116 protein-coding genes, 1 pseudogene, 1 riboswitch and 1 other annotated feature (2 of these 119 only partly in view) are annotated in these 115,343 nt (G+C 35.4%); of the genes and pseudogenes, 33 read left to right on the top strand and 84 right to left on the bottom strand.

Going from position 1 to position 115,343, the window contains the following annotated elements; all coding sequences use genetic code 11:
• The 4 genes in view from MHH88_RS10485 to MHH88_RS10470 are tightly spaced (at most 24 nt apart) and all read left to right on the top strand, a layout consistent with a single transcriptional unit that may run on beyond the window.
• Nucleotides 1-1,176, top strand: the 3' portion of a protein-coding gene (locus MHH88_RS10485) for a spore germination protein (protein WP_339262856.1). It extends 372 nt beyond the left edge of the window; only the last 1,176 of its 1,548 coding nucleotides appear in the window; the start codon falls outside the window, past its left edge; it ends in the stop codon at nucleotides 1,174-1,176.
• A gap of 21 nt (nucleotides 1,177-1,197) precedes the next feature.
• The gene (locus MHH88_RS10480) at nucleotides 1,198-2,394 is read left to right on the top strand and encodes a Ger(x)C family spore germination protein (protein WP_339262855.1); all 1,197 of its coding nucleotides are present in this window, start codon (nucleotides 1,198-1,200) and stop codon (nucleotides 2,392-2,394) included.
• A 6-nt stretch (nucleotides 2,395-2,400) separates the two neighbouring features.
• Nucleotides 2,401-2,634, top strand: coding sequence for a hypothetical protein (locus tag MHH88_RS10475; RefSeq protein WP_069512656.1), 234 nt, complete (start codon nucleotides 2,401-2,403; stop codon nucleotides 2,632-2,634).
• Between the two features lie 24 nt (nucleotides 2,635-2,658).
• Nucleotides 2,659-3,795, top strand: a complete 1,137-nt coding sequence (locus MHH88_RS10470; RefSeq protein ID WP_339262853.1) for an endospore germination permease — start codon at nucleotides 2,659-2,661, stop codon at nucleotides 3,793-3,795.
• Nucleotides 3,796-3,868: 73 nt separating this feature from the next.
• On the opposite strand, the gene metA is transcribed toward MHH88_RS10470, so the two are convergent.
• Complete coding sequence (gene metA, locus MHH88_RS10465; protein ID WP_069512658.1) at nucleotides 3,869-4,804, bottom strand: homoserine O-succinyltransferase; 936 nt, start codon at nucleotides 4,802-4,804, stop codon at nucleotides 3,869-3,871.
• Nucleotides 4,805-4,905: 101 nt separating this feature from the next.
• Nucleotides 4,906-5,015, bottom strand: a riboswitch (SAM riboswitch).
• Nucleotides 5,016-5,258: 243 nt separating this feature from the next.
• Between metA and MHH88_RS10460 the strand changes: the two genes are divergently transcribed.
• Complete coding sequence (locus MHH88_RS10460; protein WP_024361792.1) at nucleotides 5,259-5,630, top strand: nucleotide excision repair endonuclease; 372 nt, start codon at nucleotides 5,259-5,261, stop codon at nucleotides 5,628-5,630.
• A 155-nt stretch (nucleotides 5,631-5,785) separates the two neighbouring features.
• On the opposite strand, the gene MHH88_RS10455 is transcribed toward MHH88_RS10460, so the two are convergent.
• The 16 genes from MHH88_RS10455 to MHH88_RS10380 form a co-directional block, all read right to left on the bottom strand.
• Entirely contained in the window at nucleotides 5,786-7,135 is a 1,350-nt protein-coding gene (locus tag MHH88_RS10455; RefSeq protein WP_339258423.1) for an IS1182 family transposase, read from the bottom strand.
• A 371-nt stretch (nucleotides 7,136-7,506) separates the two neighbouring features.
• A complete protein-coding gene (gene panF / locus MHH88_RS10450) occupies nucleotides 7,507-8,952 on the bottom strand; it encodes a sodium/pantothenate symporter (RefSeq protein ID WP_339262852.1) in 1,446 nt (481 codons plus the stop codon).
• Entirely contained in the window at nucleotides 8,952-9,215 is a 264-nt protein-coding gene (locus MHH88_RS10445) for a YhdT family protein (protein WP_069512660.1), read from the bottom strand. The genes panF and MHH88_RS10445 overlap by 1 nt, the downstream gene beginning before the upstream one ends.
• Before the next feature lie 216 nt (nucleotides 9,216-9,431).
• The gene (locus tag MHH88_RS10440) at nucleotides 9,432-10,898 is read right to left on the bottom strand and encodes an AMP-binding protein (protein ID WP_339262850.1); all 1,467 of its coding nucleotides are present in this window, start codon (nucleotides 10,896-10,898) and stop codon (nucleotides 9,432-9,434) included.
• Between the two features lie 17 nt (nucleotides 10,899-10,915).
• Nucleotides 10,916-11,647 (bottom strand): 3-oxoacyl-ACP reductase FabG, encoded by a 732-nt coding sequence (gene fabG, locus MHH88_RS10435; RefSeq protein ID WP_025219463.1) that lies wholly within the window; start codon nucleotides 11,645-11,647, stop codon nucleotides 10,916-10,918.
• Entirely contained in the window at nucleotides 11,631-12,542 is a 912-nt protein-coding gene (locus MHH88_RS10430; protein WP_339262849.1) for an alpha/beta hydrolase, read from the bottom strand. Before MHH88_RS10430 ends, fabG begins: the two co-directional genes overlap by 17 nt.
• A 12-nt stretch (nucleotides 12,543-12,554) precedes the next feature.
• A complete protein-coding gene (locus tag MHH88_RS10425) occupies nucleotides 12,555-13,559 on the bottom strand; it encodes a 3-oxoacyl-ACP synthase (protein ID WP_339262848.1) in 1,005 nt (334 codons plus the stop codon).
• Nucleotides 13,556-14,575 carry a branched-chain amino acid ABC transporter permease gene (locus MHH88_RS10420; RefSeq protein WP_339262847.1) on the bottom strand — a complete coding sequence of 340 codons (1,020 nt, stop codon included), beginning with the start codon at nucleotides 14,573-14,575 and terminating at the stop codon, nucleotides 13,556-13,558. The genes MHH88_RS10425 and MHH88_RS10420 overlap by 4 nt, the downstream gene beginning before the upstream one ends.
• Nucleotides 14,572-15,444 carry a branched-chain amino acid ABC transporter permease gene (locus tag MHH88_RS10415; protein WP_069512666.1) on the bottom strand — a complete coding sequence of 291 codons (873 nt, stop codon included), beginning with the start codon at nucleotides 15,442-15,444 and terminating at the stop codon, nucleotides 14,572-14,574. The genes MHH88_RS10420 and MHH88_RS10415 overlap by 4 nt, the downstream gene beginning before the upstream one ends.
• Before the next feature lie 15 nt (nucleotides 15,445-15,459).
• Nucleotides 15,460-16,167, bottom strand: a complete 708-nt coding sequence (locus tag MHH88_RS10410; protein ID WP_339263040.1) for an ABC transporter ATP-binding protein — start codon at nucleotides 16,165-16,167, stop codon at nucleotides 15,460-15,462.
• A complete protein-coding gene (locus MHH88_RS10405) occupies nucleotides 16,142-16,918 on the bottom strand; it encodes an ABC transporter ATP-binding protein (RefSeq protein WP_339262846.1) in 777 nt (258 codons plus the stop codon). Before MHH88_RS10405 ends, MHH88_RS10410 begins: the two co-directional genes overlap by 26 nt.
• 112 nt (nucleotides 16,919-17,030) lie before the next feature.
• Nucleotides 17,031-18,260: a substrate-binding domain-containing protein gene (locus MHH88_RS10400; protein ID WP_339262845.1), complete on the bottom strand. Its 1,230-nt coding sequence runs from the start codon at nucleotides 18,258-18,260 to the stop codon at nucleotides 17,031-17,033.
• A 187-nt stretch (nucleotides 18,261-18,447) separates the two neighbouring features.
• Nucleotides 18,448-19,278, bottom strand: a complete 831-nt coding sequence (locus tag MHH88_RS10395) for an alpha/beta hydrolase (protein ID WP_339262844.1) — start codon at nucleotides 19,276-19,278, stop codon at nucleotides 18,448-18,450.
• A 72-nt stretch (nucleotides 19,279-19,350) separates the two neighbouring features.
• The gene (locus MHH88_RS10390; RefSeq protein ID WP_339262843.1) at nucleotides 19,351-22,539 is read right to left on the bottom strand and encodes a BTAD domain-containing putative transcriptional regulator; all 3,189 of its coding nucleotides are present in this window, start codon (nucleotides 22,537-22,539) and stop codon (nucleotides 19,351-19,353) included.
• Nucleotides 22,540-22,783: 244 nt separating this feature from the next.
• Nucleotides 22,784-24,138 (bottom strand): IS3 family transposase gene (locus MHH88_RS10385; protein ID WP_337982349.1). Its coding sequence is split into 2 segments (ribosomal slippage): nucleotides 22,784-23,685 and nucleotides 23,685-24,138, totalling 1,356 coding nucleotides; the frame shifts between segments, so codons are not numbered across the junction.
• Between the two features lie 76 nt (nucleotides 24,139-24,214).
• Nucleotides 24,215-25,195, bottom strand: coding sequence for a diaminopimelate dehydrogenase (locus tag MHH88_RS10380; RefSeq protein ID WP_069512672.1), 981 nt, complete (start codon nucleotides 25,193-25,195; stop codon nucleotides 24,215-24,217).
• A 281-nt stretch (nucleotides 25,196-25,476) separates the two neighbouring features.
• On the opposite strand from MHH88_RS10380, the gene MHH88_RS10375 reads away from it, so the two are divergent.
• A complete protein-coding gene (locus MHH88_RS10375) occupies nucleotides 25,477-25,818 on the top strand; it encodes a hypothetical protein (RefSeq protein WP_069512673.1) in 342 nt (113 codons plus the stop codon).
• Here MHH88_RS10375 and yeiL read toward each other — a convergent pair.
• Complete coding sequence (yeiL, locus tag MHH88_RS10370) at nucleotides 25,812-26,477, bottom strand: transcriptional regulator YeiL (protein ID WP_339262842.1); 666 nt, start codon at nucleotides 26,475-26,477, stop codon at nucleotides 25,812-25,814. The genes MHH88_RS10375 and yeiL overlap by 7 nt on opposite strands.
• A gap of 99 nt (nucleotides 26,478-26,576) precedes the next feature.
• On the opposite strand from yeiL, the gene MHH88_RS10365 reads away from it, so the two are divergent.
• The gene (locus MHH88_RS10365; protein ID WP_339262841.1) at nucleotides 26,577-27,728 is read left to right on the top strand and encodes an MFS transporter; all 1,152 of its coding nucleotides are present in this window, start codon (nucleotides 26,577-26,579) and stop codon (nucleotides 27,726-27,728) included.
• A gap of 65 nt (nucleotides 27,729-27,793) precedes the next feature.
• On the opposite strand, the gene MHH88_RS10360 is transcribed toward MHH88_RS10365, so the two are convergent.
• Both MHH88_RS10360 and MHH88_RS10355 read right to left on the bottom strand, forming a co-directional pair.
• A complete protein-coding gene (locus MHH88_RS10360; protein ID WP_339262839.1) occupies nucleotides 27,794-28,030 on the bottom strand; it encodes a hypothetical protein in 237 nt (78 codons plus the stop codon).
• Nucleotides 28,031-28,050: 20 nt separating this feature from the next.
• Entirely contained in the window at nucleotides 28,051-28,212 is a 162-nt protein-coding gene (locus MHH88_RS10355; protein WP_339262837.1) for a hypothetical protein, read from the bottom strand.
• 501 nt (nucleotides 28,213-28,713) lie between these two features.
• Here MHH88_RS10355 and MHH88_RS10350 point away from each other — a divergent pair.
• A complete protein-coding gene (locus MHH88_RS10350; RefSeq protein WP_339262836.1) occupies nucleotides 28,714-29,292 on the top strand; it encodes a hypothetical protein in 579 nt (192 codons plus the stop codon).
• Between the two features lie 358 nt (nucleotides 29,293-29,650).
• Here MHH88_RS10350 and MHH88_RS10345 read toward each other — a convergent pair whose 3' ends face one another.
• Nucleotides 29,651-31,090: a PLP-dependent aminotransferase family protein gene (locus tag MHH88_RS10345; RefSeq protein ID WP_339262835.1), complete on the bottom strand. Its 1,440-nt coding sequence runs from the start codon at nucleotides 31,088-31,090 to the stop codon at nucleotides 29,651-29,653.
• 100 nt (nucleotides 31,091-31,190) lie between these two features.
• Between MHH88_RS10345 and MHH88_RS10340 the strand changes: the two genes are divergently transcribed.
• From MHH88_RS10340 to MHH88_RS10320, 5 genes are all read left to right on the top strand, one after another.
• The gene (locus MHH88_RS10340; protein ID WP_339262834.1) at nucleotides 31,191-31,793 is read left to right on the top strand and encodes a LysE/ArgO family amino acid transporter; all 603 of its coding nucleotides are present in this window, start codon (nucleotides 31,191-31,193) and stop codon (nucleotides 31,791-31,793) included.
• A 1,113-nt stretch (nucleotides 31,794-32,906) separates the two neighbouring features.
• Nucleotides 32,907-33,503: a hypothetical protein gene (locus MHH88_RS10335; protein WP_339262832.1), complete on the top strand. Its 597-nt coding sequence runs from the start codon at nucleotides 32,907-32,909 to the stop codon at nucleotides 33,501-33,503.
• Nucleotides 33,487-34,548, top strand: coding sequence for an arginase family protein (locus MHH88_RS10330; protein ID WP_339262831.1), 1,062 nt, complete (start codon nucleotides 33,487-33,489; stop codon nucleotides 34,546-34,548). Before MHH88_RS10335 ends, MHH88_RS10330 begins: the two co-directional genes overlap by 17 nt.
• A 2-nt stretch (nucleotides 34,549-34,550) precedes the next feature.
• Complete coding sequence (locus MHH88_RS10325; protein WP_339262830.1) at nucleotides 34,551-35,495, top strand: hypothetical protein; 945 nt, start codon at nucleotides 34,551-34,553, stop codon at nucleotides 35,493-35,495.
• 353 nt (nucleotides 35,496-35,848) lie between these two features.
• Nucleotides 35,849-37,066, top strand: a complete 1,218-nt coding sequence (locus MHH88_RS10320) for an MFS transporter (protein ID WP_339262828.1) — start codon at nucleotides 35,849-35,851, stop codon at nucleotides 37,064-37,066.
• Between the two features lie 46 nt (nucleotides 37,067-37,112).
• Here MHH88_RS10320 and MHH88_RS10315 read toward each other — a convergent pair whose 3' ends face one another.
• The 8 genes and pseudogenes from MHH88_RS10315 to MHH88_RS10280 form a co-directional block, all read right to left on the bottom strand.
• Nucleotides 37,113-37,979 carry a helix-turn-helix domain-containing protein gene (locus tag MHH88_RS10315; protein ID WP_339262826.1) on the bottom strand — a complete coding sequence of 289 codons (867 nt, stop codon included), beginning with the start codon at nucleotides 37,977-37,979 and terminating at the stop codon, nucleotides 37,113-37,115.
• A gap of 155 nt (nucleotides 37,980-38,134) precedes the next feature.
• On the bottom strand, nucleotides 38,135-38,887 hold the full coding sequence (locus MHH88_RS10310) for an ABC transporter permease (RefSeq protein ID WP_339262825.1): 753 nt from the start codon (nucleotides 38,885-38,887) through the stop codon (nucleotides 38,135-38,137).
• On the bottom strand, nucleotides 38,880-39,785 hold the full coding sequence (locus MHH88_RS10305) for an ATP-binding cassette domain-containing protein (protein WP_339262823.1): 906 nt from the start codon (nucleotides 39,783-39,785) through the stop codon (nucleotides 38,880-38,882). Before MHH88_RS10305 ends, MHH88_RS10310 begins: the two co-directional genes overlap by 8 nt.
• Nucleotides 39,786-40,024: 239 nt before the next feature.
• A pseudogene (locus tag MHH88_RS10300) lies at nucleotides 40,025-40,314 on the bottom strand (class I tRNA ligase family protein); the annotation flags it as partial.
• 54 nt (nucleotides 40,315-40,368) lie between these two features.
• Nucleotides 40,369-40,610 (bottom strand) — a binding site (T-box leader).
• Nucleotides 40,611-40,645: 35 nt separating this feature from the next.
• Complete coding sequence (locus MHH88_RS10295) at nucleotides 40,646-41,494, bottom strand: DUF2785 domain-containing protein (RefSeq protein WP_339262821.1); 849 nt, start codon at nucleotides 41,492-41,494, stop codon at nucleotides 40,646-40,648.
• A gap of 108 nt (nucleotides 41,495-41,602) precedes the next feature.
• Complete coding sequence (locus MHH88_RS10290) at nucleotides 41,603-42,550, bottom strand: DUF3221 domain-containing protein (protein ID WP_339262819.1); 948 nt, start codon at nucleotides 42,548-42,550, stop codon at nucleotides 41,603-41,605.
• Complete coding sequence (locus MHH88_RS10285; protein WP_339262817.1) at nucleotides 42,543-43,058, bottom strand: sigma-70 family RNA polymerase sigma factor; 516 nt, start codon at nucleotides 43,056-43,058, stop codon at nucleotides 42,543-42,545. Before MHH88_RS10285 ends, MHH88_RS10290 begins: the two co-directional genes overlap by 8 nt.
• Nucleotides 43,059-43,130: 72 nt before the next feature.
• A complete protein-coding gene (locus MHH88_RS10280; protein WP_339262815.1) occupies nucleotides 43,131-43,568 on the bottom strand; it encodes an Lrp/AsnC family transcriptional regulator in 438 nt (145 codons plus the stop codon).
• 141 nt (nucleotides 43,569-43,709) lie between these two features.
• Between MHH88_RS10280 and MHH88_RS10275 the strand changes: the two genes are divergently transcribed.
• The 3 genes from MHH88_RS10275 (at nucleotide 43,710) to MHH88_RS10265 (ending at nucleotide 46,421) form a co-directional block, all read left to right on the top strand.
• Complete coding sequence (locus MHH88_RS10275; protein ID WP_339262813.1) at nucleotides 43,710-44,294, top strand: DJ-1/PfpI family protein; 585 nt, start codon at nucleotides 43,710-43,712, stop codon at nucleotides 44,292-44,294.
• 196 nt (nucleotides 44,295-44,490) lie between these two features.
• On the top strand, nucleotides 44,491-45,492 hold the full coding sequence (locus MHH88_RS10270; RefSeq protein WP_339262812.1) for a permease: 1,002 nt from the start codon (nucleotides 44,491-44,493) through the stop codon (nucleotides 45,490-45,492).
• 11 nt (nucleotides 45,493-45,503) lie between these two features.
• Entirely contained in the window at nucleotides 45,504-46,421 is a 918-nt protein-coding gene (locus MHH88_RS10265) for a TIGR03943 family protein (RefSeq protein WP_339262811.1), read from the top strand.
• A 42-nt stretch (nucleotides 46,422-46,463) separates the two neighbouring features.
• Here MHH88_RS10265 and acnA read toward each other — a convergent pair whose 3' ends face one another.
• Nucleotides 46,464-49,169, bottom strand: coding sequence for an aconitate hydratase AcnA (gene acnA / locus MHH88_RS10260; RefSeq protein ID WP_069512693.1), 2,706 nt, complete (start codon nucleotides 49,167-49,169; stop codon nucleotides 46,464-46,466).
• Between the two features lie 330 nt (nucleotides 49,170-49,499).
• Nucleotides 49,500-50,984: a methyl-accepting chemotaxis protein gene (locus MHH88_RS10255; RefSeq protein WP_339262809.1), complete on the bottom strand. Its 1,485-nt coding sequence runs from the start codon at nucleotides 50,982-50,984 to the stop codon at nucleotides 49,500-49,502.
• A gap of 138 nt (nucleotides 50,985-51,122) precedes the next feature.
• Between MHH88_RS10255 and MHH88_RS10250 the strand changes: the two genes are divergently transcribed.
• A complete protein-coding gene (locus tag MHH88_RS10250; protein WP_339262808.1) occupies nucleotides 51,123-52,085 on the top strand; it encodes an MBL fold metallo-hydrolase in 963 nt (320 codons plus the stop codon).
• 53 nt (nucleotides 52,086-52,138) lie between these two features.
• On the opposite strand, the gene MHH88_RS10245 is transcribed toward MHH88_RS10250, so the two are convergent.
• On the bottom strand, nucleotides 52,139-53,956 hold the full coding sequence (locus MHH88_RS10245) for a DNA ligase D (protein ID WP_339262807.1): 1,818 nt from the start codon (nucleotides 53,954-53,956) through the stop codon (nucleotides 52,139-52,141).
• A gap of 111 nt (nucleotides 53,957-54,067) precedes the next feature.
• Between MHH88_RS10245 and MHH88_RS10240 the strand changes: the two genes are divergently transcribed.
• Both MHH88_RS10240 and MHH88_RS10235 read left to right on the top strand, forming a co-directional pair.
• Entirely contained in the window at nucleotides 54,068-54,886 is an 819-nt protein-coding gene (locus MHH88_RS10240; RefSeq protein WP_339262806.1) for a Ku protein, read from the top strand.
• 148 nt (nucleotides 54,887-55,034) lie between these two features.
• Entirely contained in the window at nucleotides 55,035-56,072 is a 1,038-nt protein-coding gene (locus MHH88_RS10235; RefSeq protein WP_339262805.1) for a serine hydrolase domain-containing protein, read from the top strand.
• Between the two features lie 154 nt (nucleotides 56,073-56,226).
• On the opposite strand, the gene MHH88_RS10230 is transcribed toward MHH88_RS10235, so the two are convergent.
• Complete coding sequence (locus tag MHH88_RS10230) at nucleotides 56,227-56,757, bottom strand: dihydrofolate reductase family protein (protein WP_339262804.1); 531 nt, start codon at nucleotides 56,755-56,757, stop codon at nucleotides 56,227-56,229.
• A 113-nt stretch (nucleotides 56,758-56,870) separates the two neighbouring features.
• Here MHH88_RS10230 and MHH88_RS10225 point away from each other — a divergent pair, with 113 nt between their 5' ends.
• The 3 genes from MHH88_RS10225 to MHH88_RS10215 all read left to right on the top strand — a co-directional run bounded on the left by MHH88_RS10225 (nucleotide 56,871) and on the right by MHH88_RS10215 (nucleotide 59,736).
• Nucleotides 56,871-57,815, top strand: a complete 945-nt coding sequence (locus MHH88_RS10225) for a YafY family protein (protein WP_339263038.1) — start codon at nucleotides 56,871-56,873, stop codon at nucleotides 57,813-57,815.
• Nucleotides 57,816-58,109: 294 nt separating this feature from the next.
• Entirely contained in the window at nucleotides 58,110-58,442 is a 333-nt protein-coding gene (gene csaA, locus MHH88_RS10220) for a chaperone CsaA (protein WP_069512700.1), read from the top strand.
• A 340-nt stretch (nucleotides 58,443-58,782) separates the two neighbouring features.
• Nucleotides 58,783-59,736 (top strand): RNA methyltransferase, encoded by a 954-nt coding sequence (locus MHH88_RS10215; RefSeq protein ID WP_339262803.1) that lies wholly within the window; start codon nucleotides 58,783-58,785, stop codon nucleotides 59,734-59,736.
• Nucleotides 59,737-59,884: 148 nt separating this feature from the next.
• Here the strand turns inward: MHH88_RS10215 and MHH88_RS10210 are convergent, their stop codons facing one another.
• The 3 genes from MHH88_RS10210 to MHH88_RS10200 all read right to left on the bottom strand — a co-directional run bounded on the left by MHH88_RS10210 (nucleotide 59,885) and on the right by MHH88_RS10200 (nucleotide 63,244).
• Nucleotides 59,885-60,934: a 2,3-butanediol dehydrogenase gene (locus MHH88_RS10210; RefSeq protein WP_103976663.1), complete on the bottom strand. Its 1,050-nt coding sequence runs from the start codon at nucleotides 60,932-60,934 to the stop codon at nucleotides 59,885-59,887.
• A gap of 707 nt (nucleotides 60,935-61,641) precedes the next feature.
• Entirely contained in the window at nucleotides 61,642-62,079 is a 438-nt protein-coding gene (locus MHH88_RS10205) for a hypothetical protein (RefSeq protein ID WP_339262802.1), read from the bottom strand.
• A 148-nt stretch (nucleotides 62,080-62,227) separates the two neighbouring features.
• Entirely contained in the window at nucleotides 62,228-63,244 is a 1,017-nt protein-coding gene (locus tag MHH88_RS10200) for a linear amide C-N hydrolase (RefSeq protein WP_024361838.1), read from the bottom strand.
• 728 nt (nucleotides 63,245-63,972) lie between these two features.
• On the opposite strand from MHH88_RS10200, the gene MHH88_RS10195 reads away from it, so the two are divergent.
• Entirely contained in the window at nucleotides 63,973-64,485 is a 513-nt protein-coding gene (locus MHH88_RS10195; RefSeq protein ID WP_025219423.1) for a TerB family tellurite resistance protein, read from the top strand.
• Between the two features lie 293 nt (nucleotides 64,486-64,778).
• On the opposite strand, the gene MHH88_RS10190 is transcribed toward MHH88_RS10195, so the two are convergent.
• From MHH88_RS10190 to MHH88_RS10165, 6 genes are all read right to left on the bottom strand, one after another.
• Nucleotides 64,779-65,063 (bottom strand): hypothetical protein, encoded by a 285-nt coding sequence (locus tag MHH88_RS10190; RefSeq protein WP_339262801.1) that lies wholly within the window; start codon nucleotides 65,061-65,063, stop codon nucleotides 64,779-64,781.
• 560 nt (nucleotides 65,064-65,623) lie between these two features.
• Entirely contained in the window at nucleotides 65,624-66,829 is a 1,206-nt protein-coding gene (locus MHH88_RS10185; RefSeq protein ID WP_024361843.1) for an EAL-associated domain-containing protein, read from the bottom strand.
• Nucleotides 66,830-66,983: 154 nt separating this feature from the next.
• Nucleotides 66,984-67,880 carry a DegV family protein gene (locus MHH88_RS10180; protein WP_339262800.1) on the bottom strand — a complete coding sequence of 299 codons (897 nt, stop codon included), beginning with the start codon at nucleotides 67,878-67,880 and terminating at the stop codon, nucleotides 66,984-66,986.
• A gap of 208 nt (nucleotides 67,881-68,088) precedes the next feature.
• Nucleotides 68,089-69,192: a hypothetical protein gene (locus tag MHH88_RS10175; protein ID WP_339262799.1), complete on the bottom strand. Its 1,104-nt coding sequence runs from the start codon at nucleotides 69,190-69,192 to the stop codon at nucleotides 68,089-68,091.
• 14 nt (nucleotides 69,193-69,206) lie between these two features.
• Nucleotides 69,207-70,526, bottom strand: coding sequence for an SPFH domain-containing protein (locus MHH88_RS10170; protein ID WP_339262798.1), 1,320 nt, complete (start codon nucleotides 70,524-70,526; stop codon nucleotides 69,207-69,209).
• A 125-nt stretch (nucleotides 70,527-70,651) separates the two neighbouring features.
• Nucleotides 70,652-71,368 (bottom strand): nucleotidyltransferase domain-containing protein, encoded by a 717-nt coding sequence (locus MHH88_RS10165; protein ID WP_339262797.1) that lies wholly within the window; start codon nucleotides 71,366-71,368, stop codon nucleotides 70,652-70,654.
• 209 nt (nucleotides 71,369-71,577) lie between these two features.
• Between MHH88_RS10165 and MHH88_RS10160 the strand changes: the two genes are divergently transcribed.
• Both MHH88_RS10160 and MHH88_RS10155 read left to right on the top strand, forming a co-directional pair.
• The gene (locus MHH88_RS10160; RefSeq protein ID WP_103976672.1) at nucleotides 71,578-72,360 is read left to right on the top strand and encodes an ABC transporter ATP-binding protein; all 783 of its coding nucleotides are present in this window, start codon (nucleotides 71,578-71,580) and stop codon (nucleotides 72,358-72,360) included.
• Nucleotides 72,361-72,362: 2 nt separating this feature from the next.
• A complete protein-coding gene (locus MHH88_RS10155; protein WP_339262796.1) occupies nucleotides 72,363-73,979 on the top strand; it encodes a hypothetical protein in 1,617 nt (538 codons plus the stop codon).
• 85 nt (nucleotides 73,980-74,064) lie between these two features.
• On the opposite strand, the gene MHH88_RS10150 is transcribed toward MHH88_RS10155, so the two are convergent.
• The 3 genes from MHH88_RS10150 to MHH88_RS10140 all read right to left on the bottom strand — a co-directional run bounded on the left by MHH88_RS10150 (nucleotide 74,065) and on the right by MHH88_RS10140 (nucleotide 76,597).
• On the bottom strand, nucleotides 74,065-74,532 hold the full coding sequence (locus tag MHH88_RS10150) for a GNAT family protein (RefSeq protein ID WP_339262795.1): 468 nt from the start codon (nucleotides 74,530-74,532) through the stop codon (nucleotides 74,065-74,067).
• A 183-nt stretch (nucleotides 74,533-74,715) separates the two neighbouring features.
• On the bottom strand, nucleotides 74,716-75,141 hold the full coding sequence (locus MHH88_RS10145; RefSeq protein ID WP_069512709.1) for a thioesterase family protein: 426 nt from the start codon (nucleotides 75,139-75,141) through the stop codon (nucleotides 74,716-74,718).
• Between the two features lie 472 nt (nucleotides 75,142-75,613).
• Complete coding sequence (locus tag MHH88_RS10140) at nucleotides 75,614-76,597, bottom strand: hypothetical protein (RefSeq protein ID WP_339262794.1); 984 nt, start codon at nucleotides 76,595-76,597, stop codon at nucleotides 75,614-75,616.
• A gap of 469 nt (nucleotides 76,598-77,066) precedes the next feature.
• Here MHH88_RS10140 and MHH88_RS10135 point away from each other — a divergent pair, with 469 nt between their 5' ends.
• Nucleotides 77,067-78,014, top strand: coding sequence for a bacteriophage abortive infection AbiH family protein (locus MHH88_RS10135; protein WP_339262793.1), 948 nt, complete (start codon nucleotides 77,067-77,069; stop codon nucleotides 78,012-78,014).
• 54 nt (nucleotides 78,015-78,068) lie between these two features.
• Here MHH88_RS10135 and MHH88_RS10130 read toward each other — a convergent pair whose 3' ends face one another.
• From MHH88_RS10130 to MHH88_RS10095, 8 genes are all read right to left on the bottom strand, one after another.
• Nucleotides 78,069-78,752 carry an N-acetylmuramoyl-L-alanine amidase family protein gene (locus tag MHH88_RS10130; protein WP_339262791.1) on the bottom strand — a complete coding sequence of 228 codons (684 nt, stop codon included), beginning with the start codon at nucleotides 78,750-78,752 and terminating at the stop codon, nucleotides 78,069-78,071.
• Entirely contained in the window at nucleotides 78,752-79,018 is a 267-nt protein-coding gene (locus MHH88_RS10125) for a holin (protein WP_339262789.1), read from the bottom strand. The genes MHH88_RS10130 and MHH88_RS10125 overlap by 1 nt, the downstream gene beginning before the upstream one ends.
• An 18-nt stretch (nucleotides 79,019-79,036) precedes the next feature.
• On the bottom strand, nucleotides 79,037-79,429 hold the full coding sequence (locus MHH88_RS10120; RefSeq protein WP_339262788.1) for a hypothetical protein: 393 nt from the start codon (nucleotides 79,427-79,429) through the stop codon (nucleotides 79,037-79,039).
• A gap of 212 nt (nucleotides 79,430-79,641) precedes the next feature.
• Nucleotides 79,642-80,529: a hypothetical protein gene (locus MHH88_RS10115; RefSeq protein WP_339262786.1), complete on the bottom strand. Its 888-nt coding sequence runs from the start codon at nucleotides 80,527-80,529 to the stop codon at nucleotides 79,642-79,644.
• 82 nt (nucleotides 80,530-80,611) lie between these two features.
• On the bottom strand, nucleotides 80,612-80,794 hold the full coding sequence (locus tag MHH88_RS10110) for a hypothetical protein (RefSeq protein WP_339262784.1): 183 nt from the start codon (nucleotides 80,792-80,794) through the stop codon (nucleotides 80,612-80,614).
• Between the two features lie 12 nt (nucleotides 80,795-80,806).
• Complete coding sequence (locus tag MHH88_RS10105; protein ID WP_339262783.1) at nucleotides 80,807-81,079, bottom strand: hypothetical protein; 273 nt, start codon at nucleotides 81,077-81,079, stop codon at nucleotides 80,807-80,809.
• A gap of 4 nt (nucleotides 81,080-81,083) precedes the next feature.
• Nucleotides 81,084-81,695, bottom strand: coding sequence for a hypothetical protein (locus tag MHH88_RS10100; protein WP_339262781.1), 612 nt, complete (start codon nucleotides 81,693-81,695; stop codon nucleotides 81,084-81,086).
• Nucleotides 81,696-82,028: 333 nt separating this feature from the next.
• Nucleotides 82,029-82,271, bottom strand: a complete 243-nt coding sequence (locus MHH88_RS10095) for a DUF948 domain-containing protein (protein WP_339262780.1) — start codon at nucleotides 82,269-82,271, stop codon at nucleotides 82,029-82,031.
• Nucleotides 82,272-82,424: 153 nt separating this feature from the next.
• Between MHH88_RS10095 and MHH88_RS10090 the strand changes: the two genes are divergently transcribed.
• Together MHH88_RS10090 and MHH88_RS10085 are read left to right on the top strand one after the other, a co-directional pair.
• Nucleotides 82,425-82,553 (top strand): hypothetical protein, encoded by a 129-nt coding sequence (locus MHH88_RS10090; RefSeq protein WP_255313812.1) that lies wholly within the window; start codon nucleotides 82,425-82,427, stop codon nucleotides 82,551-82,553.
• A 482-nt stretch (nucleotides 82,554-83,035) separates the two neighbouring features.
• On the top strand, nucleotides 83,036-83,377 hold the full coding sequence (locus tag MHH88_RS10085) for a hypothetical protein (protein ID WP_025219413.1): 342 nt from the start codon (nucleotides 83,036-83,038) through the stop codon (nucleotides 83,375-83,377).
• Between the two features lie 390 nt (nucleotides 83,378-83,767).
• Here the strand turns inward: MHH88_RS10085 and MHH88_RS10080 are convergent, their stop codons facing one another.
• Complete coding sequence (locus MHH88_RS10080; protein ID WP_339262777.1) at nucleotides 83,768-85,468, bottom strand: hypothetical protein; 1,701 nt, start codon at nucleotides 85,466-85,468, stop codon at nucleotides 83,768-83,770.
• A gap of 360 nt (nucleotides 85,469-85,828) precedes the next feature.
• Nucleotides 85,829-86,248, bottom strand: a complete 420-nt coding sequence (locus MHH88_RS10075) for an ester cyclase (protein WP_339262775.1) — start codon at nucleotides 86,246-86,248, stop codon at nucleotides 85,829-85,831.
• Between the two features lie 255 nt (nucleotides 86,249-86,503).
• On the opposite strand from MHH88_RS10075, the gene MHH88_RS10070 reads away from it, so the two are divergent.
• Nucleotides 86,504-86,764, top strand: a complete 261-nt coding sequence (locus tag MHH88_RS10070; protein ID WP_339262773.1) for a hypothetical protein — start codon at nucleotides 86,504-86,506, stop codon at nucleotides 86,762-86,764.
• Nucleotides 86,765-86,809: 45 nt separating this feature from the next.
• On the opposite strand, the gene MHH88_RS10065 is transcribed toward MHH88_RS10070, so the two are convergent.
• The 12 genes from MHH88_RS10065 to MHH88_RS10010 form a co-directional block, all read right to left on the bottom strand.
• Nucleotides 86,810-87,550: a lysozyme gene (locus MHH88_RS10065; protein ID WP_339262772.1), complete on the bottom strand. Its 741-nt coding sequence runs from the start codon at nucleotides 87,548-87,550 to the stop codon at nucleotides 86,810-86,812.
• Nucleotides 87,551-87,752: 202 nt separating this feature from the next.
• Nucleotides 87,753-88,232, bottom strand: a complete 480-nt coding sequence (locus MHH88_RS10060; RefSeq protein ID WP_339262770.1) for a glutathione peroxidase — start codon at nucleotides 88,230-88,232, stop codon at nucleotides 87,753-87,755.
• A complete protein-coding gene (locus MHH88_RS10055; RefSeq protein WP_339262768.1) occupies nucleotides 88,229-88,597 on the bottom strand; it encodes a MarR family transcriptional regulator in 369 nt (122 codons plus the stop codon). Before MHH88_RS10055 ends, MHH88_RS10060 begins: the two co-directional genes overlap by 4 nt.
• Nucleotides 88,598-89,038: 441 nt before the next feature.
• Nucleotides 89,039-89,692, bottom strand: coding sequence for an ABC transporter ATP-binding protein (locus MHH88_RS10050; protein ID WP_069512723.1), 654 nt, complete (start codon nucleotides 89,690-89,692; stop codon nucleotides 89,039-89,041).
• A gap of 15 nt (nucleotides 89,693-89,707) precedes the next feature.
• Nucleotides 89,708-90,490, bottom strand: coding sequence for a hypothetical protein (locus tag MHH88_RS10045; protein ID WP_339262767.1), 783 nt, complete (start codon nucleotides 90,488-90,490; stop codon nucleotides 89,708-89,710).
• Nucleotides 90,490-91,287 (bottom strand): hypothetical protein, encoded by a 798-nt coding sequence (locus MHH88_RS10040; protein ID WP_069512725.1) that lies wholly within the window; start codon nucleotides 91,285-91,287, stop codon nucleotides 90,490-90,492. The genes MHH88_RS10045 and MHH88_RS10040 overlap by 1 nt, the downstream gene beginning before the upstream one ends.
• Nucleotides 91,265-92,059, bottom strand: coding sequence for a hypothetical protein (locus MHH88_RS10035; RefSeq protein WP_339262764.1), 795 nt, complete (start codon nucleotides 92,057-92,059; stop codon nucleotides 91,265-91,267). The genes MHH88_RS10040 and MHH88_RS10035 overlap by 23 nt, the downstream gene beginning before the upstream one ends.
• Before the next feature lie 77 nt (nucleotides 92,060-92,136).
• A complete protein-coding gene (locus MHH88_RS10030) occupies nucleotides 92,137-92,529 on the bottom strand; it encodes a hypothetical protein (RefSeq protein WP_339262763.1) in 393 nt (130 codons plus the stop codon).
• Between the two features lie 245 nt (nucleotides 92,530-92,774).
• Entirely contained in the window at nucleotides 92,775-93,296 is a 522-nt protein-coding gene (locus MHH88_RS10025; RefSeq protein WP_339262762.1) for an SMI1/KNR4 family protein, read from the bottom strand.
• 150 nt (nucleotides 93,297-93,446) lie between these two features.
• The gene (locus MHH88_RS10020; RefSeq protein WP_339262760.1) at nucleotides 93,447-94,340 is read right to left on the bottom strand and encodes a DUF3298 and DUF4163 domain-containing protein; all 894 of its coding nucleotides are present in this window, start codon (nucleotides 94,338-94,340) and stop codon (nucleotides 93,447-93,449) included.
• A gap of 6 nt (nucleotides 94,341-94,346) precedes the next feature.
• On the bottom strand, nucleotides 94,347-94,901 hold the full coding sequence (locus tag MHH88_RS10015) for an RNA polymerase sigma factor (protein WP_339262759.1): 555 nt from the start codon (nucleotides 94,899-94,901) through the stop codon (nucleotides 94,347-94,349).
• Nucleotides 94,902-95,007: 106 nt separating this feature from the next.
• Nucleotides 95,008-95,850, bottom strand: a complete 843-nt coding sequence (locus MHH88_RS10010) for a polysaccharide deacetylase family protein (protein WP_339262758.1) — start codon at nucleotides 95,848-95,850, stop codon at nucleotides 95,008-95,010.
• 384 nt (nucleotides 95,851-96,234) lie between these two features.
• Between MHH88_RS10010 and MHH88_RS10005 the strand changes: the two genes are divergently transcribed.
• On the top strand, nucleotides 96,235-96,783 hold the full coding sequence (locus tag MHH88_RS10005; RefSeq protein WP_339262757.1) for a hypothetical protein: 549 nt from the start codon (nucleotides 96,235-96,237) through the stop codon (nucleotides 96,781-96,783).
• A gap of 267 nt (nucleotides 96,784-97,050) precedes the next feature.
• Here the strand turns inward: MHH88_RS10005 and MHH88_RS10000 are convergent, their stop codons facing one another.
• The 7 genes from MHH88_RS10000 to MHH88_RS09970 all read right to left on the bottom strand — a co-directional run bounded on the left by MHH88_RS10000 (nucleotide 97,051) and on the right by MHH88_RS09970 (nucleotide 102,978).
• The gene (locus tag MHH88_RS10000) at nucleotides 97,051-97,344 is read right to left on the bottom strand and encodes a hypothetical protein (RefSeq protein ID WP_256093201.1); all 294 of its coding nucleotides are present in this window, start codon (nucleotides 97,342-97,344) and stop codon (nucleotides 97,051-97,053) included.
• Between the two features lie 73 nt (nucleotides 97,345-97,417).
• Entirely contained in the window at nucleotides 97,418-97,798 is a 381-nt protein-coding gene (locus MHH88_RS09995; protein WP_069512736.1) for a hypothetical protein, read from the bottom strand.
• Between the two features lie 267 nt (nucleotides 97,799-98,065).
• The gene (locus MHH88_RS09990) at nucleotides 98,066-98,413 is read right to left on the bottom strand and encodes an aconitate hydratase (RefSeq protein WP_339262755.1); all 348 of its coding nucleotides are present in this window, start codon (nucleotides 98,411-98,413) and stop codon (nucleotides 98,066-98,068) included.
• Nucleotides 98,406-98,738 (bottom strand): YolD-like family protein, encoded by a 333-nt coding sequence (locus MHH88_RS09985; RefSeq protein WP_339262754.1) that lies wholly within the window; start codon nucleotides 98,736-98,738, stop codon nucleotides 98,406-98,408. Before MHH88_RS09985 ends, MHH88_RS09990 begins: the two co-directional genes overlap by 8 nt.
• Before the next feature lie 11 nt (nucleotides 98,739-98,749).
• A complete protein-coding gene (locus MHH88_RS09980; RefSeq protein ID WP_103976701.1) occupies nucleotides 98,750-100,009 on the bottom strand; it encodes a UV damage repair protein UvrX in 1,260 nt (419 codons plus the stop codon).
• Nucleotides 100,006-100,227, bottom strand: a complete 222-nt coding sequence (locus tag MHH88_RS09975) for a transcriptional regulator (protein ID WP_339262752.1) — start codon at nucleotides 100,225-100,227, stop codon at nucleotides 100,006-100,008. The genes MHH88_RS09980 and MHH88_RS09975 overlap by 4 nt, the downstream gene beginning before the upstream one ends.
• A 147-nt stretch (nucleotides 100,228-100,374) precedes the next feature.
• Nucleotides 100,375-102,978 carry a cation-translocating P-type ATPase gene (locus MHH88_RS09970; RefSeq protein WP_339262751.1) on the bottom strand — a complete coding sequence of 868 codons (2,604 nt, stop codon included), beginning with the start codon at nucleotides 102,976-102,978 and terminating at the stop codon, nucleotides 100,375-100,377.
• A 737-nt stretch (nucleotides 102,979-103,715) separates the two neighbouring features.
• Here MHH88_RS09970 and MHH88_RS09965 point away from each other — a divergent pair.
• Complete coding sequence (locus MHH88_RS09965) at nucleotides 103,716-104,285, top strand: GNAT family protein (RefSeq protein WP_339262749.1); 570 nt, start codon at nucleotides 103,716-103,718, stop codon at nucleotides 104,283-104,285.
• 438 nt (nucleotides 104,286-104,723) lie between these two features.
• On the opposite strand, the gene MHH88_RS09960 is transcribed toward MHH88_RS09965, so the two are convergent.
• The 10 genes from MHH88_RS09960 to MHH88_RS09915 all read right to left on the bottom strand — a co-directional run bounded on the left by MHH88_RS09960 (nucleotide 104,724) and on the right by MHH88_RS09915 (nucleotide 113,811).
• Nucleotides 104,724-105,143, bottom strand: a complete 420-nt coding sequence (locus tag MHH88_RS09960) for a hypothetical protein (RefSeq protein ID WP_339262747.1) — start codon at nucleotides 105,141-105,143, stop codon at nucleotides 104,724-104,726.
• A 497-nt stretch (nucleotides 105,144-105,640) separates the two neighbouring features.
• Nucleotides 105,641-105,811: a hypothetical protein gene (locus tag MHH88_RS09955; RefSeq protein ID WP_339262746.1), complete on the bottom strand. Its 171-nt coding sequence runs from the start codon at nucleotides 105,809-105,811 to the stop codon at nucleotides 105,641-105,643.
• A 718-nt stretch (nucleotides 105,812-106,529) separates the two neighbouring features.
• On the bottom strand, nucleotides 106,530-106,928 hold the full coding sequence (locus MHH88_RS09950) for a hypothetical protein (RefSeq protein ID WP_339262744.1): 399 nt from the start codon (nucleotides 106,926-106,928) through the stop codon (nucleotides 106,530-106,532).
• A 77-nt stretch (nucleotides 106,929-107,005) separates the two neighbouring features.
• Nucleotides 107,006-107,377: a hypothetical protein gene (locus MHH88_RS09945; protein ID WP_024361884.1), complete on the bottom strand. Its 372-nt coding sequence runs from the start codon at nucleotides 107,375-107,377 to the stop codon at nucleotides 107,006-107,008.
• A 17-nt stretch (nucleotides 107,378-107,394) separates the two neighbouring features.
• Complete coding sequence (locus tag MHH88_RS09940) at nucleotides 107,395-108,300, bottom strand: SAR2788 family putative toxin (protein WP_339262742.1); 906 nt, start codon at nucleotides 108,298-108,300, stop codon at nucleotides 107,395-107,397.
• A gap of 120 nt (nucleotides 108,301-108,420) precedes the next feature.
• A complete protein-coding gene (locus MHH88_RS09935) occupies nucleotides 108,421-109,014 on the bottom strand; it encodes a S8 family serine peptidase (protein ID WP_339262741.1) in 594 nt (197 codons plus the stop codon).
• 614 nt (nucleotides 109,015-109,628) lie between these two features.
• Nucleotides 109,629-110,675: a phosphotransferase family protein gene (locus MHH88_RS09930; protein ID WP_339262739.1), complete on the bottom strand. Its 1,047-nt coding sequence runs from the start codon at nucleotides 110,673-110,675 to the stop codon at nucleotides 109,629-109,631.
• 11 nt (nucleotides 110,676-110,686) lie between these two features.
• On the bottom strand, nucleotides 110,687-111,463 hold the full coding sequence (locus MHH88_RS09925) for an SDR family oxidoreductase (RefSeq protein WP_339262737.1): 777 nt from the start codon (nucleotides 111,461-111,463) through the stop codon (nucleotides 110,687-110,689).
• Nucleotides 111,460-112,695 carry an acyl-CoA dehydrogenase family protein gene (locus MHH88_RS09920; protein ID WP_339262736.1) on the bottom strand — a complete coding sequence of 412 codons (1,236 nt, stop codon included), beginning with the start codon at nucleotides 112,693-112,695 and terminating at the stop codon, nucleotides 111,460-111,462. Before MHH88_RS09920 ends, MHH88_RS09925 begins: the two co-directional genes overlap by 4 nt.
• Before the next feature lie 225 nt (nucleotides 112,696-112,920).
• Nucleotides 112,921-113,811 (bottom strand): LysR family transcriptional regulator, encoded by an 891-nt coding sequence (locus MHH88_RS09915; protein ID WP_069512749.1) that lies wholly within the window; start codon nucleotides 113,809-113,811, stop codon nucleotides 112,921-112,923.
• 127 nt (nucleotides 113,812-113,938) lie between these two features.
• Here MHH88_RS09915 and hutG point away from each other — a divergent pair, with 127 nt between their 5' ends.
• Nucleotides 113,939-114,904, top strand: coding sequence for a formimidoylglutamase (gene hutG, locus MHH88_RS09910; protein ID WP_069512750.1), 966 nt, complete (start codon nucleotides 113,939-113,941; stop codon nucleotides 114,902-114,904).
• On the top strand, nucleotides 114,901-115,343 hold the 5' portion of the coding sequence (gltS, locus tag MHH88_RS09905; protein WP_339262733.1) for a sodium/glutamate symporter. It continues 742 nt past the right edge of the window; the window shows 443 of its 1,185 coding nt (coding positions 1-443); its start codon is at nucleotides 114,901-114,903; the stop codon falls past the right edge of the window. The genes hutG and gltS overlap by 4 nt, the downstream gene beginning before the upstream one ends.

The raw sequence follows: 115,343 nt of genomic DNA, 5'->3' as shown, positions 1-115,343 counted from the left end.
ACCGTCATTGTCATAGAAGGGCAATCCGTGGCAATTGCGACAGATACTAAAAGCGCAAAAGATCGAGCCGTCACCGAGCCACAAACAGAATCTGTGATTAGAGGGCCCAGAGAGTCTTTTACGGAAACATTACGGACAAACACAGCACTCATTCGTCGAAAAATAAAAAGTCCTAATCTTTGGATAAAATCTCGGGTCATAGGAGAGGTAACCCAAACAGATGTAGCTGTTATGTATATCAATGGCATAGCAAATGACAAAATTGTACAAGAGGTGCTTGACCGCCTAGATAAAATTAAAATTGATGGCGTATTAGAAACTGGATATTTAGAGGATTTTATTCAGGACTCGAAATTTTCCATATTTCCTATGATTTATAATACAGAACGCCCAGATGTTATTGCCGGTGAATTATTAGAAGGTCGAATTGCAATATTAGTGGATGGCACACCTCTAGTGTTAACCGTCCCTGTCGTATTTACATCCTTTTTACAAGCTGCAGAAGATTATTACCAAAATTGGATTATTAGTTCCCTAATCCGCCTTTTACGTTTTTTTGGTATTTTGCTTGCATTAATTATGCCTTCTTTATATGTGGCTATTACGACCTTTCATCAAGAAATGCTACCGACGCCGATGCTTATTAGTATCGCTTCACAGCGAGAAGGCGTGCCCTTCCCCGCCGTCGTTGAAGCGCTAATTATGGAAGTTGCCTTTGAAATATTGCGTGAGGCAGGTCTACGAATGCCAAGAACGATTGGTCCAGCCGTATCCATTGTTGGTACGTTAGTAATCGGACAAGCTGCCGTAGAAGCGGGCGTAGTATCCGCAGTGATGGTCATTATCGTGGCATTAACAGCCATTTGTAGCTTCCTGTTTCCTTCTTACGGCTTATCAAACACGATTCGTGTCCTGCGCTTCCCTCTTATGATATTAGCTGCGATTTTTGGTTTATTTGGGGTGATGTTCGGCATTATGATGATTATTCTTCATTTATGTAGTTTAAGATCTTTTGGTGTTCCCTATATGAGTCCATTCGGGCCATTAATTGTGAAAGATCAAAAAGATGCGATGGTCTTATTCCCACGTAGAAAGTTATTTACAAGACCACGACTCGTTAGTCAACAAAATAATGTTCGAGAACAACAATATTACGAAAAAAGAACTAAACATTAAAGTGCAAATGAGGAATCCATCATGTCAAACAGAAAGATGATTTTGTTATTCTTAATCCTCACTTTAATATTGAGTGGTTGCTGGAGTAAGCGGGAGTTAAACGAATTAGCAATCGTCGTTGCACTAGGCATCGATAAAGTAGACGAGGATTTTGAAGTTTCCATTCAAGTAGTAGACCCGAGTCAAATTTCCTCAAAGCAACCATCTAGTGGCCGCGCACCCGTTGTTACCTACCATGCAAAGGGAAAAAGTGTGTTTGAAGCCATTAGAAGAATGACAACAATAACACCACGGAAACCTTATTTTGCTCATTTGCAAATTGTCGTAATTGGTGAAGGATTAGCAGAAGAGGGCTTAAACGAACCTCTAGATTTTATTGCGAGAGATCATGAATTTAGAAACGACTTTGATCTTGTAGTATCTCATAAAACAGCTGCAAAAGAAGTGCTGAATGTATTAACACCTATTGAAAAAATGCCAGCCAATAAATTATTAAATTCGATTAAGGTGTCAGAAAAATCATGGGGTTCAACCTTATCTGTTAGCACAGCTGAATTGCTCAACACCCTTAGTAGCAAAGAAAAAAGTGCCGTATTATCAGCAGTTGAGATACATGGAGATTTGCAATTAGGAATTGACCAAACCAATGTAGAAAGAATTAAAACACCTGTTGTTTTAAAATATGCGGGCATCGCTATCTTTAAAGAGGATAAATTAGTGGGGTTATTATCAGAAGATGACAGTATTTACTTTAATTACTTGAATAATAAAATTAAAAGTACAATAGAAGTTCTAGCATGCCCTAAAGGTGGAGAGTTATCAACAGAAATTACGAGTTCGTCCTCCAAAATTAAAGGGACTTTCAAAAATGGGACACCGCAAATCACCATTAAAATTGAAGTTACGCAAAATATTGGTGAAGTGAATTGTGCCATTAATTTAACCCAAAACAACACCATTCAACAGATTGACAAAAAGACAGCAGAAAAAATAAAAGAACATACAGAAAAAACATTAGCTATCATACAAAAAGATTATAAGCTCGATTTATTAGGCTTTGGCGAAGCACTCCATCGCAGCGATCCGCAAAAGTGGGAAAAGATTCATAAGGAATGGTCAACAATTTATCCTACTGTCCCAGTTACGATAGATGTGCAGGTCACAACCCAAGGATTAGGAACAATTCAAAACTCATTATTGTACAATTCAAAGGAGTAACCCACGATGTTTATTAGCATTACCGTCATACTTATTTCGTTGATTATTGCCTATATTATGATTCCTCCATTATTGAAAAAAGGCGAAAAAAAAACAATATTCGCCTTTTCTATTTTATTGTTTATAGGCGCAACATTAAATATCGCCATTGGTTTAAAAATAAATATCCCTAGCCCATTCAATTTCATTACGTTTATCTTTACACCTATTAGAAAAATATTATTATCATTTTTTCAATAAGAATGACAGAAAGGGTAGTGCATAATGGAAAAACAATTACTTAGTGCAAGACAATTCACAATCATTACCTTTCTCCATTCTATTGGGACGGCCATATTAATTGTGCCAGCGAGCATTACGAAGCAGCTTCATCAAGATGCATGGATTGGCGCAACTATTGGCGTCTTATTAAGCTTTTTAATCGTAAAATTGTATACAAGCGTTGGAAATCAAACACCGCATCTCACGTTTGTCGAAGCAAATGGAAAAATTTTAGGTAAATTTCTTGGAACTTTGACCTCTCTAGGGTTTATCACTCTCGCATTTTTTTCGGCTAGTGAATTATTATATTTTATTGGCATCTTTATGCAAACAGAAGTAATGCCCGAGACACCTACTTTGTCCTTTGCTGTATTATTTACCATTATTCTTGTTTTTGCATCGTTTCTAGGCATTGAAGTGTTTGCACGGTCTGCAGAAATCCTATTTCCCATATTTTTATTTATATTTCTTGTATTTCTTGTTTGTATTTCGCCACAAATTAATATCGAAAATATTCAACCCGTTTTCGAAACAAAGACACCATCATTAATAACGGGTATCCTTAAATTTATGAGTATTTTTTCATTCCCGCTCGTTATGTTACTTATGATTTTCCCCTCTGCTGTCAATATCTCGAAAGCCGCACAAAAGGGATTTTATTTCGGCACGATTTGCGGAGGAATTGTCTTAATAATCATTATAGCCCTATCAACACTCGTTATTGGTCCAACGAATACTTCCATTGAGACATTTCCTAGCTATGCACTGGCTCAACGGATTTCTATAGGCAATTTTTTTCAACGTGTTGAAGTTGTTATGGCTGTCATGTGGATTATCTCCATCTATATTCGAACTTTTCTCTATTTTTATGCATCTGCAATAGGTATAGCACAAATACTAAATATTAAAGATCCCCGACCATTGATTTTGCCATTAGGAATGTGCATGATTGCGCTGTCTCAAATTGTTCATCCGAATATTGTGCATTCTAATAATTACAATCAAAAAATTTGGCCGCTGTATTCAGGGTTATTTACTGTCTTGTTAGCCCTATTATTACTAGTCATTGCAAAAATGCGAAAGATTAAAAGCAAAACAGCAACTGACCAAAATACATTAAATTCAAGTGAAACACCGTAAAAAAAATCCAATTTCTCTCTATTGAGAAATTGGATTTTTTAGATCTTCACAAAAGCAAATGGTAAGCAACCAATTAGATATGGTATTCAATTTCATCAACAAAATCCCATTCATACGGCGTTTCTTGATAAACATAGTAGTTTAGCCAGTTGGAGAATAATAAATGGGTATGTGCTCGCCATGTATTAATAGGTTCTTTAGATGGGTCATCATGCGGGAAATAGTTAACAGGCACTGCAATATCAATTCCTTTTGCCACATCGCGACTGTATTCATCGGCTAATGTTGTCGCATCGTATTCTAAATGTCCAGTAATCATAATATTTTTATTATCTTTTGATTGCACGATAAAAACGCCTGCATCTTCTGAATAAGATAGTAACCGTAATTCCGGGTGATTGCGTACTTCATCAATTGAAACAGAAGTGTACCTAGAATGTGGTGCTGTAAATAAGTCACTAAATCCTCTTACTAAATCGACCGTTAAATCCGTAATCACATGTGAATATACACCCGAACACTTTTCTGGTAATTCAAATTTCCCGATTCCATAATGATGATATAAGGCAGCCTGTGCACCCCAACAGATATGCAAGACAGACGTGACATTCTTAGCAGACCAATCCATTATCTCCGAGATTTCTTCCCAATAATTCACTTCTTCAAATGCCATTTTTTCCACTGGTGCACCCGTAATGATCATCCCGTCAAAGCGACGATGACGTATCTCATTAAATGTTGAATAAAAGAGTTGTAAATGCGATTTACTAACATTTTTAGACTCGTGTGTTGCTGTATTTAAAAATGTTATATTGACTTGTAACGGCGTATTACCAAGTAATCGAAGTAATTGTAATTCTGTTTTCTCTTTTTCCGGCATTAAATTAAATATTAAAATATTTAACGGACGAATTTGTTGTGTTTTGGCACGGTCTTCTTCCATGACGAATATTTTTTCCTCACGTAAATGTTCTCCAGCTGGTAAGTTTTTCGGAATATTAATTGGCATATTGTAGTCCCCTTTTCTCTTATTTTTTTCTCTCTATGTAAAATTAAAAAATCCCCCTCATTCCATAAGAGCAAGAATGAGAAGGATAATTATCACGTTCACTCTTATCTCTCAAAGGAAAAATCCTTTGGTGGAATTAGCACCTTTCTAACAATGTTAGAGGTTGCTGAAGCGTCATAGGGCCAAATCCCTCAGCTTCTCTTGATAAGATTATTCAATTAAAAAGAATTGTATCATGAACAATTAAGAATTTCAATAATACATAGAATATTTTGTATTTAAACGAATGGAAGCTTATGAATTGTTAAACACTACTATCAAGTTATATTTTTGACATCCAGTGCCAATTCCAAAAGGCATATACGAAAATTAATGGAACCAATAAATCGTAATGGCAATCATAGAGGTATTATGTTAACATATACCTTTAGTAACAGAGAGGAACGTGAATATTTTGATTAAAATTGAACTCCCAAAACCAGACTTAGTAATCCGTCAACGTGAGCAAGTGTTAAAACCAGGGGATGTAGAAATTACGCCTTTTCACGGTTTTATTGATTTCCATAAAATCACTCGCGAAAAAGGTGGCATTTTCTTATTTTATAATGAAAAAAATGAACTATTATTTGTAGGGAAAGCACGTAAAATTCGCCAACGTATTAAAAAGCATTTTGAAGATAATGTATCACCAATGAAAAAATACCGTGATGAAATTTTCAAAATCGAAGTGTATGAAATTGATGATCCAATGGAACGTGAAATTTACGAAACATATGCGATTAACACATTCCGTGCAAAATATAATCTAGATAAAGTATTTTATTAAGATTCAAACCGTTAGCATAATGTATGCTAACGGTTTGAGATTGTCGACAAAAGGCATCAAGAAGTTCTAACCTTGATGCCTTTTGTCATTTTTTATAGTAAATAATTGGATTTCATTCCCAAGTCGACCATTCTCTATGAGCATATCTACTCTCCTTAAGCAGCTTGCCATGTCCAAGTAGCAAGCTTTTTCAAGTTCATGGCAGCAAAAGTAAGCATCGCCTGCATGGACAATTTTTTAAGACCCCTTAAGTTTGTCCATCGCATACCATGCTTTTCTTTTGCATCTGCAAAGACACGTTCAATCGTTTCTTTGCGCTTTGCATAAATTTGTTTAATATCATATGAATGGCGTAAATGTTCAGCTTCTTCCATATATGTTTCCCATATATGACGTTGAATAAGTTTTTGATGATTCTTGCTTTCTGTACATTGTGATAGCCAGGGGCAATTAGCACAAATCGTTGGATTCGATTTATATTGGCGATACCCTTCCTTTGTGGTTGTCGTATATTTCAATACCTGCCCTTGTGGGCAAAGATAACAATTATAGTACTCATCGTACACATATTCATGCTTTCGAAAGAAACCATCTTTTGTTTTAGGACGTGTATAAGGGAGAACAGGTAACATTTGATTCTCTAATAAAAAGTTAGTGATGGCAGGTGTTTTATAAGCAGCATCCGCAGCAATCGCTAATGGCTTTTTCACTTTTTCAATGATTTTTTCAACAAGTGGCTGCAATACATAGCTGTCGTGCACATTTCCTGGAGTCACAATCGTACCTAATACAAAACCTTTTTCATCTGTCGCTGCATGAAATGAATACGCAAACTGCTTAGTCCGTTCATCCTTAACATAATAACCACTCTCAGGGTCTGTCGTACTTTCCTTGATTTCTTTCCATTCGTCTTTTTCAAATTTCTCTGGAGGGAAGGGCTTTTTTCCGTGTTCCTCACGATCAATATTTAATTCCAGTTGAAGTTTCTCTTCATAAGCACGTGTTTCTTTTCGAACGACTTTTTTATCATACTTTCGCTTATTAGCGCTTGCCTTTACATGCGTGGAATCAATAAATACATGGTCCGCGTGCAGGAGACCCTTCTTCAGAATTTCTTTTAGAATACGATAGAAAATTTGTTCAAACACGTCTGTGTCTTGAAACCGTCGCGCATAATTTTTACCGAAGGTAGAAAAGTGTGGAACTTCTGTATGGAAGCCAAATCCTAAAAACCAACGATAGGCCATGTTCGTTTCAATTTCTTTAATAGTTTGACGCATTGAGCGAATACCGAAAACATATTGAATAAAGGTCATTTTAAAGAGAACAACAGGGTCAATACTTGGACGCCCTAAAGATGAATAGAGGTTTTCCACTAATGGATAGATAAACGAAAAATCAATCGCTGCCTCTAGTTTTCGGACTAAATGGTCTTGTGGCACCAATTGGTCAATTGTCAATATTTCTAATTGTTCACGTTCATTGATTTGATTTTTCGACATCATTTTCCATCACCTCAAATAGATTATTTTATTTATAGTTGATTGATAGCAATTCATATCAAGTTGATTGGAGCGAAGGGCGGGCGACTCCTGCGGGAACGCACAGTACGTAAGACGCAACAGACCGCGCGTTAGCGAGGGTTGCGGCTTACGATGTGCCCGCGGAAAGCGCCCGAACGTAGCGGAAATCAACGGGAGTAGACATCTATTTTTATTTTAAAATGAAAAAAGACTGTAGGCAAACTCGAAATTTTTCGAGTTTGTCTACAGTCTGAAACCGTTAGCATAATGTATGCTAACGGTTTTTCTATACTATAGCGTCCAAAATGAAAACCCAACCCCAAGCGTTGTCTCTCGGGGTTGGGTTTTCATTATTAAATAAATAGTTTTTCATCTTTAAATTTATGAGCTGTTAGCCAACTGACGATAACAAAGATAATTAATGAAGCTATGATAGGGATAGTCACCGTATGCATACCAAATATCGTTGGATAAAAGCGATCAATCATAATATATAACGTCATCCCCGTAATCATGGACGCAATCGCCCCGTATTTATTGGCCTTTTGCCAATACAACCCTAGGACAACTGACCAAATAAAGACCGCTTCTAAGCCGCCAAATGCAAATAAATTGAGCCAAACTAGTAAATCTGGCGGATTTAATGCAAATACAACGACTGCTAAACCAATCACTGTTGTTACCACGAAGCTAGCACACTTGATTTCTCTATCATTGGCAGTAGGCTTGATATAATTCAAATAAATATCCTTTACCACTGTTGAACTAACTAGCATCAGCAACGCATTCACGGTAGACATCGTCGCTGCCATCGGTGCTGCTAACACAATGCCCGCTAAAAACGGCGGCAACACTTTTAACGTAAGCAACGGCATTACCTTATCGCCAATTTCAATGCCAGGGATTACTGGACGGGCTAATACACCAATCAAGTGCATCCCGAACATAATTGTCCCAATAGCAATTGTGCCAATAATTATCGCCAAATGCATGCTTTTGGAATCTTTATAGCTCATGGCGCGGACGGCTATTTGAGGGAGCCCTACCACACCAATGCCGATTAAAATCCAAAATGTTGAGACGTACAATGGTGTCAGTTCCCCTTCAGCACCAAATGGTGACACTAGGTTTGGATTTTCTGCAACAAGGGACGTCATAATTTGATCGATGCCACCACCGGCAACGATTGTCCCAATCAGTAAAATAACAGTACCAATCACCATAATGGAACCTTGAACCGTATCCGTTAACGCTACAGCACGGAATCCTCCGATAATCACATAAATTAATACTGAAACAGCAAAAATAAAGAGTGCTGCTGTATAGTCAAGACCGGTTAATGATTCAATTAAGCGCGCGCCCCCGACCCATTGTGCCATCATCGCAGAAAATAAAAAGACAATAATACTAATCGCTGACAATATAACGATGACATGGCTTTTGTAGCGTTCACGTAAAAAATCAATTAATGTAATCGCTTGATAGCGGCGAGCAATAATAGCAAATTTCTTGCCTAGTATCATCAGTACAAAATAGCCTGCTGGCAGTTGAGCCATCGCTAACAAGACCCATCCGAGCCCTTTATTATAAGCAACACCAGGTCCACCGATAAAACTACTTGCACTACCATACGTGGCAATCATCGTCATTGCTAGGATAAAGCCACCCATTTCACGACCGCCAAGAAAATATTCCTGTAAAAATGAATTCGATGAACGAACATGCTTATTCGCCCATATGCCAATCCCAAAAATAATAATTAAAAAAACAAGAAGCGGAAAAATAACTTGCCAATGCATTATTCATCCACCTCCCCGTCATCAAATGGTACCTCTTTAAAAAAGAGCTTTAAGACGAGCCAGATTAATACAATCATAAAACCTGTTCCAGCGATGCAACTATAGAAAAACCAAGCTGGGAAACCCAATACATACGAATACGTTGTTGGATCCCCCGAACCTAGACCATAGGCAAAGCCGTACCAAATCGCAAAGTTGACAAATACAAGCCCAATGCCAATAAGCGCCTCACGATGCGCAATTTTAAAGCGTTGATCTTTCAAAATAGAATCCCCCTAACCTACTCTATTTTACTGTGATGTAGGACTAATGGGAAGCATTGTGAGAAAAGTAGATAAAAAAAGCGAAAGTTAGCGAACAATACCTATCAAATGGGTATCTTACAAGGCTCCAATCAGGAATACGCTTTCTGCCTTTTCGGGTGATTTTTGTGGCGATTTCCCCCTTCTTATTGGCGATTTCACACACCTTACCAATCTTCAAGAGCTTTTTAATTGCAATTGAAGCGCTTTTTTATCAATTTTCCCAACAATCGTTTTTGGTAATTCATCAATCATAATAATTTTTTTCGGGATTTTATAGTGTCCTAAATGGCTTCGACATAGGTTTTCTACTTCGTCTACTACAGTATCTGACTGATTATGGCAAACAATAAATGCCGTGACAATTTCCCCCCAGTAGTTATCTGGTGCTCCGATGACTGCCGCTTCTTTTACGAGCTGATGACGAAGTATGCATTGCTCCACTTCTTGCGGATAGACGTTCTCCCCGCCACTAATAATCATGTCTTTCCTGCGACCGACGATATAAAAATACCCTTCTTCATCCATTGTCGCTAAATCACCAGTCCTTAACCAGCCATCTCGTATCGTATTGTCCGTTTCCTGCTGATTATTCCAATAAAATTGAAACATATGCTTACCTCTAACGAACAGTTCGCCTACTTCATGGGCAGCGCAGCTTTCACCCGCTTGATTAATAATTTTCGCCTCATTAAATTGCATACTTTTACCCACTGCCCCCTTTTTGACATAGGCTTCTTCACGTGAGATATAAAAATTGTTCGGTCCAGCCTCTGTTAAGCCATAACCTTCTTTAAAAAAAAGTCCCTTTTTAAAAAACGCATCATATATTGGAAGAGGGCACGGTGCGCCGCCAGATAAAAACACCTTGACAGTGGGAAAACTACTTTTGTGAAAATAGTTTGTCGTGATCATGGCTTGATACATCGTTGGGACAAAAAGCGAAATCGTTGTCTTATAGAAATTAATTGCTTTGAGTGCTGTTTCCGCTTCAAACTTATCACCGATAACAACGGTCCCCCCCGCCATTAACAATGGAATGGATAGTGCGTTAAGCCCACCCGTATGAAACATGGGCATATAGTTTAACGTACAATCGTCTTCACATAACCCCCAACTAATAATTGTATTAATTGCATTCCAATTTACAGAATTGAAAGACAACACTACCCCCTTTGCTTTGCCAGTTGTGCCACCTGTGTAAATCATTAGCCAAGGTTCATTTAAATCCAGTTCTATCGAGCTAGCAATAGTCGCTGACGGCAGAACTTGTTGAATAGGGTGCATCGTTGCTAGTTGTAAAGGGCATGGTATTTCTTGATCATATAAAAGTAAAGAAGGGGTAGCATCCGCAACAATGTCATTTAACTCCTCTGTACTTAAGCGCCAGTTTAAAGGAACATAAATCAGCCCTCGTAATCCACAAGCAAATAATATAGCAAATAAGTGACTATTATTTCGAGAAAAAACCGCTACTCGGCTACCTGCCTGTAATCCTTGATTTTCGAAAAAATGGCTCCATTTGGCGATTTCAAGTGTTAATTGCCGATAAGTCCATTGTTCGTTTGTTTCTAAGTTCACTAATGCTAGCCGATTCGGTGTTAAAGATGCACGATTTAAAATCCAAGCTTGCTCTGCAAACATCTTGAACTCCTCCTTTATCACATCATAATCGCGCCATCCACATGGAGTGTATGACCATGGACATAGGAAGCCTCTTCAGATGCTAAAAATAAATAAGCATTAGCAATATCCCTCGGTGTACCTAATCTTTGAAGCGGCACGATTGCTCGCATTTTTTCCAGTACCGTTTCGGGCATCTTTTTGACCATTTCAGTTTCTGTAAATCCAGGTGCCACCGCATTCACATTGATGCCTTTACGCCCTAACTCTTTTGCCCATGTTTTCGTCATACCTACAATCGCAGCTTTTGAAGCAGCATAATTTGTTTGTCCTACATTTCCATAAACACCACTGACCGAGGAGGTATTAATAATTTTTCCGTATCCAGCAGCTATCATATGAACACTAACCTCTTGCGTACAGTGGAAAACCCCTGACAAGTTGACATCAAGCACTTGCTGAAATTGGTCCTCTGTCATTTTTGACAACATGGCATCGCGTGTTATTCCTGCATTATTTACTAAAATATCAATGCGACCAGCTTGCTCGATCACAGTTGTAACAAGCTTTTTCACACTCTCTCTATCTGCTACATTAACCTGCACGAATATAGCTTTTTCACCTAGTTGATTGGCTGCCATTTTCCCCGCGTTGTCATCAAAATCCGCAAGATATACAACGGCTCCTTCTTCTATGAATCGTTCTGCTGCAGCAAATCCTATCCCGTTTGCCGCACCTGTAATAATGGCTACTTTATTGTTTAAGCGCATTGATTTTCCCTCCGAATTGTAAAAATGTTTCAATTTCAAATAGCAGTTGTTGTAAATCATCGATTAGCGGAGAATGCCCACAATTTTTTAAACGAACAAATTGTGCATGCTTTGCTAAATCGCACATTGTTTCCTCATTCATTTGCTCGGTAATCACTAAGTCACGGTCTCCTCTTAACACTAAAATCGGAATGTTTAGTTGTTGTACTTCATTCGTCCCTTTCGCCACTTCGTTATCTACTGCACTTAAATTAAAAGTATTTAACGCGTGGTAAACTTCGGCTAAATTTCTTTGTGTGAGCATATCGGCTACATAGGCATCATAGTGTTCAGGGTCGGGCTGACGATGGGTATAAATGATTGTATCCCAAATCGACTTTAAGCCTTGGCTATTTTTTGTATCGTAGAAACCTTGTACAGTCTTTGTTTTCGACGTATCCATCAGTACTTCTTGATACGTGGCAGCTCTTTTGAATGCGGCTGGATTGCCCGCACCGAAGTCACTATAAAATGGATACCCCCTCGTCGAAGCGGACGCCAATAAAATCAGACGTTGACAATAACCTGGATAATTTGCAACAAACTGCATGCATACAGCTCCGCCTGTGGACCAGCCAATCATGTCAAAATGGTCTAAGTCAATGGCATCCACAAATAGTTTGACATCATCACTAAAATCTTGAATAGCGCGAATAGGTTGATGATAAGATGAACCTCCAAAACCTCTTAAATCAATGGCATAAATCGTGTAGTTTGGATCTAAAGCTTCCAACAGCACATCCCAATGTTTGGAGGAGGTCATATTACCATGAATACACAATAACGTTTGGTTACCTCCATCCCGCTTACGATAAGCCATCGTTTCCCCATTTTTTAGTTGAACCGTTTGTAACATTGTGCTTCCTCCCTATCCCCAGCGAATTGTTATAGCTCCCCATACATAGCCGATACCCGCACTGACAAGCGTGATAATGTCCCCATCCACAATACGCTTTTGCTCTAACGCAAGCTGTAATGATAATATTTGATCAATTTGTCCAATATGACCATAGTCTTGAAGATAAATGGATTGTTCCTCTTTCAAACCAAGTTCTGATAGGATATATGCATGCGCAGACCGCTTCATATGAAGCATGGCGAGATAACTAATATGTTCTTCTCTTAATCCACTTTTCGCTAAAGATGTACGAATGACCTTTAAAAAATTATTTAAAGATTTTTGCTCAAGCCGTTCTTTCATACCGACTGGATCTAAAACATCTAATTGGTACAAATTATTCGCTAAATCTTCTGGTGTCAAAGGCTTTTTAGTGCCTCCAACGGGGATAACGACATCCTCCGAAAAAGAACCATCTGTCATAATATCCGCTTCTAATAAATGGTTGCGGCTGTAATTTTTTTGTAAAACAATAGCACCCCCACCTGCGCCCAAATTATACATAAAGCGTGTTCTCGGATTGCGATAATCGATAAAATCAACATTTCGATATCCTCCTGCAAGTAACACGGTGTGAATGCTGTCATCAGATTCCATTAAGCTTTTCGCTAACTTTAGTGCCATAATCGTCGTCCCACAGCGTAATTGCACATCGAATGCCCACGCATTGACGGCACCAAGCTCTTCTTGCATTTTGATGGAAGCCGTCCAAAGTGGATATTCCTTATGTTCTTCCCCTATATACATCACGACATCAATTGTTTTAGGTTCAATCCCTGCTTTTTGTATAGCTTCTTGTGCAGCCCAAATGCCCATTTGCACCGTATGATCCTGTTCATCAGGAATTGGTTTTTCGTGTATACCCAATTTGTGTCGAATAATGTGCTCAGGAATCATCGAACGCGCTGCAATTTCGGTTGCGGTCATTTTCCTTTGTGGCATATAGATTCCTGTACTGACAATACCTACAGTCATTCAAACCCCTCCTTTTCATGTGACAGGGCAGATGATGTTTTCCCTTTTGCTTTAAGCCTCCTTCTCCAATTCCAAATCATAAAACGGATAGAGCCTATAATCCCTTTTGGGAAAAAGATGACGGCTAAAATATAGAGAATACCAAAGAAAATAATCCAACGTTCAAATATGGGATAATCTCTCGCCATGCCTGACAGTGTATGTTGTGCATACTCAATCACGGCAGCACCAAGCAATGGTCCTGCTAATGTACCGACGCCTCCAATAATCGTCATTAATAATGCATCTAGCGTGATGTCCATCGTCATAACACTTGTATTAACAAATCGTAATGACAGCGCATAAAGTGAACCCGCTAAGCTTGCTACCGTTCCAGCTACAATTGATGCGATTACTTTATAATGTAGGGTCTGAAATCCTAATGATTTTGTTCTTTGCTCATTTTCTCGTACCGCAATTAAAATACGTCCGGTTGGTGACTGAACAAAGCGATAAAGCGCAATAAAAACTACTACTAAACACGCGAGTACAAAGAAATAGAATGTAATACGATCTTTAAACATTTCGGGTGCTCTAAATGTAAATCCGTCATTGCCATATGTAATGGAACGCCATTTTTCAGCAACAACTAAAAACAATCCAGAAAAAGCGAGTGTAAGCATCGCAAAAAAGTGACTTTTTAAACGCAAAGTCAGTAATCCAACAATAAAACTAACAATACCTGCTAAAAACATCCCTACAACTATGGATAATAAAAAGATAGAAAGTGTCGTATCGACTTGCTTCAGCATAACTGCTGTTGTATAAGCACCTATTCCAAAGAACATGGCGTGCCCAAACGATACTATCCCTGTATAACCAAGTAAAATATCATAGCTCATTGCTAAAATACCAAAGATAAAAATTTGCGTTAATAAGATAATCAATGTCCTTGAATCATTGACGAATGGCAGAAGTACGAGAATCGCTAACATAAGAACAAAACTAAGATGCTTCCACGTCAGCTTTTTCATCATGTCGATCGCTCCTTTCCGATTGTAAATAAGCCTTGTGGTCGGAAAATTAACACGATGGCCATAAGGATCATATTGACAGCAAGTGATAACACCGGCACATAATAGGCCATAAAGCTACCAGCAAGCCCTACTAAAATTGCAGCAAGCAGCGAGCCTGAAAAACTTCCCATGCCACCTATCACAACAACAATAAAACCTAATATTGCATATTCCATCCCCATCTCGGCATAAATAACACCCGAATATGGTGCCATTAACATACCGCTCAAGGCGGCTAAAGCAGCGCCTACCATAAAGACATATAAGAATACTTGTTTAATATGAATTCCGAGTGCTTGCGCCATTTCTTTATCCTGTACACCCGCTCGTACGATTAGCCCAATCTTTGTTCGCTTCAGCATGTATTGGAAAATCCCGAAAATCACAAAACCTACTACAATAATAAATAAACGATATTTAATAATAATGACATCTCCAAATTCCCAACTTCCTGCTAAATAGCTGGGTGTTTTCACGGACACACCATTTGGGCCGAACACGACCTTAATCATTTCTTGTAATACAAGCATTAACCCTAAAGTGATTAATATTTGTTGAATATGATTACCATATACCGGTGTAATAATAAACTTTTCCGTTAATAAACCTAAAACGGCACCTGCAACAATCGCTCCAATAATGCCAATTAAGAAACTTTCTGTGTACATATACGTAAATATCCCTGCATAGGCACCCCACACAAATAATCCGCCATGTGCAAAATTCAAAACATCCATTAGCCCAAAAATTAATGTCAGCCCTGCTGCAAGCAAAAAGATTAACATGCCTGTAGCCAGCCCGTTAATAACCAAATTTACGATTAGTTCCAACAAACCACACCTCCTTTATCCGATACCAAGATATTTACGTTTCAACTCTTCATTTTGGATAAGCTCTTTCATGTTCCCTGAATGTACTGTTTTACCATCATCAATTAATGTGTACGTATCGCCAATTCGACTGGCCATCATAAAGTTTTGCTCCACAAGGACAATGGACGTTTGCTTCTTCATTTCAACAATGGCTTCCATCACTTTCTCCACAACAATTGGCGCAAGCCCTTTAGACGGCTCGTCAATCAAAATCAATTGACTATCATTGATAAATGCTCTTGCCATTGATAGCATTTGCTTTTGACCACCAGAAAGATGACCACCAGCCTTTTTCCAAAATTTCTTTAAATCTGGAAAAAGTTCTAATACATACTGCTGTCGCTCCATAGCTGCCGTATTCTCTTTGCGCATCGCCACTTTCATATTTTCTTCTACCGTTAAATCTGAAAAAATTCCTTGGTTTTCGGGTACATAGCCAATACCTAATTTCGCCACTTTGTGGGTTGGGCTTTTTTTTATCGATTGCATTTGAAATTGAACATCGCCTTGTGAAGCGGGTGTCAAACCCATAATCGTTTTTAATGTGGTTGTTTTCCCCGCGCCATTTCTCCCTAGTAGAACACTGACCTGCCCTTCCATCGCTTCAAAATTCACACCTTGTAAAATATGGTATTGTCCAATATGCGTATGAACATCATGTAATTTCAGTAAGGTGTTCATCATACAGACCTCCTAAATAAGCATTTTGTACGGTTTCATTTTGCATAATGGCATCTGGCGTTCCATTGGCAAGAAGCTGACCATTAAATAACACCATAATGGAATCAGACAAATCCAAAATCATATCCATCTTGTGTTCAATTAACAAAATGGTTTTATCCCCTTTATTTTTAATTGTTCGAATTACTTCTAAAATAGCGGGTACTTCTTCTAATGACATACCGGCAGTAGGCTCATCTAGCAGTAAAATTTCCGTATCTAGTGCAAGCAACATCGCAATTTCTAATTTGCGTTTTTCCCCATGCGACAGCATCGTTGTCAATGCATCTCTTTTGTTATGGAGTAAAACAAGCGTCAATAGCTCTTCCGCTTTTTCTGTAATTGCTTGATAACTTTTAAAATGACGAAACATTTGATAACGTATTTTTTCTTTAGATTGCACAGCTAGTCGTACATTTTCTAACACTGTTAAATTTGGAAAAACATTTGTAATTTGAAATGAACGGCCTAGCCCCATACGTGTTCTTTCAACCGAAGATGCTTGCGCAAGCGACTGTCCTTTAAAATACACATCACCAGCAGTGGGTTTTAACTCCCCACTAATTAGATTAAAGAATGTCGTTTTGCCTGCCCCATTCGGACCTATAATGGATTTCAAATGTTTTTCTGGCATTGTAAAGTTCACATGATCGACCGCAATATGACCCCCAAATCGAATCGTTAAATTTTCTGTTCGCAAAATAGGCTCCATATTAATCTCCTTTCCAATGTTTCTATTGATCTTCACCTGCTCTTCCAAAGAAGAGATGAAGAGAGACAGCATGACATTGTTTTTCTGTCTCTCCAAGTAAAGTGAGGATCGTCTAATTCGAAATAGGTGGTGCCGTTTCCTTAGGACTAAGCTCACGAATTAGCACGGGCACTGGATAGTCAACACCCTCTTGTTGTTCTAAACGAATCGAATACATCGACTGTAACGCTTGATGATCTTCTTTTCGGAAAGTCATTGTGCCTTTTGGCGTTTCAAATGACATTCCTTCCATAATGCCAATTAGTTTCTTTCCGTCCGCGTCCCCTTCCGATTTTTTCAACGCTTCTACAATCGAAATCGCGGCAGACATCCCACCAGGTGTAAATAAATCTGGCACTTCATCAAAGCGTTTTTGGTGCTCTTCAACTAACCATTGATTCACATCATTTTGTGGCAACGTATGATAGTAAACCGAGAACCCTTCCATTCCTATTAGCGGATTCATAAACTTTAGGGCAATAATATCTGGTGCGCCTGTAGAAATTTTAATGCCTTTCTCTTGGATTTTAAGATCGGCAATTTGATTCCAAGGCGAGTTAGCCCCAGCCCACACAACAAATAAATAATCCGGCTTGGCATCAATCACTTTTTGCAAATTAGACGTAAAATCCGTTGCTGCTGGATCGGCATATTCTTCTAAAACAATTTCTGCGCCTAGTTTTTCCGCCGCTGTTTTAAATGCTTTTACCCCATCCCAGCCGAATGAGTAATCAGGAGCAAACGTCGCAATTTTAACGCCCTTGTTAGCGATTGCAGCCGCTGCAGCATATGCATCTTGTGAGGAGTTTCGCCCTGTACGGAATATATAGTCATTAAATTCTGCACCAGTAATGCTATCAGCTACTGCTGGTTCAACGACCATAATTTTTTCGTATTCCTCTGCTAATGGCAGGACAGCGAGCGTATCACCAGAGCTAGATGAACCAACTAAAAAATCGACTTTATCATCTTCAAGCAGTTTGGTAGCCTTTTGTACAGCTACTTCCGGTTTCGTTTCTGTATCTTCATAGACAATTTCTATTTTTTTACCGTTTACCTCCATGCTACCGTTTGTTGCATATTCGATACCTAAATCAAATCCACGCTGTGTTTGCTTTCCGTACGATTCTAAAGCACCTGTCAATGACGCCAGTACTCCGATTTTAATCGTGCCGCCTTGTTCTCCTTCCGCTTCCTTGGAAGCAGAACTGTCAGTGGAGCTTTCTTTTGCTCCTTCCCCATTACAAGCTGCTATCAACAAAGTCAAAACGGCTAACAGTAACACTAACCAATACTTTTTCATCCCAAAACCCCTTTCATTGTGAACTATAGAAAGCGCTTTCTTCTCCATGCATTTACTATATAAAAGTCCAGTTACAAATCAGTTACAAATTTGGAATCGTGATTGGAAGAAATAAAAAATGAGTTTGGCTCATGCCAAACTCATTGAAGTGATTTCTTTGCATTTCCCTCTTTTATGAGTACTTGCGCTACAAGAAAAAAGAGCTATTCGTTTCTTCTACTCGATCTAACCATTCGCTAACAAGCACATAGAAAAGATTGGATTGTTCTATTTGTAGATTATGCCCTGCTCTATCTAAGATGGAAAATGTTGCTCTTGGGAATAAATCAAGCAAGTGAAGGGCATCTTGATAGCCGACGACCGAATCTTGCTTGCCTACTAAAAACAGACTCGGTTGTTGGAATGGAATGTCCTTTAAAGCAAAGGAAAACCCATAGTTTTGCAGGATTTTTTCAAGAAAAGCCTCATCTGCCAGTTGACAGCCAACTAATACTTCATTCGTATATCGATGCCAGTTATATGCATCTAAGACCACTTGATGGGTGCTGAAATCCTCTTCTTCTTGTTTCGTCAATGTGGCTAAAAAAGGTTGATCAGTTGCAACAATCGTATGCGCTGGCACAATGCGATCTTGTTTTTCGGGAACAATCATAGGGCAAACAAAGGCAACACCTAAAATACGATCCTCAAGTTTCTGCAGAATCCCTCTTGTTAAATACCCTCCGTAAGATTCACCCGCTATAACAAAAGATTGACTCGGCAAAACTGTCTGGATAAATTCTACTACTGCTTCTAACATATCATCTGTATTATGGATGTGTTCATAATCTTTTGTTTTACCCATACCTGGTAAATCAAGATAAATGCGTTTCCAGCCCTCCCGTTGCGTAAAAATCGGCTCCATACATCCCTTCATAAGTCGATGATCAGGAGTAAATCCGTGTAGCATAATAATAGGTTGTCCTACACCTATCTCTTCATAATAAATAGTTGCATTCGTTACTTGACAAAATGGCATTTGGGCTCCTCCCATAATTCAACGTATAATACGAAATGGTTTAATAAACATTAACAGTTTTAGCTCTACGTGCTAGCCCATTATTAAATCATACACAGCCATTGTTGATTCCATCGGTGTGGTTTTGAGCTCTGTTTGTAATTGTTGTACACATCTTTCATACCATTTTAATGCCTGTGAGCGGTTATTCAATTGGTAATAACTATACATTAAAAGACGATACCCTTCTTCCCAAAGTATATCTTCTTGAATCATTTTCTCCGCATAAAAAATGGCTTGTTTAAAATGATGTTGGCGCGTAGCATTTTGGGCTAATCGTTCAAGTACTTCAATATATAAAGTCTGTAACTTATCACGGTCTTGCGTCAACCAATCAATTTGCTTTTTTTCTGCATATAGAACATCTGTATAACTATTCGCAGCTAGTTGTAGCCACTCATCCGAAAAATGAGGGTCAAACTCCTCCATCCCTAACGTATAATAATAATAAAATCGTTCGACATCAATATGCAAAAACTGAATATGCTGTAGCTGATACATATTGTTTTTGCGATGAATAAAAAAGCTATCCTGACGGGCATTCCGCCTTGGTTCTAGCACTTTTAACAAAGTATTTAAAACAACTTTAAAATCGCGATCTACTGTCTCCACAGAACGTTCCGGCCATAACGCATGCGCAATTTCCTCTTTAGGCGTATACCGTTGGCGATGACAATACAAATAAACAAAGAGCTCCTTCGATTTTTCGCGTTGCCATTCTTTATCTCCCAGTTTCCGATGATTTCTGATTAAATTTAAACTACCAAGTAAATTCACTTGTATGTCATCTGTAGGGTACACGATATTGCCTTCCATTTGAAAATCATTTCGCAATGTTTGAATTGCGGCATTGTCTAGCCCACAGTGTTCACTATACTGCAAAAGCTCATAAAAAATCATTAAATTCGCTGGGCCAAGAATCGACTTTCTTTGAAAAAAATAATGATAGCCATTAGCAATACAAGTACTAGCAAAGTGCTGAAAACATTGACAAAATAGATGGGCGTTTTTCTCTTGCAAGGCAATAACAGATTGATAGAAAAAAACATGCATCTCCCCATATTGATCCCCACAATCAAGAAATAGCTTATGTGCCTTCACTAATATTTGTTTGGCTTCTTGCCACTCCTGACATGAAATCATTGCTTTCACTTCAGCAAGTAAAATAAGGGCTGTCATCCAAGCATCTTGTACTTGCTCCGTTTCCTGCAAACCTAAAGCTAAATATTTTCTGGCAGCAACGTTATCCCCTAGTGCATGTTTGGCAATGGCAAGTCCCATATAAGGTTCCGCCTTTACACGCGAAATATTAATGGTATTCATTAACGTAATCGCCTTCTCATAGGCGTCACAAGCTCCAGCATAATTCGGAAAATCCAATAATAGCAAGGCATGCGCTTTTCGATTGTAGCCTACTGCCTCAATAAAAATAGACTTTTCACGGACGCCTCTTCGAATGCCATGCTGAGCGGTATACCACGCTTCTTTACCTTGACCTAATAGAGAAAAAACAAAGGATGCCAAAAGTTCACTTTCCCTATGTGTAACTACTAATTGCGGAGGCATTTCCAATCTTTCAATCAAAAGATTCTTTGCTTCCACTAGTTGACCCGTTCGTAATAAAATCCGCACATCTACATTTGCCCTATGCAACACAGCTTCATTTAACTTGACTTCATCTATAAATTGTTGAGCCTTTTTTGCCTTTCCTAAATTCACTAGATTCTCTGCATACTGACGTTGCAATTCTAAAAGTGCTTCCTCACTTAACGCAGCTTCCGGAGCCAATTGTAAGGCACGCTTTAAATAGGGTTCTGCTAATGCAGGTTGGATTGTATCAAGATAAATGTGCGCTAATCCAGCCTGTGCCTTTGTTATATAGAGCACATCATGATTGCTTTTAGCGATTCTTTCAGCCATTTCGTACGCATATTTAGCCTTTTCATAATAGGCTCGATATCGATGGCACTCTCCTTCAAAAAAATAGAGACGATAAAATTTCACTTTTTCTTCCGTTGAAAAACGATGAATTTTCTCTAATAGCCATTCAAACTGACCAGCTTTTACTAAATTTTCCGCATAATCTTGCAATAGTGTGCCACTAAAGTTCAAATCATTTGTTTTAAATGCATGATGTAAAATAGCATGCACATCGTTTTCTTGAACGTAAAACAAGGCAGCTTTTTTATGCAATTGAACAAATTGTTGCGGATTTTGCTGCCATTTTATTTCTAAAAACCGACGAAATAAAGCATGAAAACGGTAAAAGCCATTTTCAGCCATTGGTTGAATAAATAAGTGTTTTTGCAACAACTGTTTGAATGTTTCAGCGGTTTCACTCTGATAAAACTGCGCAATTAACGCTTCGGAGAAAGTAGGAAATATCGCTAATTGAAGTAATGTCTTTTGTTCAAATTTAGGCATCTTGAAGAAAACTTCCTCCGATAAGTAAGTAAACAAATCGTTTGAATGGATTGTTAACCAGTACTCTAGCGCTTCATTGTTCCATTGTTCAGCTAGTAATGTGATGGAGATTGCCCAGCCTTCTGTAATTTCCAATACTTTTAGTATTTCATCTTGTGACAGGTGTATGGCTCCATAATCTTCAAAAAACACAGCAATTTCTTCAGCTGAAAATGCTAAATCCGTTTCTGTTATAAAATGAGCTTTCATCTGCATTTTTAATTTTCGAATGATATCCCATTTCGGTAATGTTCTAGAGGCAATCATAAAATGAATATGAGGCGGTGAAAATTCAATAATTTTTTCCATTACATAGTTTATATGAAATTCGTGGTCTACTAAATGGTAGTCGTCAATAACAAGTAAAAAGGAGTCTTCGATCTCACATAAACTATTCACAAATAACTTATACCAGCGATTCAATTCTTCAATTTTAGGAAAGCGTGATACTTGATGCCAATTGTCAAATTGTACACCGAAGTGTGGTATGACCCGTTGAATACTATAAAGTAAATGTTTTAGAAAGGGTAATATATTATCATCCTCTTCGGAAACACTATACCAAGAAAACGGGCTCGATTCCGCATGTAAAAACTGTGCAAGAATTGTGGTCTTTCCGTAACCAGCACCACTATGAATAAAAGTACAGGTGTGTTCAAGACCTTTTTTTAGCTTTTTCATCAATGCAGCTCGACGAATACAGTGATTAGATGGAATTGGCGGAATACATTTCGATTGAATAATAATATCTGCTGTCATTTTTACACTAACCTCCCCATAAGAACGGTAAGACGGGTTGTGGAACAGACTATGCTCCATTCTTTTTGAATAGTTAAATTATTGACAGTTTATCATATACTATATGTAGTTTTGCATATTTCCAATGAATATTACAACAAGCTATTATTTTATGTAGAGAACGAAAGTTAGTGAAATAAAATAATCCCGATTATCATGGCTAGATAATTGAAGTGACCCCTAAAAGTTAGACACGGTTATTTCATTAGGCAGCTTGGGTAAACTGAGTTCGGTATTGTACCGGACTCAGTTTTAATTTTGCCTTAATTCGTTTCGTATTGTAATACGTTATATAGTTTTCAAGTTCCAATTTAAAATGCTCAACACTTTCGAACTCCTTTAAATAAAGGAATTCCGATTTCAAAATCCCAAAGAAATTCTCCATCACCGAGTTGTCATAACAGTTGCCTTTACGTGACATACTTTGCACAATGCCTTTTGATGCAAGTGCGTGACGGTATTGCTTCATTTGATAATGCCAGCCTTGATCGGAATGCATCAGTAATTGGCGTTCCTCTGGTAACTTCTCTAATGCTTTCTCCAACATTTCTGAGACAAGTGAATACGTTGGTCGATGACCAATTGTGTAAGTAATAATTTCTCCGTTAAATAAGTCTAAAACAGGGGATAAATAGAGTTTTTCACCAAACAATTTAAACTCTGAAATATCTGTTACCCACTTTTCATTAGGGGCTTCAGCTGTAAATTTGCGGTCTAAAATATTCGGTGCGATTTTACCGACTGTCCCTTTATATGATTTATACTTTTTCATTCTGACTACGCACTTTAAACGAAGTGTTTTCATGATACGTTGTACTTTCTTATGATTCACTCTTCGTCCACGATTTGCGAGTTCATCACGAATGCGACGGTATCCGTAACGGCCTTCATGTTCGTTATAGATGGATTGAATTTCAGCCTTTAAGTCGGTATCTGGATCGGGACGATTCAGTTTCTTCACTATGTCATAATACGTACTACGTGGAATCTGTGCGAATTCGACAAGTGCCTTCACCGAGTATTTATGCCTTAATTCATAGATGACCTTTACTTTGTCTTCTTTGGTGATGTTTCTTTGGCTTGAACTAAGGCGTTCAACTTTTTTAAATACTCGTTTTCCATTTCAAGCTGCTTGATACGAGCTTGAAGTGCTTCTGGTGAGCCTTCTACTGGTGTATGTTTTGGTTGTTTATTGGTTTCTTTTTTCATGGATGGACGCCCCTTTTCCTTTGATTGAAGGGCATCGAATCCTTTTGTTTCAAACTGTTTTCGCCAATGAATAATGGACGATGGAGCTGCTATACCAAAGATAGCCGCTGTTTCTATTAAGGACGTGCCGTGCTCAATCATGAAGTTTAGTACGTCTAGTTTAAACTGTGCTGTATAGTTTGTATATGATTTTATAAACGCTTCAACACCGTTATACTCATATTGTTTAGCCCAGTTAAGAATAGCCTTATGATCTGTCCCAATCGATTTAGCAATTTCATGTGAACTTTCTTTGCCTTCTAAGTATCGTAAAGCTGCTTGTAATTTTTCCTCTGCAGTATATTTAGCCATTAAAAAACTGCACCTCCAATTGTTAGATGTGTCTAACAATTGGGGTGCAGTTCAAATCGGGATTGGGGCTTTATTTTTATAATAGTTCCTTACGTAATTGTGCAGCTGATTTTGGAGATAACAGACCGAACGGAATATCGAATACTGTTTTTGCGCCTTTTTCGCCCGCTTGACTTAAGCGGTGTGCTGCACGTGCATAAGCCACAAGGACACTTGACGTGAAGTTTGGATTACTTTCAAGTTTTAACGAGAATTCTAAAATTTGTTTATCGTTAGCGCCACTTTCACCACTGCGAATAACGAAGCCACCATGTGGCATGCCTGTATGGTTGGCATTAAACTCATCTTCAGAGATAAAGTTTACAGTTGTGTTATACTCATCGAAATAGTTCGGCATTGTTACAATTTCTTGCTCTACTTTTGCCGCATCTGCGCCTTCTTCAAGCACTACCCAGCATTCACGTGCATGCTTTTCACGTGTAGTAAGCTCTGGATTCTCACCATTACGAACACGTTCTACAGCATCTTTGATAGGTAATGTATACTGTACAGCATTTTTAACGCCTTCAATACGACGAACTGCATCCGAGTGGCCTTGGCTTAAGCCGTCACCCCAGAATGTATACGTTGTACCTACAGGTAATACTGCCTCGCCTAAAACACGATTTAAAGAAAATAGACCTGGATCCCAACCTACGGAGATAACAGACACTTTACCAGATTTTTGAGCAGCAGCGTCAACCGCTTCGAAAAACTCTGGAATTTTCGCATGAGTATCAAAACTATCAATTGTATTAAACCATTGCGCAAAGTGTGGACCTTGCTCAGGTAAATCCGTTGCAGAGCCACCACATAAAATCATTACATCAATGTCATCTTGAAATTTTTCAGCATCATCTACTAAATATACGCTCGCGTTACTTGCAACGCTCACTGTTGAAGGATCACGACGTGTGAATACTGCTACTAATTCCATATCTGGATTTTGTGAAATAGCGAATTCAACACCGCGCCCTAAATTTCCATAACCGACAATACCTACTCGAATTGCACTCATTAAAATTCCTCCTCACGTTAACGTGACAATGTGAAACCTTTCACGTTAATTCTACTTACAATAATACTTTGAGTTAGAAAAATTCACAATAGTTTGAGTACGTGTTTTTCTCTAGAAATTATACAAGTTTTCTATGATTTCTATACATATATGGCATGAATACGGTTACAATTTACTAAAAAAAAGTCGAACTTTTAAGTTTTCGTAAAAGCCATGTAAATCAAGACTTTTTACTCGCTAGGTCTTGTACAATGTAAATAACGACGAAGGGGGCATGATGAATGAAAGGTTATGGTTTCTCACCTAGTACAACGAAGGTTTTTCTAAAAAACGAGCAACAAGCCAAACAGCAATCGAACTCGGTATTCGTTAGACAATTGAGAATTCCCATTGCAACAAACATAAAATGTACGGCAAAAAACCTCATGAATCACCAAACGGCACTAAAAGTAGCTTATTTTATGAATATGCCTTTAGCACCGTTAAATGACCTTCCTAACAGTGTAATAAAGAATGGTTACAAATTTCGTACCTGCTGCCATAGTGAAAAACAAATAGCTCGCTGGCTCGTTAAAAAAAGTGAGTACAACAGAGCAAGACTCAAACGCCATCATTATTATTGAATTTCTTGCGCTAATTGCATCAGACGTGCCTCATCCATAATATGATAGCCGTTCTTTTTCTTTTCTAAAATGTTAGCTTCACAAAATTGAGCAAGAACATATAATAAATGCCGGTAAGAGACCCCCAAGTATTCACAAATCTCTGTATGTTTTTCTTTATAAATGCCTTTGTCAGATGATAGCTGGATAAAGGCAGCTAACCGATTTTCCAGTGGATAAGCCTGATTTTGCGTATACTTAGACGTCATTTTGGAAGCTTTTTCCCCTAAAAAGACACATAATCGACGTAAAAACGGCGCATCTGCTAATAACATGTCTTTACATCCCTGCGTCGCAATGGATAAACAGATTGTCTCTGTCACCGTTTGAATCCCCTTTGTATACCTCGCCTCATTCAGCAATTCAATTTCTCCCATAAAACATGGCGCTTCTATATATTCAATCAGCGATACCTTTCCATTTTTATGTGTCATATACAATTTTGCTTTGCCTTCCATCATATAGTACAGCGTATCTGGAAAAGACCCTTCTTTAAAAATCCATTCCCCTTTCTCAAATTTACATATTTCTATATAAGGATGAATATTAAACGAAAAAAAATCTTCAATTTGAAAATTTTCTATATAGTAAGAACGTTCTTCACCTGTAAGTTTTTGCATTTTTTTATGGACTCCTGTTCAAAAGTATGAGATATCTCACATTATTGTAGCGAGGAACGTGCTATTATTCAACATAGTTAAATGGAGGTACCAAATTTTATGAACAATCAACGATGGCTTTCTCAAAATTTCTTTGCTTTTTTTATTACATGGGGTATTTTCTTACCTTATTGGACAGGTTGGTTAGTCGATGCAAAGCACCTTACTGTATCTCAAGCAAGTGTTGTAATGGGCTGCGGTCTTTTAGCACGGGCAACATCGAATCTATTTTTCTTTCCAATCCTTGCAAAATATGTGCACAATAAACGACTGATTACGATATTAGCAATTGGTGCATTGCTGACAGCTTTACTTTATATTCCAAGCACAAGTTTTATCGCTCTTCTTTTCGTTACCATTTTATTTAGTATTTTTTACCCTGCTCTATTGCCTGCTGTGGAAAGTAGTGCGGCAACGCTTGTACAATATGGCAATGTCCATTACGGTAAAAGTCGCTCATACGGCTCTTTTGGCTTTGTTATCGCTGTACTTATTATTAGTATGTTAACAGGCGTTTTTGGGAAGGATATTATTTTTTGGAGCATGATTTTAGGGATTATCGGGATGTTATTCATGCAACAAATGGCAACACCAAAGGAATTGCTTATTGTACCTACGAAAGAACAACGTGCAAAATCACTATCAATGAAAACATTATGGAGTATTAAAGGGTTTCCGATTGTATTATTGATCGTTATTTTATTACAAGGTGCCCATGCATCCTACTATAGTTATGGCTATATCTATTTAGAAGATTTACACGTCGATCCATTCTATATGGGGATGATTATTAACATTGCAGTTGTTTGTGAAATTTTATATTTCATGAAAGCTGATACACTGTTTACGAAATGGCGCTCCTCTTCACTATTACTCTTAGCAGCTAGTGGATCATCGTTACGTTGGTTACTCATCTTCCTCTTTCCAAACGTTTGGGTATTTATCGGCTCACAAGTATTACATGCCTTATCATTTGCATTAGCACACTTTGCCTTTATCGGCTATTTAACAAAGAACTTACCGAAGGAACAAATTCCTAATGCACAAGGCTTATATTCTGCACTAGCAATGGGTTTAAGCACTGCCATTCTCACATTTTTAGGCGGCTATTTATACGAAATATCCCCTGGTCTCGCCTTTGCTGCAATGCTGATTTGTACAGTACCAGCAATCGGTATATTGCTAGCTACTAGTAATAAATTCCAGTACTAAAATTAGAATTACTAAAATTAGAATAACCCCAATGGTTTGATTACCATTGGGGTTTATTATGTAAACTATTTTTTATTGATTGAATGGGAAGTAAACCCTCTAACCAATAAAAGAATGCCTAAGATAAAGAAAACGATACTGAAAAGAAATAATACATAGCCAGAATCAAAAAAAGAATTATAGAAAGTTTCCTGACCTACATACGTTAAATTTGAGACACTGATAGCCGTAACAATATACTGAGTTGAAATTAAAATCGCTGCAATAACTAAAAACAGTGACCCTACAATTTTATCTTCCATATCTACACTCACCTCATGCATTATTGAGGATTTTTCTTTTTGTAAAAATACCCTTCGAAGGTCATATATAACGCGACTGCAATACAAAAAATAAGTAACCATGTGTTATTTTCTTTTAGATCTGTAAAAATTAACACTGCACCCAACAACGTTATAAGTATTTTAATGATTAGTTTCATCAAAATAACCACTCCTCTCTATACGATAGAAAATAAAGATATGTCCGAGCAACTACAAGCTAACATTTTTAAAGGTAAAAATCAACATTATATGCACACCAGTACCTTTTTTAGAATAAACCTGTCATTTTGTTTGACCTATAAAAGTACCATTTCAATTATTTAAAATAAATAATTGAATATTTTTGGTACACTCACAGAATTTCTCGCTTACTTATAACGCTGAACATACCAGTAATGCTAGTATGTAGTAGCGTTTGTCCTCATATGAAATTTTCAAAAAAAAGAAGTTGAAATTACTCTGATTTTTCTTAAAATAAATTATATATAATTTATTTTTTTAGGGAGGAATCTATATGGCATCTATTCTTTTACCTCGTAACTAGCTATTAATTTTCTCGTCACTTTCCTTATCGCTCCAGCTATTCTACCTAAAAGGCGTCAAAAAGCCAACACCACTATTTCACATAAAAATATACTAATAAAAGGGAAAAGAGGGATATTATGACTTCGAAAAAAAGGTCGATTGTAACAATTGTTTCAAGGTCTTTAATTTCAAATTTAGTTATTGTGCCATTTAACCCTAGTAATGCTAAAGCAGTGGAAAATACAAATATAGTTGAAGCTACTGACAATGCGATATTTTCTGAAAAACAGCTTGAAGAAGTTCAAATTATAACAGATCACGTATCTTATGAAAGAAGAAATGGTATTGGTGTTTTTACAATTTCTAATATCGCAGAGATGGAGAACAAATTACAAAACATTCATTCTACCGTTACTGCTGAAGAAATAAGTTCTGCAATAGCAGATATCAATACTAAATTAGCTGATGAAAACGGAAATGGTGAAACTACGGATTTACTAGTTAAATCTAGAAACCTTATTCAATATGGAACCGAGACTGCACCACGTATCGTAAAAAGATCATGTAGTAAATGGTTAGGTGGCTTAGGTCTTGCTCATGTCGCAGCTACTACAGGAGCAGGTGTACTATTAGGTATTTCAGGTCCAGTAGGTTGGACAGTTGGGACTGGGATTGCTGCGGCATACTATTTAGGTTCACTGGCATGCCCAAACTAAACTCTTTTTATAAAAAACACCAAATTTCCGTTAATTTCTCCACTTTTTTTATTTTTACATGTTTAACCATGTATCATATCACGCAAGCAATTTACCCTACTGTCATCCTTTATATTCTAATGGTGTTAAACTTATTTTCTTTTGAATATTTGTTGAGTCGTAAATACGATAGTCCTCAAAAAAGAGCTATTCCAGCGACATTATATTTTATGTTCACTGGTATTCTAGCTATATTAGCGTATTTATGGTTAACAGATAATTTAGTTGACTAGTGGAAAATATTAAAAAGCGTTTTGCATCTATATTTTACAATGCAAAACGCTTTTTGTTCCTTCTTGATGTAAATATTCACCGATTTTCAGTCGACTTTTTTCATCCTCGACTTTGCCACTTGACACAACTTCTCTACCCCATATTGCAACTGTTCTCGAGTTGCATACGCATATGAAAGTCGAATATGCTGTGTATCTTGCGCATCATAAATATAGCCTGGGTTAATCAGAACATTGTACTGCAATAACTTTATAAAAAATGCTTTATCCACGATTGGTGCGTGAAATTTTAGCCATATATAAAATCCACCTTTTGATTGTTCCCAACTCGCAATGGCCTTCAGTTTTTCATGTAATAACTTTTCAACAAAGTTTGCCCGCTGCTGAAGCGTTTGTCGTAAGCTTTCAATATGGCGTTCGTACTTTCCTGATTGGAGCCAATGCAAAACAATTTCTTGCGAGATAGCACTTGATCCATAGTCTGTTTGCATTTTAATATCCGCTAAGCGTTCAATCACAGTTGTTGGCCCGATTAACCAACCGATGCGCAGCCCAGGACTAAGTGTTTTGGAAACACTGCCGATATATAAAACTTGTCCGCTATCATCCAGTGATTTTATAGATGGGGATCCTTCATTGAAAAGTAATTCATGATAGACATCATCTTCAATAATGGGAATGCGGCATTGTTTACAAGCCTTGTAGAGTTGCTTTTTTTCTAGTGATGTCCATACGCCTCCAGTTGGATTATTTAACGTAGGAACAGCATAAAAAACAGCCTGCCTTTTTCTTTTCTTGTGCGCTAATGTTTGAGCAAGCCCTTCATCTCGGTCAATCGCCACCATTTGCATCCCGACAGATTGGAATGGATGAACAGAATTTAAATAAGATGTTTGTTCCTGAAATACGATGGAACCTTGCTCTAGCAAACCAACTGCAATAAGCTGTAATGCTTGTAGTCCACCCGAAACAATGCAGACATTTTCAGGTTGTGCCTGTATGCCTCTTTTTTGTACATATTGGCAAATTGCTTCACGCAGTTGCATGTTACCTTGCGGAGATGAATAACCTAACACTTTCGGTAGTAAGGAGATTTCCTTTAAGGATGCCTCGATTTCACTAGTAGGTAATAAGCTTGGCGCTAATTCCCCTGTTCCTAAGCGAATGATACTATCCCGTTGCTCATATTCGTTGATTAATTGAATCGTATGATAATTTGGTTTGTGGAGACTTGTTTCAATGTAGGTTTGCCAATTTGGTTGTCTTTGTTTAATTAATGAATGCCAAGAAGTATTAGCAACATAAATCCCTGAGCCTATCGTCGTTTCCAGTATACCCGCTGCCTTTAATTCCTCTAATGCTTGCTGCACTGTACTGCGGTTAACCCCTAATTGCATTGCAAGTTGCCTTTGTGTTGGTAACTTCGTTCCTGCAACCCAATCCCCTCGTTCAATGCGCTCTGTAATCCATGTTACAATTTGTTGTTGTAATGTACGATTTCCTTGTCGAGTTGGTTGCCAGTTCATATGTTCACCTCGTAAATTGGATGGGTAAAATACCATCCAATTGGTCGTTTTCTTTTAGTTATAGCACAGGTAGAATGTGAATGGAAAGGAGGGATTGTCATTGGAGGCATTTCTGCATGGTATGATTTTAGCATTTGGACTTATTTTACCTTTAGGTGTACAAAACGTCTTCGTTTTTTCACAAGGTGCTACGCAACAACGTTTAATATTAGCCCTACCAGCTGCTATTACAGCGGCACTATGCGATACTTTATTAATTTTGCTTGCTGTTTTTGGTTTATCCGTTATTGTTTTGCAATTTGAATGGCTACGGCTTGTCTTAATGGGCGTCGGAATTGTATTCCTTTTATATATGGGCTATAGCATTTGGCGCTCGGATTCGACAACTAGTCAAAAGAGCGAAACGTTGCCCGTTAAAAAACAAGTTTTATTCGCGCTGTCCGTATCCTTATTAAATCCACATGCTATTTTAGATACAATTGGTGTAATTGGCACCAGCGCATTAAAATATAATGGCACAGCACAAGTACTCTTTACTATTGCATGTGTGCTCATTTCGTGGTTGTGGTTTTTCGGTCTAACATTGGCCGGTGCATCTTTTAAAAAGCTTGATAGCTCTGGCAAGCTGATGAATTTCTTCAATAAATGTTCAGCAATTTTTATTTGGGCAACTGCTATTTATTTACTTAGTGGTTTACTATAATCTGGTACATAGTTTAGGGATACATTTTATAATAAATAGTTGCAGTAATTGCATTGATATAACAACGATTTGCGTTTTATATACGTTTTAATGAGCTTAACTTTTTTATAGCTATTCTGTATAGTTAGCTTCTTAATGCAAATTCCCCCTTTGTGCTCACGTTATTAATAAAATAGCTATAGCTGTAGCTAGTGCTAACAAAAGAATCTTTTATTTTAATGAATCAAAAAACCCAATTTCAAAATTAAATTGGGTTTTTCGTTTTTCTTTAGTTAAATTTTCTAAAAAAATAATTGGGTCAAACATTACCTTCATTTATCATTTCCATTTACACTCTCTGTTAAGGCTAAAGCTCGATAAGTCATTATACTTCCTACCGTTAGTATAGTTAATAATAGCAATGACATTTGAATAGATGATAAATAGACACTTAATACAATCGCCAGACGTGCTAGAATCTCTGCACAATAGATAAGGTTTATATTTACGCGAGACCTAATTCTATTTAGTTTCCTACCACAAGTGAAGGTAAAAAATCTGAAATTAATTCATTACTATCAATACTATCTATCTTCAAAAGAATTCAATAAGAAACTATATATTGAATTGAAACGTTATTTTGGCAATCATAAAAACCTAAATATGTGGTGTAAGCTTTTTGAAAATCATCTCTATTTTATTCGAAAATCCCTGGGCGTATATACTAACGATTTCTAATATATGAAAAATAGAAAACCAAAAATGAAAATAAATTTCTTTTACTTTATTTCTTCAAGAGCATTAATAAAAGCTTAGTATTTATTTATTTTTCTAGATTTAAAGGATGCTATCCACTCTTTTCATGTAAATAACCAGTTTTAAAATATTAGAATTTTTTTAATAATCTAATTTATTATTATAAACTTTATTTATCACAAGGGAGGAGGATATAGAAATGAGCAAATTAAAACCTATTTCTTCAGAAGAATTAGTAAAGTTTGAAGAAGTTCGTAACGGTGATAAGATTACAGTTATTCGATGCTAGTTTTAAGACACAAAGAACGAATTTTATTCGCTCTTTGTGTTTTACTTTACGTTTGAGTTTTTATTAGGAAAAATTACAAATGATTTTCTTTGAAGGTTGGAAAAATGATATTATTGTATCTATTTTTATTCTTTATAGTTTTTAATTTATATACGTATTTAAGTCTATATGTGCATGAATTTGGACATTTTATTGCTGCAAAACTTCTTGGAGCAACGCAAACAAAAATTGTACTAAATATTAAAAATGTTAATCCTAGTACTACTTTCAGTTTTGGAAGGAAAATGAGCAATTTAGAAAATTGCATCATAACGCTCTCTGGGGTCATATTGCAACTAACGCTTTCTATACTAATTTTGTTACAAAACTATAGCTTATTCATAAAAATAGTTGCTGTTATTCATATACCGGCAATTTTAATTAATATTTTGCCTTTAAAACCGTTAGACGGATATTATCTTTTGCCATTATTTAAAAATATAAAAGGTTCTATTATTTTCCTTTATTTTCTATTTATTTTATCTATGCTTATATCAATATACTTCACATGGAAATATTTAATTGTATTATTCGATAATTCACTCAGTAATGCATTAATTATTATGATATTACCCGCAATATTACTATATAAAATGTTCAGAAAAATAAGTAAGTATAGGAGCATTGAATATGGAAACAAAGGATAAAAAATATAAAGTAAAATATGGTAATTCCAAAATTCTTTTAACAAACGAGAACAACTCCTTATTTTGGGAATCTGAAATTTATCATACAGAAAATACAGATAAAGAAGAAAGGAATTTCTTTACCGCCGCGGATAAAGCCTTCTTTTCCTACCCATTAAAAAAATTAGGGAATGTTCATTTATTCGGAATCCCTTTTAATAAAGGTTCTAATAAAAGTAATTCAAAAGTGAAAAATTTTGCTGCTGCTTTAAGGGAATCGAGCCTACGACTTCCAATATATTTAGATGAATATAATGAACAAACTTCGGGTATTTATGATTATTTAAGAGATAAATATTTGATGAAAAATTGTTTTTTAGTCGATCATGGTGATTTATCAATAGCCAACGGTAGTTTAGAAGAAGTTAATCACCAAATATTTCAAGTGTTAAACTACATAGAACCTCAAAAACCAAAATTTTGTGTGGTAGGTGGAGATCATTCAATCACATATACTCTTGTAAGAAATCTAACAAAGATATTATCGAAAAGAATTCTTATTATTCAATTTGATGCTCATCATGACTGCGGATCGGATATTTTAAAAATGGATAAAGAGATTTGTCATAGCAATTTTGTTCGTTTTTTATTACAAGAGGAATTGGTTGCCGGAATCATTCAAATAGGTGTTAGAGGACTGAGATCATTAGGGCAATATTATAATCACCCTAAACTTTTTCAACTCAATTTTTCTGATTTAGATAAGCTTCATTCAATTGTATCTGAATTATTAAATACTGAAGGTGAAATAATTGGGTATGTTTCATTCGATGTTGATGTATTAGAACCTAGAGATTTCCCTTTAGTAGATTTTCCAAAAATTGAAGGACCAAAATTACAAGAAGTTATCAATATGATACAGGAAATTTTCAAAATTGTACCATCCATAAAAGCAGTAGATATAGTTGAAGGACAATCAGGAGGTGAACCTGAGCAATATGATTCGGTTCTTCATATTTTATTATATCTACTGGAAGGGTTAACTAATAAGGGAGATGGAAAGTAGTCATGATAAAAAGTGAAAATCAAATTCAACTCGATTGTATGCTGAAATTAAGTGAAGAATCGATGTATGGATCAGATTTTGAAAATTTTATAGCATTAGTGAATTTATCAAAAGAACTACAACCTTTATTACAATATGATAAATTAAAAATAATCCAAGTATGGGAAAAGTATCGCTTTAATAATGAAGTACAAAACTACTTAAGACAGGAACCATTTGCTTTTTCGGGATTCAAGGAAAAAATAGGTATGGAGAATATTATCTCTTGCTTCGAAAAAGGTGGGGTTTTTGCTACCTTTCATTTTGGCTATTACCGTCACGTGCCTTTTGAGTTAACAAAATCATTGAATAAAGGTAACAAATTTTCATTGGATATTGTTGTAGACAAGGAATCATATAATAGTGAATTAGAATTAACAAAGTGGAATGAAATTAAGCAAGAGAATAATATAAGTTACATAATAGCAGAGGAAAATATAAGTGGGTTAAAGTTGCTTCGCTTACTGAAACAAGGAGGTTCATTTCTATTATATTTAGATGGGAATACAGGAGCTGGTGAAGATTCAAAACCAATTGAAGTTCAACACATTACATCATTAATAAGGTTAAGAAGCGGTATTTTCCGATTGCTGCAGTTAACTAAAAAGCCACTGTGTCTTGTAATGACAGATTTAAATTCGGATGGAGAACCTCGTTTGAAAGCTGAGAATCTAAAATACTTTAGGAAAGAGAACTTTGAGCAATCTGTAAATGAAATTTACACCATTTTTAGAAACACACTAATAAATCATCCTGAATTATGGAGATTTTGGTATAGGCATCATCTTTATGTGAATAGTTGGATGGAAATAAAAAATTCAATGACAAATAGTCCATCGATTGATTGGCGAAGTAATAATGGATTAGGATTAGATTTAACTACAGGAAATGTATACAAATTAGATTAATAAACATCAGATTATTTCAACTTAATTCACCAAGTCAAATCTGTTCAACACTTGGATACAAAGACAGCAAGAAACCGCTCGAAATTCCATAATGGACTTGTCCTATTTGTCATACTCATCATGACTGCGATTTAAATACAAGTATCAATATTCTGACTGTAGATCTAAGAATAATAGCATTCGCTTAGTTAGAAAAAAGAGACACCTATGCAAGTAAAGACATACACTTGCAAGTATGCTCTATCCCCAAGAAGCGCCCACTTCAAGCGTTAAGAATTGTTTGGTTTAGCTAAGTGGTGAGTAGTTTACAAAGTAAAGATGACACCAGTAATCATTCGCCAAGGGGGGCTATTATGTTTAAAAATCATAATTTTGTATTACTGTTTTTCTCTCGTTTTTTTAGTGTATTTGCAGATGCTATGTTATTTATAATTCTATTATCTATGTTAGGCAATTTCGGTATTCGCGCTATCGGGCTCTCAATTTTCTTTATATTTTCTACACTCCCAGCAATTATATTTTCTTTGCCAGCTGGGGCAATTATTGAAAGAAAATATCTTCAAAAGGTCATGAGTTTTACTGATATAATACGATTTGTTTTAGTTGGATGTCTAGCAATAATTAACACGATTCATTTAACACCTACTATAATTTATTTATTTATCTTTGCCATTGTGCTGTGTAATGTATTTTACATCCCGGCCAGTTCGTCTCTTTTGCCCAAAATTGTTAAGCAGGAATATTTAGCGAATGCAAATAGCTATATCCAAATCACAATGCTCTTTGCAAAAATAGGTTCTTATAGCGCGGGGGCCTGTTTGATTAAAAGTGGATTGAGTTATTCTAGTTTGCTACTTATCATAGGCTCATTTTACATAATTTCGATGATAATGATTTTAGCAGTAAAGCCATATCACAAAAATTTATCAAACAACGAACCGAAAACAATCATACAAGACGTAAAATCTGGATTAGCTTATATTAAAGTAAATAAATTATATAGTAAGCTGTTTCAAATATTTGGTGCTGCATGGTTAGTTGGTTCATCAGTGGATCTTTATTTAATATCGTATTTAGTAGAAATATTGGAACGACCACATGAAGATTTATATATAATTACCACATATAGTTTGATTGGAATTGGTTTAGGCTCTTTCATATCACCTTACTTATACAAACGAATTAATCCTAAAATAGGGCTTTATGCTTCAAGTCTATTCTTTGGTATTATTATCGCTTTATTTTCATTGAAATTACCACTAGCGGTATTGTTAATAGGATTGCTTATCGGTGGATTTGCACAAGGTTTATTTTTAATTTTTTTAAATACGTATTTACAAAGCAATGTAGAAGAGAAATATCTTTCACGAGTATACAGCTTATACCATTTCGTTTACACTGGAGTAAGCTTGCCAGGATATCTACTTTTCGGATACTTCATTGATCGTATCGGCATAATTAATACAGGGTTTATTATTGCAGCCTATTTAATACTAATTGCTTTCGTAACGATTTTCTACTTACCCTCTTTACGAGATAAAAAGGAAATCTTAGAAGAAAGACATTCTTAAAAAAATCCAGCTATCTGTTTTTTATTGATAGCTGGTTATTATATTTTTATTCGTTTTTTAGCTTTTTTATATATGATTGTAAGTATTCTTCATAATTTAGAGCATGATTCAAGGATTCAACCTTATGTAATATATCTATTGATTCTTGAGCAAGTTCAAGACCTTGTTTATATTTTGTATGCATTTTGAATATACCGAAGTAAAAATTTAGAATTGTTTTTTCAAAAATAAAGGTTTCAGGTATATTTTGATTTTTTAATTCATATAAGTATGCTTCGGTTTCTTTCAACTTATTATGCTCAAGACAAGTTCTTATAGTATTAAAATAGATATCAAATAAATTACGCTTGTAACTTAACATGTTTTTGAAATAAATACTCTTTTTAATAACTTCTGATGATAGCATAATTACAACATCTATACCCAATAAATGTAACGTATTTCCATAAAGAATTATTTCATATTCTCCCCAGACTTCTACTTTCCATAAATAATCAACGAGTATTTCTAAATCTTCTTGTTTAACTTTGTTGTCAGTAAGATCCGAAATAATTGCTTCGATCATGATACTGTTTAATTTATATGACAATACATTAGTTAGTTCATATTTAAAAATTTCATCATTTCTTAACTTATTTAAAAACTTTAAATCTCCACGTAAATAAGATTCCTTCATGTTTATTATTAATTCTTCAAAATGTTCTACTTTAAATTCATTATTGATATAAATAAATTCTTCAAAACTTACATTAATTCGATTAAGTAACAATAATAACTTAGAAACAGTTATGCCAGTTTCATCTCTTTCAAATTTAGATAAATGAGAAACAGACATTATATCTTTTGCAGCATTATTAAGACTAAAACCTTTGTGTAACCGTAACTTGCGAAAAGTATTACCTAAGTTATTCACAAAAATCACCATTATCATATATTATAATAGAAATTATTGATCAAATTGCCTAAAAAATATAATAAAGAAATAGGGGTTAAATATTCTTTTGAACCCTAATATTAAAGAATTAGCGCTCTTAATCAATATGCAGACATCTTTTTTAAATTTCAATATTATGTAAAGTCTTTCTTTTCAACCACTTTCAACCCAACAAATAATACAACCAAAGCAATTAATATATTAATAATCCAACTAATTATATTTATCTCGACTGTTCCATTCATAAAATCTGTTAATAACTGATCCATAGCACTTGCCGGAATATACTCCCTTATAAACGAAATATTTTCATTGACACTGGTTAATCCAAAAATCAATAGCGCTAGTCCTCTATAAAACAAAAATACAATAATAATCGCTGTTATCTCGTTATTGAAGATAAATGTTGCAGAATAGCAAAGTGCTAATGCACTGATTAACAGTGGCAACAAATTGGACAAAGAAATGAGGAAATTTAAGGTAACAGTATCATTTTTATCAGTAAGTATAAATTCTCCAGCTAAATAGGTAGCTGACCCTAAGATTAAAACAACAATTAAAAAATGAATGAATGTAACTATGAATTTTCCAATAAAAATGGTCCTTCTATCAATCCCTAAAGAAATGGAAGTCGGTATAATTAGCCTATCTTTCCACAATAAATACGTTGCCAAAAAGCAAATAATTAATAACGAAAGACCAGACATCCCAAAAACATTTGAGTAATAAAACCGACTGTTTCCGTATGGAAAACCAGCTTCTGTTTGAGCAAAATACTCTAACACTACAGCTAATGCAACAATTAAGACTGCAAAAAATAACGTAATAACATAGCTCAATTTCTTTTTATGTAATCTAAAAAAATCACTTTTAATATAATTATTCATATTTTTCACCTCTACCAGTTAATTTAAAAAAATAATCCTCAAGAGTAGATTTATGTGTTTCCATCCCTAAAACCGATATACCATGGCTAACAAAAGTTTGATTTATCACACTTGTTTTATCCGAATTTTCAGTTATTTTAATTTGGTTTTGATTTTCAATAACATAAGTTAATTCTGGAAAATGTTCTTCTAATATTTTTGTAGCTTTCTCCGTGTTATCAACAACAATCTTTAAATAATTTATCATTTTTTGTTCAAGTGCTTCTTTGGTTATTCTTTCGAGTAATCTTCCATTATTTAAGAAAATATAACTGGTAGATATTTCTTCTAACTCCGTTAAAATATGACTAGAAATTAAAATCGTTGTTCCAAATTCTCGATTTATTTTTAGAAGAATGTTTCTAATGTCGTGAATTCCTTCAGGATCAAGTCCATTAACTGGTTCATCTAAAATTAATATATCTGGCTTAAAAATTAATGCTAATGCTAGACCCAATCGCTGTTTCATTCCTAAAGAAAATTCAGAGAAAAGTATTTTATTATTAGTAAGCCCTACTAACTTGAGTATTTGTTCAATTTCCTTCGTATTTGTTCCACCTTTCTGTAGTAAAAAATACTTTAGATTTTCAAAGGCAGTCAAATTGTTAAAAAAAGCAGGGCGTTCAATCAAAGCACCTATACTAGGAAGCCTTTTTTCTGAATAGCTATATAATAATTGCCCTTTAGTTGCTGTTATTTGTCCCGTCATTATTTTAAATAAAGTTGATTTCCCAGCCCCATTTTTACCAATAACGGCACAAATTTCGCCGGCATTTATTTTAAAGCTGATGTCATCTAGAATAACATTCTCTTTATATTCCTTACTTATATTTTCTACTTTTATTAATTTTAAAGACATTCTACTCACCCTCTTTGAAAATAAATATTATTTTTACAGCCAGTATAAAATGCTTTTTGCAAGATGAAAAGTGTCTATTTTTTGAATATTTTGTGAACAAACATTATAAAAATAGTCTTAGGTTTTTCTCAAGGTTTAATCTTCTTTGTAATAGGGGCACTTTCTACTGTTTTGGGCATTAAAGAAAACAATAAGCTTTCTTAAATAAAGAAAATATCTTATTACTAATATCCCTAATTTTTTTCGACCACTAATTCTACCGGTAACTCATGAGTATCCCATCCTGCTTTGCGTTCAACGTAGTAGCCTTGCATTGTTTTGTAACGCGCCACAACATCTTTTATCGTTCTACCAAATGCGTGACCGACGTGTGGTAAGCCATTTGCTGTAGGTGGTCCTTCGTAAAATACAAAGGGATACTAGCAGAACGATTACTGATGGATGCTTGAAACGTTCGTTCTTCCTCCCAAATTTTACGAATTTTTGTTTCCCTTTCTACAGTTGTCTCTTTGTTGTTGTCAACTTGTATGTAAATTCCTCCTATACAGTCGTGTATAAAAGGCATACAAAAACCCCGTCCCAAGTAAGGGACGGGGTTAACCGCAACAAATACCACCCTAATTCTATTGAAACCCGCTCAATAGCACTTAGCAACGTACAATCATACGTGTTCTTTTTAACGGTAGACACCCGAATTAGCTTACTTTATTCAGCTAATCTTCTCTGAGAGGATCTTCATGAAACATTTGCACACCGACTTCCACCATCATGTCGGCTCTCTGTAGAACAAAATGTAACACTACTCTTTCTCATCAACGAATTTGTATGCTTTTATTGTGACTCATCTTAACAAACTGCAATTACTTGTCAACTTTCAGACAATCCGCGATGCTTTGATGAAGGGCCACATATTGAGGACTGTTTGCAGTTTGAATATAAAAACTTTTTAAAAATGATTTCCAGTTAAAGCGTAATATTCGATAGTGCCAGACATCAGGCTGTGCCTTTTGAGCAGACAGCATTTCCGTAGTTTCGTTTAATAGTGTAATAATTTCTTGCTCCTGCAAACCTTGTTCTAACATGGTGAATATAGGTACTAACAACCTTTCATCTTCATCATGAATAAAAGCATAATTTGTTTGTAACATCAATTGCCATAAAGGACGCAAAATATCTAGAAAAGAAGCTTTATTGAATTTAGGGCTTTTCACTAATTCATCTACTGCGTCTGAGACATGTGCTACACTATGCGCCCAGCCTTTATCCGGCACATATCCCCTTACATCTTTTTCAGCTAATAAATACGCGATTAACTTATGTGTTAATTCTTCTATCTTGTTCGCTTCAATAAAATCCGACTCATTATCTTTTGCTAATATTAGTGCAACTAGTAACATTGTAAAGGTTCTTGTAAAAACTGAATCGGATTGGCTCTCTCCAATGCCTTTATCTAGTAAGTCCGTTACACAGTATTGTAAAGTGTCGTTTAATAATGCAGGATGTAGTAAATCTTGTTCTACAATCATTGTATAAAAGCAACCATAGATTAGTCCGTCTCGTAGCTCACTATCAACTGAGCCAATATGCACTAGCATAGACTGCATAAGTTTATTTTGATCTACTTGTTGCCAAGCATTACTGTTATTTAGGAATGCTTGAAGTTCACATTTTAAATCCGCTTCACTAAATAATGCTTCATGTAATATCATATGTAGTAAGTTCTCCTTATGTTTAGAATACATACAATTAATAACATTAATTGTACCTTAATCCATAAGAAAAAACAGCTTATCATGATAAGCTGCTTCTAAATGGTGCTAGTGTGAGATTTCAATCTTCTCCAAATTAGCAACAAAATCATATTGATTTAATGGTACTTGCCAATTGTAAGTGACATTTACACTTTGTCCAATTGCAATTTTATCCTGTACTTCCTGAAGTGGAAACCAGACTCCATTCGTGTGTTTAGTAATGATTTCTTCATTCGATAATTGCCCGATTTCCTCTTGCAATGCCCCTGTCACAACTAAAAATCGGTCTTCCTCCATAGCAACAACTGTCCCATATTTGTATTGTGTAGACATGTTAGGTTTAGACACGTTGTATTTATTTTCTAAATAAGAAATTTGTTGGCCATATTTAGCAGTGAAATAATCCATCGCTTCTTTTTTCACTGCAAAGTAAGCATGCATTTGGTAACTATTTTCGTATTTTCGATAATATTCCTTCATTAGTTCTGCTTGGGCAAACCATTTAAGTGCATTTGCTTCCATATATTTATCGAAAAATTCATCTAATGTTAGATTGAGTTTTGTTAAACCATCTTTAAATACTGTACTCTCTTTATATGACTTTTCATATTTTTCTCTTTCCGCTTGCATCTGCTTCGCAATTGCCTTTTCGCTAAATTTGATGTTTTTACTTTCTGCATAGACATAATAAGCATCCAATTCGAATAATGATTGAAAAGTCATATTAATAGATTCTTGGCTTTCATTTGCCTCAATTGCATCTTGGAAAATCATATCATAGTATGTTTCATCTAATATCGGTATAGCATTTGCTGATAACTCGTCCCCATTGTTGACTTGTGTGTATATAAATAACCCTATACATATTGTCAGGATTACAGTATACATACTATACTGCCCGCGTCTCGATTTCTTCGGGATGGCACGTTGTTCAATTTGCTTTACTACATTTGTCATCACACGTTTTTTACTTTCTGTTAAATCTCTTATTACTCGTACATCCACTTTACTCATGTAGCAACACCTCCCATTCAATATGCTGTAGCTTAGGCTTTAATAATTCACGTCCCCTGCGCAGCCTTGTTTTCACTGTACTGTCAGGGATGCTTAAAAGCTTCGCAATTTCACCAATAGGCATATCTTCAAAGTAAAAATAACTTAGTACCTCTCGTTGCTTTAAAGGTAGTGAGAATATAGCATTTTCGATGAGCGTTTGTTCATCATGCTGAACGAGCATATCCCTTCCTGAGATTGTCTGCTTGGCAAAAATTTTCTGTTGCACTTGAATTTTGCGATAAGTCCAACTACGTAAATAATCTTTACTTTTGTTCATGACAAGCCTCGATAAATAAGCTTTTAATTCTCCACGTTCTTCATATTTTTGCTGATTGTCATAGAACTTAATAAACACATCCTGAACAATATCCTCTGCTTCTTGTAGGTCCTTTACATAATAAAAAGCAAGACGAATAAGTCGTTCCGTGTGCTGTTCCATTATTTCTTCTAGTTCCTTTACTTGCAACGTCTCGCGCCCCTTTCTCTACCCTATAAACGGTGCTCAGAAGCGAAAGGTTTGTTTTTTAGGGAATTATTATTATTTTTCATCAAAAAAAGGAAGAACCATCGTTTTTTCTGTTGAAGATAACACAATATTTGTAGAGGGTGTACCATAAGGCATTGCAGCATCAATAAACTGCTCTAATGTTTCGACAGAGTAAGTTGCGAGTTTAACAATATAACTAATTTCACCAGCTACTCGGTAACATGCCAAAACATCTGGATGGGCATTACAAAAGTTTGACAGGCTTTTACAGTCAATGGACTTAAACAAAACAATCGCCTGAATGGAGCGATCCATTTTCTTAAGATTTACTTTCGTTGTATAGCCTTCAATACTGCCTTGTTCTTCTAGTTTTTTAACACGTTCGATGACAGCTGGTGAAGATAAATGAACGATTGACGCTAGCTCCTTCATTGAGATTTTCGCGTTTAATTGTAATTGGCGTAAAATTTCTGTATCGATATTGTCCATTAGAATCCACCTTTTTTTATTAATTGTTTTTTAATTAATTCCTTTCGTTATAAGGAAAATAGACTTGATTACATTATATAACTTCTGTTATTCAGTTACTCCATTTATTACAATTAAAGCAATAAAGGAGGCATCAACCATATGAAAAAAATCTTACTACTTTTAGCAAATGGCTTTGAAGCGGTAGAAGCAAGTGTCTTTACAGATGTACTAGGCTGGAACAAATGGGAGGGAGATGGCACAACAGAGGTTGTTACAGTAGGATTACATAACAAATTACAATGTACATGGAATTTTCAAGTTACGCCCGAAAAATTATTGCATGAAATTGCACTAGAAGACTTTGATGCACTCGCGATTCCTGGAGGTTTTGAAGAAGCGGGATTTTATGATGATGCTTTTAGTGAAGCATTTCAACAAGTTATCCGCCATTTTAACGAACATAAAAAACCCATTGCGACAATCTGTGTAGCATCGCTCGCTTTAGGACATAGTGGCATTTTACAAAATAAGATGGCAACTACTTACAATCACCCAACAAGTAAACGATTAGATCAGTTACAATCTTATGGAGCAGAAGTTATCAACGAACGGATTGTTCGCACAGAACACATTATTACCTCTTCAAATCCAGGCACTGCATTCGATGTCGCCTTTCACTTACTCGAAATGCTTACATCTATTCCAAATACATTAAAAGTAAAAGAACTAATGGGATTTAAATAATCATTTTTATGAAATAGGGTCAGCTTATATTGCTTTCGTCCATTCACTGTGCGAAGCCATATAAGAAGGTCCTATTTATTTTATATGACGAGTTATATTAAAAGCTATGTAAACATAACTTACTGTAAAGCGTAACGATTATCATTTATCGAATAATCGTTACAACCCGATTAAGTCAAAAAATTAGGAGGCAAATGTGAATCGTCCACTTCCCAAACAATTATTAAATGCTCGATTTTTTCTGCTGCTCATGATTATTTTGTTTCTAACCCCAACTTTCTTTCCTAGTAGTGCCTGGCTCTTTTCTTTCGGAACGCCACTATTAAATCTCAATACTATATTTTTGAGTATTTTAATAGAAGCTTTACCATTTGTTTTAATTGGGGTTCTAATTGCTGGGTTTATTCAAATTTTTATTACGGAGCAACATATTCAAAAGTGTATTCCAAAAAATAAATTTCTGGCAATTATCATGAGCTGTGTCGTTGGTGCACTATTCCCCGCCTGTGAGTGCGGAATAGTACCCATCGTAAGAAGACTTGTATCGAAGGGGGTACCTATCCATGCCGCAATGGGTTTTATGTTAACAGGACCTCTTATAAATCCTATTGTCATTATTTCTACATATATGGCTTTCGGTAATGATCTAAAAATTGCAGGGTTGCGCATGATATTAGGCTTTATCATAGCCATTATCGTCGCACTGCTTATTAGTATGCTGTTTACTGGAACACAATTTAAAAAGGGTATTCGAACTAATCATGCCCAGCATGTTACAGCAAAACTATCATTCTTTAAAAAATGTTCAAACATGGTCAATCATTCGATTGATGAGTTTTTTGATATGGGCAAATATTTAATCATCGGGGCTTTTTTAGCAGCTTTTGTGCAAACCTTTGTATCTACTAAAACACTTGTAGATATAGGCGATCATTTTACATCTTCTATGTTAGTCATGATGCTGTTAGCCTATATCCTTTCATTATGTTCCGAAGCAGACGCCTTTATAGGTGCATCTTTTAGCTCTATTTTTCCAACGCCATCAATACTTGCGTTCTTAATTTTTGGGCCTATGATTGATTTTAAAAACACCATCATGATGTTGGGCGTATTTCGATTGAAATTTGTCCTATCAGTACTAACGATCGTGTTTCTCGTTATCTTTTTTATAATATGGCTAATCGCACCTTTTCTTTAAGGAGGCAACTAATGAAATTTCACTTGCAACAAGCTGTAAAGGCCGTTATTTTATGTGCTTTCTCTGTTATGATTTTCAATTTACATGCAACTGGTGAAATAACGAAATTAATTAACCCAAAATATGAGATGTTAAGTAAAACCGTAGCAATTATTTTTTTGGTGTTGTTTGTAGCCCAATTAAAAAGGATTTTCTCTTTTTCTAATCATCGCAATCATAACGATTTATGCGGGTGTTGCGCTCATAGCTTAGTTAACCCACCGTTTAATTGGAAAAGAATATTATCTTATCTCATTCTAGTTGTTCCATTGTTAACTGGATTTACATTGCCTACAAAATTTTTAGATGCATCCATCGCGCAAAAAAAAGGCGCGACGTTAATGATGACCAATCAATCTCAAGCCACAAAAAAAGATGAAGTGGCAAGTCGTAACGAAGTCAATAACGATGGTTTAGTGGAAGATCATCCTATTGATCCAAAACTATTAGAAGAACAACAGGAAATGTCAAAAAAAGAATACGACCTTTTAAAGCAACAACTGGCACAAAATCCAATTGTTGAGATGACAAATTATATATTCTCTGTATATTACGAGGATATTAATAATAATTTATCACAATATCAAGGTAAAAAAATACGACTAAGTGGTTTTGTGTTAAAAGAAACTGATTTACTAGAAAATCAATTCGTCATTTCCCGATTTTTAATTACGCATTGTGTTGCTGATGCAAGCATTATTGGGTTTCTAACGGAAATGCCCGAAGCTGCGAGCTTACAAGAAGATAGCTGGATTGAGGCGGAAGGCACAATTGATATTGGTTACTATAATGGCGTTGAACTACCTATCATTAAAATTGAACAATGGAAAAACATACAGGAGCCAGCTGAACCGTATATCTATCCAATTGACATTTTAATTAGTATGTAAATAAAAAAACCGACCTCCTAAGAGATCGGTTTTACTAAATAATTATTCAGCAGCTTTCGCGCGAAGAACCATTTGTAGGATACCACCGTGACGGTAGTAGTCTACTTCTACTTCTGAGTCGAAACGAGCTAAAGCTTGGAAAGTTTTAACTGTACCGTCTTCAGATTTAGCAGTAACTGTTAAGATATCACGTGGTTTCACATCGTCAGTAATGTTTACAGAGATTTCTTCTTTACCAGTTAAACCTAGAGAATCAGCAGATTCACCGTTTAAGTATTGTAAAGGAAGAACACCCATCATTACTAAGTTTGAACGGTGGATACGCTCGTAAGATTGTGCGATAACAGTTTTCACGCCAAGTAGGAATGTACCTTTCGCAGCCCAGTCACGAGAAGAACCCATACCATAGTCGTTACCAGCAAGTACTACTAAGCCAGTACCTTGCTCTTGGTATTTCATACATGCGTCATAGATGTATTCTACTTCGCCTGTTGGCCAGTAAGTAGTGAAACCACCTTCTGTACCAGGAGCTACTTGGTTACGGATACGGATGTTTGCAAATGTACCACGCATCATAACTTCGTGGTTACCACGACGAGAACCGTATGAGTTGAAGTCACGGATTGCAACACCGTTTTCGATTAAATATTTACCTGCAGGTGTATCTTTACCGATTGCACCAGCTGGAGAAATATGGTCAGTTGTAATTGAGTCACCGAACTTCGCCATAATGCGTAAGCCGTCTAAGCCTTTGATAGCTTCTGGCTCTTTTGCAAGACCTTGGAAGAATGGTGGGTTTTGGATGTAAGTTGATTTGTCATCAAATGTGTATAGAGACTCAGTTGATGTTTCAATTGCATTCCATTTTTCGTTCGCTGTGAATACAGTTTCGTATTCTTTTTGGAATAATTCACGGTTAACTACAGTACCTAATACAGCGTTAACTTCTTCAGTTGAAGGCCAGATATCAGCGAAGAATACTTCGTTACCATCTTTGTCTTTACCGAATGAATCTTTTTGTAGGTCGATATCCACAGTACCAGCAAGTGCGTAAGCTACAACAAGTGGTGGTGAAGCTAAGTAGTTAGCTTTTACAAGTGGGTGTACACGGCCTTCGAAGTTACGGTTACCAGAAAGAACAGACGTTACGAATAAGTCGTTCGCTTTGATAGCTTCTTCGATTTCAGGAAGTAATGGACCTGAGTTACCGATACATGTTGTACAACCGTAACCTACAGTGTTGAAACCGATTTGGTCAAGGTATGTTTGTAAACCTGAATCTTCAAGGTAACCAGTTACAACTTTAGAACCTGGTGCTAAAGAAGTTTTTACCCATTTCGGTACAGTTAAACCTTTTTCTACAGCTTTTTTCGCAACTAAACCAGCAGCGATTAAAACGTATGGGTTAGATGTATTTGTACAAGAAGTGATAGCAGCGATTGCTACAGCACCTGTTGGAATTTCTACATCACCTTCAGCAAATTTAGCTACAGAAGTTTTTTCGAATTCAGCTTCAGTTAAACCGAAACCTTGAGTTCCTTGTGGAGCCACTACTGCTTCTTTGTAACGAGAACGCATTTGAGATAGTGGAATTAAGTCTTGTGGACGTTTAGGACCAGAAAGGTTTGGTTCGATTTCAGCTAAGTTTACTTCTAATACGTCAGTGTAAACTGGCTCTAATGCTGGATCAAAGAACATGTGGTTCGCTTTTAAGTAAGCTTCTACAACCGCGATGTGCTCTTCGTCACGACCAGTTAAACGCATGTAGTTTAATGATTCTTCGTCAATAGCGAAGTAACCACAAGTAGCACCATATTCAGGAGCCATGTTAGAGATTGTTGCACGGTCAGCTAGTGGTAATTTAGATACGCCAGGTCCGAAGAACTCAACGAATTTACCAACTACGCCACGTTGACGTAAAACTTGTGTTACTTTTAATGCTAAGTCAGTAGCAGTTGTTCCGTTTGGAAGATCGCCAACTAATTTAACACCGATAACTTCTGGAATTGGGAAGTATGAAGGTTGACCAAGCATACCTGCTTCAGCTTCGATACCACCAACACCCCATCCAAGAACGCCGATACCGTTGATCATTGTTGTATGTGAGTCAGTACCTACTACTGAGTCTGGGAATGTTTCAAATGTTCCGTCAGCGTTTTCGTTTACGTGTACAACTGGAGCTAAATACTCTAAGTTTACTTGGTGAACGATACCTGTTGCTGGAGGTACAGCACGGAAGTTATTGTAAGCAGTTTGAGCCCATTTTAAGAAGTTATAACGCTCAGCGTTACGTTCGAATTCAAGGTCCATGTTAGCTTGTAATGCAGATGCATTACCGTATTTGTCAACTTGTACTGAGTGGTCAATTACAAGGTCAACTGGAATAGCAGGGTTGATTTTGTTTGGATCTCCGCCCATTTCTTTCATTGCTGAACGAAGAGATGCAAGGTCAACTACTACTGGTACACCAGTAAAGTCTTGTAATACTACGCGAGAAGGTTTGAATGGTACTTCAGCTTCTGGATCAGCACCGTTACCCCATTTTGCTAATTCGTTTACGTGCTCTTCTTTGATTACGTATGCATCATATTGACGTAAAACTGATTCTAATAATACTTTGATTGAGTAAGGAAGGTTTGAAACTTTTGCAACGCCAGCTTTTTCAATCGCAGCTAAGTCATAGTAATTGTAAGTTTTACCATTAACTTCGAATGATGCGCGGCTGTTGTGTAAATTACCTTGTGCCATTTGCGGATCCCCCTAAATATCTTTTTGAAAAGGCCTATGTAAAGCATCTTTTCTCCACCACCCATAATAACGTATTTATATTCATAAGTAAATTACATTAATATTATCTTTTTCAATAAGTATTTCTTATGACAAGTGATGTCTTTTATTTATTTTACATGAATGAGCGAATTTGTGACGAAAATGACATATTTCGGCCTGTTTTATTTTAGACATTTTTTTAAAAACTATGCACATTAAGTTTGCAACAATAATAAAATTAGTTGTTTACTATAAAAATACAGGGATTGAACCCTCAAAGCACCAAATAATAAAGGAAAATCAATCCATTTAGTTCGATACAGTTTCCTTTGTGACCAAAGACTTTAACGCCATACTAAGGTCTTGTATTTGATCGGTTGTACTAGTCATCATTTCAAGCATGTGATGTTCGTCCTCAACCGAAAGTAAAATATCACTAGTAGAAGCAGCATTTTCCTCCGTCATCTCATTCAACTTTTCAATTTGTTCTTGAATTTTTTCAAACTGCAAAATGGCACTACTTAATTCATTCATACCACTTGTTAAATCCGTATTGGTTATAGCAAAGGTATCTTTTAAAACGTTAAAGAAATGGCTGACATCCTGCAACAGCAATTCACCATATTGTAGTGCTTGTTCTCCATCATTCGAACGTTGTTGAGCTTCCGTTGATTTTTCGAATATTGTTTTAGTTACATTTGTAATACTAACCGTAATGGCCGCACTTTCTTCTGCCAATTTCCGTACCTCTTCAGCGACAACAGCAAATCCCTTTCCTTGCTCGCCTGCTCTAGCAGCTTCAATCGTGGCATTTAATGCAAGTAAGTTCGTCTGTTCTGCTATATGTTGGATGCCTTTCAACAAGTTATCAACTGTGTGCAAACTTTGTTGCAATGCTTGGACGGTCTCGGCAGTTGAACCGATTGCATTGTTCATAACACTCATTTGAGCCATCGCCTCTTGCATTTTGCCCCACCCTGCTAATACTTCATGTTGGAGATTACTAGATTTCGCTACCGTATCCTGTGATATGGAAAAGGTTTTATTGACAAATTGTACGGATTCCTTCATTGTACCGTGAATCATTTGTAAACTTGAGGCTTCCTGTTGAATACTCGCTGCGATATCTTCAGTTGCTTGCAATATTTGCTTACTTGACCCCGAAATACTGTACATAGTTTGTTGAAAATGAGTAATATGCTCATCTAGTCTATAGCTACTTTGTTCAATTTGATTGAAGGTCATCTGTAGTTGAGCGAGCGAAGCTTTTACTTCATTTTGCTGCACCGCTGCATGTGTTAGTAGCTCATTTCCCCATTTAGCCAGTAGAAAGAAAACTATAATAACGCCATTGGTAATGGCTAATAATGTAACGAATACAATAATATCGTTAAAAGGACCCAATAGTGAGTCCGATTTCACTACATATAAAATCACGAAGCTTACGTTTAGTATGATCCCAAAAAAGATAATTAGTTCCTTTTTAAAGTACAACGCAATAATGGCAATTGTACATAGTAAAATATAATGCTTGTTCAATGAAAAACTATCTAGTAAAAACAATGTAAAAACGATACTAGATGGAATCATGCCAAATATAAATCCTTTAATATATGTTTTGATTGGTAAAAAATAATTACATAAAGCGCAAGCAATTACCGCTAAACCAATAAATAAGAACATCATTCCTTTTGTAAGTATCATTGGCCCACAAATAAGAATAGCTAAAATTGAAATGATGGCTACATTAACACGGTGCACTTTACGTGTATCATAGCGAATATTGACCTCCATTATAGTTCCCTCCTCAAAAATGAATGGACATTCAGTTTGTTTTTCTATTATTATAAAGTATAAACATTACTTTTTATAGACAAAAAAGGTATTTTAGAGAAAATTTAGCTTTTTTCTAATCAGAAGGGAGATTTTTTAATGGAGAGAGCACAAAAAATAGCACCAAACTTTTTTTGCATTGATACGCACGATTTGAATCGGAAGGAACGCACAAGCGCTTATTTACTTATCGATGAGAAAATTGCGTTAATTGAAACATCTGCAAGTCCTTCCGTGCCCTATATAATAGAAGGTTTAAATGAATTGCAAATTTCGCTAGATGATATTGACTATGTCATCGTTACACATATTCATTTAGATCATGCAGGCGGCGCTGGTCTTTTTCTTCAAAGTTGCCCGAAAGCAAAATTAGTCGTACACCCCCGTGGTGCTGGGCATATGATTGACCCAACCCGCCTAATTGCAAGTGCAAAGGCTGTATATGGTCAAGAATTCCAACGCCTCTTTGACCCAATCGTACCGGTTGCGCCTGAACGGATTATTGAAGCTGGGCATGGCGATATTTTATCATTAGGCAATCATCAACTAACTTTTTACCATACGGAAGGTCATGCTAAACATCACGTATCCATGCATTACTCTGCGACGAATGGAATGTTTGTAGGTGATACAACAGGTGTCTGTTATCCAGAGTTGGCTGATGAAGCAATTGATTTAATTATCCCTTCAACTTCTCCGAATCAGTATGATCCAAATACGATGGAGCAATCGATTCAATTATATGAAAAACTTAATGTTCAGGAATTGTATTTCGGTCATTACGGTGCCTATCAAAACCCAATAGAAGCCTATCGTCAAGTTCGCTACTGGACACCGTTGTTTCTAGTTGAAGGAGAAAAGGCACTAGCTTCACCTGGTACTTTAGCACAGCAAGCTAAATTATTAGATACGAGATTGCAAGCACTTTTACATCAATATCTACAGCGAAATGGTATTGCAGAAAACCATCCCGTCTATCAAACGATTCCTTTTGATACAGCAGTATCAGCAATGGGCATTCTTGATTATTTGCAAAAAAACAAACCATCTAATAACAAATAGATAAAGAATCTGCTCATTTCTCACGGTAACTTTGAGAAATGTTGCAGATTCTTTTATTGGTTATCTAAATGCTGAAGCACTGCCTGAAAGTCCTGTTCCTCCCCTATCGCTTGAAAATGGATCAATGGATTACCCACTCGTTTGATTCGCTCTATAACAGCAGGTATCGTAAATTGTTCCGGTGATAGTTTGTCGTTTACTTCATTCCAATGTAGAGGTGTTGCAACTAAGCCCATTTCATTACCTCTGGTGGAAAACGGCGATATAATGGTTTTCCCTTCCGCATGTTGCACATAATCTAAATACAATCTATCTTTGCGATTTTTCTTTAAACGCTCAATCGTATATAATTCGGGTTTTTGCTCACATAAAAAACGACAGACAAACTCTGTAAAAAGACGAACTTGTTCATAAGAAAATGTATTGTATGGTAATGGAATATAGACTTGCAAACCTTTGCCACCGGAAGTTTTAACAAAAGATTGTAGTTTAAAATAATCAAATACTTCTTTTAAGTGTAGTGCACCACTTACAGCAAGTGAAAATGCGTCGACGGAAGGGGGATCCAGGTCAAAAACAATCTCTGTAGGCTTTTCAGTGTCAATCGTTTGAAAAGGGATGTGAAATTCTAATGCAAGTTGGTTCCCTAACCACAGCAGTGTTTCAAGGTTATTGCATAGGATACTATGATGTTCGCTAACTTTTTCTGTTACGACAAATGCAGGTAGATGTTCCGGACTGCTTTTTTGATAGAAACTCTCTCCTGGTACCCCATGAGGAAAACGAATTAACGTAATAGGTCGATTTCGTAAAAACGGCAGTATAAAGGGTGATACAAGCTGTAAATAGTACAAATAGTCCTCTTTAGTAATTGCAATAGCAGGCCACACCGGCTTGTTGGGATGCGTGACTGGCACACTATCCGGTATTGGCATAAGCTGGCGTTGCATAAGTTGCCAATTACAGTACTGGTGTTCCATTTCTAATCGAAAGGCATGAAAATGAGGTTCTCTTAACTTACTACCATCAAAGTCGATACAGGCAATATCAATACAGATGGATGGTTCTAATTGCCATGTTTCATTGTTTTGTTGCCCATTTGCTTGAAAGAATGTAATTAGGGTATTTAACTCGTCCTTTTTCATCCCATGCCTAAAAACAACCACTTCCGTTAGCACACCCTGACGATGCACACAACCGTGAAAATATCCATTTCCTTTATCAAATTTGTTCACAATCACTGTGACAATTTTCCAATTTTTAATTTTTAGCCAATGTGTTGACCGTACAGCCTCCTGCCATTTACTCGTCTTTTTCTTGGCAATAATACCTTCACCATTATAAATTTTGATGAAATGCCACAAAGTTTGGCTATCTTCAAAAACATCAATTGCTTGTAAACGATGGTTTTCTTCATATTTAATAGCAGTCGGTAGCTTTAACGATGTAAAAAGAGTGTTTAGTTGCTGTTTTCGCGTTTTTAAATAGCGATTCATTTGACTTTCCCCTTGATAGGAAAGTAAATCAAAAACAATATAATGACAAGGAAAGGATGTGGCATGTGCAGCAATCACTTCTTTTTTTTGCATTCTTCCCCGTTGTTGCACGACTGCAAATTCACTTTTATAGTTGTTGATTAAATACACTATTTCTCCGTCAAATACTAACGGTAAAAATTCTTTGATCTGATTATAAAGACTTCTGCAATAATCAATAATTTCCGGAAACAAATGATTTAACACATTGCCATTTCTACTTTTCAAAATAGGCTCTTTATCAGTCCACTGTAATAGACAGCGGAATCCGTCATATTTCCCTTCGTAAAGCCAATCATCTCCTTTTGGCGGTTCATTTGCTTCTACTAGTAACATTGGTTTAATCTTGTACACCTACTTTCTTATTTTGTACTGTTGACACTATTTTTAATTAGCATACATAAAACACATCAAATTATTACATAGTAAGAAAAACGAGGTGACAACATGCATACAGTTTGGAAAGGCAGTATTTCATTTGGTCTTGTCAACATACCAGTTAAACTACATGCTGCTACAGAAAATAAAGACATTAAATTACGACAACTTCATAAAGAATGCCATACACCTATTAGCTATAAGAAAGTATGTGAGGGTTGTAATCAAGAAGTAACAGAAGAAAATATTGTAAAAGCATATGAGTATGCAAAAAATAAGTTTGTCGTTCTAGATGAAGAAGAGCTAGAGAACTTGCGTAAAGAAAACGAAGATAAGGCTGTTGAAATTATCGATTTTGTTAAATTAGGCGAAATTGACCCTATCTATTTTGAACGAACTTATTTTTTATCGCCTGATACTACAGGCAGTAAGGCATATGCCCTATTGCGACAAACGTTAGAGGAGTCAGGTAAAATTGGCGTTGCTAAAATTATTATTCGTTCGAAGGAACAGCTTGCGATTGTTCGTGTTTATCAAAATGCTCTCGTAATGGAAACAATCCATTTTCCTGACGAAGTTCGTAGTGTGCAAGATGTTCCAAACATCCCAAGTGAGCCAACCATTGTTCAAAAGGAATTGGACGCTGCACTGATGCTAGTTGACCAGTTAACAACTGTATTTAATCCAGAAAAATATACAGATGACTATCGCAATGCTTTAATGGAACTTATCGAAGAAAAGAAAGAGACAAATTCAGTATCTGCCAGTGATAAGCGTCCTCTACCTGACAACGTTACTGATTTGATGTCAGCACTCCAAGCTTCTTTAGATAAAACAAAAAAACCAACAACAAGAAAAAGAGCAACCAAAACGAAGAAAAATGCGTGAAGGCTCGCTCACCAACCATAGAGCGAAAGGCATCGAGAACTTATATACTCGATGCCTTTTTCTTGTGATATAGCTAAAATTCCTTAAAGGAAAACATACGTTTGTTCATCATGTTATAATTAGTATAAAAATTGATGGATGGTGTCTAATGACCAAAGTAAATATTGAGGAACGTATGAATCACTATCGTGTTCAAGGGTTAAGTCTATTGGTAATTGAAAAGGGGCAAATTAGTCAAATAGAACATTATGGATATCTTATGGCAGGAACTAGGCAAAAAGTAAATGACCAATCTCTTTTCAATGCCTGTTCTATAAGCAAATTTTTAACGAGCATGGTAGTCATGGTATTAGTGGAACAAGGCTATTTAGATTTAGATGAGGATGTCAATAACAAACTGAAATCGTGGAAGGTACCGGAAAATCAATATACGAAGCTAAAAAAAGTAACATTACGAAACTTACTTTGTCATCAATCTGGCATTATAGATCCAGCGAATAGTTTTTCAACTTTAAACGATTCTCATGCGAAACCGTCAATGGTAAATTTGTTAAATGGCACAACACCTTACTGTCAAAGCCCTATAGAAGTAAGTGGTGAACCTTGGCATGCATTTCATTATTCGGATGCTGGTTTTTGTATTATACAGTTATTAATAGAAGATGTAATGGCACAATCATTTGACTCGATTATAGAGGAACATATATTTAAACCGTTAACTATGACACATAGCACACTTTCTACAACATTTGCATCATCAAAAGAACAATCTTTCGCTAGTGGTCACCACAAAAATGGAAATTCGGTGACAGATAACTACCCAATTTATCCTTACCCTGCTGCTTGTGGCTTATGGACATCCCCCGCTGATCTCGCTAAATTATTACTAGAGTTAATAAATGCTTTAAATGGCTCTAGTAAAATTGGTATCTCTGCAAACCTAGTCGAAGAGCTAATTCAACCACAAGGTGCTAAAGAATGGGCTGGTTTAGGGGTATTCCTTGAGGGCTCAGGACAAGAAGTAGAAATCTCCTCCCTTGGTTGGGGTATTGGGTTTCAATGTATGCTTGTATTCTTTCCTTATTTAGAAAAAGGAATGATTGTTATGACAAATACTGATTTAGGCGTTCATCAAATGCAAGGAATCATAGGTGAACTATACAAATCACTTATCTCCTGTTCATAAACGACGTTTTCCCCTACCAAAATCCAAACAAAACTAAACAACCAGTCGTTGGTTTAATACCGACAACTGGTTGGACGATGCTTTATTGACCGCATTTTAGATATATCTCTTTATAGCTAAAACTTTCTTAATAACATATGCGACATCGATAAAATCAATTTTCTTGTTTTACTTGATAATGCATTTGCACCATCTGTCCATAACATGTTGTTTTTATTAATTCCAGATTAATTTGCGGATTATACTTTTTAAATAGGGCTATGCCAGAACCTAATATATGAGGGGTAATGGTAATAATGTATTCGTCAATTAGATTTTCTTTCATAAAAGCATCAAGAATCTCTGCTCCACCAACCATCCAAATATGTGCTCCCGATTGTTTCTTTAACTGTTGGGTAAACGATACAACATTTTCATTTACAAATTCCACATCGTCATTTTTGTTCTTTGCTGATTTCGAGAAAACATAACATTTTTTATCAGAATACGGAAAAGTATCAGAGTGTTCCATCACATAATCATAGGTGCGCTTCCCCATTATGATAGTATCAATTGTTTGATACATATCCATGTACCCATTATCCCCTTCCCCCTCTGATTCTAATAACCATTGTAAGTCATCATCCTCTTTCGCAATAAATCCATCTACACTAGTCGCAATAAATAAAACAATTTTTCTATTCATGGGGTAGTCTCCTTTTCTCATGAGCGTTTTGCTTTTGATTAAATCATTAGCACAAACTATACTAAACAGTAAACATGACAAGTAATGGCATGATTAAAAGAAAAGGTGAGAATATGTCTAAAGCAAAACGTTTATTAGATATTCTACTATTTGTAAATGCGAAAAGAAAATTTACAGCGCAAGAACTAGCCGATGAATTTAAGATATCCGTCCGAACCGTGCATCGTGATTTATTGGATTTAAGCGATATGGGTTTACCCATATATGCAGAACAAGGGAGGAATGGAGGTTATACCGTTATTACAACCCGTCTACTTCCACCTATGTTATTTACAGAAGAAGAGGTTGTATCCATTTTCTTTGCATTTCAAGCGCTCAATTATTATCGTGATTTACCTTTTGATGCTGAAATCCGCTCCGTCTCGCATAAATTATATCGTTCACTTCCAAAAGATGCCCAAGCAAAAGTAGATAAACTTCGTTCTTATATTGCCTTTTGGAATCCTAAGAGAACAATCGATACCCCTTTATTAAAAAAGGTTTTAGATGCGTCAATTGAAGGAAGTCAGCTTCACATGCAATACCACTCAAAAAAAGCGATAACAACAAAGCATATTCGTCCTATCGGTGTATATGCTCATAATGGGCTATGGTATATGCCTGCATACGACTTTCATAAAGATAAAGTTTTATTGTTTCGAGTGGATCGTATCCATGCCATTGTGTCAAGCATAAAAGACGACAGCAATTTTACAAATTTAGCTGAATGGTTTGATTCATATGAAGTAAAAACCCCTATTAGATTGTTTGTCGAACTGTCCAGAGAAGGCGTACGTCAATGTCTAAGTGAGCCAAATTTCCAAGGTTTCGTGACCATCAACGAAAATGGGACTGGTACTATTGATGCGACGATTGATGAAGGTGAGCTTCACTTTATCGCTCCTCTATTTTATAGACTAGGATTACATGCAAAGATTATTGAGCCAGAAGAATTAATCCAACATATGCGGAAACAGGCTAAAGAAATTTTAACGATGTATCATGAAGGAAATTTATAAATGGCTCGTTCCAATTAGAATCTGCATGGAAAATTTTTGTTGGTCTGAAAATAACTATTATATAAGTGATTAAAAATAAGGAAAAGTAAGCAGTAAAATAAAGTTTGCGCCTTGATGTAACGGCACTTAAACTAGAGGTTCACCCTATATGTATACTATGTAACGTTGGTTGTGAAGTCCTTATCCTCGTTAATAGTAACTAAACAGTCTGTCTCATTATGTATAGAGATGTTTCTTGGATAACAAGACCTTCTATGTTAACATTTACAAAAACCCCTATTAAGGAGTGAAGTTATGGCGACCATTGAAGACTTTATTGCACTGGATATTCGAATCGGTACAGTTATGGAAGCGGAAGAATTACCAAAAGCACGAGTTCCCGCTATCAAAATGAGCATTGATTTTGGTGAAACATTAGGAATTAAGCAATCTTCTGCACAAATTACAAAACGATATACACCAAATGAAATCATCGGCAAACAAGTAGTTGCAGTTGTCAATTTCCCACCACGGCGAGTAGCAGGTTTTAAATCAGAGGTTCTCGTAATCGGTGGCGTGCCGATAGAGGGAGATGTCATTCTATTAACACCCGATCAATCAGTACCCAATGGCACAAAAATTAGTTAAAGCACCCTATTCCCATTCTCACTATCACTCTGCCATCCGTATAAATTATTTTATTGCACTGACAAATGGCTAAAGCTTGATAACTTCCTCTGCATATTAATAATAGTGTAGAGCTTAAAAAGCCTTTACAAAAACTCTCCTGTTTTGGGGTCACTTTCTTTAAGGAAGTGACTCTTTTCTATTTTTTAGAAATGTTAAAAATCGCCCAAAATAGCGTACGCTTTTTTGATCATTTCAATTATTGATGAAGTTGTGATAGACTTGAAGTTTAGTGCCTAGAGACATCTACAATTATTTGACCAATATCAAGTGATCAATAATAGAAAAGGATGATACCCCATTGTTTAACGAACAACATACCAATAAATATATATACACATATGTCCATCATGTAGATGAATACGATTTATGTAGAATGGAGATGCGCTCTTTTTTCGGTGTAGATTCCTCATTAAACTATATGATAAGCAATATAGAAGTTGACCCTAGTCGTAGTCCTTTTATACAAGATCGACTTGAGGTGCTGTTTGAAGACCATAGTATAGAAAATATAAAAAAATTAGTGAAAAATTTAATAGTTGGTGAAAAAACTTATAAGGTAGTTTGTTTAAATAATTTTGTTATAGGTCAAACGAAGAAAATTTCTCAGCCAGAGCGCCGACGAATAGAACGCGAGCTAGGGTTGTGTATAGAGGGAGACCCTGATCTCAATTATCCTGAGATTATTTTTGGTCTTATATTAATAGATGGAAAATGGTATTTCGGTAAACATATGAAAAGTGAGTCCATTTGGCGTAAACATTTACATAAACCAAATAGTTATTCAACAGCACTTAGTACAAGAGTTGCTCGCGCTGTTGCTAATATTGCCGTTCCACAGCCACAAAATATTCGTGCTATTGACCCTTGCTGTGGTATAGGAACAGTGATAGTAGAAGCTCTTTCTATGGGTATTGATATTGAAGGAAGAGATATCAATCATTTTGTTTGCAGCGGTTCTCGCGAAAATATGGCCTATTTTGGTTTACAAGGAAAGATTACTTTAGGTCCCATTTCAGAAGTAACAGAACACTATGATGTAGCTATTATTGATTTACCATATAATTTGTTTACCCATTCATCGCGTGAAGATCAATACAATATTCTTAAACATGCTCGCCGAATTGCGGATAGAGTAGTTGTCGTTACTATTGAAACAATTGATGATTTAATACATGATGCTGGTTTCATTATCGCCGATCGCTGCATTGCGAAAAAACAGTCTTTCTTACGTCAGATTTTATTATGCCAATAAGGCCTTCTCTATCATAATAAATGATTAATAACCCAATCAGCCTGATTGGGATTTCAAAATAAACATCGCAATAACCTATCAAGTAAAAAGCACCTATTAGTCCTCACTAATAGGTGCTTGCTTGTTTACAATTTATTAAAAATAAGTATTATTTCTCGCCGCTTAATTCTACTAAAATTTTCGCTTGTGATTTATCGTTTGTTAAAGCTTCAAAGCCTTTTTCTACGATATCATCTAATTGAATACGGCCAGTGATAATTCCTTGTGGTTTTAATTGACCACTGCCCATTAAATCAACTGTTTGTTGGAATGATGTTGGTGTGTAAGCAATACTTGAAGTAATTTTCACACCTGTATTTGTTAAATGAATTGGATTCCATTCAATTGGACGAGCAAAGATTGATACAATAACCATAGTACCGCGAGCTCTTGTTGCATCGATTGCTTGTTTAAATGTTGGCGCAACACCTGCAACTTCAAATGATACATCCACACCATCTGGAACGATTGCGCGAATTGCTTCTACACCATTTACTTCTCCAGAGTTAATTACGTGCGTTGCACCAAGTTCTTTTGCTTTTTCAAGACGTGTTTCAGATAAATCTAATACGATAATTTTACTTGCACCAGCTGCTTTAGCTGCAATAGCAGTTAATAAGCCGATTGGGCCGGCACCGAAAATCGCTACAGTATCACCGAAACGTAAATCACCCTCTTTTACAGCTTGTACTGCTACAGCTGTCGGTTCAACAAGTGCACCATCTTCAAGTGTCATTGTTTCAGGTAGTAAATAAACATTACTTTCAGGAGCATTTGCATAAGTAGTGAAGCCACCATCGCCATGTAAACCGATGAAGCTAAAGCCATCATAAGCGTCCATATCTTCAGGTTTGTTACCGTGCGTTAATGTTGGGTTAATTGCAACGCGATCGCCTACTTTAAACTTAGTAACGTTTGCACCAACTTTTTCAATAGTTCCTGCAAATTCATGCCCCATAATAAGTGGAGCGATTTCACCAGTTAATTCATCTTTTTCTTTTGTTGGAATAAAGACAGGACCTTCTTGATATTCATGTAAATCACTACCACAAATACCAGCCCAAGCTACACGAACTGTAACTTCATTATCTTTAAGAGCTTTTAATTCTCTGTCCTCAATACGAATGTCTTTTTCTCCGTACCAAACTGCTGCTTTCATAATGTCGAAACCTCCGATGGAATTTATGTCTTTTTGTCACAACTTCATTCTATCACTAAAATAAAATGATACAAATATAATGACTCAAAAAAATTATAGTAATCCGATTAATTTAGTATATAACTAAACTAAAACAATATATTGATATTTTATAGCGAATAACACTATATATTGTATATTATAAACGAGGGTATTTCCTTTTTAGTAAAATACATATTTTATTAGTATATTAATAAACTTTTCAAACATTAAAATGTTCGCTGGTTAATTAGAGCGCATTTTTGAGGTGAAAATAAGATTAAAAGTATGAATTGTTGTTAAGATAATGCTAATTGACTTAAGAAAATTAGAAAATAATGTTACGATAATCGAGGATTTAAGAAATATCGTTCCCATCATTGTCGGAATCGTTGGAAAGAATGTACACTCTCTTTCGAAATCTCGTATAAGAACGACATGAAATAATATAGTTTACAGAAGAATGATAATGCAAAAATTGTTTTCCTAATTGTCTTATAATCAAGGTAATGATAAAACTAACAATAATAGCAATCCAATTATCTATAACAGAAAAAGAAAAAAATCCTACTAATATGAAGTAATTATAAATAAACCATAATCTGTACTAAACGAACCCAAATCTCTACTTAAGACTTCCCTTTCTTTAGTATCATTGCCTTGTAGTATATAAGAATAATTTTTCTATATTACATCTCCATATGGGGCATTGTTATTCTCACAGCTAATTCTACAATTGGCTGTGAAAAGGTACTTGGAATCATCGGACTTGGTAAATCGCTATTATAATTTGCAAATCCAAAAGATGCTTCTTCTACTTGAATCCAATCTAAATCATCTGTGCCTTGTATAGCACCTATAAAATGATAATCTGCATTATATGTATCAAAACCGTCTTTATTAGGAATAGCTCTCCAGACCTCTGCCTCTTTTGTAGGATCAACTCCAAGTTGTTTAAAGTAATCCAAAACTTGTGGACTTGCATGTAGAATTTGATTAGCGAAAAGTTGGCAATCCTCACAACCACAATGAGCTTTTTCGGATACTTTCGGCAAGTCTTTAAACAATTCAATAGTTTTTTTCTTGTCTATTTTTACAATACAATCATTAAATATAATTTCTTCCATAGTAACACCTCAATTATAATTGCATAAACGTTTTCATTCTAGTGACCGACCTTGTGTATTTAACCATAGAAAAAGAGCCCCTGATTGTTCGTATATTTAACAATCAGGGGCATTTTTTTAGTACCTTGTACTATATAATAGGCAATTTTTAGCTCATTACATTTACTTGATTTAATTGCTTAATATCCTGTTTACGATCCCACTCAAATGTAATTAAATCTTGACTATTTAAATTTTCAGCCATTAATGACACAGCTGAAATTCGACTATTGTCATACAGTTTAAAGTAATAGTTTTTACTTTGTGCACACATAGCTGAGGTATAGATGGTATAATCCGTTTTCCCCTCATTTGTCAAAACAACACCTTTTGGGATATTTACAGAAGATAGAATATGGAACAAGTTTGTTACGCCTTCTGTTTCATTTTTGGCTTTTTCAGTATATTTTTTCCAGTATGCTACCCGAAGAAAACGTGCTGACGGCGTAAAATCACCTGGTAATCCTAAGCCCCCTGCCCCTTGCCCAAACGGTGTCAAATCCAAGTCTCCCATCATAATGTCTTGTGGCGGATTTGGTGTGACACCAATGTAAGCTCTTAAATTTGTCTGATGCCATTCATAGCCAGGGCTATTCGTCATGACGCCAATCGTTTTTCGATGAATGGTAATGCCCGTTTTATCCGGTTCAATAACAATCGATTCACCAGAAGCATCTGTAAATGTATAGTGAAGTGGAGGTGCAAAGCCAAGTATTATATTGGCTTCATTCAATAATGTATAAGAAGTTAATTTTTCAATAACATCATCGACTGTTACACAATTTCCCAAAACTTGTGAAATTACATACACGGGATTGATGCCTCTTGTGCCTTTTTTAGGTTCGTCAGCATAAGTCGCAAATGTAGCATAGTAAAGCATTGCGCCCATTAATCCCTTTTCGTTTACCCCATCATAGAGAACTGGTGATGTAATGTCAGTGCTTCCCATTCCAACAAAAGCATATGAATTGTTAATGACTACATTTTCTTTCTCTAGCAATCGAATTCCGTAATTACGTGGGACAATAATCACTTTACTATCTGGTTCCATTGTAAAATCCATTGTGCGAGCGAATAAACTTTTATCATCCGTTGTACGAATTGATAAGCTACTGCAACCTAACATAAAAAACACTCCCTTGAAAAAGTATTTTAAAAAAATCTAACGGAATTATTTTTAAATCAACTAACGTATCTTCATAATAAAGAATTTACTTCACTTATCACGAGTACCATAATTAACCAAAAATAGATTTATTCCGCTTCCAAAACCATACTATCACTTCCATTAATGGAAATTCAAGGATAAATTAACGCCGTTTTTTGGCGGTCATCCCACCTTTTTTTCAGACTAAAATGTCTAATCTCATGCAATAACGCCACATCGCGCCACATACCCCGTCATTATTTGGCGTTACCATTATTTTCTAATACTATGAAAGTAGTATTTTTAAAAAATCCACTGTCTAACATTTGACTTTTTAATAAAATTCATATTTATATATAAATGCATTTTTTCACTAAACTGTCAAATTTGAAATACGTTTACACATATAAGAGCTCCTTACTTTATAGGCTTTGATGATTTTTTATTATAATGTAGCAACAATATTAGCAACTGATGCAAGTTTCATATCATTGTTCCCTTAACTTGATGTAAAAGCATGTGCTCTTACATTAGTAATTTTTTTATAAACTACTAGTTATTTACATGATATTACTGACAACACTTACCGATATTGGTACAATCTTAACAATGATGGTAATTAAAGATTTAACAATAAATTTTAGATAAAACATTACATATCTTCAATGTAATTTTTATAAATATTAAAATAATAGGAGGATTAATTAGTGGGATTATTTGATATTTTTAAAGGGGACAAGGTTCATAACAAACAAGGTATGAATCCCCATTTTGCATTCGTAACATCTTTGCTTTATATGATGGGGGCAGATGGTGAATATGATAATGAGGAAATAGGTCAGTTGTTATCAGTTATTGGAGGTAAGAAAAAAGGCAGTACAGTTTATGTAGGTGGTAACAATAATGATTTAATGGACCAAGTTATTAAATACGTAAACAGAAATTCCGTGGACCAATTTTTACTTGAAGCTGCACCAGCATTAACTGATGCTCAAAAGATGTGCATTTTAGTTAATATTATCGATTCATCTTTATCCGATGGTGAAGCTGAAATTCAAGAACAACAACTATTTGCTAAATTCCTAAAAGCTTTCGGGATTTCTGAAGAAAGATTCAAACCTTTCTTTGAAGTCATTGTTTTAAAAAATGATCGTTCAGTATTCTTAAATCCGAACCATGCTAAAAATCAAACTGGATATAAAGTAAATCTTTCAAAATAAAATCCCAGTCACTCATTTTAAATGAGTGACGTTTTTGTGTTTATAATAAAATCAAAGTTAAATTCATTTCGTTCTTTTGCTTGTGTAGATTGTCTCTTTTTGGCTAATCTAGTTTCTCCTTTTGTTAGTTTTGGAACTGCTGTATATGACAAGATTATCTTTCCTTACACAAAAGTATTTGTTGCAATAATTCCAGAACAACGTCACGAATATTATATAACTCAACATGCCGAAAGCGGACGGAGGACATTTTGCTCTTAACGCTGTATATCCAAACGAACAACAATGAGTAATTATTTTTTATTTTTTCGTTCTAATAGGATAGGTGCTATATTTAGTAAAATTGAAACAATGGTTAGAAACCATAACGTTTTTTCCATAGTCGGTACAACATCCAATAAAGCTGCCCAATCTTCAACTTTTACCCAATTAGATACTAGGCTATGTTCTGCACAGAGTGTCAATGCTGTAAAAGATAACCCCATTGCCATCGCGAGTTTATAATCTTTACCTGTTATATACTTATATAGATTGATAAAAGTTGCTATTATAGTAATTAGACCTAATATTAACCACATAATGATAACTCCTTTTCCAATATAGACATAAATTATAATTAAATGGTTCCCTCCCTACCCCCGCCGGACGCATTATTACGCTCCCCCTTATTACAGTGGATGAAAGACTTCAATCAACTATTATATTTTTAAATTGAATAGTCGTCCCTGTCGAAAACTGAAAAAGGGCACCTCAAAGGCACTCTTATAAGATTTGTTATTTTTCTTATTAGTTGGTGTTAAAAATAGTTATGGCTAATATTGTGTAGATGTTTCACGCTTTCAAAACAAGCATCATTTTGTACGAATCTCCGCGCATTTACTATGGCATACTTATGTAAGTATTCTAATTGCCCAAGGTATTCCCGTTACCACGGTAGCTAAAATTATTGGAAATACTCCAGAAATGCTAATGAAGGCATATGCTCATTCGTTGGCAGATGAGGAATTAAAGGCGACAGAAGTTCTTTCTCCGTTAATTAAATTTGAATAAATCATATTTTTTCACTTATTTGGGGCACTTATTAGGGTACAAACGATATTTGTACCCCTCCACTCTTGCTATATAAGCCTTTATCACTCTATCTAAATATATTATGTTCATATAAAAAATCATAGGAAAGATCGACAAATAAATATTCATGTTCATTAATGGCAATCGAAAATGTTCGCGTAATTTCTCCTGTCTCGATATCTCGATACAGTTCTGAAATTTCCCCATTTTGATCATTTCGCATTTTAATAATCGTTTGTAGGAAATACGGTCGCCAACTCCAATTTTTATTAATTGCATTTGGCTGTAATTCCCATATCCCTTCTACACGCATCACGTTAGGCGTTAATTGGAAACCATCCTCATTACAAATATATAATCGGAAAGAGTAATGATCTAAAAGCTCTGCTAAATGTTCCAATTGTGAGATATTATCACTAGAAGGCTTTACTCGATGAACAATTGCTTCTAGTTCCTCTCTTAATTTCTTCAACTCGAAATATTGTGCCTGAAGCATCTTCTTTTCAGATGTTATAAATTGCTGACATTCCTCTTTAAAACGTTCCTTTAATATATCTTTCTCCACAAATGTCTTTGCAGCATTTGCTAAATAAGAACCTTGATAGAATCGTCCCCCGTTTTTCCAAGCAAATTGCAATTGGTAAACAGTCCCTATACCTTCAAATAAAAGGTTAGCCCCGATTTTATAAGCTAAGCTGCCAATTGCTGAAATCATATCAGATTGTGCAGACCATGAGTCATAATTTAAATCACGTATATTAACCTTTAAAATTTGAGGTGATAATAATGCGATATGTTCTAAATGACTTTCAGCACCGACTTCTTGCACAGCAATTTTCATACCGAATGTTGTAAAATAGCGAAGAGCGTGGTGCAATTTATTAATATCGCCTAAAAATCGATGCTCGGAAACAACTAAGACAATACGATGTAAATCTTCTTCCCCTATATATTGTTGAATAATATTAAAATGACTTTCACCGAAATCTTGCATTAACAAGTTCGGATTACTTGGAATATAAATATCAATATCGGGTGCTACTGTGTCTATCTGCGTTAATGCAGCGTGTAAAATTTTATGCTCCATATCAATCCGATATTCTTCTGGAATATCTTCATTATTCACAAAATCTTTTAAATTGATTTGTTGACCTTCTATTTGTAACTGTCCGGAAATTTCGTAGGCAATCACCGTATGCGCATCAGCGCTAAATATAGGTTGAAAATACCCATGTATTTGATCTAAATTAGTTAACACTTCAATTGCGTCCATTGTCGAAACCTCCATACTTGAATAATCTATCATTATTCAAAAATAACATTACAACTACAGTTCATTTAATGAAAAAGCTCTCTGACTGTATAATAGTTTGTTTATAGGAATTTCGCAACTTCACATGCCGTATTTTTATTATTCGTTTGTTCGTTTAGACCGTCACTAATTCTTTTTCTTGTTGTTTTTGTGCGATTGTCTCCGGTCTGCGTACCCAACTAAGTCCAAGTGTGCCTTCTCCTGCATGCACACCGACACAAGCACTCAATGGCAGAACGTGAAAAATAATAAAAGGATACGCTTTTTCTAGAGCTAATTTCCAATTCATCGCACCTTCTTCATTATTACAATGAATAACAGCTACCTCTGGAATATGATGTGAGTCTAAATCATTTATTAGAAGGTTTTCTACATATGCTTTTGCTTTTGCTAGTGCACGTACTTTTTCCTTCATGACAACTTTACCATTATCAAAAGAAATAACGACTTTTATATTTAATAGTTGGCTCAAAAACGCTTGCGTCCCTGACACACGGCCACTTTTATGCAATTGTGATAAGCTCGCTGGGATAAAGGACAGCTCGCTATGATCTGCAAGTTCATTGATTTTTTCAACGATTTGTTGTGGTGCGACGCCTTCTCGTTCTAATTGCTGCCCAAGTTCAATCATTTTCATCATCGGGAATGAACCGATTTTAGAATCAACTGGATATACTTCAAATTGTGCTTGTTGTGCTGCTGTGAAAGCGCTTAAATAAGTGCCCGACAAATGTTGCGAAGTATGAATAGCAATAGCACAGTCATAGCCTTGCTGTTTTAACGATTTATATAACGCTACCACTTCACCAATGGCAGGTTGCGATGTCTTTGGATGTGTTTTAGTAGTACGAAGTTTGTCATAAAATTCATCATGTGTCATATCAACAGTTTCTCGTAATACGCCCTCTTCAAAAACAATATTGAGTGGTAATACGTGAACTTGATTGTCCTGTATGAATTTTTCATCTAACAATGCTGCTGTATCTGTAACCCATGCTATTTTCTTGTTCATTAAATGCTGTGCTCCCTGTCTATTGTAAAGTATTAATCCTTATAACTTATGCAACTATACATAGACAGAACCGTGATGAATAGTGACATTTATCATAATTGCTTAATTTTTTTACAACGTTCGACATTTTTTCGACAAAATTCACAATAAAAAAACAATATCCCAAAAGTAAAAAATGTACACACTTTTAGGATATTGTTATTATTCCTTATTCATTCATAAAGAAATACCAGACAACTGCCGCAATCATTAACGTTACAAGGACTGCAATTGTTACACGTAATGGCGAAATCGGTGCGTCTCCTCCAACACGACCTGTCTGACCATTCACCATAAATCGATAAATTTTCTCTTTATATCTAAAAGAAGAAAGCCATATTGGTAACATTAAATACTTATATGTAATGTCATCATGTGTTGTAGAAAACCGCAAATTGGAGACAACATCTGCAAATTTTTCTATACGGATTTTTGCCGTAATTTCTGCTTCTAAATGATCGTGAATTTCTCTCTTTGCTTGGTTCCAACCATCCTGTAAACCAATGCTATAGCGTTCTGAGAGAAATCCTGCTACATACTCCGGTTTATAGGATTTGTTATTTAATAAGTTAAATGGCTCTATTTTACGCATCATCTGACGATCATAGCGAGTCGTTGCACTAATTAAATGATCATCTATAAATTCCTGATAGAAACCACTGGTAGTATACCAATCTGTAACTGTACGCTGATTGCCATCCTTATCAGTGACCGTTCGATGCTTACCATAGCTTGCCGAATAGCGTGAGCTTGTTTTTGTATCAAACGTCCAATAAGGTAGATAAACACCTTTAAAAGCATCAGGCTTTGCACTAATTTTAGCAGCTTTTGGCGTAAACCATTTACTTTTAATCCACTTTTGAAAATTTTCGCCTGCTTGTTTATCTGTTATTTCAAATGCACATACGCCATTTGGTGCAAGTGTATTTGAAGCACTTGCTTCCATTACTTGATTTGAGCCACAATATGGACAGCTATCTGCTACTTGTAATGCATCATAAATCGTTTCAGCAGCACAAGCTTTACAAATAACCGTTTTTTTCTCTACGCCCCAGTTAAAGTTTCCTCGCTCCTCAGCCTTTGCAAAATCCATTTCTTGGGCGATTTTTTCTTGTTCCTTTTCAGGTTTGGCAATCTCGGTTTCAAAGCCACAATATGGACAAGTTAGCTTGCCTGTTGCGGGGTTAAACTCAATTGATGCACTGCATGATGGACATTCAGCATCGAATTCTAGCTTTGCCTCTTTGACGTTTTCCATTTCTTGCGTCGTCATCACCAGTCATCTCCTTATTTTAGATCATTGTCATCGAAAACATCGCCGCACTCAGGGCAAAATTTCGGAGGGTTTGCAGGGGTTTCTGGCTGCCAACCGCATTTATCACAAGCATATTGCAATGCACCAGACGGTTTTTTCGCCCCACATTCACTACAGAATTTACCTTTATTGATTGTGCCACATGAACATGTCCAGCCCTCTTCTACTGGCTTTGCTGCACCACAGTTTGAGCAAAATTTACCCGTATTCTCTTGTCCACATGAACATGTCCAAGTATTGGATGGGCTCGATTGTTGTGGCGTCTTTGCTTGCATCTGTTTATTTTGCTCGCTCATTTGGAAGAGTTGGCTTGCATTGACGCCACCCGCTTGTGTTGCCATATTCATCCCCATGAATCCAGCCATTGCACCGCCTTCATTGTGCGCAGCTGCAATCATCGCCTCTGCTTGTGCCCCAGTTAAATGCGCAGCTGCCATCCCTGGGTCACGCATCACTGCATTGCGCTGTAATTGTTTTATCATCGCTTCATCTTCTTCAGATGCTTTTAATGAACTAATTCCGAATGATACAACTGCCAAACCACGTGTTGCCAACCATTTTTCTGATAACACTTTGTTAAGAGCATCTGCTAGCGCCACTGTATGCGCAGGTATTTCACTATAGCGCACGCCACTTGCCGAAATTTGAGCAAATGCTGGTTGTAATGCCGTCATTAGCTCTGTTTTCAATTGACTATCAATAGCATCACGTGTATACTCACGCTCTACATTTCCACAGACATTTGTATAAAATAATAATGGGTCTACTATTTTATAAGAATATTCACCATGACAACGAATGGTAATATCAATATCTAAGCCAATATTACGGTCAATGACACGGAAAGGAATTGGGGCAGGTGTTCCGTACTTATTGCCAACGATTTCTTTTTTATTAAAATAATACACACGTTGATCTTTAGCAGGCTCTCCACCAAATGTGAAGCGCTTTCCAATTAGCTTAAACGTTTCCGTAATGTTTGCTGACAGATCATCCCCATACATAATAGATGGTTCTGTAGATGTGTCATAAACATATTCACCAGATTCGGAAGAAAACTCCACTACCTTGCCTTGCTCGACAATCATCATACACTGCCCTTCATTAATGGCAATGATTGAACCATTACTAATCAGATTGTCGTTTCCTTTATTTGAGCCACGTTTCGAAGTACGTTTAATACCTTTAGCAACAAGGACATCTGCTGATAAGGACTCACAGTAGAAATACTCACGCCATTGATCTTCTAATACACCTGCTAATGCCCCAATACCTGCTTTTAATAAACCCATTCTATTTCCCACCTTTAAATAAATACTTAATGTTATTTTATCATTAAAAATATTGCCCTTCCTATTGTACTACGCAAGAAAGGACAATTTGTTTCAAAATTTTTACTTGGGCATTAGGATGCTTATTACTTCCCTACTGAAAAACCGTCAAATAATTTTCCACCATATGGCGCAAGGATATTATGTACTAATTTTACAATGTGTTCTTTATCGCCTGTTTTATAAAATATATCAAATGCGTTTATAAATTGATGTGTGAACGCTTCATCATATTGTCTTAAAGAACGGACGACCCATTTCGAGTGACCAATCCATTTTCGGTTTGTTCTTAACACAAATTCACTTGCTAATTCGGCAATGGTATTCACTATAAATAGTTCTTCAGCTCTATTTGAACAACCAATAAAATCATCTAATGCATCCGAAATAAAGTATTGTTTTATTTTGATTGTTTGTTCTGTCCATACTTCTGGTCCTTTGTCTAAAAGTTGCTTAGCCTCTTCTTTAATGGTGTCAATTATATCCCTATCTTTTAACACAATTCCTTCAGATACCATTCTTGGCATGGAAGGCCTCGCTCGTTTACAGTCTTCGGCAAAATATTGTTTATAAGAAGTCAAATTATGGACAAATACTTCTATAGCCCAACCAAAGGCAATAATGGACTCTCGATAGGCTGTCTTTTGATTTTTATCAAAAACGACAATATCTAAATCCGAGGTCTCTGTCGCCTCTCCTCGAATGACACTTCCAGCCAATAATGCCCCATCGCAATGAGGGAAATGTTTTGTAATAAACTGAAGTGCTGCTTCGACTGCGTGATCCCTTTTTAAATAATCCAAATTGCCACCTCTTCCTGAAAATTACTGAATTATTTAGAATATACTTTCTACACTTGCAGAAAATCTCCTATTAAAGCGAATCAAATTTTTACAAAGGAATTTGTAATTAATAACAAATTGATAAAATCATGTATAATATATATAGCACTATGAAAAATGGTGCTAATACCGTTGTATGGTTAATTTTCTAAACAGAAAGGAGCTATAACATGGACCAACAAGAGATTTTAACGATTATGAACTTAACGAAGAGCTATGGCAGCAAAGAAATTTTAAAAGGAATTGACTTACATGTGTCAAGAGGCGAAATTATTGGCTACATCGGTCCGAATGGCGCTGGTAAAAGTACAACTGTCAAAATTATATTAGGGATTGAAGGCGAATATGGTGGTGAAATTAAGCTATTTGGGGAGGATATTAAACAAAATAGCATTGATTATAAACGGAGAATTGGCTATGTGCCTGAAATAGCCGATGTTTATGATAATTTAACTGGCTATGAGTATTTGACTTTCATCGGCCAGCTTTACGGATTGCATTTAGATGTAGCGACTTCCAAATCTAAATCATTAATGGAATTGTTCGGTGTTGGAGAAGCATATCATGCAAGAATATCTTCTTATTCAAAAGGCATGAGGCAAAAGCTATTAATTATCGCTAGCCTTATACATAATCCAGATTTACTGTTCTTGGATGAACCTATTAACGGCTTGGATGCGAATAGTGTTATGATTTTCAAAGAGATTTTAACGCAATTAGCAGCCCAAGGGAAAACGATATTTTATTCCTCCCATATCATGGATGTGGTCGAAAAAATCAGCAGTCGTATTATATTACTGAATGATGGAAAAATTGCTGCTGATGGAACATTTGCTCAACTACAAGCCGCTAATACGGCAGGAACGTTAGAGGGGATTTTCAACCAACTAACAGGTTTTCATAATCATAAAGAAATTGGTGAACAATTCGTAGCGGTTGTCCAGGAGGTGTAGTAATGAAAGATTTCAAAGTCCTGCAACTACTTGATAAAGTGCAATTTATTTTTCGGAAAATGGGCATTGATTATTCGATTATGAGACAAATCCTCCATATTAAACTAACGATGGATGAACGAAAAGTACCAACCATCTTTAACCAAAATAAAAAAGATCAGAAGAATAGCTACTTCAAATCTTTATGGATTTACGCCCTTTATGGTCTTATACTCATTCCTTTTATGGGGTTTGGTGATAACTATCATTTTCAAATGAGCATTGCATACGGCATAGTTATCTTTATCGTGATGACTACTTTGATTTCCGATTTTTCTTCTGTACTACTTGATGTCCGTGACAGAAGCATCTTGGCAACAAAGCCGATAAATGCTAAAACGATAAATGCCGCTAAAGTATTGCATATCTTTATTTATTTAACTTATTTAACAATTGCCTTAACCGCGATTCCCCTTTTAGTTAGCTTGTTTACACAAGGAATAGTATTCTTTCTATTAACCGTATTCGCACTTACCTTTATCAATATTTTCATTGTCGTGCTTACAACCATTTTGTATATTGTGATTTTAAGATTTTTTGATGGAGAAAAGCTAAAGGACATTATTAATTATGTGCAAATTGGTTTATCCTTAGTGCTGATGATTGGTTATCAAGTGCTCATTCGATCCTTTGAGTTTGTTAACCTTGAAATGGTCGTAAAATTCACATGGTGGAGTATTTTCATCATTCCGATGTGGTTTGCCGCTCCTTATGAGCTTATCTTAAATGGTAATAACTCTTACTTCACGTTAGTAGGCACTATCTTCTCCGTCTTTATACCACTTATTTCAATAGGGCTCTATATAAAGTTAATTCCAACCTTTGAGCGCAATTTACAAAAGTTATTAAGCACGAGTAAGTCAAAGAAGGAAAAGAGAAGTCGTTTAAAAGATTATTTCTTATCTTTTATATGCCGAACAAGTGAGGAAAGGGCATTTTACCGTTTTGCCTCTCTTATGATGAAACAAGAACGGGATTTTAAATTAAAAGTGTATCCATCGTTAGGCTTTTCTTTCGTGATACCATTTATTTTTATGTTTAATATGATGCGGTCAGATAATGTTGACTACTCGACTAGTGTAAGCTATTTAAATATTTATTTTAGTATGCTGATTATTCCATCTGCTGTGATGATGTTAGGTCATTCCGCAAAATATAAAGCCGCTTGGATCTACAAAGTCTTTCCGATTAAGGACTATACAGACTTACAAAAGGGTAGTTTAAAAGCCTTTTTAATAAAGCTATATATTCCGCTGTATATTGTGCTAAGCATCGTATTTTGCTTTATTTATGGCCCAAGAATCATTCCAGATTTATTGATTGTTTTAGTAGCAAGCTGTTTGTACACAATCATTTGCTACATCGGCTTTGAAAGCAAAATTCCTTTCGCAAAGCCCTTCGATGAAATCGGTGATGGACAGAGTTGGAAGTCCTTAATATTATTTATTCCATTAGGTATACTTGCATTTCTACACTATCTACTGACAACAAGCGGTTCTTATGGTATTTTTATTTATTTCATTGTACTTGTCATTGTCAATTTCTTTTCTTGGAAATACTTGTTTAAACGAGCTAAGTAATACTTCAACGAAATAGGCATTGCTTATATAGCTAGTAAAAATCCACTTTGCTTATAATGGCTCAGTGGATTTTTTGCAATTCTTTTTACAAATCGTAGCTCATAACGATTAATTCCCCTTTTATTCCCATCACTCTCACACCTTTATCGGTATAACCGCATTTCTTATATAGTCTCTGTGCCGCCTCATTCCTTACATTAACAGCCAATACAATTTCATTGACGTCACAGTAATGCTGTTTGACAAAGTCAGGTAATAACATTAAAGCTTTTTTTGCATAGCCCTTCCCTTGATGTCGATAATCTGTAGAAAAAGCTCTTAATAAAATAGCATGATCATTTTCACAATATGGCTTTACACCTTCTTTTCGATGTAACACAAAGAATACTACAAGCACTCCATCCTCAATTGCTAAAATGGCATGTCGATTGACATCCTCTTTAGCAAGCGCAATACCCTCTTGCGGTGTTCCTGTATATTCAAGTTGTTCAGCTGTTAATTGATACTGGTCAATTAAAGCTTTAAAGCGATTATCGTATATGTATAGTTGCATAATTTCCCCCACCCCTCGTATAGAACACTTGTTCTAATCATAACAATATGACAAATATTATGCAAGATAAAAAAACTTGATGGATTTAATATGATTAAAAGAAAAAAGACAGCACCAGTTATTATTCTGGTCCTGCCTTTGGCTTACTTCAATTCATTTAACGTAGACATCAAGCTGTTGATATTATTTTGTTGCAACTGCAATTTCTTTATATTTAGCATCCCAAGCAGGGTCAATTTTACTTAAAGAAACAGGTCGTAATGTTTCTTTATGCGCTAGAATATGTACGGACTGTGCTATTGCAGCAATCGTGCCATCTTCATGTAAAATTTCATAACCATATGTTGTGCGTAGACGATCGTGTTTCTCTACCCAAGTACGCACTGTTGCCACCTGTCCATAGTGCATAGCAGCCTTATAGGAAATAGATAAATCCATTACTGGCGATACATACCCTTCCTTCTCTAATGCAGCGTACTCAAATCCCGCATCGCTCACTAACTGCGTACGTCCAATCTCCATCCAAATGATGTAGTTGGCATGGTAGACAACGCCCATCTGGTCTGTCTCCGCATATCGAATCTCAATCTGTTTTTCACTCACAAACATTTTCTTCACCTCGTCCTACATTATAGCGTAAAAATGCTGATTTGGCGGCGTTTAGGCTTTGGAGATTTCGATATGTTAAAAATGAAGGTTATAAAATTTTTATATTGAATTCAAAAATAAATTTTTATGAATGAATACTTTAACACATATAAACACATATATACTCTTTTAATTGGGGTACTTTCTGGGGTACCATTATTTATAAAAGTTAAAATACACGCAACGAGCAGGTGCAATAATAAAAGTCACTCATTTTTTCAAATGAGTGACTTCTTATTTATATAAAACTGCTCATAGCCTCTTCGATTAACTTTTTCACATACTTGCTAAAATTGCGTGGTTTGTTATTTGATGGGTTAATCTGCTCTGCGTGTTCTCATAGTACAAGGTCGTGTTCATCGTTGGTATTAAAGCTGACCTGTTCATTCAACAACATGAACACTTGTTGGAATATTTAGGCTATATTGAAGTTTTAATAAATGACAAAATTCCATTGTAGATTATTTTGTTTTGAATTTTCTAGACTCAATTGAATCGTTTTAAACTTTTCACCTGTTACTTTGGCAGTCTTTTCTTCCGATTCACTAAGTTTTCCGTAAACAAATGCTTCAAAATATGCCTCAGGATTTGAATTATTTGATTCAAAAATGTCAGCCTTATTGTTAAGCATTTTCTTAAATCTATTTGACACATTTTTAGTATTAATCCCAATTGATATTTTGCTAGACAATCCTGAAGTTAATTTATGTTCTCCTGTAAAAGACAAATAAAAGATGTCCATATTTGCTTTAAAACGTTTTACGTAAGCATTACCAAAATAAATAAGAGATTGATTAACACTTAATTCTTTATTATCCCCTAAATCAATAAATACATCGTCGAATGAAATTCGATTGTTGTTTTTATCAATTAATTTCAATGATTTATCACCAGCTCTCCAATCTTGAAAATAACTAACCAACCTTTCGATAGATTTAATTTGTGCAGGACGATTGTAATTTGGTTTAGCAGCAGTGTTACCATTGCTGTTAGATTTGCGATTTTTCAGTACTAATGGTTCTGGTAAAGTTGGTATTGAGTTAACTGAAATTTGAGTTGGTTGTAATCCTGTGGTTAAATCAAAACCAAGTTTGACCGTATTTTGTTTACGTCCATACGTTGAACTGGTTTCTCCATTATCATATTGTCTTTTTGCGATTTGTCCAACTATGCGATCACAGTTAGGATCATGCTGTTGATCCTTATTTGCCGACTTAAAATAAGGACTAACTTTTTGATCTTTCAACTTGGTAAATACATTTGCTGCAATAATTTTAAAATCACAATTTTCAGAACACCGAAACTTCTCGGAATCTTGCAACTGTGGATTAATGCCTTTATCCCAGTGATTCCAAGCCTTTAATGCTGAAATATCATTTTTTATAGTTGGTGACCAAACTTTTTCAAACGCAACCATTGTCTTTCTCCCCCAATTAAAACTAGTTTATCAACATACTATTTAATGTAGAAGGATTAACTAGTCGAAATTTCTTTCTCAAATATAGTTACTTGGACATGACCACTGAGTACTGTGATACTCGAATGATCTTGTATATTCATATTCAATTATACAATGAATAAAAAAACTTTCCATTATTGGTATTTATTTATTTATTTATTTTCAAATTAAAAAGCACCCAATTATTAGCACCCCTCTTAAGAATTTTACTATTTATAGCTATATCTAATAACTAATATATCAAACATGAATGTACGCTTTGCTCATTGTATAAAACAGTAAGCTTGAAATGAATCACCAACAATCTTTATGATTTAGTTACGTCTTTTCATTTATCATGAAATTTTTTAATTTGTATTTAATTAAACTTGCACACTATAATGACAATAAGGTTTGTTATTCTTGATAAGAATTATGGGGTGAAGAGTTGAAGAGTCTATTTATTCTTGGAAACGGTTTTGATTTAGCACATGAACTGCCTACTAAATATAAAGATTTCCATAAATATCTAAAAACCAATTATCCTAAAGCTTTAAAAATCAACCCATCTTTCAATATTGAAAGTACTATTATGCCTGATGGCGAAGAAGTTTTCGATAAAGATGAAGTGGTAGCTTTTATAATGGATGTAATCAGCATGACGGAAGGCGAAGGGAACGATTGGCGTAATATTGAAAATAGCTTAGGAAAACTTGATTTTAATAAATATTTTGATGATTTATCTTTATTATTCGATGAAGATGATGATAAAGAATTATTTAGAATGGCATATAGACATGAGGATATATCAAGTAATTTTCGTAAAGTTATATTAAATATAAAAAATTTGTTTTCTGATTGGGTTAATACTATTGACATTAATAATAGTTGTTCTATACCTGCATTTGAAAAATTATTTAATGAAGGTAATAGTATATTCTTAACCTTTAATTATACAACAGTATTAGAATACTTATACAATATTGACGATCCTTTTCATATTCATGGTGTACAACATTCAGACATAATTATTGGTCATGGGGAAACACTTGATGAAGATGAGGGATATAGATATATAGGTTCAGAATATGAGTTAATGGCAATACATACTCAATTAAGAAAAGATACTGACAAAATAATCACCCAATCAAAAGAATTTTTTGAAGGCGTTTCTGACATTGATAAGATTTACTCCCACGGTTTTTCATTTTCTAATGTAGATTTACCATATATAAAAGAAATTTGTAGTAAGCAAAATACCACTAATGTCACTTGGTATTTAAATGATGATTATGATAATGAGACAATTAGGGATAATTTCTTAAGTATTATTAAACAATGCGGTTTTGAAGGTAATTTTGATGTATATAGCATAAAGGACTCGTTGATTATTTAAAATTAAGTAAAAAAATCGTGCTATCACATATAACCGATAGCACGGTTTTAATTATTATAAAGTTCGTTTAACCACTGAAATTAACAATCCTAAAGCTTCACCATCAGTCATTGAACCAACTCTTTCGCTATGGTCCACCTTCAAGATTCCTTTTTGATAAGTCGCTTTTAATAATCCTTTTAAATCCTCTTTAGCTGTTGATGTTAGTGTGTTTGGCACTGTTGGTTCATCCTTTTGTTGATTTGTATTTTTAGGCTTCATTGCTTCTTCAATTCGTTTCAAGAAGCTATTCCAGCGACTTTCGCTTAGTATCCGATGCGGACAGTATTTTCCGTTCCAATCTTGGTGTTTTTTAACCCGATCAATGCCCCAACCATACTCTTTAAGTAATTTCGCTATATACTGTACAGCGTTTTCTTCTGCGGCAGCATAACGGGCACCACCACTTTTGCTATAACAAATTTCAATACCAATTGATTTACGATTACCGTTGCCCTGTCCATCCCCACAATGCCAAGCGTTACGGTTAAATGGAATGGCTTGAATCACTTGTTTATCATCAATAGCAACATGATAGGATACCTGATTGTTGTTGGTAATCATGTATTTAATTTCATTACCTGCTGAAGCATCATTTGCGGTATTGTGTACTGTAATATACTGTGGTGTCATAGAATAAGGCGCTTTTATAGGATACTTACTAGCAGGCAATAGGTTTTGTTTGAATGTGTAAGCCATTATTGCTCACCTTCTTTTTTAGCTGCCTTTAATAAATCAAACGTACCAGAAGCTGTAAGCCCTGCAATAAATCCAGCCATCAACATCATATATACTGGATACTCTGATAACGGCCAACAAATTAAGCCAATAAAAATACCAATCACTACCGATGTGATTGGCATGTATTGTGTATTAATTTTAAATGTGTTTTTCAGCACCTCTGATACTGCTAAAACGATGGCTACCATCACCATTGCAATCAGAAAAATATTTGTTAAATCCATATAAAATCCCTCCAAAATTTAATTTTTAAGTAATGATTCGATTAGCAAGTAGATAAGTCCACCTGCCGTTAGTAATTTAATAAATAGCTCAATGGCTGCATTAAATTTTTGTTTCTTAAACTCAATGGCATCTTTTCTTTCAGATGCGTTTAATTCATACTCACGGATTTCCTTTGCTTTATCTGCCTTTTCTCGCCATTCTATCAATGTCCACTGTCGGTCTGTCAGTTCCTTGAAAAGATTACGCGATTCTTGATTTTCTCTAAGAATTGTATTTTCTAACTTCATGAAGCTTTGTTCAATATTTTCGAGCTGCTCACTTTTCTTAATGTTTTCTTTTTCTAAAAATTGCAAACGCTTTTCATGGTCCGTGAGGCGGTGCTCTACAGTTGGTATGTGTTCCAATAACATCACCAATCCTTTGCCCTATTCAATTTAAAAAGCTATGAAAAGCAACCAGATTCAGTACAGTGTACCGTTATCCCGGTTGCTCTCATAGCGCATAAAAAAGCCCTCCACAATTATCTGTGGAAGGCATAAAATCTAATATATTTTTGATTAAAGGAATATAAAAGCACCCTTAATTAAAGGTGCTAATTTTATAACAAATAATAATTCTTTTGTTAATCACTTAATACTTTCCATCTTCCAACCAAACCTCGACAATAATAATTCTTATTGCTGCTAAAATGCCAAACCCAATCCCTCATCACTATATGTTCTTCCATTTTAGAGTTTATTCCTTGAATGCCTTTTAGGGATGCTTGTAACCCTTTTCTATCGAGTAGAGGTCTAATAGAATTTACGTTGTTAATTTCAATTACACCATAATCAGATTGTTCTATTTCAAACAAATCCGCCCAACAAATTATTCCCGCATTAATATTTGCGATTTTATAAAGTTCATCATTACAAACACTAACTGTTTTGTTTCTCAAATAAACTAAGCCATTCTCTAATATTTTCATAAAATCAGATTTCGAATAGCTACCTAATTCTTTTAACTTGACTATTGCCCAATTATAAAATAATTGAGAATAGATTGCGGAACAAGCAACAATATTAAATGATTCTTTATAATTCTCCATTATAAGATTATTTGCTTTTAACTCATTAGCTGCATTTACTAAAAACTTTATAACTTTTTTAGGACTTTGATTTTCAGATACGATTTTTTCGAACTTATTATAAAAGTCCATTGAATTTAAATTTGTTATATCAACTTCTACTAATTTAATTTTGCTTCTTGTACTCACATCTAATTTTTCCACTGCTATTTGCATGCTTTGATAATCTATATCAAACAAAACTAACTCCTTACATTTTGATGCTAGATATTCTAAGTCTAAATCGTCACAATTTCCAGCTCCTAGGATTCCTACTCTATCTGTCACATCTTTATTTTGTATAATTTTATCAAAGAGATCTTTCACAGCTTCTCTGTGGGCACTCCATAGTTCCCTCCTTTTTGAATCAGTATCTTTATTTAACATTTGTTGAAAGTCAATCATACATTCTCCACCCTTCATCTACATCAATTCGACAAAAGGAAAGTATTTCCTTCTAATTTAGACAATAAAAATAACGCTAAGCCTATGCTTGCGTTCCATCCGATACTTTATTTTGCTGTTCGTTCATTAATGCACATAACTTCGAATACTCTTCTTGGCTAACTTGATTATTTAACATAAGTAAACTTAGATTTGTTGCCATTACTTTGTAGTTACATCCCGCGCTAGTGATTAACAACTCTGCAGCACGATAAACAATATTCATCCCTATTCCTCCTTATACTTCGATATTTTTCATTGCAATCAATACTTCAGTGTTTAATAATGTTTGAGCCTGCATTTCTTCTAATGTTGGTTGAGGTTCGATTGGTGTTGGCTCTGGAATGACAGGAGCCGTAAACTCACCCGTTTCATTATTGTAGTCCCAACCTTCTTGAATATCGTTATGTCCTGTAATATCGACTAAAATAATATTAGGTGCAAACTCCGGTTTTTCGTCTGCTTCAAAAATCCAATGTGCCCTATCGTATAAAATTTGCGCGAATTTCATCTAATCACTCCCACCATTTAACTGTTAATATCCCATTGCCACCATTACCGACCCTACCATGGCTTTGATTATTACCACCAAGTCCTCCTATACCAATAGTAACTACTATGGTACTTAGTGGCGTAACTGTAATCGGATAATTATAAACAAAATCACCACCACCTGCTGCTGACCCGACCTCAGCTGATGTATAGTTTGAACCTGCCCCCCCAGAACAATAACCACCATCTCTACTTTTCATAATTGCTACCGATACATAGTTACTAGGTATGTTCTGTACAATACCTCCGAAATAAGGCCCGCTTTTTCCTCCATTACCTAACCTAAAACCTGACGCTGAAAGTGAGCAAGTGCCAGCCTGTCCACCATTACCGCCTGGCATACCTCCAGCACTGTTTGCAGCCCCTAAAATTGTTGAGCCACCGCCACCACCAGATAGCGTCAGAAGATTTCCGAAAGAAGTTGGCGTTCCTGAACTGCCCACACTCATTACTTGTGAGTCTGCTGAACCACCACCAGCACCACCGCCAGTAATATAAACCTCGGTAACGCCTGCAGGTACTATAAAAGTTCCATTCGAAGTGTAAGTTTTATAGCATTTGAACGGTTTCAGCACTATTAGCTGCGGTTGCGTTATATACTAAAGACGTGACTTCACGCTTATCAAGAGAGTCATCGATGCCTGTCAGTTTTCGAGCCATCAGTTCTTCAAAGGTCGTATCCTAAATTAAATGGTTCGGCCATCAGTTTTTCTTAAGTGTTAACTCACCGAAAATAGTGTGTGCTGTATAAGCAACATGCACTTTATTTAATCGCTTCGCTCTTCCCTCGGAACAAGCCCTGAAGTAAAAATGAAAGTCATTGAGATGCGATTAATAGGTGCACCAATTAAATAGAAGTTTATTTTAATATAAAAAAGTCATTTCCGATTCGGAAACGACTTTAAAAATTAATCGCACGAAGAACCTCCAGAATCACTGGTACTTGAAGTGGTGTCTGAACAATCATTTCTATCTGTATCTTGTAACGAAAAGACAGAACCTGATGAAATAAAATCAGTTGTATTATTTCCTGAATAGTTAGAACGGCTTTGATTTGTTGAACTATAGTTAGTACTTCTTATCTTTTTTAAGGTAATTATAATCCCTACTATCAAGACTAAAAATACTATTGCAATAAAGAACTTCCCCACGCATTACCCCTCCTTTGTACAACAGTTTAATTTTACCATTTAAAAACAAATTAATAAATTAGCTTACTCTCAAAAGCAAGTACCTGTAATTCAGCAGGGAGAGCTTTGGCTATTTTTGCTATAATTTAATTAAAAATATTTGGAGGTATTACAATGGATTCTTCTGCTATATTTACTATTTCAATAGCAATTGCAGCTTTCTTCATTACTGGTATTAATGAAAAGAAAATTAAAAAATTAGAAAAACGAGTTGAAGAGCTTGAAAGAAACAAGGAATTTTAATTACATAATAGTATTCTAGAGCGATAGTAATCGCTCTATTTTTGTTTACTTCCCCATTTGTTGAAAATCTTTGTCCTCACTGAAAGCACTATGAACTTATTTTAAGAAGTCATTGCTCCAAACTTATCAAGATTATTTTTCTCAATTTGAAAAAATCGACAATATTTCTGACAACACATCCACTGTCTTGGATTATGGTGGACTACGCCACTACAAAAAACTTCAGACGAACAGAATCATCAGTTTGAACGCCATCACTAACTATTAATAATTTTTTATTCCCTCTCACTAGGTGTTTCTATCAGGTATTATGCCTTGCTAGACAATCTCACCTTTGTTTATATTTTCACTTAGTAATTTTTCTATTTAATTTTTATTAAAAAAGACTTGGTTAATATGACTAGAGAATGTAACAGAGCATTGCATACTATAGAAATGTAATCTGCAGATTATAACTTTTTGTTTGAAGGAGGTGAATATATATGCCTTTAACTACTGGTCCAATTGAAAATACAGGTAATCTACCAGCTAATGCCTCTAGCGTGCGTGTCAAAGTTCTTAATCTCACTGGAGGTTCTCTATCTGGAGTAGTTCGAGTTTATCGACTTAATGGCACAAGACAATTACTATCTACAACTCCTTTTTTAGCCGCTGCAAATGCTTCTACTTTTGTAACACCAAGTGTAGCTGGTTCGTTCCAATATGAAGTTGAAATTGCTCCGAATCAAACTGGTGGATTATATAGCGTTTACGGGCGAACAGCATCAGGTGTTATCATTGATGCTCAAAGATTTGTGAACTCAGAATTAACACAAATTCTTTAATTTTATAAATCTATGGGTTAAAAACGTGTAAGCCTCATTTTTCATGCTTATATTGTTGACCAAAAGGCATAAAGAAGTGCACTCTTTATGCCTTTTGTTATTTTTAGCTCTATTTGAACATTCCTAATGCTTATTGGAAATATGGTTGTAAGGTCAGGAAATAAAAAAATTTCCCGGGTAAGCGCAAGAAACGACATGTTTTAGCTAAACTAGCAAAAGCATTGCTCACGGATTCTTAAAAACCCCTATCCCTGTTGATAAAGGCATGCAATTCTCTAAGATTCTAATGTCGATTTAGCTCACTTCTAGCATCCCGTTCGATATTTCTAGTGAATCAAAAAAGAACTTACGTTTGTTTATTACCCTTTTATCCGTAGTGAGCTTTAACTATTAATTTAAAGCAAAATTGTTAGATTGATCCACTACTAATGCCATCGCTAAAGCGTAGAATGCTCGGCGTGCTCCAGCACAGTTTGGAGATTCTTTATCAGTCGTAGTAAGGTCTGTAGCAAAATCAACAGTCCCATTTGTATTGCAAGCATCGGCTAATATATCTAGGCGAGCTAAATCCCAAAGACCTGAACGACCATGGGAAGGAAACTTACTTTGACCATGTAATGATTGCCCAATATCAAGTTGAAGTTTTATAGCCTTTGATACTTTATTATCAATGCTTGTAGAACCTTGCCCCGTAACGCCAGGATAAACATTAAATAATCCAATCATTGCTTGATTGATGCCCTCACCTTTATTAGGCATTTGCCATGGATTCTTCATTAATTCTGATGAACCCAACATGGCATTCTCAGGAATGTACATTCCCCAATATTTAGCATGGCTAAACAAATGACTAATTAGGTTATTTTTAATAATTGAATAGTTATCAAAAATAGCCTCGTAAGTATTAATTAACTGCGTAACCATAACTGCCGAATCCGAATCGTTATTAGGAACAAGACTGTTCCATGATGAAGCTGTCGGATTTTCTATTAAGCTTGCATAGATTTGCAAGAATGTTATAGCAAATGCATTATATGCTGGAGAATCGAATCGCGCACGTAACATATTATTTGTCAGGTTCACTTCAGAAAACCCATGCACTGGAAGAACCCTTTTTGCAGATAATGAATTGTTATAGGGCTCTTGCTGGAAACAACCTTTAGAGGCATTAGCCACTGAAGTATTGATTCCCCATTGAGTATAACTAAGTACATCACGAATTGCGTTTTTCAAATTATGTGCAGGTTCTAAGGAAGCTCCTGTCTTATGAACCTTTACATCATATATATGTGCTGCCGTCCAACACGCAATTGCATTCAGTGAAGAATTCAGAATAAATCTTTGGTTTTTCGTATTAAATTCTGCATGATGGTTCAAATAATTTTTACTACTAGTTCCTGGTTGAATACCAGCAAACACAACCTTTCCTGCATCATCAAGAACGGTTTGTTTATCTAAGTAAGTTTTCTGTGGATCTGTTAATGGCTCTGCCGTTGTTATCCAGTAGCCAATTTGACCGGCATATGGCCCCGTAGCAAAACGGTACGATTTTTCTCCATCATCATATGTCCAAGCAGATGGCGTACGATAGTACATAATAATATGGTATTCTTTAGAATTTAATACTTCATTCGTAAAATGCTCTCGGTATTGCGCTAACAACGCATCTAAATTAGAAAAAGAAACATCGCTCTGCGTTTCATCGAACTTTTTAAGCATTGCTGCACCTAAATAAATTAAGCCTGCTAATTGATCAATTGGATTTGTTGGGAAATTTAATGCTTTATCGATTAGTTTTGGAATAATTATATTAACCATTTCCTTGTAAACTTCATCACGTTCTCCAGTTTGAGCCTTTTGTTGGGCGAACTGAGCACAAAACATCATTAATTGCCCAACACCTTGTTGTATTGGAGAGGAATTGAATGTTTCACTAGAACCATTTAATAAATAGTTTTGGATAAATTTTCTTACTCGTGGATATCGACCTTTATCCTTTTTATAAGGATGTTTTAAAGATGACGGCTCAGTCGTTAGTAGAAATGCCTCTGCGAAGGCATGAGCTTCTTGCAATGCTGTAAATTGTGTCAAATCAAATCACTCCTATTTTTTTGACCGTTAATAAATATACATTTTGCTAAGATTTAAATTGTAGCGTACTGGTCAGTTATCATTCTATTATGAACTTAATACACAAATAGAAATATTTACCTTAATACCCCTTTATTATACATGCTAAACTTATAAATCCATAATATGTAATATCATTAACCTAATATCTCGAAGTTTTAAGCTAGACCAAGCCATACAAAAAACAGAATTAATCTATGTAGAATTAACTCTGTTTTTAAATCCAATATTTAATTCTAGCACTAGATTATAAAAGAGAAAGCGTGCGTTTTGCCCAACAACGAACCCCCTTTTAATATTTCTAAATCACTAGGGATGTTATTAATTTCTATTACGTTCCAGTTGTTTTTCCATACCAGCACGATCAATTTGAATCCAATATTCGGCTATTTTTTCATTTTCAATGCGGTATACTGCACTTGCTATTTCAATTACTGGAAGCCCTGTTGGTTGATATCCATCAACTTCACCAATATGCTTACCAACCTGTTTCCAACGCACATAAACTTTAAGATCTTGAACCATCAACTCTTGGATTTCTAATGAGAAGTCACCATAAGCTTCTATCATTTCTTTTACATGATCAGCGTATTCTTTAGGCGTTCTTAGTACTGTTAATTCATCTTCAGAGATAACTTGGTGGGCCAATACTTGCTCTGCCATTAATTCCACTGCGTAATCTGGATTACGCCCCGAACGTACTTCTTTAAAAAATTTCTTAACAATTTGCTCTGGTGTCATTTGAACCCTCCACTGTACTTTAATATATTTTGGTAAAGATAATACTATCTTTGCATGATTAATCATAATTCGAACGCTTATAAATTGGAACATTTATCTTTTGCTTTGCGCTCAAAATCATACTTTATCCATTTGCAAAAGTGTTTAATATAAGAGCTAAACCGTTTTATGCCAAACTTTTGATTTAAACTCCCGAATTAAAAAATAGATAAGGAATAAGATGTAATAAGGATTTTCGGTTAGGGAGGTGAAAAGATGAGTAAAAACAAGGATAATTTTACTGATCTTTTAGCGGGTATAGAAAATGATGCTGCTAAGCTAGCAGTTATTGCGGGAATTATTACTACATTAGGAGATGCCTTAGCTACTATCGCAGCAATAATGGCATTGGAGGAAGCACAAAAATCAAATAACAACAATAATAATAATAATTCAAACAAAATTGATGAATTAGAAAAACAAGTTCAATATTTGACAAAGGAACTACATAAACTTAAACACTCAAGGAAAGTTTAGTGTCAGGCACTCAAACAATTCAGAATTGTTTGAGTGCCTGACACCCTAATGCGTTGTCCCACGAATCGTTGCGTAACTTAATTTATTTGCTAAAATAGCGCGCTCGGCAATGATTTTTGCTTCTTCTATTGCGTTATACCAACCACTTATAAAACGCCAACCATTATCATTTGAACTACCTTTTACTGGTTCTGCATACGCTAAATAATATTGTTTTAATGCGTCGTTCATCGCCGCTATCATTGCCTCTTGACTATTGTATTTCCCACTTTGAATACGGAATTTCTTTGGCTCTTTGTCAATCTCAATATATTCTATTTTTTTACTTACATCTATTACAGCAACAGGCTTTAAAAAAAGGGCAATTTCGTCTAGACGACGATTCACAAGCCCTTGTAGCTTTTTTCCATTAGCATTACAGTATAATAGCATTTCTTTGCCTACTTGTTCCCATTGCTTATTATTTAAATATACTAATAGCGCACTATTTCTTAAAATATATCGTCCTAAATTATATTGAAAACTTGCCAGTGCATCGTACTGATTTTGGTTAAGTGGCACTTTAACATAGTATTCAATTGTATTGGCATGCTCCTGTGCTTGCTTTCGTAATAGATCCCACGCATTCTCTTTTGTAATGGTTTGCCCCTTTTCAACTGCTTTGCCATTTGGCCATTTTGTTGTTCCGTAGCCGATGGTCCAAACATTGTCAGGACCTATATAGGCATCGGAGCGAAACCCTTCCCACTTCGCTATGAGATTTAGTGCATTATTTGAAATTTCCATCTATCTATTATCCCCCTTTCTCTTTCTGCACCTTCTCTAGTCTATTCAATTCCTGATAATTGAACATTTACATAGATACAGAACAAGGAAATATAATCGTCATTCATACAATTAACTGGAATAATAATATTCAAAATAAAAGCCCACCATATAGGAAGGGCTTTTGAAGATGGTAAAAGTGCATATCTCACTGTTTACATTATTATTGTAAATTCAAAACTTTTTTTATATCCGTCTCAATGCTTTTTGGCTTATCAGTTGGACCAAATCGAGCTACTACTTCTCCTTCTCGATTAACTAAGAATTTTGTAAAATTCCATTTAATATTATTACCCAAAAATCCTTTCGAATGCGTTTTTAAATAATCATAAAGAGGGTGTGCTTCTTTACCATTTACCTTGATAATTTCATGCATAGGAAATGTAACGCCATACGTTAAACGGCAAGCTTCAGCGGCATCCAGTGCTGAAGACATTTCTTGCTTAAATTGATTAGAAGGAAAACCTAGCACTTCTAACCCCATATCCCGATAAGAAGTATACAATTGCTCTAATTCTTGAAATTGTGGAGCTAAACCACATTTTGTTGCAGTATTGACAATTAATAAAGCCTTGCCTTTGTATTTTTCTAAACTATATTCTGAACCATCTTCTAATGTTACATTGATATCATAAATACTCATCTTTCACCCTCCATGTTATTTAATCGAGTTAATAATCCATTTAAATTTTGTAACTGTGCTCTTAAATCACCGTCTATTACTGTCAAAGCATCACAATGCGCCATTTTCTCCACTAACTTTTCTGTAATTAACGATTCGGTTACTCTTGCCTTCTCAGTTAAAGAAATAATCACAGCACGTTTATCCATAGACGATGTTTCTTTCGTCACCCATCCTTTATCAACAAGCTTATTTAATATTGGATTTAAGGTGCCTATGCCCAAACTCAATTTTTCGCTAATTTGTTTAACTACTAGACTATCTTGTTCCCATAAAGCAAGTAGCACCAAATACTGCGGGTATGTCAAACCAAATGGCTCCAGCACTTGCCGATATAACTTTGTAAATTGGTTAGCTGCCTTGTATACAGCAAAACACAGTTGATCTTCAAGTAAAAATGCTTTAATTTCTTATCCACCTCACAATACATCGTATACGATATATTCTTATTTTATATCGTATACGATGTATATGTCAATTTATTGAACTGTTTAACAATTGGACATTCCGATAATGGTGGAAATGCTAACTAAAAAAGACCGTTAGAACGGTCTTCAATACTGTAGGGAATGCATTAAATTTAAAGTATGGCTTATAATTTTCTTAAGTTTATGCGTGCTTGGTTTCAAGTTCCTCATCACCTCCTTCTTGCTGGCTCTTTTAGCTCATCCTTTGAAAGAGATGTAGGGTTTCTTATCACCATGGATGTTTCTTCTAATAAGCGGTTTTTCAATCGGCTCGGCTATATAGCCCACTTCATACTTGAGCTATGATAGTCTCACTGGACTTGAATAACGTACTAACTCCCCTCCATCCATTTTATAAACCTCATCGCAAAGTAAGGCAATATCTTCAGGGTTATGGCTTGCTAAAAGGATGGTTATGTCCTGCTTTCTAAAGTTCAGAATCATGTCTCGCATTTCCGCTACACCCGATTGATCTAATCCATTCATCGGTTCATCCAATAATAGTAATTTGGGATTTTCCATAATTGCCTGTGCAATCCCTAACCTTTGTCGCATGCCTAATGAATACTTCCGTACCGGTCCTTTATCATTATAATCCAACCCAACTAACGTCAAAACGTTTTTGATATCTTGATCACTGATTTTATTCTGAATTGAGGCGAGTATCTTTAAGTTTTGAAAACCTGAATATTGGGTTAGAAATCCAGGCGTATCTAATAATGCACCAAAAGATTTCGGAAAATTACCTTTGCCGATAATGTCATTAAACACTTTTACAGTGCCGCTACTCGGAACAAAAAGTCCAGCAATTGTCTTAAATAATAAACTTTTACCTGAACCATTTCTGCCGACAATCCCATAAATTCCGGGTTTATCAATGACTAATGTTATATTTTTCAGCAACTGACGACCCTTTATCTTTTTATGTAAATTGTGTATTTCGAGTATGGTCATAAATACAACCTCCTTTTACCCAACTATTTTTTCTCTCAATTTAATAAAAAGGCCATAAAGCACACTATAGGACAACACGATACATAGCACGATTATAGTATTAAACCACGCAAAGGATATTCCCTGTAATTCCCTCAAGCCGAGCAAAAAATAAGTTAGCGGTAAAAACTTTAGAATAGGCGGAAATAAATAGCCAACAGCAACCGAAGAAATCATACTAATAATAACGAGAAACATTGCGAAGACTGCATTATTGATAATAAATAGAAAAATAGTGTGGATAATGAGTAATAACAATCCTGTTAAAATAAATAGGATAAAATGGCTCAATAGCACTTGCCATCCATCCGAATTGTGGAACAACGATAATGGTATTTCATTGTGACCCTCTATATTATTATTAATGAAGTAAACGAATATTGCTGTTACCATATACCCGATTCCAACATATCCAATCAAACTGATGCCTATCGCAATAAATATGCTATGAAAACAATCACGATAGCTTTTCATTCTTAGAATAAGATACGTTGGATGGTTAGTCAGCTCCCGAACTATACATGAACTCAGTAATAAGAGAACAGGAATAATAATTAATAACCAACGTAATATATCGAATTGGATATTTAATGGCATATAAAACATAAAGACAATTTGATTGGTATAGCCATTCGGTATGAGATCAGCGTATGAAGTACAAACAAGCATGCTATTCAGTACAAAAATGGCAACGATACCTAGGACATACTTTATTTTAAAGAAAGAACATGTATAATAAGTAACCAGTTTTTTCAACATTATTTTCTCTCTCCAATGTACATATCTTTTTTATCGATCATGTAATATCCAATGAAATAAAGTAGCAACATTAACACAATCCAATACAAGAGAATGGTATAGGGAACTGCACTTATTGCAGATTTAGAGCTAGTATATTGAAAAATATTAATATGATCATAAAATAAATAGGAAGATATCGGCGTTATTTTTGACAAAAATACACCTATATTCAACATGTTGACGAACAAAACAACTAAACAAGCTGATAATATCCGCCCTGTAAATACATAGCTTATGTAAAAAAGCATCCCGAAAAACAATAAAAACAACCATAAAAGTATAACTGACAATGTTGTTAAGAAGATAGGTGTGCTATTTCTTAATAGCTCTGTATGATGTTTATAGTAATGAACACTATAATTACTCCATTGATTTTTAAAATCTAAGACAAATACAGCTTCCAGTATCATGATGGCGACAATCATTAGGCAGTAATATGAAGCTAACTTTGCCACTCGTAAAAGGTTTGCATGATACCATTGCCGTTTTGTCGAAAATCTAAATAACAAATAGTTTTGCATATTCCCTAATGAAAAGTATGAAATAAGCATCATTGTAAATGCAGGCATGATAACATAAAAAAGAGGATGAAACTCCGTAAGATGAAGTAATAAATCAAAGATATTGCCTTCGACTATTTTTGTTGATAGCAATAAATTGTAGAAATATAGCATCAACACAATATAAACGAAAATAATACCTTTCTTCGGTGTATATAGCTTTAGTTGTGTTTTACTCTTTAAAGCGTTCTTCAACCTTTGCTGTCCCTCCTATAAAAAATAGTGTTATCCCCACTACAACAAGCACTATGCCATATAGAAAAGTTTGTCCAATGTTAGATTTGTCAATGATATCCACATCAAATAATGCCATCGCATTTAATGCAGGGTGAATCTTCGCCAATACTGTCACTGATACAATTAAATACATAAATGGTATAAATAACGCAATATATTGATTTTGAATTACCGCAGATATTCCTAAACCTAGCGTTGCAAATATCATCCCACTACAAAACATAATTCCAATCATTATTATCATCATAAGGATTGGAGAGTTTACACCGATACCTTGAAAAAAGTATACAGGATCTAATCTTCGCTCAGGTCTTAACATTGGTACATTTAATAGAAGCTTTAAAACCATTAAAAAAGTAAAAGCAATAGCAGGGCCAATTGCAACAGCTACCCCTCCGGCAAGTGCATTGACCGCTAAACGAATTGTCATATAGCGGCTTTTTTTCATACGGTATTGTATATAATGGTGGAATCCTGTTTGAATATCTGTTCGATAAGAATTCGCAAATGGCATACATGCAATAATTGGAAATACAATGACAATATATGATGCAGTACCAGCATTACAGCCTTGTAAAAAGGTGTACACAATTGAAATCACCCCGCTATTAATCCATATTAATGCTTCCAGCATACCGATAAACACTAGTAAAATAGAGATTGCTATTGTGATAAGTCCCATTTTGGATAACAATGCTCTTTTAAACTCTTGCCTAATATACATAATCATGTTTTACACCTCAACCTTCACCATTTCCAACCAATGGATTGAATGACCAAAAATTGAGTATCTTATATCTTATTAGATTAATTAGGTGTCCATGTTCCTGCAGTATCAACTGATTCAAATGTTCCAATAGAAGTAGAAATATTTAAGTGAACTTTTTCCCCTATTAATGAACTGGCATTTCCTAAGTAATCCATTGGAACGGTTGTACGCTCTGCATACATTTCTTTTGTCGTAAAATTCCTAGTCCCCTTTTCAACCCATGATACCAATTTGCCCCTCTGAATATACGTTACTAAATTGTAAGCACTGCCCGTCGTTTCTTTAACAGCATCGGTAGTCTCTAAATCACTTATAATTTGAACTTTTCCTGAATACCCATGATATGTAGGGGATGCATTTGCAAATGAACCAAATCCTATAGTCAACAAACTAACAGCTACAATACTTGCAAAAAGTTGGTACTTCTTCATTTTTCATTCCTCCAAATTGTAATTTGTTTCACTATTTTCGGTCATTCAATTATCTTAATTTTATTAGTATTCTGTTTATTTTGTAAAGTGAATTTTGTTAAAATAAATACATTTAATAGATTTAAAGATACCATTTGCTTTAAAGTTGATATATTTTCGTTTTATACAAAAAAACAGCTACTAATATTTAAATTAAGTAGCTGATCTTCGTTTACTCGCTTTATTTCTATACTGCTTAGCTAGTTTTACCATAGCCAATATCTAGCTCCCTGTGTAACAATAAATCTGTCCAGCCAAGTTTCAAAGTTCATAGGTAACCTTTGAATGTCTCCTTCATGAACAAAGATAAGATAATTATCTTCCCCATTAGCAACTTTTTGAGAATCAACGAACATATAATCACCATATCCTCTATAATTACCCATCATAAACCAATTTTTATCATAGGCACTTTGATAGTATATATTGGTCTCATATTCATGGATATAATTTAATATCTGGCTTAAATTAAATATTTCAAAGAAATCATAACCAAGACCATTATCATTAAATAATTTCGCTCCATTACTATGTTTTAAAAATAAGCACAATTCTTTCGGTAAAACATGTTGAGTTTTTAAAGTGAATTCCTGTAGTTCATGATTTGATATTGGACAATTCCAATCACAGGTTACCTTTAAAATTTCTCCATTTTCCCTTTGTATGATAATGCTGTTCTCTTTATCTAACCTTTTATTTAATGCTGTTAAGATTAATTCAATCGACATATTATCTTCACCTAATTTCTAATAGTTTACCCACCAAGGAGACAGAAATAATGAGAATAATTGTAATATAATTACTATATCGACAAAATACTATAAAAACCCAGTACCTTTTGTATACGGAACTGGGTTTTCTCTGTTGTTTCAATATGTTTAGCGTTTAATCTCAAATTCTTGTGGACCAGCATAGGGTGGAGCAATGTAATATTCATAGAAAAAGATGACTGGATTTCCTTGTTCATTAATATAGAAGTTTTTTGACGTATATTCGTCTATTCCACCATCTCCCTTTGAAGAATAATACTCTTGATAGTACGACCAAAGATTTTCATCGGTCTTCGCACGTTCCTTCACTTGACGCTCTATTTCTGGATCTACTATTTTTTCGTAATCTTTTCCTAGTAAATCTTCTAGCGTTAGTTCCTTTCCTGTTGTTAAATCAATATTATAAAAATACTTTGTATCAAATGTTAATCCATTTGTAGTTTCTGTTTCATTAATGATAAATGACAAGATTTTTGCATTTGAGCTTTTTACTTCATAATCAAATTTGTATGTGCTAGGTGTATATTCATTAATATCTCTTGCATCCTCTCCCTCTCCAAGGAAGTTTTTCTTAAATTCCGCTGAGTCCTGTTTTGCTTTTGCTGCAAGGCTCTCAATTTTTTCCTTAATCATCGTATTAATCTGATTTTCTAATGATGGATTCCCTATATCAGAGAATTGAGGAATTTTAATATGTGCATCAATCGAATCTGTCTTTTCTATATATTCATCAATCGTAATCACTTTTACTACTGCTCCTAATACAGGAACCTTTGACATTGCCAGAGCAAAAGTCGGACTTAGATTTACAAAGAACATGAATAGTAGACAGGCCGTTAAAGGAATCACGATAAACTTCATTTTAAAAAACGTTAAAAAATCTTTCTTCTTGGGCATCGTTTCATTTTCAGCCATTGTTAATACTTTTTTTCGTATCCTTTCCTTATTTATTAAGTTTTCTTCTATAACACGTTTTAATACCTTTCGTTCATGCTGCTTCATATCGCCTCAACCGTCCTTCCCAAACTTTTTTCGTATTTCATGAGTGGTGCGGTAAATATAATTTTTTATCGTGGATTGATTTAAATGTAGTAATTGAGCAATTTCAGGAATTGATAGTTCAGCATAATAAAATAAGTAAAATACCTTTTGCACTTTTTGAGGTTTTGTTTGCAAAAAGCTCCAAATGTCAGATAATAATTCTTTGTTTTCTATTGCAATCTCTATCTCATTTTCATATTGCTCTATGTCCGTATCTGCATGATTATATTCTTCATCTTCTTTATTTATATCAAACAACGGTATGATACGCTTTACCTTTTCTTTTAAAGAATAATGTTGGTAGATTTTAGATTTAGCGATTCGTATAACATAAGCCTCTGGGTTCTTAAGATAATCAATGCCCTTGTCCTTTAGTATTCGATACAGCGCTATATAAGTTTCTTGTATTATATCCGGGATAACACTCGTATGATTGCATTTGCTAATGACATACACTACACATTGATGATAGGTTTTGTCATAAATTTCGTTAAATTTGTCTTCGATTCTTTGAGTATTCAAAGGCTCACCTCCCGTTAAACGTTACTAGGGAATGCAATATACGAATGTTGAATAACATTGTTATTATGTCATGGTTTTATGGACTACATTCGTTTCCTTTGCACAATCAATTGCCGAAATAGGGATCGACTTTTTCACTTTTTAGCGATAATAGTTCTGATACTGTTACAAATTCATATCCTTCTTTTTTTAATGCCATTAATATTTCTGGTAAGGCTTCAGCTGTTGCTGTATGAATATCATGCATTAACACTACTGATTTATTTGCGATGTTATTTAAAATTTCGTTTTTTATAGCTGCTGGGTTGCGACTTTTCCAATCTAACGAGTCGACAGACCACATAATTGTAGTATAATTTTCTGACGCTGTATAATTTAGAATGTCTTGGTTGTATATCCCGTATGGAGGTCGAAATAAGGTTGGAGTTACACCTGTTGCCGCTTCAATAATTTTGTTTGTTTTATTGATTTCTTCTGTCATTTCATTGTGCGTCAATTTCTTTAAATTTGGATGACTAAATGTGTGATTTGCTATTTCGTGACCTTCAGCAACGACTTGTGCCGCAATATTTGGATACATCTCAACTCTGCTTCCCAACATAAAGAATGTTGCCTTTGCTTCATGCTGCGCTAATGTTTGTAAAACGCGTGGTGTAACTTTGACACTCGGGCCATCATCAAATGTAAGTGCTATATATTTTCCGTCAGGATTCAATGCAACTGTTTCATTCTCTAATTCTTCTTCCTCTTTTTCTGTCCCATCTTCCTCTATTACATCCTCACTATCATCGTTTTCTTCAAATCTTGCCTTATCACTTGCAAGATTTTCAGCTTGCCCATGCTCTTCCACTTGCCCACCTAAAAAGTAGTATCCCGCACCTAGCATGGTAGTAAAGAACAAAATGACCGCTACAAATCTTGTCCATCTAATTCTTTTCCTTGCTTTCATTCCAATACACCTTTCTTTGCTATTTTTTCTTTCTTAATATAGAAGAGAATCAGAGAGTTGAAAAAGTTTCAATGAAACTAAAAAAATTTTAATTATTTTGTAGGACAATAAAAAAGCATGAAAGTCTTGATAAATATCACGTGTTCATCATGCGCAGTGGATGCGACTTTACAGTTCGGTGTGTGATAGTGTTGGTAGTACACGGCATTAATAGCTGACAGGCGTATAGTGGAAGAAGGGAAAATTAGCAGTAATGTAGAATATAAAAATGAATACATAGCCGATAGGTTTGCGATAGAGAACGGGTATTAAGTTCGCTCAAGGGGAGTGAATGACTTTATCGAGTTGTTCCCTTGAACCGAAGTAAAAGGAGTGAATATATGTATGAAAGAACCTTCTGAACTGCTTATTGACATGCTGGGCCATCCATATAGCCCCAAAAATGTTCAAGCTTTGCTACAATCATTCAATGTCAAGCGAATGCCTTCTCCGAATAGCTATTTCAACGACGATATTATCTGGTCTGTAAAAGCATCGATCCGCATTGATCTTTATCGTGCATCAAAACTAAATGATTTGACTGGACTCAATTATACCAATCAAGATGAATGGATTATTGGTGCTATACACTTTCTTGCTCCCGGATCGGATGACCGAATTAAAACGCCGTTTCCTGGAAAGCTTCCTAAGGGCATCTCGATGTGTTCCACACCAGATGAGTCAATACAGGGATATGGCCCACCTGAAATGGATGAACAATGTGCTTGGCCTGGGTTCTCCGGTCGAATTTTGGCATGGCGCAAGCCGACCATAAATATCGCTATTGAATATGTGGACAGGGAAATGAATAGCGTGATGAGAAGCTATACGGCTTGTTTAATTGGCTGCATTGGCGCATGGCGAGACGATAATCCAGAGGTCTTTTCTCCCTGATGGACAGTCAACTACACCGTGCTACGGATGGTAGTTCGTTCGCTCTCAAATAAATGGCACTCTTTATCAAACTTTAAGCGCATGTTTTGAAAAAAGATTTCAAAACATGCGCTTTACATTTGTTCTTGTATCAAGGTTGATATGGTTATGAAAACCTTCATTAATCCTTATGTCACGATTGAATTTTATCTTGCAAAGAATTGTCGATGATAAAAAAAGACACCGAGGTGTCTTTTGTATTTTCAAGGCTTATGGACAATTTGAAAGTTAATCATAATAATGAAATGCAAAACCGTCTTCTGGTTCGCCCACTTCATATCCCAATAATTTTGTAGCACGTTTCTTAAATAATGTAATCCATTCATTCCATTCTTCTGATGGTAATTGAGCATAAAATTGTAGTCCACTTGATTCAATACTTACTTCTATCAATTTACCATCTGAACCATACCACTGTGGACAGCCGTTTACAAAGTGGTTCCAGTTAGGCATTTCCCGATATAAACGCTCCAACTTATCCCAAACTTCTTGTGGTGCAGAATAATGAATATTCAAATTCATATTGTATATTTCCATATATTCTCCTTTAAATTTAGATTTATAAGTTGATTTGCGATTCTTTCAAATTATTGTTTTACTGTGGATCAACTGTGATAAAAACACTTTTTACTCCGTTTTCCGTATATAAAAACTCCATTTGTAAACACATATCTGCCAGTTTTGAATTTGAAGTTAAATCATAATCAACAGCAAATCCACTGTTATCATTGAATTCATAAAAGTTAATTTGTGCATATTCGTATTGGGGATGGAAATTACATGGAGCTCCATATTCATCAAATGAATCCAATCCATTTAAGTTTAATGTTTCGTGGACATAATAGAATAACTCACCAATATCATCCACTTTAGATTCATCCACATAATTTAATATTTTTTCATATTCTTTACTATGCATTACTTTTAATATATTGGTAATAACAGTTATGGCATATTGTTTATCTTCACTTTTCATATTGAACCCCCAATTCTATTTTTCTTTCCATTCAACTGTATAATATCATACATTTTTGAGAAAATTTTTTTGAACTAACGGAGCAAGATAGATTCATAAGAACATGAATACCGATGTAATGCCATTTGGGTTTGCCTTAGCGAGTGCTTTAGTTGTATAAGACTATAATCAAATTTCATAAAATCTTATACTTAGTTAAAAATATTAACTCCATTTTGACAAATCTCTTTGCAAAATGGAGTATTTTCGGTTTTGCGTCATCACTCTTTATTCAACGCGCCCTATATGATTAATCAATAGCTTTTCCACCTGTGCTTTTAGAGCTTGATTTGCATAACGGAGTACTACATCATTCCCTGCAGTGGCAACTTGCACATCACTAAAATATTCATCTACTGGTTGCCAACCTACTACTCGTATACGTTTTTGTGCAAGTTCTCGTTTGAGATTAAAATATTCTTGTCTTAGCTCCTTTAGTAATGAATCCATCATTGGAAGAAATACTGTTTTCATTTTAAACTGCTCTAATTTACAATAATCAACCTGTAATGATTTAACTGCTAGCTCTAGCAAAAGATACTTATGAAGTAACTGTCTTTCGTCGGCTTTAATCATAGTAATCAGCATCCAGTTGGGCTGATTGAATATTTGGGATGGGGATACTCTCCGTTTTAAGTAGTGTTTCAAGTATGAGTTCATTCGTATTCATCGATTTAACTATACCAGTCCATTGTGTGATTGTATGGTCTTTCCACACTTCTACCGTAACGGTCAACTGCTGATTAAAAGCTTGATCAATTGTTTTTTGTAGTTCTTCCAGTTCCCATTCAGTCAATTCTCTTGGCTGTTCCATATACTCTTCTTTATACTTTCTGAGAAGCTCTAAATGTTCTGGCAACATCATCGATGCCCATTTAATCGTCCCTCTATCTTTTATCATTCCAATCACTCCTATGCCAAATGACCACCCACTAAGCGATCTCGTTTAATAGCTGTACCAGCTTTTGTATAAGAAACGGCTCTTAATATTGAGGTAGCTCCAAACCTATTACGTATGGCATCCATTGTAGGACCGATTATCTGACGTTGCGGTTTGCGTTCATCAAATAAATCCAATTGAATGCTATGCTCTTTCTCTAGGTTAGATATTCTGACTGATAATTGTCGTGCTGGCTCTCCAGCAAAATGTTCATCCAGTAATTCAATACAAGCTTTATACATCACAAGCGTTTCACTTGTCGGCACTGCAATAGTTTTAGAACGATGAAACCCTTTGGTCATGGCATTATGACTATACGAAAGACCTAAGCTGATTGTACGGCCAACAAACCCTGCATCACGTGTGCGTTTCATTACGTCTTCGCACATTTCTAGAAGCACTACCGCAATATCTTTTCGTGTGTGATAATCTTTCATCAGCATTTGACCCTTACCAAAACTTAATGCTCCGTTTGTTATTAACGGCTCCCCTAATTTGGATAAATCTATGCCCCATGCATGGTAATAGAGTTGATTACCCATTATCCCAAAGCGCTTTTCTAATTCTGCTAAATCTGCATTAGCCAAACCACCAACTGTTTGTATTCCCATAGCATTTAGATTTGCTTCCATGCGTTTTCCTATGCCCCACATTTCAGCTAAAGGTCGAACAGGCCACAGTTTCTTTGGAATATCCTCATACGTCCATTTAGCAAAACCTGTTTTCTTTGCTTCAAGGTCTAAAGCTAATTTGGCGATTAACATATTGGGTCCCATACCTACTGCACTAGGTATACTAAATTGGTCAAGAATAGCCTTTTGTATTTCCTTGGCCGTCTCTTCGGGTGAACCCCAAAGCTTTTCCGTGCCAGTTAAATCAACAAAACTTTCATCTACACTATACACATGTATCGCATCAACAGGTACGTAATTAGCGATCAATTTTGTAATCGTCATCGACATTTGAATAAAGAAACTCATTTTAGGCTCAAACAATCTAATGTCAGGATGCTTTGGTATCTCATAACGTCTACTGCCAGTTTTGATTTTATATTTCTCTTTCATTAAGGGAGATGCAGCAAGCACTACGCTACCTGGTTGGTCAAAATTTGCTACTACTGCAACTGGCGTTTTTAAAACATCTAGCCCATGTAACATCGCCACGATACTGGCGTAAAAACATTTCATATCGATACATATAATAGGTCTATTGGGCATCGCCTTATAGTTCACACGACATCACGCTCTTGTGTTATAACTGGAATAATTGCAAGAACATTGCTGATAATAAAAGTACGCTTTGCTTGTCGTGTGAAGCAATATGCAGAAAAGCAGTCATTTACAACTTTTATGATTTTCACTTGCCTTTTTGTGATTTCACCGCATTTGGATACATACATCATATGAACTGACTGATTACGTTGCATTGCTTTTATTAACTGTTCTTTCATCCAACATCCTTCTCCTCTCATCCGCAACAAGAACATTTGTTTGTATTTATATTTTACGCACGTACGTTCCTTTTTACAACTGGGAATTTAAAGAAATATTAAAAGTACCAGGCACTATTTGGGTGCCTGACACTTTATGAAGTTGCCTTATTTACTTCTGACAAACAATAGTTTAAACCACTGATTAACTAAAAACGGCATAAACGATAAGCTATAAATAAAGCCTAATTGGGCGCCACTTAATGCGGCCACTTCGAATATACCCGTAAATGATGGAACAAATAATACGACATGTAAAGCAACAAAACCGATTAAAAATGCTAACCAAGTATATTTATTCGAAAATACACCAATGGCAAAAATTGATTGCTTCGATCTGGAATTAAAGCCATGAATTAATCTCGACAAACATAAAGTAGTAAACGCCATCGTACTAGCTGTTAAAGTATCTCCTGTTGACAATCCGATTTCAAAAGCAACAGCCGTAGCAATCGCAATTAATAAACCTTCCAGTATAACTTGCGTCGTAAAAGCTTTATTTAACAATGGTGTGCGAATATCTCTTGGCTTGTCCTTCATGGTGTTTTTATTATTTGGTTCCAGTCCAATGGCAATGGCCGGCAAACTATCGGTAAGTAGGTTAATAAATAATAGATGAACAGGTGCAAATGGAACGGGTAAACCTAATATAGTAGCATATAAAACGACAAAAATAGCCCCTGCATTTCCAGATAACAAAAATAAAATCGCATTTTTAATATTCGTATAGATGCTTCTACCATTCGAGATTGCTTTGACAATCGTTGAAAAATTATCATCTGTTAATATCATAGATGATGCATCTTTCGCTACTTCAGTACCAGTTATTCCCATAGCTACACCGATATCAGCTTGTTTTAAAGCGGGGCCATCATTGACACCATCACCGGTCATCGCAACGACATTACCCTTTTCCTGCCAGGCTTTCACAATACGAATTTTTTGTTCCGGTGTTACGCGAGCATAAACTGAAACATCTTGAACTTTTTCTTGCAGTTCGCGATCGGTTAAACCTTCAATTTCAGCTCCTTCAATCGCTTCGGATGGGTCCTGTAAAATCCCGATTTGTTTGGCTATGGCAGTGGCAGTTATTTTATGGTCACCTGTAATCATTACAGGTTTAATACCTGCTTTAATACAGCTTTCAACCGCTGCCTTCGATTCCTTTCTAGGTGGGTCCATCATTGCTATTAATCCAACAAAAATTAAATCTCTTTCATCAAATACGGTAATTGGACGGCCTTCTCTTACTTCCTTATATGCAATGGCTAATACTCTTAAACCATTCATTGAAAAATCTCGATTCACTTCTTCGATTTTTTTTCGATGTTCTTGCGTCAGATTAACTAGACCTTGCGACGTATTCATTTTTGACATTTTGAATAGCAGAACGTCTAGTGCTCCCTTAGTAATCATAATATTTTGCTGATTAATCCGATTAACCGTACTCATAAGCTTCCGATCTGAATCAAAAGGGAGCTCTGCCACCCTTGGACAATGGTCTCTAACAAGTAATTCATCAAAATCATACTGCTTCCCTAATTTCACAAGGGCAATTTCAGTAGGATCACCGATTTCCTTATGATCTCTTTCCAATGCATCATTACATAATAGCGCCTTTAAAATCAAATCTTTCTCAATTGCATTTTTCATATATAGTTGATCGTGTGGAATCACTTTCTGATTAACGTATACATGTTGGACAACCATTTTGTTTTCAGTTAACGTTCCTGTTTTATCTGAACAAATAACCGAAACGCTTCCCAGACTTTCAACAGCAAAAAGCTTTCGTATTATAGCATTTTCCTTTGCCATTTTTTGTGTCCCAAAAGCCAAGACAATTGTGACAATGGAACTTAATGCCTCTGGTATGGCGGCAACAGCCAACGAAACGGCAAACATAAATGATTCTACTAATTCACGGCCTCGAACTAGATCAATCGTGAAGATAACAACACAAATCATCGTGATGCCTAAAGCTAATTTTTCTCCAAATTGATCTAGACTTACTTGTAGCGGCGTTTTCTTTTCTTTTGCAGTATCAAGTAAATTGGCGATTTTCCCAATTTCCGTGTCCATTCCGATAGCTGTCACAATAACAACGCCTCGTCCATTCGTGACAAAGCTTCCAGTGAAGACCATATTTTTCTTATCCGCAATGGTTACATCTTCCTTAATCGAATCGGCACTTTTTGCGACAGCTAATGATTCACCTGTCAACGAACTTTCATTAATATGAAGATTATGGCTTTCTAGTAATCTTCCATCAGCATTTATATAATCTCCAGCTTCCAAATACAACAGATCTCCCACAACGATATCTTCAGAAGGAATTTCTATTATCTGATTATTACGCATTACTTTCGCTATGGGCGAAGACAGTGCTTTCAAATTACCTAAAGATTTTTCTGCCTTTACATGTTGAACAGTGCCCAGAACTGCATTTAAAATAATAACAATCAAAATAACAATCGTACTTTCTACTTCACCTAATAGAAATGAAATAAAAGCCGCTACCATTAAAATAATCACTAATAAATCTTTAAACTGGCCGAAAAAAACGGCAAGTGTACTTACCTTTTTACTTTCCTCTAAAACATTATACCCGTAAACCTCTTGCCTCTTTTGAACGTCATAATCACTCAATCCCTGATTGGTCACATTCAGTTTATTCATGACTTCAACGGACGACTGCTGATGATACTGTGTCATTTGATTCTCCTTCCAGTGTAAATTATTAATAATAGTTGTGTTATTCAACATAGAGCGGACTATTGCAATAGAAGGAAAACAACTTTATCTTTATTGCACAGTCTTTTAGCTATCAAAATGTCGTTTCGATCACTTGGCCCCTTTTGACTTGTATTTTTTCTATTACAAGCCGTGATTTCTGTTACATAATATTAAAAAATATGTGCTCTTTTGCTTTCGACTCCATATCCCTAATAGTAGAACTATAACAATCTATTCCGTACCCTAATCCAGTATGATAATAATTGATAGAGAGATTAAATTTTTTATACGACAAAGCTAACTTATGAAGTTTACAAAATAACAAGCCCCTCTCGACGTTCAACATCAAGAGGGGCTATGGGTAAATAACTTATCATAAATATGTAGAAAGCCAATTACTCCTAGGCTATTAAAAGAAGAAGACATCACGTACCACTATTGATTTCAAAAGATTTATAATACATAAATATCACAATTATTTATTATTCTATGGTATACTGCTTTCAGTAGCACCATCAAAGGGCACAAACCAATTCGAAGCTGTAGGGTATTTTATACGATACAGCTTTTTTTATTTTAGATTTACTCGATTCCCATTTTACAATATAATGGTTTAACTAGAAAATATTAAATACATACTTATTTAAATCGCTTTCCAAAATGAAAAATTCCAAATCATTAAAACAAGCTCGCAAAATGACAAGGGAGAGAATCCAATGAATGTAGAAAAAATCTTTGAAAGCTTCCCACTATTACGTTCTAGCAACCTACAATTTAAAAAAATAGAAGAAAGCCACTTAGACATGTTATTCGCTATCTACGATAATGAAAAAGTATTTGAGTATTGCGGCATTATCCCGAAGCACAATATTCAGACTGTCCAAAAAATGATTGGTCATTTTGAACGTGACTTCATGAAAAGAAGTAGAGTGAAATGGGGGATTTTTTATAAAGATCAACCAGATTCTTTAGTCGGTATAATCGAAGCGATGGATTTTAACCAAAAAGTAAATATGGCAACAATTGGCTACTATTTGGCAGAGAACTATTGGAATAAGGGCATTGCAACGGAATCTGTACAAACCATTTGTAAATTTTTATTTGATGAAGCGAACATTAATAGAATTCAAGCAGAGGTTATGCCGATGAACGATGCGTCAAAAAAAGTGCTTTTAAAAAGTGGCTTTATGAAAGAAGGTTTATTAAGACAAGCTACTTTCTGGTCTGGTAAAGGTATTGTTGATTTGGAAATTTACAGCATTTTGCACGAAGAGTACAATAAATAAATTGAAAAGGCACACTAAACAGGACTATTCTATTTAGCGTGCTTTTATTTGTTTATCTTCATACATGTTTGTGGCGTTAAACGGTTCCATAAACCGAATCTACAATCGTTTAATATCTGCTCGTCATCACCTACTATTAGTAGTTTAACAAGTCAGGCTTTGTAATCAACAAGAGTATCACATAAGCTTACCGACATTTGCAAAAGCTATTGATTTCTGATGCATGTAAATCAATCTTTTCTGTATCTTTCAAAGCGTTTCTAAACGCTAAAAACCCCAATATTAGCATTGTTATACTTAGAGGAGCAAATAAGAGGAAAAACACCTCTTTGCTGACTTTATTTAGCTTTTTAAATAACTGGTATTTTACAAATTTAACCAAAAGTAGCCACATGCATATAAATGAACGTGGCTTTTCTTGTATAGCAGAACCTTATTTTAGTTAATAAATGTAGAAATCTTTCCACTATATGTAGCTAAATAACCCTTTCCCGCTGGCACAGCTCCTTGTAATCTTAGATTTCCTTTATATAAATATCCATCAATCCATTTTTCGTAAGGATACAATGTTGGTATAGAGCTATTAAATGTATAATACACTTGATGCGATGCATCTGCATAAAGATAAAAACCTCGTGGATTAATATCAGATTTAGTGATTGTCTCTGATATTATTTCTCCATCTTCATATTCTTTATTGATGTCAAAACCAAGAGGTAGTTCTGTTACTGGTTCTGCTATTGGTGTAACCTCAACATCATTAAAGCTTGTTTCCTCGGCAGCTAAAGAGATTCCTGAAAATGCAAGAATTCCAAATACTAATGTAAACGCGCACAACAAAATACTTAGTCTCTTCATTTCCTTCATCATCTCCTTTATATTATAAATCATTTTGATTATAACTAATAGCCTCATTATTATCAATATTTTTATAATTCTGACTACTATTAATAATTTACTATTGGCAAGTGTTATATTTCTTGAAATAAAAAAGTCCAGGCTCAATATTAATTGAGTACCTAGGCTTTTAATAACGGTTATTTACCCAATGACAAGATTACATGTTTAGATTACTACTGTGTTCCGAACAAATACTAAACAATACTACTGACCAAACTAAACAGCCTTGTCTGTAACCATTTTTAATGAATTCTTTTCTTTGCATTATATATTTTCTTCAATCAATAAAAGCACTCTTGTTTTGAGTGCTTTTATTGATTGAATGTTTAATTATACTTAATTAAACAAAATCTTTTCATAAATCAAATCTACAATCATTCAATCTTTTCAAGCATTTTTATAGCTTCAGCTCTGAGATAGTTCAATAAGATAAAAGGATTTTCATGTAAAAACAACTAATCTAACACGCCTGTTGTAAGTTCAGATAATTGCTTTAGTTGCTCCAAATTAGCAAGCAGCGCCTTATTGGATTTATTCCCTCTTTTATAATCTCCAGTCATCGGAGTTTCTTCTGCTATCAAGCAATGATTAATAAACTCTTCAACTAATATTTTTTTATCTTGCACATTATCACCTACTATTATTTCATTCAGACATTTTAAATTAACAATAGTATCAAAAAAGCTTATCGACATTAGCGAATGAAGAAAAACAAACTACTTCTTTTTCATTCTATTTTTTAGTCGTCTTTTAATTTCTGATGCATGTAAATCTATATCTTCTTTATCTTTCAAAGTGTTTTTAAGCACCAAAATTCCAAAGATTAGCATTGCTATACTTAAAGGCATGTATAAGAGTAAAAACACCTCTTTGCTTACTTTATTAGTAAAGAATAAAATTAGTAAAAGGAGAGTTATTGCAGTAATAAAACTTACATATTTATTATATTTGCAAGACATACAATGCACCCTTTCTACCCTTTAAATTAATTGATATTTCAGTTATTATATTCTAGTATATAAATTAGGTAGTTCTACATATTACATTTATTAGTTACTTCAACAGATATTAGCATAAAAGGGGTGGATTTTGTGAAAAATAAAACGGTTTTTTATATTTTTTTAACATTATTCATCATTTTTTGTTTAGGGATACTATCATTCTATAGTCTTAGCAATGAATAGCAACGTTTATCTATCATCATTTGTATCCAAGCAAACAGCCTAGTCTGTAACCCTTGTTAATGCAATAAAAGTACTCAAAAGGATGTATCTTTGTTTAGAGTACTTTTATTGATTATCTTAATAGATATTTAAAATCTTTCCATAAATCAAAGCTACAATCTTAAGATTTCAATTCTTGCGATTTCCAATATGCTTCATATAGCATATCGTGTAGAAATTCCTCGTGCTCTCGCTCATCATCTAGACCTCTCTGTTCTAATTTCATCCCTAACCACACCGTATTATCTTTTCTAAATTTAGGATCACCAACACCATCTATAATACAGAAAAAGTGAAAAAAGGTTGAAAGCATCCGATCGCGAACAATCTTTTCAATGCCACAAATACTATAAAAATCAAATTCATTTGCTTTTAACGCTTTGACTTCTTCAACACTTAATTTAAGCTCATCCTCTATGCCTATTATCGCGTTTTCTGGATTTCGTAGGCTATCACCCATTTTAGAGTATTCTTCAATTAAATCATGAACCTCCATTAGTAAACACATTTGACTATCCATCTATATCACCACCTTTAAGTTAATTTAGAAAAAAGACCCTCATATATTTATCGCTGAGCCATTTCCTTAATGGTAGCTTATTTACTTACGCCATACAGTTTAAAAAGTTCACCTGATTCATATTGTTCAAGAACTATGCTTGCCTCAAAACTGGTCATATTCTGTTCCATCCCTGCAATCTTTTCAAGCATTTTTACAGCATCAGCTCTACGATAATTCAATACAATTGCATAAATACTGCAAACATATAAGACAAAAGGATTTTCATGTAAAAACAACTCATCTAACACGTCTGTTGCAAGTTCAGATGATTGCTTTAGTTGCTCCAAAATAGCTAGCAACGCCTTATTTGATTTATTTCCTCTTTTATAATCTCCAGTCATCGGCGTTTCTTCTGCTATCAAGCAATGATTAATAAACTCTTCAACTAATATTTTTTTATCTTGCACATTATCACCTCATATTATTATCGTAGTCTATCCATAATTTTTATACCATAATCGTATTGATAATCCCAACTCTTTCCGGCTAACCAATCCCTTACTCGTTTACCTTCTGAATATGGCCGGATAGAATTATAGTATCCTGTAATTCTTTGATGATGTTGTATATCTATGGATACGATATTACGAGTATTGTGAATAGATGTTTTACTAGAGCCAGACTTTGCAATTTGTGATTGTTCAACAATATGATGCCATTGTCTATTTGTACCAGCATTCCCTAAAAATTTTCTTAAAGAGTCAAAACTATTAAAGCCTCTATGAGATAAGTTTTTAATTGGTATTCCAAGAACATATCTTGCAGTTGTTCGAATTGCAACTCCTCCAACAACATACACAAAAACCGGTAATACAGAAGCATTTAATTCAGTTGTATCAATATTGTAAACTTCACCTGTTTCGATGTCTTGTAAACTTGCTTTAAATACATCGTCATTGTTTTCATGAACAACTGCCGCGAGTTTTTTATGAATCTCTTCACCTTTTTCGTCTATAAAGGTACTAGTTAAGATAATAGTATCGCTTTCTGGATACATATCTAACTCAAATCCAGCATCGAAATCAGTTGTATTCAAATTAAGAGTTACAATAATTTGTCCATTTTTAAGGATTTCAATGCCTAAGTCCAAAGATTCAATATCTTCAAGTGTTTCCTTTCCATATAAATTTGTAATTTCTTTTTCTATCTCTTTCCTTATTTCCTTTTCTGCTTCTTTAATTTCTGTATCAATATCATTTTGAAACTGTTTTTCATCATTATTTTCGTTAGAAAGCTTATTTATAGGAATAATCGTACTTGCACCCGCATGCGGGATAGTTACACCGAAAATTAAAAAAATAACCATTAATATAGAGATAATCTTTTTCATAAATAATCTCCTTTCGTTATTAATTATCTTCTATAACCCCATATCCATATTCACGATCAAAACCTTCTTCACCTAAATCTTTTGCTTGCTGCTTTAACAGTGCCACTATTGATTCCTTACTTAACGATTTTTTTGTGCAGCCATTAGACTGGAAATATATTTAGTAGCCTTTGCAGTTGCAAAGGACGTCCCAGTAAATTTTCTATAATATCCATCTTTGTCTATAGCTACGACGTCTTCTCCCACAAAGGCAAAATCAATTTTTCCTTTTCCTGTTGAACTAAGTCTTCTCAATTCTTTATCTGTCGCAGTAATAGATATCACTTCATCATATTTTGCTGGATAATCAACACTAAAACCGAAAGTGTTACCAGCCGCTGCTATAATAAGAATTCCATTTGCAACGGCTTTACCAATAACAGTTTTGACAGCTAAATTTTCCGTTTGATATCCAAAGCTGATATTGATAATATCTACTTTTTGCTCAATACACCATTCTAGGGCTTTAACTAAGTCATCTGCCTTCCCCTTACCGTCCTTGTTCAAAACTTTTACATCAATCAAGTCTATCTCACTATTTTCAATAATATTGGCAATTGGAGTTCCATGACTCATTTCATCAATAGTCGGCGATGTCGGGTCGATAGCATTAAATTCATCAACAATACCACTTTCCAAAAATTCTTCATTAATGCCACTATCTAAAATTGCCACCTTAAACTTTTCCTTTTGGACTTCCTGATTTTCTGATACAACATGATGAGTAAACACTAAGATAATGATTAAGGTAGCAAATACAAAAAAAGAAACTTTTTCATATAAACCTCCTTTAATACATTTAATAGATTTGTCTTTCTCGACAATTATATATTAATTGAATATTAAAAAAATTTGAATGCACTTAATACATATTTACTCTTAAAATTCATTTTTTCGACATTTTTTTCAGTTCGAATACGAGAATTTCTTAAATATTCGACATTAAATTTGATGGTTCTATTAAAAGGGAATTTAACAAGAGAGTTCAGAGAGCCTAAGAAAAGCAACATCTTGATGAAGTTTTTACGCAAAATACTGATTTCGCTATTTCTGCCTAGTTCCTCCCCCCAAAGTAGAACATGCATTCCCCCTCTTTTATTTCTTTATCGTGAATATTTTGTATTGCATAATAAAGTTGGTGCGAGTGGATAATTTAAAACTATAAATATTAATGTCGGATAATCTGTAGTTGTTATCTATCAATTAAATTAGACACCAACAAAAAAAGATTGTAGATGCTCCCCAAGATTAGGAGCATCTACAATCAAACTACCTCTATTAACCTACTTCTATTTAATACTTTTAGCAGCTTGTTGTATAAGCGCAACTACCATCGTATCCATTTGTGCGAAACGATCGTCTTTCGTTTGTCCGTTGACATAACGATAATAAATTTGTTGGCAAATGACCGCTAATTTAAAATAAGCAAACGTGATATAATAGTCGATTGATGAGACATCTCGACCACTTTTCTCCGCATAGCGCGCGATAAATTCCTCTCTTGAATAAAATCCAGGATGAACCGTAATCGGTGGCTCCCCTAGTGCATACAACAACATTTTTGGATCATCTGCATGCATCCAATAACTCATCGCAACACCGAGATCTGCTAACGGATCACCTACTGTTGTCATTTCCCAATCAAAAAGCCCAATCATTTCTGAGTAATCTTGTGAAAACATCGCATTGTTGAACTTATAGTCATAGTGAATAATTGTCGCTTCATTATTTGTCGGTATATTAGCCTTTAACCAAGCCGTTAGCGCTGTTACTTCTGAAAGCTCAGCTGTTTTTGCTTTGTCGTAACGCTCGACCCAGCTATGCACTTGGCGTTCCATAAATCCTTCAGGCTTGACCATGTCCTTTAAAGCCGTTTCCTTATATGGAATGGCATGGAGCGCTACAAGTGATTCCACCATTTTTTCAGACAATTGATGTGCGAGTGCTACTGTCGATTCTGTCCCAGATGGGAAACATGTGTCCAACACGACACCTTTTTTTCGTTCCATTAAGAAAAAGTCACTGCCGATAATGCTAGCGTCATCTACATATATATATGGTTTTGGTACAACGGCTAAAAACGGATGAAGCGCCGATAAAATGGTAAATTCACGCTTCATATCATGCGCTTTTTTTGCCACTGGCCCTAGAGGTGGTCTGCGAAGTACAATTTCAAAATCCGCTATTTTTAAACAGTAAGTTAAATTAGAATGACCCGCACTAAATTGAGAAATTTCTAGTTTCCCTTCTGGTAAGTCTGGGAAATGTCGCTTTAAAAAAGCATGTAATTGCTCTGCATCGATTCGTTCACTTGCCCTTACTTGCATCGTATCCATAGGAACCCCCCTTAAATAATTGCACTCATTCCACCATCTACCACAATAACCTCACCTGTAATATAATCCGAAGCTGCAGCTGCTAAAAATAATGCAACGCCCTTCAAATCATTTTCAGCACCTAGACGCTTTAAAGGTGTAGCCCCCATTAAATAATCTTGTCCTCGTTCTATTAAAACATTGGACATTTTCGTTGGGAAAAATCCAGGGGCAATGGCATTAATGTTTACACCTGATGGTCCCCATTTCACCGCTAAATCTTTGGTTAACGTAATAACTGCACCTTTACTAGCGTTATAACCAATTGTATCCATAAAGTCAGGAAGTGTACCTCCAAGCCCTGCAATAGAAGCAATATTAATAATTTTCCCAGCTTTTTGTTCAAGCATCACTTTACCAACAGCTTGCGACATTAAAAATGTACCGTTGACGTTTACATCAAATACCTTTTGCCATGCCTCGTATGACATATCGACAGCCGGCGCCCCCCATGATGCCCCACTGTTGTTTACTAAAATATCAATTTTACCAAAGGTTTCTAATGTCTTTGACACAACATGGGCAATTTCCTCTGGTTTCGTCACATCACAGGCAAGCGCAAGTGTCTGAACACCCAATTGTGCAAGTTGTGAAGCTATTTCCTCACAAGCCTCCACTTTGCGTGAGCACAGCACAACATTGGCACCAGCCTCTGCAAAGCCTTGCGCAATTTGTGCACCAAGTCCGCGACCACCACCTGTAACAATAGCCGTTTTCCCTTGCAAGCTAAATAGGTCAAGAACAGTCATTTTACCAGCTCCTTTTGCTTTGGGGCATGTTTTTTCAGTTCCAATTTCGCTACAGTATTACGATGTACCTCGTCTGGTCCATCTGCTAAACGCAATGTACGTGAATTCGCCCATTGCGCAGCGAGCGTCGTATCAGGACCAACGCCAGCAGCGCCAAATGCTTGGATGGCACGGTCGATAACACGCAATGCCATATTCGGTGCGACTACTTTAATCATCGCAATTTCAGCCTTCGCCTCTTTATTCCCTACTGTATCCATCATGTATGCTGCTTTTAACGTAAGCAGCCTTGCCTGTTCAATATCAATACGTGATTCTGCTATTCGTTCACGCATCACGCCTTGGTCTGCTAGCGGTCGATGGAAGGCTTGACGCTCTAGTAAGCGGCTACACATTTCTTCTAAAGCACGTTCAGCTGCTCCGATAAGACGCATGCAATGATGAATGCGGCCTGGGCCTAAACGACCTTGAGCAATCGCAAAACCTTTCCCTTCACCCCATAAAATATTGTCCACAGGTACTCGTACATTTGTAAACGTAACCTCTCCATGCCCTTCAGGTGCATGGTCATAGCCAAAGGCCGTTAACATGCGTTCTATTTTGACACCTGGTGTATCCATTGGAACTAGAATCATAGATTGTTGCTCATGGATAGAAGCCGTAGAATCCTTATGTTTTCCCATAAAAATCGCCACTTTACAGCGTGGATCTCCAGCCCCGGTTGTCCACCACTTATGACCGTTTAAAATATACTGATCACCATCTCGTTCGATACTAGCCTCAATATTGGTCGCATCACTAGAGGCCACTGCCGGCTCTGTCATCGCAAAGCAAGAGCGAATTTCTCCACGCAAGAGCGGCTCTAACCACTCTTTTTTTTGCTTATCCGACCCATAGCGTACAAGTACCTCCATATTCCCCGTATCCGGCGCATTGCAGTTAAAGACTTCCGGCGCTATTAATGATCGCCCCATAATTTCACATAAAGGAGCATATTCTATATTCGATAAACCTGCGCCATACTCGCTATCAGGTAAAAATAAATTCCATAGCCCCGCTTCTTGTGCTTTACGCTTCAATTCTTCCATAATCGGAGGAATCGCTCCCCAACGATCCGCCATTGCTTCCACCTGTGCCGCATACAGTGCCTCATTTGGATAAATATACTGCTCCATAAATTTCGTCAGTTTTTCTTGCAGTTCTACTACTTTTTCACTATAAGAAAAATTCATATGAAAGCCCCCCTTTGATTGACAACGCGAATGAAAATGAATGATTGTTCATTCTTATTCTTACATTAAATGTTACCGCTATACGGCATGTAAATCAATCATCTATTCCACAAAAATTTGAATAAAAGAGAAATTTCATATGCAAAAATAGCTAAAAAAAGCATCTCCATTTCACCTTCTTTTTACAGACATAAAAATAATAGCTATATCAAAATATCGTCAACATTATCTTTTACTATCAAAATAATGTATAACACCATCAATAAATTGTCGGATTGCAAAGGGCAGATGTCGATTTTTTAAATACACTAAATAAACATTCCTTTGTAAATTAGGGCAATCAATTTCTTTCTGAACAATCGTCTTCGCGGTTGGCCCCTGTAAATAGTTTTCAGGCAAAATGGTAATACCTAAATTTTCGCGAACAAGGGATACAGCCGTTTCAAAACGTTCGATTTCAAATTGAACATTGATTGCTTGACCAGCTTGTTCAAATGCATTTAAAATATCCTGCCTTGTTTGAAATCCATCCGTACTAATAATAAATGGCTCATTGCTTAAATCTGCAATGGTCAGTAAATCTTTCGTCGCTAACGGATGATGTAAAGGTAATACAGCGACAAGTCGTTCCTCATACAAACATTTCACTTCGAGCTCTTCATCGTCCATTAATTGATTGGTAATAATCACATGCGTTTTATAGCCTTTCAGTGATTTCTTAACACGCTTGCTACCTAAAATATCGACTAAATGAAACTTCATCTGTGGATAGCCCTTTTTATATTCGACAATCGCTTTCGGTAACCAATGCTTAATGGACTCCATTACACCGATGGTCAAATCACTTGTACCATGTACAATGACCTCGTCCATTTCAATTTTTAGCACTTCCATATTTTTTAAAATAACTTTTGCTCGTTCATATAGAAGCTGACCTGCTTCGGTTAATTGCAAATTTCTTGTATTTCTTTCAAGTAAAGAAGAACCAACTTCTTGTTCTAATTTTTTAATAGCATTACTTAAAGAAGGCTGAGAAATATGCAATTTTTCAGCTGCTTTCGAGTAATTCATATGCTCAATAACAGCGATAAAATATTGTAATTGTTTTAAATCCAAAACAACCTACCCCCCATTTATAGTTTAAAACTATAGATTAATAATAATTATATATTAGTAAATATAATTATGTGAATATATAATAAATTAACACTACAAGAATAATGTTAATGGAGTTGATAAAGAGATGTATACAATGACAGATCAAAAACAATGGAAAGGTCGCATCGATTCAACTACTAATCCAAGTAGTTTCCGATTACATCAAAAAGTAAAACGATTGGCTATTAACGATGTAAGCGCTTCACAACAAAAAAATGCTGGGATTGTCGGGTTTATATGTGATGAAGGGGTACGCCGCAATCAAGGGCGAGTTGGTGCAGCAAATGGACCCAATGCACTTCGTGGTGCACTGGCAAGCTTACCGTGGACATTTGATGAGCAACAGGAAATTATCGATGTCGGTAACATTCTTTGCCTCAATCATGCGTTAGAGGATGCACAACAAGAGCTCGGTGAAATTGTTCAAGGTCTACGCGCTAAAAACATGCAATGTATTATCCTTGGTGGCGGTCATGAAACATTATACGGGCATTACTTAGGTGTTCGTGCAGCATTACAAAAAGATGCCCGTATCGGCATTATTAACATCGATGCACATTTTGATTTACGACCATATGATGAACAAACTTCATCCGGTACAATGTTCCGTCAAATTTTAGAACAAGATCCACATACAGACTATTTTGTACTAGGTATTCAACGTTATGGAAATACACAAGAGCTGTTTGATAAAGCACATGAGCTACAAGTGAAATATGTGTTAGAAGAACAAATGACAGCAGACAACAACGCGCATATTATGAACGATCTACAGCAATTTATGGATAATCATGATTATATTTTACTTACTTTATGTATGGACGTTGTCAACACAGCCTACGCACCTGGTGTTAGTGCACCTTCTCCTTTTGGTCTAGATCCAAAAACGGTTCGAGCTGTAATTCAAAAAGTAGCATCACATCCACATACCCATTCTTTTGATATATGTGAAGTGAATCCGTTACTAGATGAAAATGGTCAAACAGTCAAATTGGGTGCTTATTTTGTCTACGATGCACTCAACAACTTACTTAGGAGGAACGGTTCATGATCGAAATTAATCAAATTACAACAGTATTTCTCGCAGTCGCGTTATTTGCATTCGGGAGCTTCCTTATTAATAAAATAAACTTTTTAAAGCGTTTCTGTATTCCAGCACCAGTTGTTGGTGGTTTACTTTTTGCAGCACTAGCCACAATATTAAAAACAACTGGCCTATTAGAAATATCTCTTGATACATCATTACAAAGCTTATTTATGATTACTTTTTTCACGACAATTGGTTTAGGTGCTAGCTTTAAACTGGTAAAGCTAGGTGGTAAGCTATTAGTCATTTATTGGCTAGCATGTGGGTTCCTTGCGCTAATGCAAAACGTTATTGGTGTATCCCTTGCTTCACTAATGGGCATTCATCCATTAATCGGTATGATGGCAGGTGCAGTTTCTATGGAAGGTGGTCACGGTGCGGCGGCGGCTTTCGGTCAAACATT

Origin of the sequence: Lysinibacillus sp. FSL K6-3209 (assembly GCF_037976175.1) — a bacterium.
Taxonomy (GTDB): domain Bacteria; phylum Bacillota; class Bacilli; order Bacillales_A; family Planococcaceae; genus Lysinibacillus; species Lysinibacillus sphaericus_D.
This window is presented reverse-complemented; position numbering and strand designations above follow the sequence as displayed.

Excerpts from the sequence above, each read along its gene's own strand:
- MHH88_RS10480 (WP_339262855.1), top strand. The coding sequence starts at position 1,198 with ATGTCAAACAGAAAGATGATTTTGTTATTCTTAATCCTCACTTTAATA.
- MHH88_RS10475 (WP_069512656.1), top strand. The coding sequence starts at position 2,401 with ATGTTTATTAGCATTACCGTCATACTTATTTCGTTGATTATTGCCTAT.
- MHH88_RS10470 (WP_339262853.1), top strand. The coding sequence starts at position 2,659 with ATGGAAAAACAATTACTTAGTGCAAGACAATTCACAATCATTACCTTT.
- metA (WP_069512658.1), bottom strand. The coding sequence starts at position 4,804 with ATGCCAATTAATATTCCGAAAAACTTACCAGCTGGAGAACATTTACGT.
- MHH88_RS10455 (WP_339258423.1), bottom strand. The coding sequence starts at position 7,135 with ATGATGTCGAAAAATCAAATCAATGAACGTGAACAATTAGAAATATTG.
- panF (WP_339262852.1), bottom strand. The coding sequence starts at position 8,952 with ATGCATTGGCAAGTTATTTTTCCGCTTCTTGTTTTTTTAATTATTATT.
- MHH88_RS10440 (WP_339262850.1), bottom strand. The coding sequence starts at position 10,898 with ATGTTTGCAGAGCAAGCTTGGATTTTAAATCGTGCATCTTTAACACCG.
- fabG (WP_025219463.1), bottom strand. The coding sequence starts at position 11,647 with ATGCGCTTAAACAATAAAGTAGCCATTATTACAGGTGCGGCAAACGGG.
- MHH88_RS10430 (WP_339262849.1), bottom strand. The coding sequence starts at position 12,542 with ATGTTACAAACGGTTCAACTAAAAAATGGGGAAACGATGGCTTATCGT.
- MHH88_RS10425 (WP_339262848.1), bottom strand. The coding sequence starts at position 13,559 with ATGACTGTAGGTATTGTCAGTACAGGAATCTATATGCCACAAAGGAAA.
- MHH88_RS10420 (WP_339262847.1), bottom strand. The coding sequence starts at position 14,575 with ATGATGAAAAAGCTGACGTGGAAGCATCTTAGTTTTGTTCTTATGTTA.
- MHH88_RS10410 (WP_339263040.1), bottom strand. The coding sequence starts at position 16,167 with ATGAACACCTTACTGAAATTACATGATGTTCATACGCATATTGGACAA.
- MHH88_RS10405 (WP_339262846.1), bottom strand. The coding sequence starts at position 16,918 with ATGGAGCCTATTTTGCGAACAGAAAATTTAACGATTCGATTTGGGGGT.
- MHH88_RS10400 (WP_339262845.1), bottom strand. The coding sequence starts at position 18,260 with ATGAAAAAGTATTGGTTAGTGTTACTGTTAGCCGTTTTGACTTTGTTG.
- MHH88_RS10395 (WP_339262844.1), bottom strand. The coding sequence starts at position 19,278 with ATGCCATTTTGTCAAGTAACGAATGCAACTATTTATTATGAAGAGATA.
- MHH88_RS10390 (WP_339262843.1), bottom strand. The coding sequence starts at position 22,539 with ATGACAGCAGATATTATTATTCAATCGAAATGTATTCCGCCAATTCCA.
- MHH88_RS10380 (WP_069512672.1), bottom strand. The coding sequence starts at position 25,195 with ATGAGTGCAATTCGAGTAGGTATTGTCGGTTATGGAAATTTAGGGCGC.
- MHH88_RS10375 (WP_069512673.1), top strand. The coding sequence starts at position 25,477 with ATGAAAGGTTATGGTTTCTCACCTAGTACAACGAAGGTTTTTCTAAAA.
- yeiL (WP_339262842.1), bottom strand. The coding sequence starts at position 26,477 with ATGCAAAAACTTACAGGTGAAGAACGTTCTTACTATATAGAAAATTTT.
- MHH88_RS10365 (WP_339262841.1), top strand. The coding sequence starts at position 26,577 with ATGAACAATCAACGATGGCTTTCTCAAAATTTCTTTGCTTTTTTTATT.
- MHH88_RS10360 (WP_339262839.1), bottom strand. The coding sequence starts at position 28,030 with ATGGAAGATAAAATTGTAGGGTCACTGTTTTTAGTTATTGCAGCGATT.
- MHH88_RS10350 (WP_339262836.1), top strand. The coding sequence starts at position 28,714 with ATGACTTCGAAAAAAAGGTCGATTGTAACAATTGTTTCAAGGTCTTTA.
- MHH88_RS10345 (WP_339262835.1), bottom strand. The coding sequence starts at position 31,090 with ATGAACTGGCAACCAACTCGACAAGGAAATCGTACATTACAACAACAA.
- MHH88_RS10330 (WP_339262831.1), top strand. The coding sequence starts at position 33,487 with ATGGAAACAAAGGATAAAAAATATAAAGTAAAATATGGTAATTCCAAA.
- MHH88_RS10325 (WP_339262830.1), top strand. The coding sequence starts at position 34,551 with ATGATAAAAAGTGAAAATCAAATTCAACTCGATTGTATGCTGAAATTA.
- MHH88_RS10320 (WP_339262828.1), top strand. The coding sequence starts at position 35,849 with ATGTTTAAAAATCATAATTTTGTATTACTGTTTTTCTCTCGTTTTTTT.
- MHH88_RS10310 (WP_339262825.1), bottom strand. The coding sequence starts at position 38,887 with ATGAATAATTATATTAAAAGTGATTTTTTTAGATTACATAAAAAGAAA.
- MHH88_RS10305 (WP_339262823.1), bottom strand. The coding sequence starts at position 39,785 with ATGTCTTTAAAATTAATAAAAGTAGAAAATATAAGTAAGGAATATAAA.
- MHH88_RS10295 (WP_339262821.1), bottom strand. The coding sequence starts at position 41,494 with ATGATATTACATGAAGCATTATTTAGTGAAGCGGATTTAAAATGTGAA.
- MHH88_RS10290 (WP_339262819.1), bottom strand. The coding sequence starts at position 42,550 with ATGAGTAAAGTGGATGTACGAGTAATAAGAGATTTAACAGAAAGTAAA.
- MHH88_RS10280 (WP_339262815.1), bottom strand. The coding sequence starts at position 43,568 with ATGGACAATATCGATACAGAAATTTTACGCCAATTACAATTAAACGCG.
- MHH88_RS10275 (WP_339262813.1), top strand. The coding sequence starts at position 43,710 with ATGAAAAAAATCTTACTACTTTTAGCAAATGGCTTTGAAGCGGTAGAA.
- MHH88_RS10265 (WP_339262811.1), top strand. The coding sequence starts at position 45,504 with ATGAAATTTCACTTGCAACAAGCTGTAAAGGCCGTTATTTTATGTGCT.
- acnA (WP_069512693.1), bottom strand. The coding sequence starts at position 49,169 with ATGGCACAAGGTAATTTACACAACAGCCGCGCATCATTCGAAGTTAAT.
- MHH88_RS10255 (WP_339262809.1), bottom strand. The coding sequence starts at position 50,984 with ATGGAGGTCAATATTCGCTATGATACACGTAAAGTGCACCGTGTTAAT.
- MHH88_RS10250 (WP_339262808.1), top strand. The coding sequence starts at position 51,123 with ATGGAGAGAGCACAAAAAATAGCACCAAACTTTTTTTGCATTGATACG.
- MHH88_RS10245 (WP_339262807.1), bottom strand. The coding sequence starts at position 53,956 with ATGTTACTAGTAGAAGCAAATGAACCGCCAAAAGGAGATGATTGGCTT.
- MHH88_RS10240 (WP_339262806.1), top strand. The coding sequence starts at position 54,068 with ATGCATACAGTTTGGAAAGGCAGTATTTCATTTGGTCTTGTCAACATA.
- MHH88_RS10235 (WP_339262805.1), top strand. The coding sequence starts at position 55,035 with ATGACCAAAGTAAATATTGAGGAACGTATGAATCACTATCGTGTTCAA.
- MHH88_RS10230 (WP_339262804.1), bottom strand. The coding sequence starts at position 56,757 with ATGAATAGAAAAATTGTTTTATTTATTGCGACTAGTGTAGATGGATTT.
- MHH88_RS10225 (WP_339263038.1), top strand. The coding sequence starts at position 56,871 with ATGTCTAAAGCAAAACGTTTATTAGATATTCTACTATTTGTAAATGCG.
- csaA (WP_069512700.1), top strand. The coding sequence starts at position 58,110 with ATGGCGACCATTGAAGACTTTATTGCACTGGATATTCGAATCGGTACA.
- MHH88_RS10210 (WP_103976663.1), bottom strand. The coding sequence starts at position 60,934 with ATGAAAGCAGCAGTTTGGTACGGAGAAAAAGACATTCGTATTGAGGAC.
- MHH88_RS10205 (WP_339262802.1), bottom strand. The coding sequence starts at position 62,079 with ATGGAAGAAATTATATTTAATGATTGTATTGTAAAAATAGACAAGAAA.
- MHH88_RS10200 (WP_024361838.1), bottom strand. The coding sequence starts at position 63,244 with ATGTTAGGTTGCAGTAGCTTATCAATTCGTACAACGGATGATAAAAGT.
- MHH88_RS10190 (WP_339262801.1), bottom strand. The coding sequence starts at position 65,063 with ATGTGGTTAATATTAGGTCTAATTACTATAATAGCAACTTTTATCAAT.
- MHH88_RS10185 (WP_024361843.1), bottom strand. The coding sequence starts at position 66,829 with ATGGACGCAATTGAAGTGTTAACTAATTTAGATCAAATACATGGGTAT.
- MHH88_RS10180 (WP_339262800.1), bottom strand. The coding sequence starts at position 67,880 with ATGAACAAGAAAATAGCATGGGTTACAGATACAGCAGCATTGTTAGAT.
- MHH88_RS10175 (WP_339262799.1), bottom strand. The coding sequence starts at position 69,192 with ATGACGACGCAAGAAATGGAAAACGTCAAAGAGGCAAAGCTAGAATTC.
- MHH88_RS10170 (WP_339262798.1), bottom strand. The coding sequence starts at position 70,526 with ATGGGTTTATTAAAAGCAGGTATTGGGGCATTAGCAGGTGTATTAGAA.
- MHH88_RS10160 (WP_103976672.1), top strand. The coding sequence starts at position 71,578 with ATGGACCAACAAGAGATTTTAACGATTATGAACTTAACGAAGAGCTAT.
- MHH88_RS10155 (WP_339262796.1), top strand. The coding sequence starts at position 72,363 with ATGAAAGATTTCAAAGTCCTGCAACTACTTGATAAAGTGCAATTTATT.
- MHH88_RS10150 (WP_339262795.1), bottom strand. The coding sequence starts at position 74,532 with ATGCAACTATACATATACGATAATCGCTTTAAAGCTTTAATTGACCAG.
- MHH88_RS10145 (WP_069512709.1), bottom strand. The coding sequence starts at position 75,141 with ATGTTTGTGAGTGAAAAACAGATTGAGATTCGATATGCGGAGACAGAC.
- MHH88_RS10140 (WP_339262794.1), bottom strand. The coding sequence starts at position 76,597 with ATGGTTGCGTTTGAAAAAGTTTGGTCACCAACTATAAAAAATGATATT.
- MHH88_RS10130 (WP_339262791.1), bottom strand. The coding sequence starts at position 78,752 with ATGGCTTACACATTCAAACAAAACCTATTGCCTGCTAGTAAGTATCCT.
- MHH88_RS10125 (WP_339262789.1), bottom strand. The coding sequence starts at position 79,018 with ATGGATTTAACAAATATTTTTCTGATTGCAATGGTGATGGTAGCCATC.
- MHH88_RS10120 (WP_339262788.1), bottom strand. The coding sequence starts at position 79,429 with ATGTTATTGGAACACATACCAACTGTAGAGCACCGCCTCACGGACCAT.
- MHH88_RS10115 (WP_339262786.1), bottom strand. The coding sequence starts at position 80,529 with ATGATTGACTTTCAACAAATGTTAAATAAAGATACTGATTCAAAAAGG.
- MHH88_RS10110 (WP_339262784.1), bottom strand. The coding sequence starts at position 80,794 with ATGAATATTGTTTATCGTGCTGCAGAGTTGTTAATCACTAGCGCGGGA.
- MHH88_RS10105 (WP_339262783.1), bottom strand. The coding sequence starts at position 81,079 with ATGAAATTCGCGCAAATTTTATACGATAGGGCACATTGGATTTTTGAA.
- MHH88_RS10090 (WP_255313812.1), top strand. The coding sequence starts at position 82,425 with ATGGATTCTTCTGCTATATTTACTATTTCAATAGCAATTGCAGCTTTC.
- MHH88_RS10085 (WP_025219413.1), top strand. The coding sequence starts at position 83,036 with ATGCCTTTAACTACTGGTCCAATTGAAAATACAGGTAATCTACCAGCT.
- MHH88_RS10075 (WP_339262775.1), bottom strand. The coding sequence starts at position 86,248 with ATGACACCAGAGCAAATTGTTAAGAAATTTTTTAAAGAAGTACGTTCG.
- MHH88_RS10070 (WP_339262773.1), top strand. The coding sequence starts at position 86,504 with ATGAGTAAAAACAAGGATAATTTTACTGATCTTTTAGCGGGTATAGAA.
- MHH88_RS10065 (WP_339262772.1), bottom strand. The coding sequence starts at position 87,550 with ATGGAAATTTCAAATAATGCACTAAATCTCATAGCGAAGTGGGAAGGG.
- MHH88_RS10060 (WP_339262770.1), bottom strand. The coding sequence starts at position 88,232 with ATGAGTATTTATGATATCAATGTAACATTAGAAGATGGTTCAGAATAT.
- MHH88_RS10050 (WP_069512723.1), bottom strand. The coding sequence starts at position 89,692 with ATGACCATACTCGAAATACACAATTTACATAAAAAGATAAAGGGTCGT.
- MHH88_RS10045 (WP_339262767.1), bottom strand. The coding sequence starts at position 90,490 with ATGTTGAAAAAACTGGTTACTTATTATACATGTTCTTTCTTTAAAATA.
- MHH88_RS10035 (WP_339262764.1), bottom strand. The coding sequence starts at position 92,059 with ATGATTATGTATATTAGGCAAGAGTTTAAAAGAGCATTGTTATCCAAA.
- MHH88_RS10030 (WP_339262763.1), bottom strand. The coding sequence starts at position 92,529 with ATGAAGAAGTACCAACTTTTTGCAAGTATTGTAGCTGTTAGTTTGTTG.
- MHH88_RS10025 (WP_339262762.1), bottom strand. The coding sequence starts at position 93,296 with ATGTCGATTGAATTAATCTTAACAGCATTAAATAAAAGGTTAGATAAA.
- MHH88_RS10020 (WP_339262760.1), bottom strand. The coding sequence starts at position 94,340 with ATGAAGCAGCATGAACGAAAGGTATTAAAACGTGTTATAGAAGAAAAC.
- MHH88_RS10010 (WP_339262758.1), bottom strand. The coding sequence starts at position 95,850 with ATGAAAGCAAGGAAAAGAATTAGATGGACAAGATTTGTAGCGGTCATT.
- MHH88_RS10005 (WP_339262757.1), top strand. The coding sequence starts at position 96,235 with ATGAAAGAACCTTCTGAACTGCTTATTGACATGCTGGGCCATCCATAT.
- MHH88_RS10000 (WP_256093201.1), bottom strand. The coding sequence starts at position 97,344 with ATGAATTTGAATATTCATTATTCTGCACCACAAGAAGTTTGGGATAAG.
- MHH88_RS09995 (WP_069512736.1), bottom strand. The coding sequence starts at position 97,798 with ATGAAAAGTGAAGATAAACAATATGCCATAACTGTTATTACCAATATA.
- MHH88_RS09990 (WP_339262755.1), bottom strand. The coding sequence starts at position 98,413 with ATGATTAAAGCCGACGAAAGACAGTTACTTCATAAGTATCTTTTGCTA.
- MHH88_RS09985 (WP_339262754.1), bottom strand. The coding sequence starts at position 98,738 with ATGATAAAAGATAGAGGGACGATTAAATGGGCATCGATGATGTTGCCA.
- MHH88_RS09975 (WP_339262752.1), bottom strand. The coding sequence starts at position 100,227 with ATGAAAGAACAGTTAATAAAAGCAATGCAACGTAATCAGTCAGTTCAT.
- MHH88_RS09970 (WP_339262751.1), bottom strand. The coding sequence starts at position 102,978 with ATGACACAGTATCATCAGCAGTCGTCCGTTGAAGTCATGAATAAACTG.
- MHH88_RS09965 (WP_339262749.1), top strand. The coding sequence starts at position 103,716 with ATGAATGTAGAAAAAATCTTTGAAAGCTTCCCACTATTACGTTCTAGC.
- MHH88_RS09960 (WP_339262747.1), bottom strand. The coding sequence starts at position 105,143 with ATGAAGAGACTAAGTATTTTGTTGTGCGCGTTTACATTAGTATTTGGA.
- MHH88_RS09950 (WP_339262744.1), bottom strand. The coding sequence starts at position 106,928 with ATGGATAGTCAAATGTGTTTACTAATGGAGGTTCATGATTTAATTGAA.
- MHH88_RS09940 (WP_339262742.1), bottom strand. The coding sequence starts at position 108,300 with ATGAAAAAGATTATCTCTATATTAATGGTTATTTTTTTAATTTTCGGT.
- MHH88_RS09930 (WP_339262739.1), bottom strand. The coding sequence starts at position 110,675 with ATGGATACGATGCAAGTAAGGGCAAGTGAACGAATCGATGCAGAGCAA.
- MHH88_RS09925 (WP_339262737.1), bottom strand. The coding sequence starts at position 111,463 with ATGACTGTTCTTGACCTATTTAGCTTGCAAGGGAAAACGGCTATTGTT.
- MHH88_RS09920 (WP_339262736.1), bottom strand. The coding sequence starts at position 112,695 with ATGAATTTTTCTTATAGTGAAAAAGTAGTAGAACTGCAAGAAAAACTG.
- hutG (WP_069512750.1), top strand. The coding sequence starts at position 113,939 with ATGTATACAATGACAGATCAAAAACAATGGAAAGGTCGCATCGATTCA.